General features: G+C 65.4%; 121 protein-coding genes and 2 tRNA genes (1 of these 123 cut by a window edge). 51 read left to right on the forward strand and 72 right to left on the reverse strand.

Annotated features, from left to right (window positions below):
• The 4 genes in view from llg_RS21480 to llg_RS21495 are tightly spaced (at most 24 nt apart) and all read right to left on the reverse strand, a layout consistent with a single transcriptional unit that may run on beyond the window.
• Positions 1–408, reverse strand: partial view of a WecB/TagA/CpsF family glycosyltransferase gene (locus tag llg_RS21480; protein WP_338287117.1) — the 5' portion only. It extends 1,017 nt beyond the left edge of the window; the window shows 408 of its 1,425 coding nt (coding positions 1–408); the start codon lies at positions 406–408; its stop codon lies off the left edge, out of view.
• Complete coding sequence (locus llg_RS21485; RefSeq protein WP_338287118.1) at positions 405–1,610, reverse strand: glycosyltransferase family 4 protein; 1,206 nt, start codon at positions 1,608–1,610, stop codon at positions 405–407. The genes llg_RS21480 and llg_RS21485 overlap by 4 nt, the downstream gene beginning before the upstream one ends.
• Positions 1,611–1,634: 24 nt before the next feature.
• Positions 1,635–2,729, reverse strand: coding sequence for a hypothetical protein (locus tag llg_RS21490; protein ID WP_338287119.1), 1,095 nt, complete (start codon positions 2,727–2,729; stop codon positions 1,635–1,637).
• Between the two features lie 8 nt (positions 2,730–2,737).
• A complete protein-coding gene (locus llg_RS21495; protein ID WP_338287120.1) occupies positions 2,738–3,049 on the reverse strand; it encodes an STAS domain-containing protein in 312 nt (103 codons plus the stop codon).
• Positions 3,050–3,168: 119 nt separating this feature from the next.
• Here llg_RS21495 and llg_RS21500 point away from each other — a divergent pair, with 119 nt between their 5' ends.
• The 8 genes from llg_RS21500 to llg_RS21535 are packed head-to-tail and all read left to right on the forward strand — an operon-like array spanning position 3,169 to position 11,684.
• Positions 3,169–3,900 (forward strand): sugar transferase, encoded by a 732-nt coding sequence (locus llg_RS21500; RefSeq protein WP_338287121.1) that lies wholly within the window; start codon positions 3,169–3,171, stop codon positions 3,898–3,900.
• A 5-nt stretch (positions 3,901–3,905) separates the two neighbouring features.
• On the forward strand, positions 3,906–5,060 hold the full coding sequence (locus tag llg_RS21505; RefSeq protein WP_338287122.1) for a hypothetical protein: 1,155 nt from the start codon (positions 3,906–3,908) through the stop codon (positions 5,058–5,060).
• 2 nt (positions 5,061–5,062) lie between these two features.
• Positions 5,063–6,778, forward strand: a complete 1,716-nt coding sequence (locus llg_RS21510) for a SpoIIE family protein phosphatase (RefSeq protein WP_338287124.1) — start codon at positions 5,063–5,065, stop codon at positions 6,776–6,778.
• The gene (locus llg_RS21515) at positions 6,775–7,140 is read left to right on the forward strand and encodes a response regulator (protein ID WP_338287125.1); all 366 of its coding nucleotides are present in this window, start codon (positions 6,775–6,777) and stop codon (positions 7,138–7,140) included. The genes llg_RS21510 and llg_RS21515 overlap by 4 nt, the downstream gene beginning before the upstream one ends.
• Positions 7,137–8,279: an alkaline phosphatase family protein gene (locus llg_RS21520; RefSeq protein WP_338287126.1), complete on the forward strand. Its 1,143-nt coding sequence runs from the start codon at positions 7,137–7,139 to the stop codon at positions 8,277–8,279. Before llg_RS21515 ends, llg_RS21520 begins: the two co-directional genes overlap by 4 nt.
• Complete coding sequence (locus llg_RS21525; RefSeq protein WP_338287127.1) at positions 8,276–9,526, forward strand: glycosyltransferase family 4 protein; 1,251 nt, start codon at positions 8,276–8,278, stop codon at positions 9,524–9,526. The genes llg_RS21520 and llg_RS21525 overlap by 4 nt, the downstream gene beginning before the upstream one ends.
• A 14-nt stretch (positions 9,527–9,540) precedes the next feature.
• Complete coding sequence (locus llg_RS21530; RefSeq protein ID WP_338287129.1) at positions 9,541–10,449, forward strand: glycosyltransferase; 909 nt, start codon at positions 9,541–9,543, stop codon at positions 10,447–10,449.
• On the forward strand, positions 10,446–11,684 hold the full coding sequence (locus llg_RS21535; RefSeq protein ID WP_338287130.1) for a glycosyltransferase family 4 protein: 1,239 nt from the start codon (positions 10,446–10,448) through the stop codon (positions 11,682–11,684). Before llg_RS21530 ends, llg_RS21535 begins: the two co-directional genes overlap by 4 nt.
• A gap of 3 nt (positions 11,685–11,687) precedes the next feature.
• Here the strand turns inward: llg_RS21535 and llg_RS21540 are convergent, their stop codons facing one another.
• Complete coding sequence (locus tag llg_RS21540) at positions 11,688–14,123, reverse strand: PAS domain S-box protein (RefSeq protein ID WP_338287131.1); 2,436 nt, start codon at positions 14,121–14,123, stop codon at positions 11,688–11,690.
• Positions 14,124–14,268: 145 nt separating this feature from the next.
• Here llg_RS21540 and llg_RS21545 point away from each other — a divergent pair, with 145 nt between their 5' ends.
• Entirely contained in the window at positions 14,269–14,616 is a 348-nt protein-coding gene (locus tag llg_RS21545; protein ID WP_338287132.1) for an Hpt domain-containing protein, read from the forward strand.
• Positions 14,617–15,117: 501 nt separating this feature from the next.
• Here llg_RS21545 and llg_RS21550 read toward each other — a convergent pair.
• The 3 genes from llg_RS21550 to llg_RS21560 form a co-directional block, all read right to left on the reverse strand.
• Positions 15,118–16,083: a hypothetical protein gene (locus llg_RS21550; RefSeq protein ID WP_338287133.1), complete on the reverse strand. Its 966-nt coding sequence runs from the start codon at positions 16,081–16,083 to the stop codon at positions 15,118–15,120.
• An 88-nt stretch (positions 16,084–16,171) separates the two neighbouring features.
• Positions 16,172–16,609: a DUF4339 domain-containing protein gene (locus llg_RS21555; RefSeq protein ID WP_338287134.1), complete on the reverse strand. Its 438-nt coding sequence runs from the start codon at positions 16,607–16,609 to the stop codon at positions 16,172–16,174.
• Positions 16,610–16,669: 60 nt separating this feature from the next.
• Positions 16,670–17,242, reverse strand: a complete 573-nt coding sequence (locus llg_RS21560; protein ID WP_338287135.1) for a hypothetical protein — start codon at positions 17,240–17,242, stop codon at positions 16,670–16,672.
• Positions 17,243–17,316: 74 nt separating this feature from the next.
• On the opposite strand from llg_RS21560, the gene llg_RS21565 reads away from it, so the two are divergent.
• Entirely contained in the window at positions 17,317–17,565 is a 249-nt protein-coding gene (locus llg_RS21565; protein ID WP_338287136.1) for a helix-turn-helix transcriptional regulator, read from the forward strand.
• Between the two features lie 29 nt (positions 17,566–17,594).
• Here llg_RS21565 and llg_RS21570 read toward each other — a convergent pair whose 3' ends face one another.
• The 15 genes from llg_RS21570 to ccsA form a co-directional block, all read right to left on the reverse strand.
• The gene (locus llg_RS21570) at positions 17,595–18,341 is read right to left on the reverse strand and encodes a hypothetical protein (RefSeq protein WP_338287137.1); all 747 of its coding nucleotides are present in this window, start codon (positions 18,339–18,341) and stop codon (positions 17,595–17,597) included.
• Positions 18,342–18,501: 160 nt separating this feature from the next.
• The gene (locus tag llg_RS21575; RefSeq protein ID WP_338287138.1) at positions 18,502–18,963 is read right to left on the reverse strand and encodes a JAB domain-containing protein; all 462 of its coding nucleotides are present in this window, start codon (positions 18,961–18,963) and stop codon (positions 18,502–18,504) included.
• Positions 18,960–19,727: a DUF932 domain-containing protein gene (locus llg_RS21580; RefSeq protein WP_338287139.1), complete on the reverse strand. Its 768-nt coding sequence runs from the start codon at positions 19,725–19,727 to the stop codon at positions 18,960–18,962. Before llg_RS21580 ends, llg_RS21575 begins: the two co-directional genes overlap by 4 nt.
• Positions 19,728–19,828: 101 nt before the next feature.
• On the reverse strand, positions 19,829–19,972 hold the full coding sequence (locus llg_RS21585; protein ID WP_338287140.1) for a hypothetical protein: 144 nt from the start codon (positions 19,970–19,972) through the stop codon (positions 19,829–19,831).
• A gap of 9 nt (positions 19,973–19,981) precedes the next feature.
• Entirely contained in the window at positions 19,982–20,158 is a 177-nt protein-coding gene (locus llg_RS21590; RefSeq protein ID WP_338287141.1) for a hypothetical protein, read from the reverse strand.
• 134 nt (positions 20,159–20,292) lie between these two features.
• Positions 20,293–20,667, reverse strand: coding sequence for a hypothetical protein (locus tag llg_RS21595; protein WP_338287142.1), 375 nt, complete (start codon positions 20,665–20,667; stop codon positions 20,293–20,295).
• Positions 20,668–20,963: 296 nt separating this feature from the next.
• Positions 20,964–22,208: a hypothetical protein gene (locus llg_RS21600; protein ID WP_338287143.1), complete on the reverse strand. Its 1,245-nt coding sequence runs from the start codon at positions 22,206–22,208 to the stop codon at positions 20,964–20,966.
• A gap of 103 nt (positions 22,209–22,311) precedes the next feature.
• Entirely contained in the window at positions 22,312–23,046 is a 735-nt protein-coding gene (locus tag llg_RS21605; RefSeq protein ID WP_338287144.1) for a hypothetical protein, read from the reverse strand.
• A gap of 325 nt (positions 23,047–23,371) precedes the next feature.
• A complete protein-coding gene (locus llg_RS21610; protein ID WP_338287145.1) occupies positions 23,372–24,460 on the reverse strand; it encodes a DUF5131 family protein in 1,089 nt (362 codons plus the stop codon).
• A 590-nt stretch (positions 24,461–25,050) separates the two neighbouring features.
• Entirely contained in the window at positions 25,051–25,623 is a 573-nt protein-coding gene (locus llg_RS21615) for a helix-turn-helix domain-containing protein (RefSeq protein WP_338287146.1), read from the reverse strand.
• A gap of 46 nt (positions 25,624–25,669) precedes the next feature.
• Positions 25,670–25,744: transfer RNA gene (locus llg_RS21620), tRNA-Thr, on the reverse strand.
• Positions 25,745–25,978: 234 nt separating this feature from the next.
• Positions 25,979–27,490, reverse strand: a complete 1,512-nt coding sequence (gene cobA, locus llg_RS21625; RefSeq protein ID WP_338287147.1) for a uroporphyrinogen-III C-methyltransferase — start codon at positions 27,488–27,490, stop codon at positions 25,979–25,981.
• On the reverse strand, positions 27,487–28,449 hold the full coding sequence (hemC, locus tag llg_RS21630) for a hydroxymethylbilane synthase (protein ID WP_338287148.1): 963 nt from the start codon (positions 28,447–28,449) through the stop codon (positions 27,487–27,489). Before hemC ends, cobA begins: the two co-directional genes overlap by 4 nt.
• 171 nt (positions 28,450–28,620) lie before the next feature.
• Positions 28,621–29,631: a glutamyl-tRNA reductase gene (gene hemA, locus llg_RS21635; RefSeq protein ID WP_338287149.1), complete on the reverse strand. Its 1,011-nt coding sequence runs from the start codon at positions 29,629–29,631 to the stop codon at positions 28,621–28,623.
• The gene (gene ccsA / locus llg_RS21640; RefSeq protein WP_338287150.1) at positions 29,631–30,395 is read right to left on the reverse strand and encodes a cytochrome c biogenesis protein CcsA; all 765 of its coding nucleotides are present in this window, start codon (positions 30,393–30,395) and stop codon (positions 29,631–29,633) included. The genes hemA and ccsA overlap by 1 nt, the downstream gene beginning before the upstream one ends.
• A 265-nt stretch (positions 30,396–30,660) precedes the next feature.
• On the opposite strand from ccsA, the gene rpsU reads away from it, so the two are divergent.
• Positions 30,661–30,891, forward strand: a complete 231-nt coding sequence (gene rpsU / locus llg_RS21645) for a 30S ribosomal protein S21 (RefSeq protein WP_338287151.1) — start codon at positions 30,661–30,663, stop codon at positions 30,889–30,891.
• A 527-nt stretch (positions 30,892–31,418) separates the two neighbouring features.
• Here the strand turns inward: rpsU and llg_RS21650 are convergent.
• A complete protein-coding gene (locus tag llg_RS21650) occupies positions 31,419–33,986 on the reverse strand; it encodes an FtsX-like permease family protein (RefSeq protein WP_338287152.1) in 2,568 nt (855 codons plus the stop codon).
• Positions 33,976–34,737 (reverse strand): ABC transporter ATP-binding protein, encoded by a 762-nt coding sequence (locus tag llg_RS21655; protein ID WP_338287153.1) that lies wholly within the window; start codon positions 34,735–34,737, stop codon positions 33,976–33,978. Before llg_RS21655 ends, llg_RS21650 begins: the two co-directional genes overlap by 11 nt.
• On the opposite strand from llg_RS21655, the gene llg_RS21660 reads away from it, so the two are divergent.
• Positions 34,728–35,390 (forward strand): arylesterase, encoded by a 663-nt coding sequence (locus tag llg_RS21660; RefSeq protein ID WP_338287154.1) that lies wholly within the window; start codon positions 34,728–34,730, stop codon positions 35,388–35,390. The genes llg_RS21655 and llg_RS21660 overlap by 10 nt on opposite strands.
• Positions 35,391–35,988: 598 nt before the next feature.
• Here llg_RS21660 and llg_RS21665 read toward each other — a convergent pair.
• The 13 genes from llg_RS21665 to llg_RS21725 all read right to left on the reverse strand — a co-directional run bounded on the left by llg_RS21665 (position 35,989) and on the right by llg_RS21725 (position 48,375).
• A complete protein-coding gene (locus tag llg_RS21665; RefSeq protein WP_338287155.1) occupies positions 35,989–39,129 on the reverse strand; it encodes an error-prone DNA polymerase in 3,141 nt (1,046 codons plus the stop codon).
• 2 nt (positions 39,130–39,131) lie between these two features.
• Positions 39,132–40,622, reverse strand: a complete 1,491-nt coding sequence (locus tag llg_RS21670; protein WP_338287156.1) for a hypothetical protein — start codon at positions 40,620–40,622, stop codon at positions 39,132–39,134.
• 4 nt (positions 40,623–40,626) lie between these two features.
• Positions 40,627–41,259, reverse strand: a complete 633-nt coding sequence (locus tag llg_RS21675) for a hypothetical protein (RefSeq protein WP_338287157.1) — start codon at positions 41,257–41,259, stop codon at positions 40,627–40,629.
• Between the two features lie 389 nt (positions 41,260–41,648).
• Positions 41,649–42,065, reverse strand: a complete 417-nt coding sequence (locus tag llg_RS21680; RefSeq protein ID WP_338287158.1) for a hypothetical protein — start codon at positions 42,063–42,065, stop codon at positions 41,649–41,651.
• Between the two features lie 230 nt (positions 42,066–42,295).
• The gene (locus llg_RS21685) at positions 42,296–42,691 is read right to left on the reverse strand and encodes a thioesterase family protein (protein WP_338287159.1); all 396 of its coding nucleotides are present in this window, start codon (positions 42,689–42,691) and stop codon (positions 42,296–42,298) included.
• 8 nt (positions 42,692–42,699) lie between these two features.
• Complete coding sequence (gene fabF / locus llg_RS21690; protein WP_338287160.1) at positions 42,700–43,947, reverse strand: beta-ketoacyl-ACP synthase II; 1,248 nt, start codon at positions 43,945–43,947, stop codon at positions 42,700–42,702.
• A 162-nt stretch (positions 43,948–44,109) separates the two neighbouring features.
• Positions 44,110–44,349 carry a hypothetical protein gene (locus tag llg_RS21695; protein WP_338287161.1) on the reverse strand — a complete coding sequence of 80 codons (240 nt, stop codon included), beginning with the start codon at positions 44,347–44,349 and terminating at the stop codon, positions 44,110–44,112.
• Positions 44,349–45,128, reverse strand: a complete 780-nt coding sequence (locus llg_RS21700; protein ID WP_338287162.1) for a hypothetical protein — start codon at positions 45,126–45,128, stop codon at positions 44,349–44,351. The genes llg_RS21695 and llg_RS21700 overlap by 1 nt, the downstream gene beginning before the upstream one ends.
• The gene (locus tag llg_RS21705) at positions 45,125–45,571 is read right to left on the reverse strand and encodes a biopolymer transporter ExbD (protein ID WP_338287163.1); all 447 of its coding nucleotides are present in this window, start codon (positions 45,569–45,571) and stop codon (positions 45,125–45,127) included. The genes llg_RS21700 and llg_RS21705 overlap by 4 nt, the downstream gene beginning before the upstream one ends.
• The gene (locus tag llg_RS21710) at positions 45,568–46,281 is read right to left on the reverse strand and encodes a MotA/TolQ/ExbB proton channel family protein (RefSeq protein ID WP_338287164.1); all 714 of its coding nucleotides are present in this window, start codon (positions 46,279–46,281) and stop codon (positions 45,568–45,570) included. Before llg_RS21710 ends, llg_RS21705 begins: the two co-directional genes overlap by 4 nt.
• A gap of 218 nt (positions 46,282–46,499) precedes the next feature.
• The gene (locus llg_RS21715; RefSeq protein WP_338287165.1) at positions 46,500–47,156 is read right to left on the reverse strand and encodes a hypothetical protein; all 657 of its coding nucleotides are present in this window, start codon (positions 47,154–47,156) and stop codon (positions 46,500–46,502) included.
• 277 nt (positions 47,157–47,433) lie between these two features.
• A complete protein-coding gene (locus llg_RS21720; RefSeq protein WP_338287166.1) occupies positions 47,434–47,790 on the reverse strand; it encodes a hypothetical protein in 357 nt (118 codons plus the stop codon).
• 24 nt (positions 47,791–47,814) lie between these two features.
• Positions 47,815–48,375 (reverse strand): alpha-ketoglutarate-dependent dioxygenase AlkB, encoded by a 561-nt coding sequence (locus llg_RS21725; protein ID WP_338287167.1) that lies wholly within the window; start codon positions 48,373–48,375, stop codon positions 47,815–47,817.
• A gap of 171 nt (positions 48,376–48,546) precedes the next feature.
• On the opposite strand from llg_RS21725, the gene der reads away from it, so the two are divergent.
• From der to llg_RS21740, 3 genes are all read left to right on the forward strand, one after another.
• Positions 48,547–49,932: a ribosome biogenesis GTPase Der gene (gene der / locus llg_RS21730; protein WP_338287168.1), complete on the forward strand. Its 1,386-nt coding sequence runs from the start codon at positions 48,547–48,549 to the stop codon at positions 49,930–49,932.
• 36 nt (positions 49,933–49,968) lie between these two features.
• Entirely contained in the window at positions 49,969–50,718 is a 750-nt protein-coding gene (locus tag llg_RS21735; protein WP_338287169.1) for a GxxExxY protein, read from the forward strand.
• A 98-nt stretch (positions 50,719–50,816) separates the two neighbouring features.
• Positions 50,817–51,788 carry an ABC transporter ATP-binding protein gene (locus tag llg_RS21740; RefSeq protein ID WP_338287170.1) on the forward strand — a complete coding sequence of 324 codons (972 nt, stop codon included), beginning with the start codon at positions 50,817–50,819 and terminating at the stop codon, positions 51,786–51,788.
• Between the two features lie 217 nt (positions 51,789–52,005).
• Here llg_RS21740 and llg_RS21745 read toward each other — a convergent pair whose 3' ends face one another.
• The 20 genes from llg_RS21745 to llg_RS21840 form a co-directional block, all read right to left on the reverse strand.
• Positions 52,006–52,317, reverse strand: coding sequence for a hypothetical protein (locus tag llg_RS21745; protein ID WP_338287171.1), 312 nt, complete (start codon positions 52,315–52,317; stop codon positions 52,006–52,008).
• Positions 52,318–52,371: 54 nt separating this feature from the next.
• Entirely contained in the window at positions 52,372–52,929 is a 558-nt protein-coding gene (locus llg_RS21750) for an SOS response-associated peptidase family protein (protein ID WP_338287172.1), read from the reverse strand.
• 159 nt (positions 52,930–53,088) lie between these two features.
• Complete coding sequence (locus llg_RS21755; RefSeq protein ID WP_338287173.1) at positions 53,089–53,823, reverse strand: hypothetical protein; 735 nt, start codon at positions 53,821–53,823, stop codon at positions 53,089–53,091.
• A gap of 240 nt (positions 53,824–54,063) precedes the next feature.
• On the reverse strand, positions 54,064–54,411 hold the full coding sequence (locus llg_RS21760; RefSeq protein WP_338287174.1) for a hypothetical protein: 348 nt from the start codon (positions 54,409–54,411) through the stop codon (positions 54,064–54,066).
• 2 nt (positions 54,412–54,413) lie between these two features.
• Positions 54,414–54,692, reverse strand: a complete 279-nt coding sequence (locus tag llg_RS21765) for a hypothetical protein (RefSeq protein WP_338287176.1) — start codon at positions 54,690–54,692, stop codon at positions 54,414–54,416.
• 29 nt (positions 54,693–54,721) lie between these two features.
• Positions 54,722–55,273, reverse strand: coding sequence for a hypothetical protein (locus llg_RS21770; RefSeq protein WP_338287177.1), 552 nt, complete (start codon positions 55,271–55,273; stop codon positions 54,722–54,724).
• A 100-nt stretch (positions 55,274–55,373) separates the two neighbouring features.
• On the reverse strand, positions 55,374–55,637 hold the full coding sequence (locus llg_RS21775; RefSeq protein ID WP_338287178.1) for a hypothetical protein: 264 nt from the start codon (positions 55,635–55,637) through the stop codon (positions 55,374–55,376).
• Positions 55,638–55,688: 51 nt separating this feature from the next.
• Positions 55,689–56,234: a host-nuclease inhibitor Gam family protein gene (locus llg_RS21780; RefSeq protein WP_338287179.1), complete on the reverse strand. Its 546-nt coding sequence runs from the start codon at positions 56,232–56,234 to the stop codon at positions 55,689–55,691.
• Between the two features lie 29 nt (positions 56,235–56,263).
• Positions 56,264–56,758, reverse strand: a complete 495-nt coding sequence (locus llg_RS21785; protein ID WP_338287180.1) for a hypothetical protein — start codon at positions 56,756–56,758, stop codon at positions 56,264–56,266.
• On the reverse strand, positions 56,755–56,961 hold the full coding sequence (locus llg_RS21790) for a hypothetical protein (RefSeq protein ID WP_338287181.1): 207 nt from the start codon (positions 56,959–56,961) through the stop codon (positions 56,755–56,757). Before llg_RS21790 ends, llg_RS21785 begins: the two co-directional genes overlap by 4 nt.
• Positions 56,958–57,176, reverse strand: coding sequence for a hypothetical protein (locus tag llg_RS21795; RefSeq protein WP_338287182.1), 219 nt, complete (start codon positions 57,174–57,176; stop codon positions 56,958–56,960). The genes llg_RS21790 and llg_RS21795 overlap by 4 nt, the downstream gene beginning before the upstream one ends.
• On the reverse strand, positions 57,173–58,225 hold the full coding sequence (locus llg_RS21800; RefSeq protein ID WP_338287183.1) for an ATP-binding protein: 1,053 nt from the start codon (positions 58,223–58,225) through the stop codon (positions 57,173–57,175). The genes llg_RS21795 and llg_RS21800 overlap by 4 nt, the downstream gene beginning before the upstream one ends.
• Positions 58,226–58,251: 26 nt before the next feature.
• Positions 58,252–60,360: a hypothetical protein gene (locus llg_RS21805; RefSeq protein WP_338287184.1), complete on the reverse strand. Its 2,109-nt coding sequence runs from the start codon at positions 60,358–60,360 to the stop codon at positions 58,252–58,254.
• Positions 60,361–60,435: 75 nt separating this feature from the next.
• The gene (locus tag llg_RS21810) at positions 60,436–60,606 is read right to left on the reverse strand and encodes a hypothetical protein (protein WP_338287185.1); all 171 of its coding nucleotides are present in this window, start codon (positions 60,604–60,606) and stop codon (positions 60,436–60,438) included.
• 5 nt (positions 60,607–60,611) lie between these two features.
• A complete protein-coding gene (locus llg_RS21815) occupies positions 60,612–61,382 on the reverse strand; it encodes a hypothetical protein (protein ID WP_338287186.1) in 771 nt (256 codons plus the stop codon).
• A 9-nt stretch (positions 61,383–61,391) separates the two neighbouring features.
• On the reverse strand, positions 61,392–61,637 hold the full coding sequence (locus llg_RS21820) for a hypothetical protein (RefSeq protein WP_338287187.1): 246 nt from the start codon (positions 61,635–61,637) through the stop codon (positions 61,392–61,394).
• Between the two features lie 2 nt (positions 61,638–61,639).
• Entirely contained in the window at positions 61,640–61,906 is a 267-nt protein-coding gene (locus tag llg_RS21825) for a hypothetical protein (RefSeq protein WP_338287189.1), read from the reverse strand.
• 1 nt (position 61,907) lies between these two features.
• Entirely contained in the window at positions 61,908–62,120 is a 213-nt protein-coding gene (locus llg_RS21830; protein WP_338287190.1) for a hypothetical protein, read from the reverse strand.
• A gap of 359 nt (positions 62,121–62,479) precedes the next feature.
• Complete coding sequence (locus llg_RS21835) at positions 62,480–62,683, reverse strand: hypothetical protein (protein WP_338287191.1); 204 nt, start codon at positions 62,681–62,683, stop codon at positions 62,480–62,482.
• Complete coding sequence (locus tag llg_RS21840; RefSeq protein WP_338287192.1) at positions 62,680–62,919, reverse strand: hypothetical protein; 240 nt, start codon at positions 62,917–62,919, stop codon at positions 62,680–62,682. The genes llg_RS21835 and llg_RS21840 overlap by 4 nt, the downstream gene beginning before the upstream one ends.
• A 54-nt stretch (positions 62,920–62,973) precedes the next feature.
• Between llg_RS21840 and llg_RS21845 the strand changes: the two genes are divergently transcribed.
• The 17 genes from llg_RS21845 to llg_RS21925 all read left to right on the forward strand — a co-directional run bounded on the left by llg_RS21845 (position 62,974) and on the right by llg_RS21925 (position 75,529).
• Entirely contained in the window at positions 62,974–63,825 is an 852-nt protein-coding gene (locus tag llg_RS21845; RefSeq protein WP_338287193.1) for a LexA family transcriptional regulator, read from the forward strand.
• Between the two features lie 3 nt (positions 63,826–63,828).
• Positions 63,829–64,440: a hypothetical protein gene (locus llg_RS21850; RefSeq protein WP_338287194.1), complete on the forward strand. Its 612-nt coding sequence runs from the start codon at positions 63,829–63,831 to the stop codon at positions 64,438–64,440.
• A gap of 27 nt (positions 64,441–64,467) precedes the next feature.
• The gene (locus llg_RS21855; protein WP_338287195.1) at positions 64,468–64,755 is read left to right on the forward strand and encodes a hypothetical protein; all 288 of its coding nucleotides are present in this window, start codon (positions 64,468–64,470) and stop codon (positions 64,753–64,755) included.
• 131 nt (positions 64,756–64,886) lie between these two features.
• Complete coding sequence (locus llg_RS21860) at positions 64,887–65,423, forward strand: hypothetical protein (RefSeq protein ID WP_338287196.1); 537 nt, start codon at positions 64,887–64,889, stop codon at positions 65,421–65,423.
• 126 nt (positions 65,424–65,549) lie between these two features.
• The gene (locus llg_RS21865; RefSeq protein WP_338287197.1) at positions 65,550–65,702 is read left to right on the forward strand and encodes a hypothetical protein; all 153 of its coding nucleotides are present in this window, start codon (positions 65,550–65,552) and stop codon (positions 65,700–65,702) included.
• Entirely contained in the window at positions 65,695–66,318 is a 624-nt protein-coding gene (locus llg_RS21870; RefSeq protein ID WP_338287198.1) for a M15 family metallopeptidase, read from the forward strand. The genes llg_RS21865 and llg_RS21870 overlap by 8 nt, the downstream gene beginning before the upstream one ends.
• A complete protein-coding gene (locus llg_RS21875) occupies positions 66,315–66,641 on the forward strand; it encodes a hypothetical protein (RefSeq protein ID WP_338287199.1) in 327 nt (108 codons plus the stop codon). Before llg_RS21870 ends, llg_RS21875 begins: the two co-directional genes overlap by 4 nt.
• 8 nt (positions 66,642–66,649) lie before the next feature.
• On the forward strand, positions 66,650–67,111 hold the full coding sequence (locus llg_RS21880; RefSeq protein WP_338287200.1) for a hypothetical protein: 462 nt from the start codon (positions 66,650–66,652) through the stop codon (positions 67,109–67,111).
• Complete coding sequence (locus tag llg_RS21885; RefSeq protein ID WP_338287201.1) at positions 67,108–67,374, forward strand: hypothetical protein; 267 nt, start codon at positions 67,108–67,110, stop codon at positions 67,372–67,374. The genes llg_RS21880 and llg_RS21885 overlap by 4 nt, the downstream gene beginning before the upstream one ends.
• 8 nt (positions 67,375–67,382) lie before the next feature.
• A complete protein-coding gene (locus llg_RS21890; RefSeq protein ID WP_338287202.1) occupies positions 67,383–67,916 on the forward strand; it encodes a hypothetical protein in 534 nt (177 codons plus the stop codon).
• Positions 67,913–69,916 (forward strand): hypothetical protein, encoded by a 2,004-nt coding sequence (locus llg_RS21895; protein WP_338287203.1) that lies wholly within the window; start codon positions 67,913–67,915, stop codon positions 69,914–69,916. Before llg_RS21890 ends, llg_RS21895 begins: the two co-directional genes overlap by 4 nt.
• A gap of 145 nt (positions 69,917–70,061) precedes the next feature.
• Positions 70,062–72,146, forward strand: a complete 2,085-nt coding sequence (locus llg_RS21900; protein WP_338287204.1) for a DUF935 family protein — start codon at positions 70,062–70,064, stop codon at positions 72,144–72,146.
• The gene (locus llg_RS21905) at positions 72,143–73,150 is read left to right on the forward strand and encodes a phage protease (protein WP_338287205.1); all 1,008 of its coding nucleotides are present in this window, start codon (positions 72,143–72,145) and stop codon (positions 73,148–73,150) included. The genes llg_RS21900 and llg_RS21905 overlap by 4 nt, the downstream gene beginning before the upstream one ends.
• A gap of 45 nt (positions 73,151–73,195) precedes the next feature.
• Positions 73,196–73,768 (forward strand): hypothetical protein, encoded by a 573-nt coding sequence (locus llg_RS21910; protein ID WP_338287206.1) that lies wholly within the window; start codon positions 73,196–73,198, stop codon positions 73,766–73,768.
• A 42-nt stretch (positions 73,769–73,810) separates the two neighbouring features.
• Positions 73,811–74,740: a hypothetical protein gene (locus llg_RS21915; protein WP_338287207.1), complete on the forward strand. Its 930-nt coding sequence runs from the start codon at positions 73,811–73,813 to the stop codon at positions 74,738–74,740.
• A gap of 94 nt (positions 74,741–74,834) precedes the next feature.
• A complete protein-coding gene (locus llg_RS21920; protein ID WP_338287208.1) occupies positions 74,835–75,284 on the forward strand; it encodes a phage protein Gp36 family protein in 450 nt (149 codons plus the stop codon).
• A 56-nt stretch (positions 75,285–75,340) separates the two neighbouring features.
• Positions 75,341–75,529: a hypothetical protein gene (locus tag llg_RS21925; RefSeq protein WP_338287209.1), complete on the forward strand. Its 189-nt coding sequence runs from the start codon at positions 75,341–75,343 to the stop codon at positions 75,527–75,529.
• A gap of 7 nt (positions 75,530–75,536) precedes the next feature.
• On the opposite strand, the gene llg_RS21930 is transcribed toward llg_RS21925, so the two are convergent.
• A complete protein-coding gene (locus llg_RS21930) occupies positions 75,537–76,190 on the reverse strand; it encodes a hypothetical protein (protein ID WP_338287210.1) in 654 nt (217 codons plus the stop codon).
• A 45-nt stretch (positions 76,191–76,235) separates the two neighbouring features.
• Between llg_RS21930 and llg_RS21935 the strand changes: the two genes are divergently transcribed.
• The 14 genes from llg_RS21935 to llg_RS22000 all read left to right on the forward strand — a co-directional run bounded on the left by llg_RS21935 (position 76,236) and on the right by llg_RS22000 (position 89,556).
• Complete coding sequence (locus llg_RS21935; protein WP_338287211.1) at positions 76,236–77,195, forward strand: hypothetical protein; 960 nt, start codon at positions 76,236–76,238, stop codon at positions 77,193–77,195.
• Entirely contained in the window at positions 77,192–77,764 is a 573-nt protein-coding gene (locus llg_RS21940; RefSeq protein WP_338287212.1) for a hypothetical protein, read from the forward strand. The genes llg_RS21935 and llg_RS21940 overlap by 4 nt, the downstream gene beginning before the upstream one ends.
• Position 77,765: 1 nt before the next feature.
• Positions 77,766–78,254: a hypothetical protein gene (locus llg_RS21945; protein WP_338287213.1), complete on the forward strand. Its 489-nt coding sequence runs from the start codon at positions 77,766–77,768 to the stop codon at positions 78,252–78,254.
• Positions 78,255–78,284: 30 nt separating this feature from the next.
• Positions 78,285–78,467 (forward strand): hypothetical protein, encoded by a 183-nt coding sequence (locus llg_RS21950; RefSeq protein ID WP_338287214.1) that lies wholly within the window; start codon positions 78,285–78,287, stop codon positions 78,465–78,467.
• Positions 78,468–78,497: 30 nt separating this feature from the next.
• A complete protein-coding gene (locus tag llg_RS21955; RefSeq protein ID WP_338287215.1) occupies positions 78,498–79,058 on the forward strand; it encodes a hypothetical protein in 561 nt (186 codons plus the stop codon).
• An 18-nt stretch (positions 79,059–79,076) separates the two neighbouring features.
• A complete protein-coding gene (locus llg_RS21960) occupies positions 79,077–79,520 on the forward strand; it encodes a hypothetical protein (RefSeq protein ID WP_338287216.1) in 444 nt (147 codons plus the stop codon).
• Between the two features lie 38 nt (positions 79,521–79,558).
• The gene (locus llg_RS21965) at positions 79,559–81,919 is read left to right on the forward strand and encodes a hypothetical protein (RefSeq protein ID WP_338287217.1); all 2,361 of its coding nucleotides are present in this window, start codon (positions 79,559–79,561) and stop codon (positions 81,917–81,919) included.
• A gap of 3 nt (positions 81,920–81,922) precedes the next feature.
• The gene (locus llg_RS21970; protein ID WP_338287218.1) at positions 81,923–82,438 is read left to right on the forward strand and encodes a hypothetical protein; all 516 of its coding nucleotides are present in this window, start codon (positions 81,923–81,925) and stop codon (positions 82,436–82,438) included.
• Positions 82,439–82,491: 53 nt separating this feature from the next.
• Positions 82,492–83,184 (forward strand): hypothetical protein, encoded by a 693-nt coding sequence (locus llg_RS21975; protein ID WP_338287219.1) that lies wholly within the window; start codon positions 82,492–82,494, stop codon positions 83,182–83,184.
• A 44-nt stretch (positions 83,185–83,228) separates the two neighbouring features.
• Positions 83,229–85,295: a hypothetical protein gene (locus llg_RS21980; RefSeq protein ID WP_338287221.1), complete on the forward strand. Its 2,067-nt coding sequence runs from the start codon at positions 83,229–83,231 to the stop codon at positions 85,293–85,295.
• Positions 85,292–86,977 (forward strand): hypothetical protein, encoded by a 1,686-nt coding sequence (locus llg_RS21985; RefSeq protein WP_338287222.1) that lies wholly within the window; start codon positions 85,292–85,294, stop codon positions 86,975–86,977. The genes llg_RS21980 and llg_RS21985 overlap by 4 nt, the downstream gene beginning before the upstream one ends.
• Positions 86,978–86,984: 7 nt before the next feature.
• Entirely contained in the window at positions 86,985–88,319 is a 1,335-nt protein-coding gene (locus llg_RS21990) for a hypothetical protein (protein WP_338287223.1), read from the forward strand.
• Positions 88,320–88,546: 227 nt separating this feature from the next.
• Positions 88,547–89,335: a cysteine peptidase family C39 domain-containing protein gene (locus llg_RS21995; RefSeq protein ID WP_338287224.1), complete on the forward strand. Its 789-nt coding sequence runs from the start codon at positions 88,547–88,549 to the stop codon at positions 89,333–89,335.
• Entirely contained in the window at positions 89,332–89,556 is a 225-nt protein-coding gene (locus llg_RS22000) for a hypothetical protein (protein WP_338287225.1), read from the forward strand. Before llg_RS21995 ends, llg_RS22000 begins: the two co-directional genes overlap by 4 nt.
• Positions 89,557–89,643: 87 nt before the next feature.
• On the opposite strand, the gene rplQ is transcribed toward llg_RS22000, so the two are convergent.
• The 3 genes from rplQ to llg_RS22015 all read right to left on the reverse strand — a co-directional run bounded on the left by rplQ (position 89,644) and on the right by llg_RS22015 (position 91,799).
• Positions 89,644–90,054, reverse strand: a complete 411-nt coding sequence (gene rplQ, locus llg_RS22005) for a 50S ribosomal protein L17 (RefSeq protein WP_338287226.1) — start codon at positions 90,052–90,054, stop codon at positions 89,644–89,646.
• A 37-nt stretch (positions 90,055–90,091) separates the two neighbouring features.
• Positions 90,092–91,171, reverse strand: coding sequence for a DNA-directed RNA polymerase subunit alpha (locus llg_RS22010; protein ID WP_338287227.1), 1,080 nt, complete (start codon positions 91,169–91,171; stop codon positions 90,092–90,094).
• A 172-nt stretch (positions 91,172–91,343) separates the two neighbouring features.
• Positions 91,344–91,799 (reverse strand): hypothetical protein, encoded by a 456-nt coding sequence (locus llg_RS22015; protein ID WP_338287228.1) that lies wholly within the window; start codon positions 91,797–91,799, stop codon positions 91,344–91,346.
• 260 nt (positions 91,800–92,059) lie between these two features.
• On the opposite strand from llg_RS22015, the gene llg_RS22020 reads away from it, so the two are divergent.
• Positions 92,060–92,320: a hypothetical protein gene (locus llg_RS22020; RefSeq protein ID WP_338287229.1), complete on the forward strand. Its 261-nt coding sequence runs from the start codon at positions 92,060–92,062 to the stop codon at positions 92,318–92,320.
• Between the two features lie 51 nt (positions 92,321–92,371).
• A complete protein-coding gene (locus llg_RS22025; RefSeq protein ID WP_338287230.1) occupies positions 92,372–93,790 on the forward strand; it encodes a deoxyribodipyrimidine photo-lyase in 1,419 nt (472 codons plus the stop codon).
• Between the two features lie 153 nt (positions 93,791–93,943).
• Here the strand turns inward: llg_RS22025 and llg_RS22030 are convergent, their stop codons facing one another.
• From llg_RS22030 to llg_RS22050, 5 genes are all read right to left on the reverse strand, one after another.
• On the reverse strand, positions 93,944–94,939 hold the full coding sequence (locus tag llg_RS22030; protein ID WP_338287232.1) for a PDZ domain-containing protein: 996 nt from the start codon (positions 94,937–94,939) through the stop codon (positions 93,944–93,946).
• Entirely contained in the window at positions 94,929–95,903 is a 975-nt protein-coding gene (locus llg_RS22035) for a trypsin-like peptidase domain-containing protein (protein ID WP_338287233.1), read from the reverse strand. Before llg_RS22035 ends, llg_RS22030 begins: the two co-directional genes overlap by 11 nt.
• A 66-nt stretch (positions 95,904–95,969) precedes the next feature.
• Entirely contained in the window at positions 95,970–96,575 is a 606-nt protein-coding gene (locus tag llg_RS22040; protein WP_338287234.1) for a hypothetical protein, read from the reverse strand.
• A gap of 121 nt (positions 96,576–96,696) precedes the next feature.
• Positions 96,697–97,905, reverse strand: coding sequence for a hypothetical protein (locus llg_RS22045; RefSeq protein WP_338287235.1), 1,209 nt, complete (start codon positions 97,903–97,905; stop codon positions 96,697–96,699).
• The gene (locus tag llg_RS22050; protein ID WP_338287236.1) at positions 97,902–98,546 is read right to left on the reverse strand and encodes a TPM domain-containing protein; all 645 of its coding nucleotides are present in this window, start codon (positions 98,544–98,546) and stop codon (positions 97,902–97,904) included. Before llg_RS22050 ends, llg_RS22045 begins: the two co-directional genes overlap by 4 nt.
• 159 nt (positions 98,547–98,705) lie before the next feature.
• Between llg_RS22050 and llg_RS22055 the strand changes: the two genes are divergently transcribed.
• Positions 98,706–99,872: an adenosine deaminase gene (locus llg_RS22055; RefSeq protein WP_338287237.1), complete on the forward strand. Its 1,167-nt coding sequence runs from the start codon at positions 98,706–98,708 to the stop codon at positions 99,870–99,872.
• Between the two features lie 351 nt (positions 99,873–100,223).
• Here the strand turns inward: llg_RS22055 and llg_RS22060 are convergent, their stop codons facing one another.
• From llg_RS22060 to llg_RS22075, 4 genes are all read right to left on the reverse strand, one after another.
• The gene (locus tag llg_RS22060; RefSeq protein ID WP_338287238.1) at positions 100,224–101,285 is read right to left on the reverse strand and encodes an LOG family protein; all 1,062 of its coding nucleotides are present in this window, start codon (positions 101,283–101,285) and stop codon (positions 100,224–100,226) included.
• A gap of 238 nt (positions 101,286–101,523) precedes the next feature.
• Entirely contained in the window at positions 101,524–103,221 is a 1,698-nt protein-coding gene (locus llg_RS22065) for an iron ABC transporter permease (RefSeq protein WP_338287239.1), read from the reverse strand.
• Complete coding sequence (locus tag llg_RS22070) at positions 103,218–104,705, reverse strand: extracellular solute-binding protein (RefSeq protein WP_338287240.1); 1,488 nt, start codon at positions 104,703–104,705, stop codon at positions 103,218–103,220. Before llg_RS22070 ends, llg_RS22065 begins: the two co-directional genes overlap by 4 nt.
• A gap of 10 nt (positions 104,706–104,715) precedes the next feature.
• Positions 104,716–105,780, reverse strand: a complete 1,065-nt coding sequence (locus llg_RS22075; RefSeq protein ID WP_338287241.1) for an ABC transporter ATP-binding protein — start codon at positions 105,778–105,780, stop codon at positions 104,716–104,718.
• A gap of 148 nt (positions 105,781–105,928) precedes the next feature.
• On the opposite strand from llg_RS22075, the gene llg_RS22080 reads away from it, so the two are divergent.
• Positions 105,929–106,013: transfer RNA gene (locus llg_RS22080), tRNA-Leu, on the forward strand.
• A gap of 104 nt (positions 106,014–106,117) precedes the next feature.
• On the opposite strand, the gene llg_RS22085 is transcribed toward llg_RS22080, so the two are convergent.
• Positions 106,118–107,173, reverse strand: coding sequence for a LacI family DNA-binding transcriptional regulator (locus llg_RS22085; protein WP_338287242.1), 1,056 nt, complete (start codon positions 107,171–107,173; stop codon positions 106,118–106,120).
• A gap of 277 nt (positions 107,174–107,450) precedes the next feature.
• Here llg_RS22085 and llg_RS22090 point away from each other — a divergent pair, with 277 nt between their 5' ends.
• Positions 107,451–110,276, forward strand: a complete 2,826-nt coding sequence (locus llg_RS22090) for an autotransporter-associated beta strand repeat-containing protein (protein WP_338287243.1) — start codon at positions 107,451–107,453, stop codon at positions 110,274–110,276.
• Positions 110,277–110,312: the final 36 nt, after the last annotated feature.

Raw genomic sequence — 110,312 nt, forward strand, 5'->3', positions numbered from 1 at the left:
GCCGACCACCTTCAACCCGGGATAGATCGATTCCGCGATCTTGGCAGCCTCCTGCAGGGTCTTGAGATCGGATCCGAAGAAATAGACGGACCTCGCGTCACTGGCACAGATTTCCAGCAGCCGCGGCACCATGTCCGATCCGGCCACCCGCTCGCGCAGGGGAGAGCCGAGCCATTTCGAGAGCCATACCAGAGGCATGCCATCACACACGACCCGGTCGGCGTAGAACACGATCTTCCGCAGGTCGGGATCCTCGCTGGCTTGGGTGGTGAAATCGACATTCGCGGTGACCAGGTAGGACGGCGGGCTGGCCTGCATCATCTCCCGGCATTCGCCGAGGGACTCCTCCAAGGTGAGATCGTGGAATGGAAGCCCCAGGAGAACGACAATCGGCGGTTCTGGTTTCATGGCAGTGCGGGTGATGCGAGGGAATCGATCCGGCGGCCGATCGACCGGCCGAGGGCTTCCCAGGTGTAGGTGGATAGGATGGTGTCGCGTCCGGCCCGCCCGTGACGCTGGCGCAGCTCCGGATCCCGCAGGTAGCGCACGATCGCCGCGGCGAAAGCCTCCGGGGTATCCCCCAGCAGGAGCTCGCGCTCGTGGACGAGGTTCAGCCCCTGCGCGCCGAGCGTGGTGGAGACGACGGGGTTCGCCATCGCGAGCCCTTCCGCGATCTTCAGGCGGGTGCCACCGCCGATCCGGAGCGGCACCATCTGGAGCCAGGCCTTCTGGTAAAACGGGCGCACGTCCGGCACCTCCCCCACGAACTCCACCCCGGGCAGGGAGCCGTATTCCACGACACGCGGGATCGGGCTCTTCCCGACAAGAATGACGCGGAAGTCCGGCACCTCCCTCAGCACCAGGCCGTGGATGTGCTCGAAGTACCAAGCCAGGCCATCGGTGTTCGGCGTGTAGTCGAGAGCTCCGCAGAACAGGGCGGAGGGCGGCCCGGTGGGCGCGGGAGGCCATTCGTCCGCGTTGAAGTAGGCCACGTTCGCCCCGTTCGCGAGCACCTCGATCCGCCCGGCCGGCCCGCCCTTTTCCACGAGGAAGGTCTTGTCATCCGGACCGCACACGACGGTCAGCGCCAGCTCATCCCAAACCTCCCGTTCGAGCCGGGTGATCTTCGAGAGGTTCTCCTTCCGCTTCAGTCGCTCCAGGAACGATAGATCCAGGGTATTGAGCTCCTCGGTCTGGAACAGCCAATCCACGCGGCTGCGGTCCATGATCCGCGCGGGGTGGTCCGGAAAGACCTCGCGCACGTAGGGCCACATCACCAGGTCGCAGAACCAGATGAAATCGTATTCCTTCCCGCAGGTAAACCCGCGCAGGGCCTCCAGCACCCGCTCGGACCACCAGTGGCTGACCGTGACGGGCACGGGATCCCAGAGCCGCTTCGTCCAGAACGGAGCCCACGGCGGATGCTCGAAGGGCACGAACTCGACCCGCGTGCAGAAGTTCCCGAACCGAGGCAGATGCGAGGCATCCTCTTCCTCGGAGGACAGGCAGAAGAGATCCATCCCATATTGCCGCCCGATCTGCTCGGCCAGATGATATACCCGCTGATATGTCCCGCGGCGCAGCGGCCAAGGCACGTAGGGCAGAATCATGAGACATGTCTTTTTCACAGGAATTCAACTGTAGTATTGCCACCACCGGGCGTAAGCCCCCTGCCACCCTTCCCCGCCGGCGGGCACGGGCAGGAAGCTCCCCGCGTCCATCTCGGAGGAGCCACCGAGTTCCAACAAACACGGCAAGGCACGCATCAGGGCGCCGCGGGGGTAGTCCCGCCATGGCCTGAGGAACGCCCCCCGCTTCAGCCGGTCCCGCGCCGCCAGCGCGGCATTCCGCCACCACGGGGAGGCAGGCACCACGACGGGCAGGGCGCGATACGATTCCAGATCGGGAATGGCGCATCCGAGGCGGCGCGCCTCGACTGTTAGAAAAACCTCCAGCCACGCCGTGGCGAGGCGGCGGGACTCGGCCTCAAGGTGCGCTCGATCCGGGGCCTGGGTGAACGGCCGGAATTTGAACTCCACCGCCTCGGCATGCCAAGCGGGCAGCTCGGGCACGGCGACAGGCTGCGAGGCCGCCGCCACACGCTCACCACGCTCCCGGCACCAAGGGACGTAGGCCCCATCCAGGCACAGCAGCGCGTCACCCAGCGCGAGTTTCAGTTTCGCGTGGTTGCGGATCACGAACGCGGGATCCGTCGTCATCCTGCCGCGGGCGAAGTAGAGACCGCTGCCGCGGTTCCAGAGCAGGCGCGCGGCGTCATCCGCACCGATCCTGCGGAAATCCACGCCCGCCGCGAGACGGCTCAAGAACCCGCAATCCCCCGCCACAGGCACATTTCCGGCCACAAGGTCCGCGAACATCATGGTATCCATCCCGCGCTCCACATCGGATGGAGGGAGAGTCTTGATCTCCACATCCACCCCCAGCGCCGCGGTCTCCTCACGCTCCCTGGCGCGCGCCCAAGCGATCACCGCGGGATCATCCGGGTGATCGGTGAACAAGAAGTAATCGAAATCGTTGAACAACCCGGGACCACCACCCGCAGTCTCCAGCACCCCGCCCTCACCGCGGCCGTAGCCGCCACCGAGCGCCAGTCCGGTCGCCTTCCCCGCGATCTCCGCCCACACCGCTTCCATCCTGCGGAAGTGCTCCTCGATCCGCTTCACCAGACCCGGATGATCCCCTTCGAAGTAGCAGCGGAACGTGGCCATGGAGTGGCTCAGGTCAATGGCTCGATCTCGAAAAACCGGTGGACTCTAACAAGCTCCAGGACGGTCAACACCGCCGGGGTGATGCCGCGCAGGATCACCGGACGTTTCTCCTCGGGCAGGAGATTGTTCACGTGCAGCAGCGCGCCGACTCCCGAGCTGTCGATGAACTCCACGGCGGAACAATCGATCACCACGCGTTGGTCATCCTCGACCAGCGCGCCCGCGGCGAATGTCCGGAACCCCGGAGCAAGCGCCCGGTCGAGCGCGGATTCCTTGATCCGAAGCACCAGATTGCCATCTCGTTCCAATTCAAAGCTCATCCCGATTTTCCTCCCAGCCGTTTGATTTGTTAAGATCCTTTTTACGAAGACATTAATGATACAGACTTCCCAAGGACAATCAAATAGACTAGAAATCTAAACACCGGCCTGTTCATCCCATGCAGCATCCGACCCTTCATGAAAACCCTGCTGCTTACTGGAGCCGCGCCATGAACGACGGCACGGTGGAGCAGTGGCAGCGCACGGCCCGCCGCAAAATGAAGATGTGGCGGGTCACCACCGGAGCGACCCGCGCGGCGAAGCGGGCGATCGACATCGCGGGTGCCGCGGGTGCCCTTGTCGGCTTCTCGCCAATCTTCGCGGTGACGGCGCTTCTCATCAAACTCGAGGACCGCGGACCGGTGTTCTTCCAGCAGAAGCGCGTTGGCGAAGGCGGCCGCCTGTTCGGCATGTGGAAATTCCGCTCGATGGTGCCGAACGCCGACAAGCTGAAGGACCAGTTGCTGACGGAGAACCAGCACGGCCAGGCCGGGGTCACCTTCAAGATGAAGGACGACCCGCGGATCACCCGGATCGGGAAATGGATCCGGAAACTTTCCGTGGATGAATTCCCCCAGTTCTACAACGTGCTGAAGGGAGACATGTCACTGGTGGGCCCGCGCCCGCCCGTGCCTCGGGAGGTCGCCGCGTACCGCGCCATCCACCTCCGGCGGCTGCGCGTGAAGCCCGGCATCACCTGCCTGTGGCAGATCGGGGGGCGCGCGGAGATCGATTTCGAAGGCCAGGTGCGCCTCGACCTCCAGTACATCCGCTCCGCGTCGGCGTGGATGGACCTGAAGATCCTGCTCAAAACCGTGCCTGCGGTTCTGTTTGGAAGCGGAGCCTATTGACCGAAATGACACCGCCCTCCACCACCTCCGGACCGCTGGACCTTTTCCTGCCCGATTGGGCCGCGCTGGACACGGTCCGCCGCCATCCCCTGCCCTTCGCCCTGTGGGAGATCGGAGACCAGAGCCTGCTCTGCCATTGGTTCGACCACGCCGTCAACGCGGGCCACGCCTCCGTGCGGATCCACGTCATCGATCGTCCGGCGGACATCCGCAGGGCGGTGAAGGAGGCCACGCTGTGGCCGCTCCCGCTCGAGGTCGTCACGCTCGGATCCGGCGCCACTCCCCCGGCACAGGCGGTGGTGGTGGACACCCTCCCCGGCTCGCGGGCGGAGCGCCGGACCCCGGCGGACGGCTGGGAGCTGCTGGACCTGGCCGCGGCGCTGGAAAAGGAATGGCTCGACCAGCTGCGGGCCGATCCAGCGGGCGACCTGCTCTGCATCGGCCGCTCGTGCCGGATCCATCCGGACGCGATACTATATCCACCGTATTTCATCGGGGATGACGTGTTCATCGGCCCCGGCTGCGAAATCGGCCCGCATGCCGCGATCGGCTCCGGATCGATGCTCTCCGGCGCGAACGTGGTGGTGAGGTCCCAGATCGCCGCCCACTCGTTCCTGGGCCCGATGACGGCGCTCGATGACTGCCATCTGGATGGCAACCTGCTGCTCAACCGCCGGAACCGCGCTCGGCTGGACCTGGTGGAGCAGCACCTCGGTGCCAGCCTGCGCCCCGCGGACCGCCGGAACCAACCGGGCTGGAGCGAGCGGCGGCTGGCCCGCAAGCTGGCACGCCGGTTCGATGGCGAAGTGCGCCCGACCGGCACCTTCCACCTCCACAACGGCCGCACCCTGCCCGGACGCGGCCCGGCCGATTTTTCCACCCGGATCCAATGGCTGGATGAGGTCTCCTCCGGGAACATGCGCCTGTTCGGCGTGCTGCCACGCACGCGGGAACAGCTCGACCGCCTCCCGCTGGAGTGGCGCAGCGCGCTGGAGCACGCGCCGGTGGGGGTCTTTTCCTACGCGGATTGCCACGGTTGCCATTCGCCGGACCATCCGGATGAAGCCCTGCACGCCGTTTACCAAGCGACCCTCGATGACGAGGTGCTGGCGCCGATTCTGCGGAACTTTCTGGAAACCCTGCAACCGGTCGGGTTCTAACCATGAGCATCCTCCCGGTTCCTTCCACCGTCACCCGGTTCAGCATTCCGCCCGATCCCCGCTTGGTCGGCCGACTGCGGGAACTCTTCGTTGCCGGCATTTCGGTGCCACCTCTGACCGAAAGGGACATCCGGGGCTGGGCACTGGCCTTCAACGAGGCGGTGTGCAACGCGATCGACCACGGCTGCGAGGGCCGGGCCGGGGCCACCATCACGGTGGAGTGGAGCATCCAGGAAAACGCCATCCGCCTCGCGGTGGAGGATCCCGGGGAGGGTCCGCCGGAGAGCGTCCTGCTCGCGCCACGCCTGCCGGACGATCCCTTCGCGGAGTCCGGCCGCGGGCTCTTCATCCTGAGCGAGCACGCCGATGAAATCAGGGGCCTGCGGGGTGCCGGACTGTTCCGTCTGGAGCTCGTCAAGCATCACCCGGGGCTCAGCCGCACCCTGGATTCCGATCCCGAGATGGAGCAGGCGCTCGAGGAGCTGAGCACCTGCTACGAGAGCCTCTCGATGTTCTACCGCCTGACCCAGAACTTCCACGGCAACGCGGAGCTGGCCTCCTTCATCGATGGGGCCATCGGGGATTTCCTGCGGCTCCATGACTTTCAAAGCACGGTTTTCGCGGGCTCCGAGCATCTGCCCTCCACGGTGGGTGAAGCCATCCGGGACAGCACCTGGTTCGTGCCCTTCGCCGATGCGAACATGGCCATCACCGGCCTATCCACCCTGAGGGGCGAGATCGTATGGAATGAGCCGTCCGACCTCGCGGCGAAGGGGATCGCTCCCGGGGGAACGCTGGAGGGCATGGCAGGCTGTGCCATTCCCATCACGTCCGGCGAGGTGGTGTTCGGTAGCCTCATCGCGCTGCGCAAAGCCGGCCGGCAGGACCTCAAGGCCGGCTCCCTCGGCATCCTGCGGACGCTGGCGGACCTCTGCGGCATCGCCTGCGCGAACACCCACCTCGGCATCCTCCGTGACCAGGCCCAGAAGAAGCTCGGCGAGCTGGCGGTGGCCGTCGAGATCCAGAAGGCGCTGCTTCCCATCCTGCCCCCGCCCGCGTCCCCACACTGGGCGGTGGAGATCCACCAGGAAAGCTCGCTGCAGGTGGCGGGTGACTATGCGATGGCGACCACCACGAAGGATGGCTCGCTGGTCCTGTTCATCATCGACGTGATGGGCAAGGGCGTTTCCGCCGCCCTTCTGGCGAGCATCTTCCGCAGCGCGTTCGAATTGTCCATCGGCGAGCCATCTCCCGCGCGCCTGCTGGAGCATCTGAACCGCCACCTCTGCACCCAGTTCGGCAGCCTGACCACGTTCATCACCTGCGGGACGGCGCGCTATGATCCCCGCACCCGGATCTTCGACTACGCCGGGGCCGGTCATTGCCCCACCCTGCACTACGCCGCGGACGGGCGGCGGCACTTGATCGAACCTTCCGGTCCTCCACTGGGCATCCTGCCCGACATCACCTACCAGGATCATCGTATCCACCTGGAGGGAGGCGCCCGTTTCATTTTTCTCACGGACGGCTGCTACGAGTGGGACCGGGCCTCCGGGGTGGACGATGGCTGGGCACGCTTCCTCGCCCTGGCCGACTCGTTCCAATCCCGTGCCGCCGACGGCCTCTGGGACGCCCTCACACTCCGCCTGCGCGAGGCCAGCGGCCCTGCGTTGGAAGACGACTGCACCCTGATCACCCTCGACATCCCGCCCCGATGATACACGCGCTCGTCGCTGAAGATGACACCCTGATGTCACGGCTCTACCAGATGCACTTCCGCCGGAACGGCATCGAGGGCGCGTTCTACACCACCGGGAAGGGCGCTCTGGAAGCGGCGGCCCAGGCCCCGCCCCAGATCGCCATCCTCGACTTCGGCCTGCCCGATCTGCCGGGCCCCGAAGTCATGCGCCAGCTCCATGCCCTGCCGGGCTGCGCGGAGATCCCGGTGATCTTCGTCACCGCCCGCGCCACCCAGGATCTGGTGACCAGCCTGTGCGCGGCCGGTGCGGCAGCGGTACTCGGCAAGCCGTTCTCCCCCCTGGACCTCATCGAGAAAATCCAACATTTCGCAGTCCGGTGAAAAACAGGGTGGACGTGTTCATCTTCGCGGACGCGCTGGGTTGGGAAATCGCCCGGCGGCGGGATTTCGCGCGCGAATTGCTACCGGTGCGGAACCGCTGCGAGACGCTGCTGGGCTACTCCTCCACCTGCGATCCCACGATTCTCACCGGAGCCATGCCGGTGGATCACGGACACTTCTCGTTCTTCGTGAAGGCCGCCGGCCGCTCCCCATTCGCCCGGCTCGGCCTCCTCGGCTGGCTTCCCGAAATCCTCGCCGGACACCACCGGATCCGGAACAAGGTCTCCGGAGCCTTGGCGAGGCGGCTCGGCTACACCGGCTACTTCCAGCTCTACAGCGTGCCATTCTCGAAGCTCCCCTATCTCGACTACACGGAGAAAAAGGACATCTACGAACCCGGTGGCATCCTCGGCGGCCAGCGCACGATTTTCGAACACTGGAAGGAATCCGGAAAACCGTGGATGCGGTCCGATTGGCGGCAGGACGACGAGACAAACGTGGCCCACGCGCTGCGGGAACTCGAGAAGGGCGAGGTGGAACTCATCTACCTTTTCACCGCCCGCCTGGATGCCGTGATGCATCGCCACGGCACCTCCCACCCCGCGGTGGACGAGGCCTTCGATACCTTCGCGGCGAACCTGCGGCGCCTCGCCGACACCGCGGCGAAGCACTACCGGGAAGTGCGCCTCCACCTCTTCTCCGACCACGGCATGGCGGACACGGTGGTCTGCTCGGACCTGATGCTCCGCTGGAACCGGCTCGGTCTGAAGTTCGGCCGCGATTACACCGCCGTGTGGGATTCCACCATGGCGCGCTTCTGGTTCGCGGACGATCGCGCCCGGCAAGAGGCCACGGCATGGCTGGCCGCCCAGAAGGATGGCGAGATCCTCAGCGACGAGCGGCTGGAAGGCTACGGCTGCCTCTTTCCGGACCGGCGCTACGGCGAGCTGTTCTACCTGCTGCCCTCCGGCTCGCTCTTCGTGCCCTCGTTCCTCAACCAGCGGAAAGTGACCGCCATGCATGGCTACGCGCCGGAGCACCCGGACAGCGCCGCGGCCTGGCTGTCCAACGTGGAAACCACCCCGGTCCACGCGCTCACGGACATCTTCCCGGTCATGCGGACCGCCTCCGCCTCATGAAAGCGAACCGCATTCTCCACGTGCCACGCCGCTTCGCCCTCCAGGAATGGGGCGGCACCGAGAGCGTGGTCTATCATCTCTGTGACGAACAGAGGCGCTCCGGGCAACAGCCGGAGATCCACACCTCCCGGGCCCTGTGCCAGACACCCGCGGAAACGTGGAACGCCATCCCGATCCGCCGCTACCGCTATTGCTACCCCTTTCTCGGTCTCAGCCGGGAGGATGTCCTGTCCCTGGACAAGAAGGGAGGCAATCTGCTCTCGCTCGACCTGTTCCGCCACCTCGTAGCCGCGCGGGACGTGCGCATCTATCACGCCCATGTGCTCAAGCGGATGGGCGGCTCGGTGTTCACCGCCGCCCGCCTGCGCCGGAAACCCTTCGTCGCCACCCTGCACGGCAATGTCTTCGACGTGCCGCCGGATGAAGCAGCCTCGGTGGTCCGCGCCCAGCAGGGACACTTCGAATGGGGCAAGCCCTTCGGAGCCCTGTTCCGTTCGCGGGCCCTGCTGGAGGAAGCGGACGCCGTGCTGTGCGTGGGCCACTCGGAATTCGAAAAAGCGCGGCAGCACCTCCATCACGACCGCGTCCACTATCTACCGAACGGCGTCAATCCGGAGTCCTTCACCGGCGGCAGCCGCGCGGAGGGGCGCGCCGAACTCGGCTGGCCGGACGATGCCTTCGCCTTCGGCTGCCTGAGCCGGATCGATCCACAGAAGAACCAGCTCCTTCTCGTCGAGGCCTTCGCCGCCCTCGTCCGCCGCCACCCTGGAAAACCATGGCGCTTGTTGCTCGGCGGGCCCCACACCGATGCGGACTACCACCGCGCCATCACCACCGCCATCGCCACCCACGGCCTGGAGGCTCTCGCCACGGTGCTGCCACCGGTGGTGGCGGAATCCCCGCGGCACCGGAATCTCCTCGCCGCCCTGGACACCTTCGTCCTGCCATCCCGCCACGAACCCTTCGGCATCGTGGTGCTGGAAGCCTGGGCCTCGGGGCTGCCCGTCATCGTTTCCGATGTAGGCGGGCTCCAGCACCTGGTGGGTCACGAGCGGGAAGGGCTGCGCTTCCCTTCCGGAGACGCGCCCGCGCTGACCGCGGCGATGGAGCACATCGCCGCGCAACCCGGTCTGGCCCGCGCCCTGGCGGAAGCCGGAGGAGCCGCCACCCGCGAACGGTTCACCTGGGCCGCCGTGGCCGCCAAACTCGAGGAGATCTATCAGGCCGCGGAGGCCCGCCATTCCTAACCGCCCGATCCACCATGCCAGAACTGCCCGAATCCGTCTCCGTCGTCATGCGCTGCAAGGACGAGGCCTGGGCCGTGGGAGACACCCTGCGGATGCTCAAAGACCAGGACTATCCCGGCACCATCCAACTGGTCGTCATCGACTCCGGCTCGACCGATGGCTCCGTGGAGATCATCCGCGCCGCCGGGCCGGACAAGCTCATCGAGATCCAGCCCCACGAGTATATCCCCGGCGTGGTCATGAACCGCGGCGCGCGGGAATGCGACCACGAATGGATCGTGTACCTGAACGCGGATGCCACCCCGGCCAACCGCCAATGGCTCAGGGAGCTGCTGCTTCCATGCCTGCAGGCTCCGGCATTCGGCGCAGGCTTCTCGCGCCAGATACCGCGCCCGGATTGCCAGGCGGTCTTCGCCCACGACTACGACCGCTGCTTCGGCCCGGAACGGGAATCGAAGCACTGGGGGCACTTCTTCAGCATGGTCAGCAGCATCACCCGCCGCTCCGTGCTCGAGAAGGAACCCTTCCGCGAGGATCTCCAGTACGCCGAGGATGACGAGTGGACCCGGCGGCTGCTGGCCAAGGGCTATCAGGTCATCTTCGCCGAGGAATCCGTGGCGATCCATTCGCACAACTACACGCTCAAGCAGTGCTTCAAGCGTTCCTTCGGGGATGCGAAGGCCATGGCCGCCACCAGCACCACCCACCCCTCCGATGTGAACCTCCACTACTTCGTGGCACTCGGCTGGGCACGGGATTTCCTCAAGGACGTGAAGTGGTGCCTGAAGAACGGCCACCTCACCGGGATCCCGCGTGCCGCCGCCGTCCGACTGTCCCAACGCCTCGGCCGCCGGAAAGGGCATCACGTCGGCTGGAAACATTACCACCGGGACCAAAATCCACCCGCTCCCCGCGAAGCGTGAAAATCCTTGTCCTTTCCAACCTGTATCCGCCCCACGAGATCGGAGGCTATGAGATCCGCTGCCGGGACATCACGGACAACCTGCGGTCCCGCGGGCATGACGTCCGGGTCCTGACCTCCGACCACCGAGTGGAAGGCCGCGCCCCGGCCCAGGAAGCGCATGTCCACCGGCGCCTCCACATCCATGGCATGTACGGGCATCCCTGGCTGAAAATCCACCGCCTGCACGCGCTGGAGAAACACAACCACGCGGTCCTGCGGGAGGAGATCGCGGACTTCCAGCCGGACCTGATCCACGTCTGGAACATGGGCGGCGTCTCCAAATCCCTGCTACTGCGGCTGGAGGGACAGAAGATCCCGGTGGTATACGATGTGTCAGACCACTGGATCGCCCGCAGCCTGAAGGCGGACGTCTGGCTTTCCTGGTGGAACGCCCCCGGCTCCAGTCTCCGCGGGGCCGTTCGCAGCCTGCTGGAAGCCACCGGCATGCGGAGCAGGCTCGATCCCGCCACTCCCACCCGCTCCTGGGATACCCTGGCATTTCCCCATATCTATTTCTGCAGCGCCTTCATGCGGGATCACACCGCCGCAAAGGGCTGGCCGGTGAAACACGCCCGGGTGATCCACTGCGGGATCGATACCGCCTCCTTCGCCGTGAAGCGTTCCCACTCCCGGTTTGAAAAGCTGCTGTGGGTCGGCCGGATCAATGACGACAAGGACCCCTTCACCGCCGTACGGGCACTCGCCGAAGCACGGAAGCGCGGCCTGGATTCGCTGACGCTGGACCTCTACGGCGGCGGTGATCCCGCTGACCTCGCACGCCTCGAAGCCGAGATCGCCCGGCTGGATCTCGGTGCCGTGGTCGCCCGGAGATCGGTCCCGGCCGCCGAGATGAGGGAGCTCTATGCCCAGTACGATGCCCTGCTCTTCACCTCGAACTGGGGCGAGCCCTTCGCCCTAACGCCGCTGGAGGCCGGGGCCTCCGGCCTGCCGGTCATCAGCTCCCTGGATGGAGGCCAGGCGGAACTCGTGCGCGACGGCGTGAACGCCATTGCAGCCGGGGCCGGAGATCCTCTCAGCTACGCGGACGGCATTTCACTGCTGGCAGCGGACGCCACCAAACGCGCCGCCATCGCCTCCGCCGCGCGCGAGGAAATCCTCCGGAAATTCGATCTGGCGGAAATCACCACCCAGATCGAGTCCCTGTTGGTCCAAACCGCCTCCTCCCCGCGCTGAATCTCACCGGGCCACCTCCAGCAATCCGATCCGCTCCAAGACGCCCTCGAGGGACTCGGGTTTGACGGGTTTCGAAAGGTAGTGGTCCATCCCCGCGGACAAGCATGCCTTCCGGTCATCCTCCGAGGCATTCCCCGTAACCGCCACCAGTGGCAGCAACACCGCCGCCTCTCCCACCATGCCCGCGCGGATCCGCTTCGCCACCTCCACGCCATCCAGCCCCGGCATGCGCATGTCCAGCAGCACGGCATCCGGCACCTCGGGCGCGGCCTTCAAGTAATCGATCGCCTTCAGCCCGTCGGCTACGATGTCCGCCTGAATACCCAGCTTCCCGAGCATCAGGGACATCAGGCGCGCGTTGATCGGTTGGTCCTCCGCCACGAGAATGCGGCAGCCATGCCGGGCCACGAGCGGACACGGCCTCCGCGGCACCACCGCCACAGCCCCTTCCTTCGCCTCCACATAGGGCACCCAGAACGTGAAGATGGCTCCCCGGCCGGTGGCGATCCCGTCGATCCCTCCCCCCATCGCCGTGACCAGCCGCTTGCAGATCGACAACCCCAACCCGGTGCCGCCATGAGTCCGGGTGGAGGAAAGATCTGTCTGATAGAAGGGCTCGAACAAATGCGCGCGCTGCTCCTCGGAGAAACCCGGTCCGGTGTCCCGCACCGAGATCTCCAGCCTGCCTTCCGCCGCCTCCAGATTCACCGAGACCTGCCCCCGCAGGGTAAACTTCACCGCGTTGCCCACCAGGTTCATCAAGACCTGCCGGAACCGCGCCGAATCCCCCATGATCCTCTCCGGCACTCCTCCGCCAATCGTCGTTTGCAGCACCATCCCCTTCGCCCTGGCCTCCGGCTCCAGAAGGATGACGGTCTCCCGCACCATCCTCCCCACGTCGAACGCCCGGCTCTCCAGCTCCAGTATCCCGCTCTCGATCCGGGAGAAATCCAGGATATCGCTGATCAGGGACAACAGAATGTCCCCGCTCCGTTCGATGATCGCGACATACTCGCGCTGCCGCTCATCCAGCCGCTCATCCTTGAGCAGCCGCGCGAACCCGAGGATGCCGTTGAGTGGAGTGCGGATCTCGTGGCTCATGGTCGCGAGAAAGAGCGTCTTCGCCTCGTTGGCGCGCTCCGCCTCCTCCTTTGACCGCCGGATCTCGGCCTCCGCCTCACGCCGCATCGTCACGTCCCGGATGATCTGCTGGACCAGCATCTCTCCTTCCAGCATCACCCGGCTCGTCGCCACCTCCGCGGGAAAGGCGGAGCCATCCTTCCGGACGATCGTGACCTCATGAAAATCCGACGGTTCCTCCGCCAGCATCGCCTTCGCCAACCCCGGCTCGCTCCCGCATCCCACCAGACCGGACATGTTCACGCCGATCAACTCCTCCCGCGTGTAGCCGGTCATCCGGCATGCGGACCGGTTCGCCTCCAGGATGCGTCCGCCGCCATCGTGCAGAATGATCCCATCGATGGACTCCTCGAACACCAGCCGGAACCTCAGCTCCCGGTTCAAGACCTCCTTCTCCACCCTCCGCCGCGCCGAAAGATCCCGCGCCATCACCTGAACGTGCGCCGCCCCCTCGATGTCGAAACGACTGGCGACGATCTCCGCCGGAAACCGGCTGCCATCCACCCGCCTCAGCTCGAACTCCATCCGGCAATACCCCGTCCGCCTCAGCTCCCGCAGCGCCGCCTTGGCCACCACAGCCGACTCGGGAGGAATCAGACCGGGAACCTTCATCCGCAACAACCACCCCTTCCGAAAACCGAACATCCTTTCCGCGGATTGATTCGCCTCGATGATCTGCCCCGAGAAATCATGGATGAGGATGGCATCCGCGGAGGACCGGAAGAACGCCCCCAGCCGCGCCTCCTCACGCAGCACATCCCTCCGGGAGCGTCGGCTGGCCTCCTCCCGGCCGATGAGATGGGCCAGCATATCCAGAATCCGCAGACATCCCTCATCCGGCGCCACATCTCCGTGGAACAAGACCGCGAGCGCGCCGATCACCTCTCCATTCCTCACGACCGGGTGCCCCACATAGGATTGAAACCCGGCGGACTTCACCAGCGGATCGAGGATGGAATAGTCCGTCCCCGCTAGATGGCGGACGACCTTCGTCCCTCCCATCCACTCCGAGATGATCGTTTCGAAGCATATCCGGCCGGGTGCCTTGTCCTCCACCGGCACCGTTTCCGCCACACGCCATCGGCAATCCCGCCATAACTTCCCCGAAGAGATTCGCGAATAGACGGCCGCGTCCGCCCCCAACAACTCCCCTGCCGCCGCCACCAGGTGCTGGAGATTCCGAAGCAAATCCTCCCCCAGCGAGCCGATCGCCTCGATCACGCCCGAAAGGAGGGCGGAATCACCGTCATGGCGGGTGGAACCCGCCACCGGAACAGATGAGCATCCACGTTTTTTCATCCGGGCATCACAAGTGGGATCTCCGTCGTCACTGGACCGGAATCTGCCAGATTCCACAGCTCCCCGCAACGCCGCGCTCATGCAATCATCCTCCACGGATGACTTGTCCTCCCCACCCGATGCATTACGCTACCCATGATATACCATGGCCGATCCCATCGATCAACACCACCTCGCCATCCTCGGCGGACTCGATGATCCGGAACTCCGCGAACTGATCGGCGAATTCGTCTCCGACCTACGGACCCAATCCGACGAGCTCACAGCCTTGGCAAGCGTCCCCGGCCGCAGCGAGCCATCCCCTGAAGCAAGGGAGATTGCCCACAAGATCCGCGGCTTGGCCGGCTCGCTGGGCTTCACCCCGCTGGCCGAGGTGGCCGCAGCCTACGATAGCAACCAGCCCTCGCTTCCGCTCGAAACATGGCTTCAAACCTTGGGCGAGGCGATTCACAAGGCCACCACCGCGTGGCACGACCTCATCGCCTCCCCATGATGTAAGCTTCCCTTGAGCTGGCGATAGCTCTCCGGCGATCGTCCACAAAAGCTGTGGAACACGATGCGGAGGTGCTCGGCATTCCGAAAGCCAGCCCGGTGGACAATGTGTTTGATCGGCAAGTCGGTTTCTTTGAGTAACCTGGCGGCTCGGTTGATGCGGCAATGCTGAATTCCCTCAAGGACAGTCCGACCTGTAACCACCTTGAATCTGCGATCCAGCGTGCGGCGAGGCCCCCCACATGCCGGGCTACCGCCGGAACATCTACGATTCCGTGGCTAAAGTTCCAGATGAACTCCACGGCCGATTTCACCGTCTCGTCCTCGATTTCCGCCACTCCTTCTTTCGGCCCTTTGGGTTGATCCGAAAGGACGTGTGACAATAGCCCGATCGGCCGTCGCCGCTCTTCATGCTGCCTTTCCACCTAAAAAATGCCACCCCGCCGGAGTTTCCTCCGGCGGGGTGGTAAGATTCCTTTGGGACGGGCGAATTTCGCCCGAGTTACGGCTGCTGCAGCACGTAGTCGATCAACTGGAGCGTCGGCTTCGGCAGCTCCAGCACGTTGATCTCCTTGCACGTCGCTGAGGTAGAGCCGCGGCGCTCTTCCACGCCGAGCTTGGTAATGACCAGCGCCGAGCCGTCCTTCTGGGGCCTGGTCTCATACTCCACCCGCGCGGTCGTGCTGCCCTTGCGGCGGAACTGCACGAAGTTGAAGATCCCGATCCCCATGTCCCGCACGGAGTGGTTGGGCGGTGCTTCGCAGCAGTATTGAAGGGCCACCACCTGGTCGAGCGGGTCGGTCACGATGTAGAGGCGGTTGAAGGTCACCCCGGTCATCCCGACCGGGAAGTCGAACGAACCATCGTAGGAGTGGTAGTAGAAGCTCTTCTTCGGGAAGCCGGGCATGCCAACCGGCACCCGGGCCTTGGCGGGCTTTAGCCCCTTCAACTGCGGCACCGCGTCGACGAAGGTCGGCAACGCCGTGAGGTAGGGTTGGGAGAGGATGGTGCTGCCGCTGCCGAAATCGGATTGAGCGTGCGGAGGCAGCTTCCACGTTCCCACGCCCGCCATCACCGGACGCAGGACGGTGGCGAGGTCCTCGGAGGCGGTCTTGTATTCCTTGTTGTCGGCCCAACCGGGATCGAGGCTGATGCGGGCGTAATCCGCCGGGCGTTGCAGGAAGTTCTTCCGCACCTCGGCCAGGCGGGTGGACTCGCCTTCGATCAAGGGCGCGAAGGTGGGCGCGGCGGTTGCCGAGGAGCCCAAGCCCTTCAAGGCGGTGCCATACTGGTCGCAGAGGGTGTCGATGGAGGCCTGGTCCTTCTTGGTGCGGAGCAGGCGGTCGAATTGTCCGCGTGAATCGAGGAACCGGGTGACCAGTTCGGTTTCGGATTTCGGTGGCTGCGGCTCGGCCCAGGCGACCGGCAGCAGACTGAGGATGACGAGGAAAGAGGAGAAACGGATCATTGTGATGATGGAAATTGGGAACCGATGGAAAATGCTCACATTCACTGGAGTCGGAGGAAGCGTGGGCCCTACCACTTCGCTTTGGTCATCAGCCGGCCTCCGCCAGGACGCCCACAACCACGATGCCGAGGACCAAAACACCCGCGGAGCAGCAGAGGAGTGCCTTCCCATGCCAACGGGCTTTCGCACTCTTGGAGCAGAACAGGACGATCATCGAGAGCACGAGGTGAACCAGAGCGACGTAGCCCATCTTCCCTGGCAGCAACGATAGGAAAAAGGCCGCCCAGCCACCGCAGATCCATGTCCACGGTTCGTCCTTGCTGACCGGATCGACCGTGGGTGGCGGGGTATGGGACGTCAGGGGCGGTGGCATGCCGAAGAGCTGCCAGAGCGGTGTCCAGTCCGGCCAACCCTCCTGCCAGGCGAGGTCGCTGGCGGTGAGCATGCCGCTTTCGAACATGGAGCGGAGCTGGTCTTCGGTGAAGGGACCGAGCTGCTTGCCGTCCTTGCCGATGAAGATGTTCATGGGATGAAGAATCAGGGGCGAATGGTTTCAATGACGGTGAGGTTCATGGCGGATTCGGCATCAGGGGATGCGGAACACACCGGAGCCCTTGCAGACCGGGCAAGGGCCGGGCACCGAGCTGGTGCCCTTGCAATCCGGACACAGCACGATGTGGCCGGAGTTGGTCTCGATGGTCCCGCGCCCAATACAGAGAGGACAGCTCTTGGGGGCCCGGCCGGTTCCTTTGCAGGGGACACAGGGCTTGCCGTCGGCGCTGTGGATGAGCTTCTGAACCTCCTGCGCGGCGAACTGCTTGGCGGACAACATTGGCGGCGCGGGAGCCTCCGGCGTGGGCACGTACCACGGCATGAGCTTGGGAAACGAGTAGCTCGCCACGCCCAGGAGCGAGAGCATCAGGGCGACGATGGCGAGCACATGGATCCGCTTGACCCGGCTGGCAGCCGGGCGCGGAGCCTGAGCAGGCAAGGTCGGCGGCAGCGCGACGACCGCGGGCACTAGCGGCACCGCCACTCCCTCATCCACCATCGGCACAAGGAATCCCTGCTGGCAGGCCGGGCACGGCGCGACCTGCCCGGCTTGTTCCGGCTCCGCGGAGATCCGGGTGTGGCAGTGAGGACAGTGGAATTTGGGCATGGGAGGAAATGCCTCAGCATACTTCACAGCCGTGAAGTAAATGTCAAGCAAGCCACCCGCCTACGGTCTGGCGCGTGAATTCACAAGATTGGCCCGAAAGCTTCATCCGCGCTGTTTGCGGTGTGATCCGCAAACGTCGCGAGGAGATGGGCCTTTCTGTTTACTACGTGTCACAGAACAGCGGAGTCTCGCAGCAGGCCATCGGATACATCGAAAAGGGGATGCGTCGCCCCAGCTTCGAGTCGCTTGTCAGAATCAGCAAAGGAATGAACCTGAAGCTCTCAGAGATCATCGCTGAAGCTGAATCCGGCTGGAAGCGTTGACCACTTCTGCGTCCCGACTCAGGGAGCTATCATTCGATGTCCTCTCTCCTCCGAATAAATACCGGAACAATCAGCTCACTTGAGGCGGTCACGCCTCGATGCGCAATCTCCACCATCGTCCCCACCGGCGGCAGGTGATGGTCGTCCGGGATCTTCACCGTGCAGCTCACCGGCCTTCCGTGCTCGGACAGTCCTTTCACGACGATCCGACGTGCACCGGCGAACCCGATCACCCGACCGGTCATCGAAGGACGGAACGACAGCTTCCGGGATGAAGGAGCCCGCTCCCCTTCCCCGCTCCAGCAGGGCTCGCCGAGGGGCTTGAACACGATGCCCTTGCGGCGCTCGCCACGCAGCACCTCGAACAGCGTCTCCTTCTCCCAGCGGAGCCGGGCGGTCGCCACCTGACAAATCGACCAACGGTCCCGGCCGTGAAGCAGATCGCTCAGCCGGTCGAGACGCTGTCGCAGTGGCAGCGCCGTGAGGTCGCCTCCGGCGAGTTCCAACAGGTCGAAGGCGTGGAAGGTGTCGTCCACCAATTCGCCATCGAGGAGGCAGTCCAAGCCCAGCGCGAGGGCGGACAACTTCAGTCGGCCCGGGATCGCCACGACCTTGCCGAGGCGATCCCACGCGGTGATCCGGCCACCCGCGCCATGTAACCGCAGCCGAGCGCCGTCGAGTTCTTCCTGGGCGCACCAATCGGAAGACTGGATCAGCTCCATCGCGCCGGCTTCGTCGATGGGCGTGAAGGGTTCGCAAGGCAGGAGCCGCTGCATTCCGGGATCATGGACGGACTTCCGGGGATGATCGGGAGACGGAACATCAAGAAGCAAAGAGAGGGAGGAATTCACGAAGAAGAGGTCGAAGGGTAAAAAGCAAACAGGGCGGCCCGGCGATGGCCGGGCCGCCCTGTCGGGTTGTTGTTGCAGTCGTGGGTTATAGCGCACCTGAACCACGAAAGGAGTGGTGGGCATCGCGGCCGATGATGACGTGGTCGTGGAAGGCCAGGTGGAGCAGCTCCGCGGCTTCGCGCAGGCGGCGTGTCTCCCGTTCATCGGCCCCGCTGGGCGAGGGATCGCCGGAGGGATGATTGTGGACCACGACGAAGCCGTAGCCCGCCGCCACGATCACCGGGCGGAACACCTCGCGGGGATGGAACAGCGATTCATTGAGTAATCCAATGGTCACCAGATTCCAGCCCACCAGGTGCATGCGGGTATCGAGGACGAACACCACCACATGCTCCTTGGCCGGGTCGAACCAAGGCGCGGAGGCGATCTCGTCGTGCCACGCGGCGACAACCGCTTCCGGATGATCGAGCTTCCGCACGGGTCCGGGAGTGTCCTCCCGCACCCGCGCGACGCGGAACTGGCCGATGGAGTCGCGAGCCGGGTTCATGACGCCAGGCCCAGCACGCCTTCACAGAGCCCGTGGAGAGCCTGGCCGCGCCGAACCGCGATGTGGGGATTCCCGCCCTTGAAGACCTCGGTGTAGGCATTCCAGAGCGACCACAGCGTGCGCGGCTGGAATTCCTCGTGCCGGGGCTGGCGCCACTCGTGGAGCACATCCGGGACTTGCGTGGGCGTGATCACCCGGTTGTCGATCGAGCGCACGATCAGGTCGTGGACCTCGCGGTCCTCCAGTGCGTGTTCGCGGTAGGCGGCGATGCGGTCGTCGAGCTTGCGGAGTTTGCCACCGAGCTCGCCGATGGCGCGGCTCATGAGGTACGACAGGTCCCGGGCAGCGTGGCGGGTGTGCTTGCGCGATAAACGCACCTCGCCGGAAAAACACAGGTTGTCGCACACGGTGATGGTTGTCCCCACCACGAGGCCGGCGGGATACTGCTTGTCGTGGGAGTTCCGCACGCCCACCACCCAGCCGACGCCGTTCTCCGGCCGGGACGGCAGCGAGATGGCGAACACGCCGAAGTAGCGGGCACCCTCGTGTGAGAGCGCGTGGCTTTCGCCTTCGACGCGGAAGCCGCAGCCCACCAGTCCGGACTGAATCTCCTGCACCAGCGAGCGGTGGGAGAGCGGATACCAGGTGTCGGTGGGAGGCGGGGTTTCGACGGTGAAGACGTCGTCACGGGTGGCGGTGACACCGCCGCGGTGGAGCAGAAGGCCCGGCACGGGGGCCGGGGCGGGAGGAAGGAGGAGTTCCATGAAGGTGGATGTAAGTGAAGGTTCAAAAAGGTTTGGCCCCGCCATCCGGCCAGTAACCTCGGATGGCGGGGCCTGGGCTACGATCCCATTACCCTGGAAGGTCAGCGGCGGCGGCAGAGGTTGAAGACCAGCAGCGCCACGATGACGGCGGCGACCGCCAGCCACAGGAAGGACTTGGGCAGTAGCAGGATGAGCCCCACCATGGCGATGATGCCGAACGCGTAGATGAAGTGGATGGGTTCCATGCAGGAGGATCAGTAGCGGGAAGAGCGCGCTAGACCGGCGAGAGCGAGAACGACTACGGCGCCGAGGACCGAGTAGCCGATCGTTTTCAATCCGTCGCCGACCTCGCCGAGGTTGAGGTTCACCCCGGGCAGGCCCCGGGCCGGTTCCTCACGGCAGGCCAGCACCAGCAGGCCGAGCGCAATCACCAGCCAGCGAATGGGCCGCCGGCATGCACCACTCCGCTTGCCGCACTCCGCTGGCGCGGGTGTCGGCAGCGGTTGGTGCGGCGGGCGCGTCCGGACGCAGGAGAGCCGCGCCAGCATCGAGGAGACCACCGGGCTCAACGGCCACCCCCTTCCCCAAAATGAAACACATCCCCCGGTAGTGGGTCATACCCGCCTGCACGGCGGACGGGAGCCAGCAACTCATGGAGGAGCCGGGCCATCAAGTCCTCTCTCTCCGGAGTGCCGGGAGCAAAGCTGAGGCCACCGAAAGGATGTTGGCCGTGTCCACAGGCACATGGGTCATCCGGCTGCGGATGGGTTGAAGTGAGCAAGGCCTCCTCCACCGCGGCGCCGAGGAGTTCGAGGAGGTGGCGGATCTCGCCCCGCAGGTCCTCCGGGCTGTCGACGTCAGTTTCAATCGTCGCGATGAGCCACGGCGGGGACTCGTCGTCACCGGGCGGGAAGTGGGAGGCAGTCAGTGTGATGAACATGGTTATTCAGGGTCTGATCAGGGCGATAAAAGCCGCCCTTCCAAATCCTGATGACACCGGGAGCAGTGGAATTGCGGGCCCTCCCGGCCCTCCTGGAGTCCGGTTTACCGCAGCCCGATAGCGCAACTGCATCCGCGTTCTCTGTCGTTCACCCCTTCGGGGCCAGCGCTTGTGCGGTGAGCCGGGGAGCTCACGCTGCGCGTAACCTCCCCGTCCCCACGCACGACCGCGACGCGACTGCTACGCGCTCGGGGGCTGCGGCGGGAACCATCGCTTCGCGCTTGCTTCGCTGCGCGCTACGCTCGGTTCCGAGTGGACTCCTTGGGGGCCCCTTTCGCCACCTGGGACGTAGGGTGATCGAAATACTTGTCGCCGCGGGGCCCCGTCCAAAGGAACGCCCCATCATTCGGCAAGGGCTGCCAGTTGGCCGAGTCCCTGCAATTGCCATCGTGGTACGCCTGCCGGATGCGCGGGTCGATATGCCCCATGGACATCTGGAGCTTCCGGAACTTTGCGTCCTCCCGGGGCAGTTGGATGACGGGAGGATCCATGACACCTCCCTCCGGCAGGAAATCTTCAAGTTGCAGACGGGTCTCCCGGGCAACCAACTCCCGGATCCGTTTCATGTTGTCACGGGTGGTGCGGCCGCCCTTGGAACCATCCTCCACCCTCAGCATCTCCTCGATTTGGGAGAGCGGCAGGCCGGTCACCGAATGCACCTTCGCCAGCACGCGGGACAGTTTCTCCGTGGGCTCCTCCGGATACATCGGAATGAACACGCCCCGTGACTCCAGCAGCACCTTCCGGAACGCCCGATACAGGGTCTCGAAGGAGAATCCCTGCGCCCATGGCTCCCAAGGGCGTCCCGCCTTCTCCTTGCCCCGCTGGGCAGCGTCCAGATACCCCGCCAGGACGCTCTCGCGCCAGATCACCTCGATCCTCAGAACCGGGTCCGGTCCCACGCTCCGCGCCCCGCTCTTCTGGGCCACCTTGTCGTAGGCCTTGATCCTCAGATCCGTTCCATTCAGCGCAACCAGGTACCCCGGAGTGACCGACGGAGAGCCTTGGATATTGTCGTGGGAAATCCGCTCAAACGCCCTGAGCAGCCGGAATCCGGGGTCAGCGACGTGCATCGGGAACTCGACCATCTGCCAATGGCTGTCGTTGTCCTCTCCTAGCCCCGGCAGCACCCGATGCTCGGCCCCATCCTCGACCAGAGAGGAAACCACCCGGTGGTAGCGGTGGAGAGCGAGCAGGAGGGTCTGGTGATCGGCAATCACCCCGCAGTTGTGTCCGTAGATCCAATGCGGAGTGAACAGGTGGATCTCATTGCAATGAAAGTCGCCCCTCACCTGCTTCACGTTGAGGCGGGCCCCGATGCCGGGACCCACCTTCACGTTCAGCCACTCCGATCCTGCCTCCTCGTTCCTGGTCACTTGGAACCTGCCCACCTCCGCCAACGTGTCGGTGAACTCAGGATGGCGGGACACCACCTCCGGGCGGACACGCAGGCGGGGGGTATGAATAACGGCTTGGTCCATGATCGGGGTCAGGGGTGACTTCGGATACGGCTTGAAGCGGGTGCGTGCGGAAAAAACCACTCATCCTCGGGTAACTACTACTACAACCCGGAAAACTGGGTCTTCAGTCCACTTCTCCCGACCCTAGATGCTCTTCGATGGCAGCCAACGTTTCAGCATCCATCCAGCTCTCGTCGCTGGGACTATGAGGGGTGAGGATCACCTGCAGCTCTCCCACTGGAGCCAACCCGGATTTCTCCATTTTGCGGGTGGATTTGGCTCCCTCCCGTATCGCGACATCCACCGGGTGCCTTGCAAGCTGGGATCGTAACTGCTCAACGGTCGGAAAGGGCAACCTGCCAGGCTGCAACTGGTATTTCAGCAGCGAATAGGTGCTGATCAACCGGGTGCCTCTTTTTCCGCCTCCCGTCGTGCCGATTCCAGCCAAGGAAATCGATAGCGAAGAGATCGGCTCGCCCACGTCGGCGAGAAGCTGATTCATCTTGGTCTTGGTAAAGTCTGAAACCGGACAGGGTTCGCCACGCCCGGGAATGCGCACGAAGAGGGGCATCGCGTTGTCCCTGGGAGTGGCACCGGATTCGTATCGGGACATATCCGCAGGCACGGGCGAAAACACCGACTCCGCCGCACATAGGGCCTCAAGCTCCGTCTTAAACCCACCGCGCGCCACACCGTGCTTGAGCAAAAACCGGAGAAGAAAGCGGAGATCAATCCGCCGATGTCCTCCCGCCATCCACGTTTTCCCTTCCGCCTTTGCCGGGTTGACCAACGTCTCCAACGAGGTCCGAGGAAGCCCGGTGAGCGGGCAGGCCCGCCCCTTCGGGGGAAGGCCGATCATATGAGGCAGTCTTGGGTGAGTGAACATGTGCGTTGCGACTGGTTCGACTTGGAAATATGGGCGCGGTGCAGTTCGTGATTCCGCTTGGGGTCTGTGCGGCAGGCCCCTGATCACTTGATCGGGACAGGAACACTCAAGACTCCCGGCGGCTGGCTGGCCACCTCCGATCGCCCTGTAAAGTTCTACCCGGAGGATCCGCTGGTGGCCTTCAAACACGGCTGCGGTATCAGGGAAAGAGACAAGAAGCCCGAGCGGAGGAACCCGACACCCGGGTTCCCACCACACGGACTCCCTGATCGCGCCACGAGCGTCCGCCCGTCCGGTTTCAGATTTCGATCTGGATTTCCTCCATGTCGTGAAAGCCCGGAGGCATCTCGCGAATCCGGAGGTCCTCCGGCCATTCGGACCAATCCCCTCCATGGGGATCCTTCAGGCTCAGGGAACTGCCACCGTCCACAGGCCTACGACCGAGTTGTTTGAGGAAGAAGGCCTTGCCCTCGCGGCGGCACTGGTCACGGAGCGCCCTGGCCCACTCCAGATGGAACTCCTTGGCATAAGGCCCGGATTCCCCCCCGACGATGACCCAATCGATCCCCCTCAAATCCAACTCCACCGGCCCCCACAAGGGCTCGACACTGAGGCCCCTGATCTTGGCGGGAATCTCGCGGAGGTACTTCACGTGGACGGCCATCTTGGCATCCAGGACCGAAGTCATCGGCACCAGGTTTTCGGGCCACTCCATTCCTCGCAGCCGCAGCCAGGCGGCGAAGGCGGCCATGCGCTTCGGTCGCTTCGTCAGCCACAGCCACACATGTCTGCGTCCCTCGCGGCTCACCACGGCATCGATGATCTCGGCCTTGAGGTAGTCGAACGAAACCCCCTTGGAGAGGGCATCTCCCATATCCGAGACGAAGACCAGCCGAGGCATCCCATCCAGCCACGGCTTGGAAGGTCGAGCGCCTCCCTTCAAGGAAGGCTGCTTGGCGGTCTTCGCCATCCGGCCGGGGAACAGGGTCAGCTCCTCGAACCAAGGCGCGAAGCCCGGGTTGCCACGCCGGCCATCGGGCTTGGAGCTCCACCGCAAGTGCAGGTTTGCGGCGTAGCAACGGACCGCGGACGCGATGGCCCGCCAGATGATGTCCCGTAGCCCGTTGAGGGTGGCACCAAGGGACTTCAAACGCTTGACGATCTTCACCGCGATCTGACGTCGATCCGTGTAGAGGCGGGACAAGGGCCGCCCACCAAACTCCCCGTCGACCAACTCCTTCAACTGCTGGCGAGGCAGATCAAAGACCAGGAGCTCTTTGAGCACCGCCGCGGCGACCTTCTGGGGCGTTGGAAAAAGCGGGCAGCCTTCGCAGCCCATGACGGGATTCGACGAATCATCGCACCACTGAATACTGGTTTTGGACATGCGGCTTCTGCTACCAACGCCCACCGCCAAGTCCATAATTATTTCACAATCAATATATTACACAAACAACACCCAAACCTCATCGGGCATCCAGGGACTTCCTCGGGTAGTTGGTCTGGCAGAAAAAAATTTTCGCGCGCGGGGCTCAAGCTGGGCCGTTTGGAAGAGTCGCAGCAGATTTCGGCGGAATCGTGAGGCCTTCTTGAAGCCTGGGTGCTCCGTGTGTGGCGCAGGAGTCGCACGCCCCCGCCCGCCTAGGAAATCGAGACGATTTCGTTCAAGCCCCCCATGTAACAAAAGCCACGAAGGTTTTGTGATACACGATTTCGACGTAACCCATTGATAAACAACCAAAATTGTGTATCAAAAATCTAGACTGCCCCCCCTCTTGCTAAAGCTTCATTTTGATACACTTCGAAAAACGCCCACTCATTATCAACAGGATGCGAAGAAGACATCTCGACTCTTTCTTGGTGTCGCACGGTGGCGAAGCCGCCAAATCACCGACAATCGGCTGCCCGGACTCCAGAGCGCAGCTTCCCAAGGGCGGCGAAAACAACCGGAGGCAAGCGGCCGCCTAGAGACCTCACCTAGAGCACTGATGCAGCGGCTCTAGCCCCTTCGATGATGCCCTCGGCGTAGTGCGCCCTTTCTTCGAACGTTGCCAAGCCACTCAAGTCGGTTTGGAAAGCGGAGCAATGAGCTTGGATCTCTTCAACTTCGCCCATGGTCAGGCCATCGAGGTTCACCGCAGGAATGCGAGGAAATTCAGGTCCTAGCACCAGGCTTAGGGCTAGGATAACCAGTTCCACAGACCGCTCTTCATCAGGACGAGTAGCGAGCGCCACAGCCATTTGCATGGGAGGTGCCTGATTTGACGCGAGGACGTCCTCCAAGCGAAAGCGAACCACCTTATCCTTGCGGAAGGCCACCGGGATCGTTCCGTTCGCTGCCCAGTAGTGGATGGTGCGGGGATCGACGTTGAAGTAGGCCGCGATTTCGGTCGCGGTTTTCAAATTGAATGCCGGTGGGTGGGCCATGCGGACAATGCTGTTGGACTTCGGGATGCTCTCACAAACCGCGCCATCGAGAAAAGACGAAGCGTTAGGAAAGCCCGGTTTTAAATTGAAGGTGCCTTCACTCCCGCTGAATTCGGGCGACATTCGGGCACACTCAGAAAACCCAAAAACCACAAATCATTAACCCTTATGGAGCCGCTGGTCGGATTTGAACCGACGACCTGCTCATTACGAATGAGCTGCTCTACCCCTGAGCTACAGCGGCGTCTCGCCTTGGGCGGGCGGTATGATGCAGGTTGGTGACGGCCCGGCAAGCGGGAAGTCGTGAAGGTGGGAGGATTTTCAAGGTTCGTGCGCCCCGGGTCTGGCAAGCTCCGGGAGCAGCAGTGCGAACCCCGCCCTCCTGAATGCGGCAGAAGCGTTAGCGACCTCCTTCAGTCGGCGAAGCCGCCAATTGGCATGGCCCGGAGGGCAAGGAGGAACTACGAACGAAGAGGGATCACGCCACCCCGTAATACTTCCGGATGCCCGCGACGAGGCCGGGGATGTCGTGGGGCTTCGCCTCGAAGGCGGGCTCCACGCCGTGTTTCCGCAGGGCCTCGCTGGTGACGGGGCCGATGCTGGCGGCGGCACAGCCTTCCGGCCACGGCACGCCGAGGGCGAAGAAATGCTCCACGGTGGAGGCGGAGGTGAAGGTGACCATGTCCGCGCCCTCTTCCTTCACCCGGGACAAATTGCCGGTGGGATCGGTGGTTTCGGCGACGGTGCGGTAGGCCACGCATTCATCGACGATGGCCCCCAGCGCGGTGAGACCGTCGTAGAGGACATCGCGGGTGTCCTCGGCGCGGACCCACATCATGGTGAGGTTCTCGACGGATTCATGCTCGAAGGTTTCCAGCAGGCCCTCGGCGACGAAGCGCTCAGGCAGGAGATCGATGCCGAAGCGGTATTCGCGGATCTTCTTCGCGGTGGCCTCGCCGATGGCGGCGATGCGCGGGTTGCCGAGGCTGCGGGCATCCTCGTAAACGGCGAAGAAGGCATCGAAGAAACGCTGCACCCCATTCGGGCTGGTGAAGACGAGCCAATCGTATTCGTGCGCGTGGGTGACGTGCTCGGCGAAGGCGAGCTTGTCGGTGGGAGCCTCGATACGGATCGTCGGCAGCTCGATGGCGGCCGCGCCCAGCTCGGTGAGCGCGCGGGACAACTCGCCGGCCTGCTCGCGGGTGCGGGTGACCACGACGCGCTTGCCAAAGAGCGGGCGCTTCTCGAACCAGTTGATCTTCTCCCGCTCCTTCACCACGCCGCCGATCACGGCCACGGCGGGCGAGCCGAAGTTCTCCTTTTCCGCGGTGTCCGCGATGTCCGCCAGGGTGCCGGTGATGGTCTTCTGGGAGCCGGTGGTGGCCCAGCGGGTGAGCGCGATCGGCGTGGCGGCATCCGCCCCGTTCGCGACCAGCGCGGCGGTGATCTCACGGAGGCGGGCGACCCCCATCAGGAACACCTTCGTGCCCGGGGTCTTGGCGAGGTGGGCGTAGTCGAGCGAGCTTTCGCCCTTGGTCGGGTCCTCGTGGCCGGTGAAAATAGTGAGCTGCGAGCAATGGTCGCGGTGGGTCACCGGGATGCCCGCGTAGGCCGGGCCGCCGATGGCGGAGCTGATACCCGGGACGATCTCGAAGGCCACGCCGGCGGCGGCCAGCTCGGCGGCTTCCTCGCCGCCGCGGCCGAAGATCATCGGATCGCCGCCCTTGAGACGGACGACGTTCTTCCCGGCCTTGGTCTTCTCCACGATGAGGGCGTTGATGCCATCCTGGGACAGGGCGTGGTCGGCGGCGCGCTTGCCCACGTAGATCTTCTCCGCGCCGGGCTTCGTCCAGCGCAGCAGTTCCGGGCTACTGAGGGCGTCGTACACGAGCACGTCGGCACGCTCGATGAGCTCCTTCGCGCGGAGGGTGACGAGGCCGAGGTCGCCGGGACCGGCGCCGACGAGATAACAGATACCGGGAGTGCTCATGAAAGGGATTCGAAAAGGAGAAAGGCCGCGTGGAGCGGATCGGAGGTGCAGGCGGAAAGGTCGCCGGTTTTCGGGTCGCCGCCCTGCTCGGGGAAAACGCGGGCCTTGAGGTGGAGCTGGCCGTGCTCGATGGCGGTGTAGACGCCCACGGGGGTGTGGCAGCCGGCGTCGAGCAGGCGCAGGAACTCGCGCTCCGCCACCACCCGCAGCCAAGTATCGCGGTGGCCGATCATCTCGGCGATGTCGCGGGCGCGGGCATCGTCGGCGCGGATCTCGAAGCCGATGGCCCCCTGCCCCGCGGCGGGATAGAAAACGTCCTCCGGCAGGCGCTCGGCGTGGAGCGTGGCGATCACGGCGTCCTCGCCGGTGAGCGGCTCGACCTTGCCCGCGGCGTGCAGCGGCAGGTAGCCGAGGCGGACCAAGCCGGCCTCCGCGAGCATGATGGCATCGTAGGCCCCCTCCTCCGCCAGCTTCCGCAGGCGGGTGGGCACGTTGCCGCGCAGATCGATGATCTTCAGGTCCGGGCGCAGCCACTGGAGCTGGCGGGCGCGGCGCACGCTGCTGGTGCCGACCACGGCCCCGGCGGGCAGGTTTTCCAAGGCGGTGCCCTCGCGGGTGAGCAGCACGTCCCGGATCGGCGCGCGCTCGAGCACGGCGGCGATGGCGAAGCGGTCCTCCAGCACGGTCGGCACGTCCTTCAGGCTGTGCACGGCGAGGTCGATCTCGCGGGCATCGAGGGCGATTTCCAGCTCCTTGGTGAAGACGCCCTTGTCGAGCACGCCCTCCACCTTCGCCACCTCGCTGAGGGCCACGTCGGTGCGGCGGTCGCCGGTGGTGCGGATCACGTTGCGGACGACCTGGAGGCCGGGAAACGCGGCGGCCAGCGCGGCCTCGGTGGACACGGCCTGGGCCAGCGCGAGATCGCTGCCGCGGGTGCCGATGGTGAAGGTTTCGCTCATGGATCGGAGAGGGCTCTGGATTCCGCTGGTTTGGACAGAATTGACAGAATTTTCAGAATTAACGGGGAAGAAGAGGGATGAGCCCCGGCATGGACGCACCAACAGCGGATCGGTGTTCTTCCGTCAATTTTGCAAATTCTGTCAATTCTGTCATCATGGGCCCGAGACGGTTCAGGTACCGGGAAGGTTCATCTTCGCGAGCTCGCTTTCAATGATGCGCTCGCATTCCTCGATCTGGCGCTGGCGGCGGACGCGGGCCTCCTCGGCCAGTTGCTCCAGCGTGTCGATGTCGTAGAGATACACTTCCTCGATCTCGCCGACGGCCGGATCAATGTCCCGCGGCACGGCGATGTCGATGAAGAACAGCGGCCGGAACTTCCGCGCGCGGCGGACTTTCTCCACCTCCTCGCGGTGGACGATGGCGTGCGGCGCGCCGGTGGAGGAAATGACCACGTCCACCCGCTCCAGCACCTTCTGCCACTCGTCGAAGCGCACGGCGCTGCCGCCGGTCTCATTGGCGAGCTCCACGGCGCGGTCGTAGGACCGGTTCGTCACGAAGATGCCGCGGGCACCGCGCGAGACGAGCGCCTGGGCGGTGAGGCGGCTCATTTCCCCGGCACCGAGGATCATCACCTCGCTGTCCTTGAGGTGGCCGAAAATCTTTTCCGCAAGGTCGACGGCGACATTGCCGATCGAGGTCGCCCCCTCCTGGATGGATGTCTCGGTGCGGACCTTCTTGCCCACGCCGAAGGACTTCTGGAACAGGCGGTTCAGCACCCCGCCGGTGGTCCCGGCCTCCAGCGCCGCCTTGTAGGCCTGCTTCACCTGGCCGAAAATCTCGGTCTCCCCGAGCACCATCGAGTCCAGCCCGCTGACCACGCGGCACAGGTGCTCGGCGGCATCGGACTTTTCCTTGCGGTAGAAGTGGTCGCGCACCGTGTCATCCAGGCCGTGGCGCTCGACGAGGTCATGCTCGATCCGGCGCAGCGTTTCGCCGCCATCGGCCGCGGCGAAGTAGAACTCGGTGCGGTTGCAGGTGGACACCACCACGCCCTCGGAGACGCCGTCGATCGAGGCGATCTCGCGGGCGGCCTCGCCGAGCTTGGTGTTGCCCACGGCGAAGCGCTCGCGCACCTCCACGGGCGCGGTGCGGTGATTGAGGCCGAGACAAACCAGTTCCATCAGACGAAAGCGAAAACCGTGAGAGAGATCAGGAACATGCCCACCGCCGCCAGCGAGAACCGCCGGCCCGTCATTCCGCGCACCATCTTCACCCCCAGCAGCAGGCAGTAGCCGATCCAGGTGATCACCGCGGCGATGAAATGGCCGTAGCCGCCGGTGTGGGGCATGATGAATCCGGCCACGATCCCGACGGTGAGCAGCGCGGTGCCCAGCCACAGCAGGCGGACCATCGACTCCAGCAGCTCGCGGACCGGCGGCAGGTTCCGGAACAGGCCGCTCTTCAAGTGGTGCTCCTTCAACTGGTGGTCCAGCACCAGGAACATCACCCCGGCCACCCCGGCCAGGGCCAGCGCCCCGTAGGACAGCACGGACATCGCGGCGTGGGTTTCGCCCCACGGATTTCCCCCCGCCACCCGCTGCGGCATGCTGGCCAACACGCCGGGCCAGAGCGCGACCGATTGGAACACCACCACCACCGGCGCGGTGAAAACGCCGAGCAGGGACAGCCGGTACGGCGGCCCGACCACGAAATAGAACAGCGTGAGCGACCACGCCAGGAACGCCAGGATCTCCCCGAGGTCCCGCAGCGGGCACGCCCCGCGGGCCTCGCCGCGCAGCGCCAGGAAGCCGAGCTGGCAGCCGAAGGACGCCACCATCCACACCACCGTCCAGCGGCTGCGGATGCCATGGTGCACGGACATCATCCCGAGCACCGCGCCCACGGCGGCGAGCAGGGTCGAGACGATCAAGAGATAGCGGTCCATGGCAGCCCCTCCATGCCGCCCGGGCGCTTTGCACGCAAGCGGTTTTGAAACCCGGATCATCCGGGTCCGGCATGGATTTCCCCCACAGGACGGGCCTTGGACGCCCGTTCTTCCACCGGATCGTGATTCCACGGAGGGAAGCCGCCGATTTTCCGGAGTTATTCACAGCGTTTGGCTGGTTCCTCCTTGACATTGGGGGGGCATTCCGCCAGTTTCCGCGCCCCAACCCACCGGAACCAAACCAAACCAACGACTTACTGATCGCATGCGTGGAGTGAACGTCAAAAAAGGCGAACCCGTTGATCGCGCCCTGAAGCGCCTCAAGACCAAGCTTGATACCGAGGGTATCCTCGAGGAAATGCGCCGCCGCCGCGCATTCGAGACCCCGACCCAGCGCAAGGCCCGCAAGCTGCGCTCCGCCTCGAAGCGCAACAAGATCCGCTGGCGCTTCTCGAACGCTCCGGCCGCCTCCGCTGAAGCCCCCGCCGAAGCCTGAAACTTTCCCGGTTCCGATACCGGTTGGAACAAACGGACGCCTCACAAGGGCGTCCGTTTTTTTGTCTTCACGTAGCCGCGCTCGGGAGAGCGTGGGCGGGGTGGATTCTCCATTGCCCTCGCACGCCCAATCCCGGGTTCGCGACCATCGTGTCTGAGCCCGGAGGGCGACGCTCCACTAGCCGGTGGCGCAAGCCACCGGACCAAATCCGGGAGTGATTCAAGTCCCGGCAGGGACGACGCTGCCTGTGCTATTTCGGCGGACTTACCATTCCAGCGGTTTGGAAGAATCCGGAACTCTTCAAACATCGGACGCGAGTTCCCATTTGGAATGCCATTTGGCCTCCGCTTGCGTCGCCCCTACGGGGCTTGGAACTCATGTCGTCCCGTACCGGTGGCTTGCGCCACCGGCTAGCGGAGCGTCGCCCTCCGGGCTCAGAGAGGCCGGATGCCAACCCGGAACGGGAACTGCATGGGAATGGGTGAATCCACCCAGCCCACGCTCTCACGAGCGCGGCTACGAAGAACTCATCCCCCGCTCCGCAGCAGGTCCAGCGGTGGCTGTTTCGCCACGCCGCGGCCGAGCAAGAGTCCGCCGAGCACCGCGAGTCCTGAGGTCGCCACGAAGGCCGCCGTCAACAACCCGCCATCCGGCCATGGCGAGGCCTTGAAGACGGTCTTCGCCAGCACCGCGTTCGCGCCCACGGCCAGCACCAGCCCGGTGAGCGCGGAGAGCACGCCAAGCGTGAGATACTCGGTGAAGAGGATCAGCCGCACCTGACGCGCGGAGGCCCCGAGCGTCCGCAGCAGCGCGCTTTCCCGCAGCCGCAGATCGCGGCCGTTGAGCAAGGTGCCCGCCAGGATCGGCAGCGCCGCGAGCACGGTGAACCCGGCGAGCACGCCCACCACCATCGAGATCTTCGCGAGGATGCCGCGCACCGTTTCCAGCACCACGGTGAGGTCGATGGCCGAGACGTTCGGATACTGCTTGACCATCGCCCGCTGGAGTTCACCCGAGGACGAGGCGGCGGGAACGCGGGTGGTGACGACGTGGAATCCCGGCGCGTCCTCCAGCACGCCCGGGGTGAAGACCATGAAGAAGTTCAGGTTGAAGCGGCTCCAATCGACCTTCCGCAGGCTGGTCACGTGCGCCTTCACCGGCACCCCCTGGACATCGAGCGTCATCTCATCGCCCACCGCCACGTGCAGATCCTTCGCGATTTCTTCTTCCAAGGACAGCGGCACCGGTTGGTCCGGCCCCTCGGTCTTCGTCTTCCACTCGCCGGCCACGATCGTTTCGGTGGCATTGAGCGTGTCCCGGTAGGTCGAGCGGAACTCGCGGCGGATCGCCCATTTCGGCACGGACTTCTTCGCCTCCAGCTCGCGCACCGGCACGCCGCGGATCGATTGGATGCGCATGGTGACCATCGGCGCGCTTTCCAGCACCGGCAGCTTCTGCGCGGCGAGCAGGGCCTTCACGCCGGGTTCCTGGTCCGGCTGGACATCGACCAGATAGAGGTTCGGGCTTTCATCGAACTGCCGGAGTTCCAGCCGCTGGTGGATGAGGTTCCCGACCAGCAGCACGGTGACGAGCAGGAACGAGCCGAGCCCGAGCGAGAGCAGGAACAGCAGCGTTTGGTTGCGCGGGCGGTGGAGATTGGAAATGCCCTGCCGCAGCAGGTAAGGCCACGATGGCCGCACCACGCGACGCGTGAAAAACACCAGCAACCGCGCCACCGCGAGCAGCACGCCGAAGGCCACCCCGAGCCCGGCGACCATGCCGAGCGCGCGCTTCCAGTGGTCGTCATTCAACCGTGCCAGCAGGACCAGCAGCCCCACCAGCAGCAGATACACCGGCCACACCCGCCAGTTTCCGCGACGCTCCAGCACCGCTCCATCGCGCAAGGTGGCGGCGGGCGAGATCCCGTGGATGCGCAGCAGCGGCAGCAGCGCGAAGCCGCAGCACACCGCCAGACCGGCGGCCGCCGTGCGGGCCACCACCCACCATTCGGGCGTGGCATTGACCGCGATCGGCAGTCGATCATGGAACGCCACGATCACCCCGGAATGCAGCGCGATGCCGAGGGCCGCGCCGGTCAACGCGCCGAGGAACCCGAGCGCGAGCGCCTGCGCGAAATAGATCCCGAACGCGAGATGCCCCGGGCAGCCGAGGCAGCGCAGGATCGCCACCGCCGGTCCGCGTCGGGTGACGTGGGCATGGACCGCCGCCGCCACGCCGATGGCTCCGAGCACCAGCGACGCCAGCGCGAGGATGCCGAGGAAGCGTTGGAAATTCTCCAGCGCGTCGCCCAGTGTTTCACGCCGGTCCTCGGACGATTCGATCCGCATCGCGGTGTCTGGAAACCGTTCGCGCAGCGACTCCTTCAGCTTTTTCGTGTCCACGCCGGGCGGTAGCTCCAGGTGCAGCGCGCGGGTGCTCATGCTGGTGGTGCCGAGCAAGCCGCTGCGCTCCAGATCCGCGGGCCGCACGTAGGCCTCCGGCGCGAAGGCCCCGAAGCGTCCGCTGCGCGGCGCGGCCTTCTTCACCGTGCCGAGGATCGGCAGCTCCAGCGAACCGAGCTTCACCTTGTCCCCCACCCGCGCCTGGAACTGGTCGAGCAAGGCGGGCTCGAGCAGGATGCCGGGCTCCGCTTGCAAGCGCCGCCACGCGTCCGCGGGCTCGGTCTCCACCGTGCCGTAGAATGGATAGCCGCCGCCGAACGCGCGCACCTGCACCAGCCGCGCGGTATCGGCGGAGGCGAAGTAGAGCATCGAGGAGAAACTGGTCTCATTCCCCGCGCGCTTCGACCGGGCGGTGAGATCCGCCACCACGTCCGCCGGGATCGGCTGGCGCGAGGAGACCATGAGATCGGAGCCGAGCAGCGACTTCGCCTGGGTGTCGATACCGGTCTGCACGCTCGCCTTCAGCGAGTGGATCGCCACCAGCGCGGCGATACCCGCGACGATGGCCAGCGAGAAAATCGCGAGCCGCGCGCGCTGGCTGCGGCTGTCCCGCCACGCCATGCGCCACGTCCACGGATGCAGCAGCGCGCCTAACAGCGTGCGCGGCAGCGGCCGGATGGAATCAGCGGGCATGTTCCTCCTCCGCGATGATCGCTCCGCCGCCCATCTTCACCACCCGCCGCGCCTTCGCCGCCAGCGCGGGATCGTGCGTCACCAGCACCAGCGCCGTGCCCGCCTCGCGGTTGAGGCGGAACAGCATCTCGACGATCGGGCCGCTGGTTTCGGCATCGAGGTTGCCGGTCGGTTCATCCGCGAAGAGGATCTTCGGGCGGTGGATGAAGGCCCGCGCCAATGCCACGCGCTGCTGCTCGCCACCGGAAAGCTGGAGCGGATAATGGTCCAGCCGCTCGCCGAGGCCGACCTGCCGGAGCAGCTCCACCGCGTCCTTTTGCCGACCCGTTTCGCCGCGAAGCTCGAGCGGCACCAGCACGTTCTCCAGCGCGGTGAGCGTGGGGATGAGTTGGAAGTTCTGGAACACGAAGCCGACGAGCCGGTTCCGCAAGGCCGCGCGGGCATCCTGGTCGAGCGTTTCAAGCGCCTGCCCGTCGATGCTCACGCTGCCCGCGGTGGCGTCGTCCAGCCCGGCACAGAGGCCGAGCAAGGTGGTCTTGCCGCTGCCGGACGGCCCGATGATCGCGCAGGTGTCGCCGGGCGCGAGCGTGAGGTCCACATCGCGCAGCACCGTGAGTTCGTGGCCGCCGTTCCGATAGGTTTTCCGCAGCGAGCGTACCTCCAGGATGGGCCGGTTGACGCTCCCGGGTTCCGCGCCTACGCTGGCCAATGCGGTGGTGGAATCGGCTGAATCGGAAATGGATGGCGTCATGGGGTGCTCTCGCGCTCGGGCTGTTGGGAACGAACGCCCCACTATTGGCCGAGGATGCGGCGAATGCAAATGGCACGGCGGGCACGGCGAAACCGCCGGGCCGCGTGGTCGTCCTCGGCGACAGCATCACCGCCGGTTACGGGCTCGATGATCCGGAAGCCGCCTATCCGGCCCGGCTCCAGAAGAAGGTGGAGGCCGCGAAACTCCCCTACACCATCGTCAACGCGGGCGTCAGCGGCGACACCACCTCGGGCGGCCTGCGCCGGATCAAGTGGGCGCTAGGCCCCGGCGCGGACGTGCTGGTCATCGCGCTCGGCGGCAACGACGGCCTGCGCGGCATCCAGCCGAAGCAAACGGAGGACAACCTCACCGCCATCATCGACCAGGCCCGCGAAAAGGCCCCCGGCGTCACCATCCTGCTCGCCGGCATGCAGATGCCCGGCAACATGGGCGCGGACTACACCACCGCCTTCCAAGCGCTGTTTCCGAAGGTGGCGAAGGCCAAAAACGTGACGCTCGTCCCCTTCCTGCTCGAAGGCGTGGGCGGCGATCCGAAGCTCAACCAGCCCGACCAGATCCACCCCACCGCCGAGGGCCAGAAGATCGTCGCCGAGAACGTGTGGAAGGTGCTCGAGCCGGTGTTGAAGAAGTAGCCGGAAGCTCCGCTTTCGGATTGTCTCCGCCAGCTCCAGTTGGCGGTGGCGGGGAGGCCGAACGAGCCACTTCCCCCGAAGAGGGAAAGCTGGAGCTTCCCCCTACATCCTGAAAGCAGAGCTTTCAGCTACACATCTTGTAGCCGCGCTCGTGAGAGCGTGGGGTGGGAGGATTCACCCTCATTCTCGCACGCCCGGCCCTCCCCCAATTCGCCCCCCTCCAAGCCCGGAGGGCGACGCTCCACTAGCCGGTGGCGCAAGCCACCGGACCACGCCCGGATTACGTCCAAGTCCCGGCAGGGACGACGCTGCCTGCGCTCTTTCGGTGGATCCGCCATTCCAGTAGTTTGGAAGGATTCGGAACTCTTCGAACGTCGGACGCGGACATCGATTTGGATCGTCATCCGGCCTCCGTTTGCGTCGCCCCTGTCCGGGGCTTGGGATTCGTGGCCGTCACATACCGGGGGCTTGCGCACCCCGGCTAGGATGCGTCGCCCTCCGGGCTTTGGGAGGTTGGGCGCGAACCCGGGACTGGGGTTGCATGGAAACGGGAAGATCCACCCAACCCACGCTCTCACGAGCGCAGCTACGCCAAGACCTAATGAAAATCATGCGAGGTCGTCCCGTGCGCGGGATCGAATCCCGGCAGGGAACGGACCGCGGTGACATACACCGTCGGCAAGCTTTCGCCCCGCCGCTGCACGCGGCCCTCCGCGAGCAGAAACGACTCGGTGACGATCACCAACCGGAACAGGTCATAGGTCGACTTCGGCACGAACAGGTTCGCGATGCCGGTCTCGTCCTCCAGGCTGATGAAGCAATGCCCCTTCGCCGTGCCGGGCCGCTGTCGACAGATCACCATCCCACCCACCACCACCGGCATGCCGTCCGGCTGGCAATCGAGATCCCGCGCCCGCTGCAAGCGCAGCTCCGTCGATTGCCGCCACAACCTCATCGGATGCGGACCGGTGGACGCTCCCTGCGTTTCCATGTCCGCGCCCAGCCGCTCCGCCATCGCCATCGGCGACAACACCGGCGATGAGCTTTCCTGCCGCAATAGATCGCCGTGGAGCGGCAGCTCGGATTGCCACAGGGCATGGCGACGGTGCACCACCTCCGGCAGATCGTTCAAGGCACCGGCCTTCGCCAGCGCGCGGCGTTCCTTGTCCTTCGGCCGCGTCCGTCCGAGGAAATCCTCCAGCGAATCAAACGCGCGCCCTTCCCGCGCCCGCACGATCCGCGGCAGGAGATCCCCGGACAAGCCCTTCACGCGGTGCAGCCCCAGGCGGATCACCGTTTCCTCCACCACCTCCGTCGCCACTCCGCTGTTCACCACCGATACCGGAAGGAAGCGGATGCCACGGTGCTTCGCATCCTGCATCAGCGTGTGGACCGAATAGAAGCCCATCGGCTGGTGGTTGATAAGCCCGGTGTAGAAGGCCGCGGGGTGATACAACTTCAGCCAGCACGATGCATAGGCGAGGTAGGCGAACGACAACGCGTGGCTCTCCGGGAAGCCGTAGAGGGCGAACTTGCTGATCGCCTCCGCCATTTTCTCCTGCACCTCCTCGCCGTGGCCTCGCTCCGTCATCCCCTTCCGCAGTTCCACCTCGATCCGCTGCATGCGCTCATCGTCCCGGGTGAACGCGATCGCACGGCGGAGTTTGTCCGCCTGCCGGCTGTCGAACCCCGCCATCTTCCGCGCCATCAGCAGCACCTGCTCCTGGAACAAGGCGATCCCATACGTCCGCTCCAGGATCTCCCTGCAATCGTCATGGATGCAATCGACCTTCTCCAGCCCCTGCCGCCGCGCGATCAAGGGATGCACCAGATCGCCCACGATCGGCCCCGGCCGGATGATCGCCACCTGCATGGCGACATCGTAGTAGGAGTTCGGCCGGAACAACGGCAGCGTGGCCATCTGCGCGCGGGACTCCACCTGGAAGGTGCCGATGGTGTCCGCGCGCTGCATCATCTGGAACACCGCCGGGTCCTCCAGCTCCATGCCATCCAGCACGCGCGGCGTGCCGCGTTGCCCGCAGATCTCGATCATGTCCTCCATCGCCGCCAGCATGCCGAGGCCGAGCAGGTCGATCTTCACGATGCCGAGGTCCTCGCCATCGTCCTTGTCCCACTGCACCACCGTGCGGCCCGGCATCGCCGCGCGCTGGATCGGCACCACGGCATCCAGACGCCCCGCGCACACGATGATGCCGCCGGAGTGCTGGCCGAGGTGGCGCGGCTTCCCGAGCACGGCGTTGTAGAGTTTTTCCAGCGCGCCGGAACGCGGATGCGACGGCGGCAGGAACAGCGAGGTCCGCTGCTCGAAGTCCTCCCGCTTCTCCGCCTCCGTCGCCGGCTTGTGCTTCCAGCTCGATGAACCCTCGTTCGAAAACCGGTCGGCGAGGGATTCCGGAAACCCGAGCACCTTCGACATCTCGCGGAACGCCGAGCGCGGCCGGTAGGTGATGACGTTCGCGGTCATCGCGGCCCCGCGTTCGCCGTACTTCCCGAAGACGTATTGGATCACCGACTCGCGTTTCACCCCGGACGGGAAATCGATGTCCACATCCGGCCACGCCACCTGGTCCTCCACCAGGAAGCGGTCGAACAACAGGCCGTTCTTGATGGGATCGACCGACGTGATGCCGAGCGTGAAACACACCACCGAGTTCGCCGCCGAGCCGCGGCCCTGGCACAGGATGCCCTGCGATCGCGCGAAGCGGACGATGTCATGCACCGTGAGGAAGTAGCCGGAGAACCCGAGCCGGTGGATCAGGTCGATCTCCCGCGCCACCTGATTCCAGCCCTCGATGGTGTAGCGCGGATGGATCCGCCCGAACTCCGCCTCCGCCAGCTCGCGCAGTTTCCGCGTCTGATCCGCCATCGTCATCGGCTGGCCGTGCTCGTCGGGAAAGTCCGGGAAGCGGTAGCCGAGATCCTCCAGCGTGAACTCCAGCCGGTCCCGCAAATGCCGCGTGTTCTCCAGCGCCTCGGGCAGATCGGCGAACAGGGCGTCCATCTCCGCGGGTGACTTCAAATGACGCTCGCCATTCACCGCCAGCAACCGCCCCGCGCCATCCAGCGGCATGTGATGGCGCAGGCAGGTGAAGGCGTCCGAGAGCAAACGGTCCGCCTTGTCCGCATGCAGCGGGGCATTGCCCGCCAGCAGGCGCAGCCGCAGGTGCCCGGCCAGATCGACGAGCTGACGGTTCAGGCGCGCCTCATCCCGCAGCCCGTGGCGATGGATTTCCACGTACACGTTCTCCCGCCCGAAGGCCGCCACCAGCTTCTCCGCCGCCAGCAGGGCCGCGCCCTTGTCATTCCGCAGCAGATGCCGGCACACCGGCCCCTCGCGATCGCCGGTCAAGGCGATCACTCCGGAGGGCGCGGGCTGCACCAGGGAATCCCCATGCAGATGGAAACCGGTGAAGCCGCGGCTGAGCGCTTGGTAGCCCTCCCGGTTCACGCACAGCACCGGCAGATGCGAACCATCCGCCAGTTCCCAGGTGGCTCCGACATTCATGCGGATCACGCCGCAGCCATCGCCTTTTAAAAACGCCGCTCGCTTGTGCGCGCGCGCCGAACCGTAAAATCCGCCGTGGTCCGTGATCGCGAGGGCCTCGTAACCGAGCTCCAGCGCGCGGATGACGAGCTCATCCGGCGCATTCGCCCCGCGCAGGAACGAAAACGCCGAACGCGCGTGGAACTCGCCCGCGAAGACCGGTTTCGTTCTCATCGTCACGCATACACGCCCTCGAGCTGCCAACGGTCCGGCGGCACGTAGGCGAGGCGCAGCAGGTGCTGGTCCGCCATCTGGATGTCCCACTCGAAACGCTTCCACTTCGCCTCCGCGTCCCACCATTGGCCGGACATCGGAAATGGCCCCTGGCAATCGACGATCTGTCCCGGATGCGGCCCGGTCAGCAGCGCCAGCGGCCGCGGCACCTCGCCATCGAGATCCGAGGCCACCGCGATCGGACGCGAGGGCCGGTAACGCCGCATCGGCAGCGGTGAGGCCGGTCGACGCTCGTCATCGCCGCAGGACACACCGGAGCCGATCGCGGTCGGCGGCGGCAGCAGCCGGAAATCATCCGGGCGATGCGTGGCGGGCGGCACCGGGATGCCCGTGCGATGCTCCCCCACCAGCGCCTCCACGCGCGCCAGCGTTTCCGCCCAGCGGCCGGGATTCGGGAGCTGGCGGGTGAACCACTCGCGCTGGGCCGCCCCGGGCAAGGCCGTCTCGCCATCGAGGTCCAGCCCCGTCACCGGCGCGGCCAGTTTCAGCGACTCCAGCAGCGTCTGCAACGGCCGCAGCATCTCCACCGGCTCCACCAGCGGCTCCGGCAGGCTGATGGAACGGCACACCGCCTCGCCCGATTCCAGCCGCAGCGTGAGGTGCAGCCGGTTCACCGCCAGATGCCGGCTGGCCAGCCGCGCCGAAAGCGCGTGCAGCAGCCGCTTCAGCACGAACAACATCGGCTCCACCGCGTGCAGCGGCTCCTCGCAATCCACGCTCTGCGCCAGCGATTCCGGCACGCGGTGCAGCCGCAGCAGCCGGCAATGCCGCGCGTGGAGCACCTCGTGCCAATGCCCGGCCTCCGCGCCCAGCCGCTCGGTCACACCCTGCCGCGGCAGCTTCATGAAATCCCCCAGCGTCCGCAGCCCCCACAGCTCCAGCAGCGGGAAAAACGCCGCCTCGCCCACCAGCCGCGCCAGCAGGCCCAGCGGCAGCGCCGCGATCGACACGGACGAGACCGTGCCACCGTCGAAATCCGCGTCCAGCACGCCGAGGTGCGCCAGGTCCGGCGTCTCCGCCCGCACGTGGTGCACCACCGCGCCCTTGATCCAGACATCGTCCAAGTACTGCACCTGCCGTAACGGCGCGTGGGTCAGGTCCAGCAGGATCGTGTCCGGAGCGGTGAGTTCCAAGTCCGGCGTCAACGCCTCCGCCCGCACCAGCAGCTCGCCGAGCAGCTCCCGCTCCACCCGCCGGTTCCGCGGCATCACCAGCAGGTCCGGGCAGCGCACCCGGCCGCGGTCGAGCGTCCAGCCCGCCTCCACCCCGGCATCGCGGGCCGTTTCATTCACGGACAGCAGCGGCAGCCTGCCGCGCGCCTTCTCGTCCTCATGGTCCCCGCCCAGCACCACGCACGGGCGGGTTTGCAACGAAGGATGACCGCGCAGGGCGGCGATGACGGGCAGATCGGCGAGATGAAGGGCGGCGAACATGGCATCAGGTGGCGTGGCGCAGACGCTCCGGCCGCGCCTGCAATCGGTTGAGAAGAACCGGCCGGGGTTCGGAAAAATCGGCGAGCGTGAGGTCCGCCGTCAGCGCGAGCCGCAAGCTGGCGCACGGCACCACCTGCGCGGGCGAGAGCACGATCAGGCGCGAGCCGCTCTGCTCCGCCCCCTGCTTGAGCCGCCACCACGCCGACGCGGGCAGCGCGCGGAGCTGCCGCAGGTCCAGCCCGGCGGCATCCAGCAGCACCGTGGAAAGGGTGCCATCCCGCACCATCAGCTCGCCCGCCTTCAGCATCTCCAGCGCGGAGCCGCAGCGCACCCACAGCACCTTCGAGCACGCGGCGGCGCTGAACGACTCCGGATCGAACCCATCGCCCCCATCCACCAGTGCCAGCTCCGGGAACTCCGCCGCGCGGTCCGGCTCCCCCAGCAGCGCCGCGATCAACAGCCCGAACCCCGACAGCCCCCGTGCCGGCACCACCTCCGAGATCGTCCCCGGCCGGAAAGCCTCCAGATCGGTGAACCGCGCGAACCTTTCCCCCTCCTCCTGAAGCCGCCACGCCTCCGCATGCGCGCCCGGAAACTTCCGGCGCAGCTCGTTTCGCAGTTGGTCGAGGGCGGACACGGCTGGCACTGTAGCCCGCCGGAACAATTGTTCAAGAGAACACTGTTTTTCCATTGCGGCAGTTGGGGTCGCCATGGCGGTGCATCCGCGGAGGTAGGGTCGCACCGCCGGGGCGACCGGGGCGAAGGGCCATGTCCGCTCCCACAGGCGCGTCCCATCCCTTCCTCCACCGGGACGGCGCTCATCCCGCGAACGACGTCCACCGCCCGGTCATCTCGGCGAGATGACCCTACCTTCGCAGCGATCCGCGGAGGTAGGGTCGCACCGCCGGGGCGACCGAGTCGAAGGACCACGTCCGCTCCCACGGGCGCGTCCCATCCCTTTATCTGCGGGGACGGTGCTCATCCCGCGAACGACGTCCACCGCCCGGTCATCTCGGCGAGATGACCCTACCTTCGGCCCGTCCTCAAATCCCATACATAGGGCCAATCTTCCGTCTTCTCCACCAATCCCGCCCGAACCGGATTCTGAAGAATGTAATTTCGCTTCTCTACTCCGCTGTCCTCCGTCCGCAAACGATGATCGAAAAACCCGCGCTGCCATTGAATGCCATGCCGTGAAGCATGCCACCGCTTCCATTCCGCCATCGTCTTCCTCAGGTAAAAATCCCCGGGAAAAGTCACGATGAAATGCACGTGATCCGGCATGGCGAGAAAAAGCGAGCACCGCCATTGACCGCCCTCGTTCCGACGCTCGATGCTTTCCCGTAGATGCGACCAAAGGCCGGGAAATGCGAGCTGGTTGTGACCGCGCGGCTCGCAACACACCGTCACAAACCATGCCTCCTGCGACGGATCGATCCACATCGGAGGGTCATGTGGAAGGTAGTCGCGATCTGGACGGGCCATGTTGGAAACTGGCAAGACCGTCATCACCTCGCAACGGCAAAGGTAGGTCATCTCGCCGAGATGACCGGGCGGACGACGCCGTCCGCGAACCAGACTCCGTCCCCACAGACAAAGGGACGGGACGCGCCGCTGGCAGCGGACGCAACCGTTGGACCCGGTCGCCCCGGCGGTGCGACCCTACCTCCCCTTCAGCCCCCCCCCAGCACCGCCCGCGTCGCCGCGTCGATCTCCAGCGGCTTGCCGACCGCGTTCACGCGCACGGTGACGATCGATCCGGCGGCGCAGCATTCGTCGCCCTTCCAGATCTCGAACACCCAGGTCAGCGAGGTGCCGCCGATTTTCGAAATGCCGAGCCGCACCTCGATCCGGTCCCCGAAGAACATCGGGCGGCGGTAGTCGCAGTCCACATGGACCCGCGGCCAGCCGCCGTTCTCGCGGTCGAAAACATGGATGTCGTTCGCGCGCAAAAAAGCGTGTTCCGCCGCCTCGACGTAGCGGAACACGCTGGGAAAATGCATCAGGCCGCTCGCATCGGTGTCCCCGAAGGCGATCTCCGTGGCGTGGCGATAGAGCGGCGCGTCCATGCGGCGGATCAGACGTAGCGCTTCACCACCACGGTGGCGTTGTGGCCGCCGAAGCCGAAGCTGTTGCTCATCGCCACATCCACCTTCGCCTCGCGGGCGGTGTTCGGGACGACGTCCAGATCGCACTCCGGGTCCTGCTCCTGCACGTTGATCGTCGGCGGGATGACATTGTCGCGGATCGCCATCACGCTGGCGATCAGCTCGATGCCGCCGGCCGCGCCGAGCATGTGGCCGGTCATCGACTTGGTGGAGCTCACCGCCAGGCCGTTGGTGGCGTAGTCGCCGAAGGCGCGCTTGATCGCCTTGGTTTCCGCGATGTCGCCGAGACCGGTGGAGGTCGCGTGGGCGTTGAGATAGTCCACATCCTCCGGGTTCAGCTTGCCGTGGCGCAGCGCCATCTGGATGGCGTAGGCCGGGCCGGAACCGTCCGGGGAGGGCGCGCTGAGGTGGTAGGCATCCGCGCTCACGCCGTAGCCGGCGAGTTCGGCGTAGATCTTCGCACCGCGCTTCAGGGCGTGCTCGAGTTCCTCGATCACCACCACGCCGGCGCCTTCACCCATCACGAAGCCGTCGCGCCCCTTGTCGAACGGGCGGGACGCGCCTTCCGGGTCGTCGTTGCGGGTGCTGAGCGCCTTCATGTTGGCGAATCCGGCGAGGCCCATCGGCAGGATCGTCGATTCCGCGCCACCGCAGACGAAGGCATCGGCGTCGCCGAATTTGATCATGCGCCAGGCTTCCCCGATGTTGTGGTTCGAGGTCGCGCAGGCGGTCACGATCACCATGTTCGGGCCGAGCAGGCCGTGCTCCATGGAAATGATGCCGCTGGCGATGTTGGAAATCATCATCGGGATGGTGAAGGGCGAGACGCGCTTCGGTCCCTTGGTCAGGCAGACCTCGTGCTCCCGCTCCAGCGTGGCCAGGCCACCGATGCCGGAGCCCACCATCACGCCCACGCGGCGCGGGTCGATCGCATTGGTGTCCAGGCCGGAGTCCTCGATCGCCAGCTTCGCGGCGGCCACGCCGAACTGCACGTAGCGGTCGGAACGGCGCGCGTCCTTCGGAGCCTTGAAGTAACTGTCGGCGTTGAAGTTCTTCACCTCACCCGCGATCTTGCACTCAAACGGCTCCGGATCCAGCAGCGTGATCCGACCAATCCCGCTGCGGCCGTTCTTCAGGCCATCCCAGGTGGAGGCCAGATCGTTGCCGAGGGGAGAAATACAACCAATGCCGGTGATGACGACGCGTCGTTCGCTCATAATGAATAGGGGCGCGCTGGGCGCGGGCGCACGATGGAGCCGGAAATCCGCCTAGGCAAGCCCGGAGGGCCCGAAGGCCCCTCGTTCATCGTTCTCCACACGAAACACATAGGTCCTATAGGACTTATAAGTCTTATAGGTCCTATTCTTTCAGGATCGGCGTCAGCCGAGCCTCCGGTCCCGCCCCCGCTCGTTGAGCGCGCCGCAGGCCGGACAGGTCGGGGTGCGTTCGGAGCTGTGGTCCTCGAACGGGTGCAGGCACAACCGGCAGATGATCCGGTGGCGGATCGCCCGCAGCTCCACGCCGCGCCGGGACACCCGGGATACCAGCGTGAACAGGCCCACCAGCCCCAGGGAAACCAGCAGCACGCACAGCACGAACTCGGACAAGGTCACTTCCATCACGGCACGCGGCTGAAATGGATCTCCACGGCGATCCAACCCGCCTTGGCGGCACCGGGACCGAAATGCACCTGGCACAGCCAGGTCCCCAGGGCGCGGGAGAAATCATCCTGCTCCCCGTCCGGCTTCGCCCCATCCAGCGCCACGCACCGCAGCGCGTGGCCCTTTTCCCCCACCTCGACGAGGAACTGCCACGTCGTGGCCGCCATTTCCGGAGACACTTCCCCTTGGAAACGAGGCAGCTCCGCCGGTTTCGCATCCGCCGGCAGTTTCGAAAGCATCGTCAGCCCCGGCACCAGCGGCGCGGGCGCGGCCTCCTTCGGCAGCGGTTCCAGCGGCGGCTGCGGCGGAAACACCCGCTCGCCCCGCGCCGCCACCTGCATCCCCCCGGCCGCCCCGTCCCGCGGAAACTCCCGCAGCGGGCTCCGGTAGCCCGCAGCCGTCACCGGCGGGCGGAACATCTCCCGGTCCAGCGCCTGCACGATGGGCGATTCCTCCGGACGGAACCGGGCCGGAAACGGCCCTTCCTCGTCCGCCCGGACCTCCCACTCCCGGCCTTCCACCGTCCGCGGCACCAGCACCACCGAGGCCTTCCGCTCGATGATCCGCGGCGGCGGCACCACCCGCACTTTCACCGTGCCCAGCAAAATCACCACCAGCAGCGCCACGATCGCCACCGAAACCCAGGTCGCCACATGGAACGTGTCCCCCACCCGCCAGGCGAAAATCAACCCGCTGGCGCGGTCCTTCCGTTCCCGCTTGGTGCCGATCTCGTTCACGGATCCGCCTCCTTCACCGGGGCGGTCTCCCCCGCCCCGACCTGCGCCGGTTTCCCGACCAGCATCACCCGGTAACCTTTCCGCAAGATCAGCTCGGAAACCTCCCGCTCCAGCGCCACCGAAGTGCCCGCATCGGACCGCAGCAGCACCGCGCCCGGCGCCGAGCCGCGCTTTTCATCGAGTTTCCGGCCCAGCCCGTCCAGCGAGGTCACCTCGCGGCCTAGGTAGATCCGCGCCGGCGATCCCGGCCCCAGCGTCACCACCTGCGCGCCGGTGAAGCGCTCCATCTGGAACTTCGAGGGCGGCAGCGTCACCTCTTTCCCCGCCTGCAGGACCAGCGACGGCCCCAGCACGAAGAACATCAGCAACAGCGCGAACAAATTGAACAGCGGGACGACGTGGAGGAAACCCGGCCGTTCCGGCAAGGTCAGCTCCAGCTTCACGAGGCGTCCTCCCCCTTCGCTTTCCGCGCCGTGCGTTTCCGCGCCTCCACCTCCTCACGGAACGAAACGATCGCCGTCTCCTCCCGCGCGTCCGAAATCAGGTTCACCATCTCGATCCCCGCCCGCTCGATGCGGTGCACCAGGCGCTTCGCCCGGCCCAGGAAGTAGAGGTAGAAAAGATACATCGGCACCGCCACCGTGAGCCCCATCACCGAGGTGATCAGCGCCTGGAACACCCCGCCCGCCAGCTCCGCCGGACCGGCATAGCCGCCCTGCTCGCTCACCCGCTGGAAGGTGTCCACCATCCCCAGCAGCGTCCCCAGCATCCCCACCAAGGGAGCCAGCAAGGCCACGCCCAGGATCAAACGGATGTTTTTCTCGATCCGCGGCACCTCCAGTTGCCCCGCCTCCTGGGCCACATCCCGCAGGTCCGAGCGCACCAGATGGTGCCGCAGCAGCAGCGAATGCGCGATCCGCGCCACCGGCCCCGGAGCCCGCGCCGCCTCATGCTGGGCCTCCGCGAAGGCCTTCCGGCGCACATGGTTGGAAAGCCCGACGAGCAGGTCCCCCACGTTGATCCGCGCCCGGTGGAAGAAGAACAACCGCTCCACCACGCACACCGCGCCCACGAACGCGAGCACCAGCAGCACCCACACCAAGGGCCCGCCCTGCTCGATCAGTCCGGAAGGTTCAAGAAATCCGCCGCTCATCGGGCCCCACCCTAGAGCACCCTCCGGCGGGTGACCAGCGCCGATTGCCCGCGATTCTTTCAGAAAATCGGATTTTGCGAACATCTTCGGGAAAGGAGTTGAGCCTTCAGGCGAGGAGGGTCTTCCGGGGGGCGGAGTCGGACGGAGCCGGTTTCCGGAATGGACCTGCCCCCTCTCCCATTCGTGTGCATTCGCGTTCATTCGCGGTTCCTCTCGACTCACGCGGCGCGTTGCAGGGAGCGGTGGTGGCGGGCGTGGTCGATCTCCCCGTGCCAGTGCACCAGCAGGCGGGCCAGCGAGCGGCGGCGGTAGTCCTTCTCCTCCGGGATGTCCGCGAGGTAGTAGCTTTCCAGGAGGTCGAGATCCTCGCTGTCGATCGGACCGAGTTCACGCAGGGCCTTGAGTTCCTTCGGTGACCAGGTGGTGTGCGGCCTTCTGCCCACCATGCCGCCGATGCGCTGCCTCAGGGCGTCCGGGATGGGCGTCTTGCGACGGTTCCGGCTCTCTGCCTCGATCTGGAAGAGATCGTCCGTCGAGGATGATGATGATCGATCCCCCCGTGGGGGTAAGGGGGTAATATCTTCTGAAGAGGAAGACGAAGAAGAAGACTGAAGAGTGGAACCACCCTTGGCACCACCCTTCGCGGCCTTGGCAGGTTTTACGACGCTCTTAGTAGCAACGTTTTCCCGGCGCTTGGCGGCGGATTTGCGGCCTCCTTCGGCGGATTTCTCGCGCCACTCGCGTTGTTTCCCGCGCTCTTCCTCGAGACGGGGATGGATCAATCGCGCGGGGTTTTCCGGATCGGGAATGAAGCAAGCGCGCACCGTTTCGATGACCTCGGTGGCGGCACCCTTGCCGCGTCGGACCCCCGCCATTTCTGAAACGGCAGGGCGCGGTAAGGGCAGATCGGGAAAGCGGATCACGCATCGGTCCGGTCGATGAAGTGCCCGCAGGATGAGGGATTTCCGCAGGCGGGTGGAGTGGACAGGTGGCCAAAAGTCGCCCCCCAAGAACGAATCCGCATCTCGCGAAATATCCCTGGGAAACCGTACTGCTCACCCGATCCCCAAAACCCACACCGTGAGCACAGCGAGCTTCAGAATGGAGAACAGCCTTGGCATGAACGATCCGTCCAAAACCTCGGTTCCCTTCTCACCGATAGCGCGCCACCACCTCTTCGCGCTCACGGCGGAGCCTCTTGAGCCGGATATTCCGCCCTTTCGAGCCAGCCTGCTTCTCCAGCGCCGCGATCTGTTCATCGAGCCGAGCCAGCTTCAGCACCCCGAGTTCCCGCCGCCGCGGCAACCACTCCGCGGCATCCCTCTCCACCTTCGCCGCCAGTTCCTTCCAGCCGTCGTCATCGGCCTTCCGGGGAATCCGCCAGCGTCTGCTCAATTCCCACAACCCACCCTGGCACAGCGGGCAACGCAACTCCGTCACCAGCCCGTGCGCCGCCTCCGCCCGCCGGGCCCAGCGGCAGGCCACACAGATGTAAGTACGGGACGACATGATCCGAAACCATTCCAGCCCCTTCTATCGTCCCTCCAGCTCCTCTGGAGACAGAATCCGGCGGAAAGTCAGGCTGATGCGCGCTCCCGCGGCCGGGTCCTTCTTCACCGCGTGCATCCAGTGCGCCTGCGTGAGCTGGGTCATGTGGAACAGCGAACCGTGCGGCATCGGATAAGCCACGAACCGCGTCGGCTCGGCGATGTTCCGGAACGTCAACTCACGCTCCGCCCCCAGCGAAACGATCGCCACACCGGTGCCCGCCGCCAGATTGTAGGTGGCGTCCGAGTGGAACCCCATGCTGGAGCCACCGGTTTCGTAGTAGTTGATCAGGCAGTTCGTCGGCAGGAATCCCAGCTCCCGCTCGATGTCCGCGCACAATGCCTCCAACCGCGGCGGCATCGGCACCACCTCGTAGTCCACCCCCGAATCATCGTAGGTCTGGCCGAAACACGCGGTCTTCCGCGCCTTCATCCGCTCGTCCCACGCCACCTCGCGGCACAGGTCGTCGAACAGCAGCGTCGCCGCCGCGGGCTCCAGAAACCCCGGCAGGATCGAGGCTTCGGGTTCGGTTTCGATGGAGGCCATGGGATGGAGGGGTTCGTGCTGAATCCACGCCGGAACACCCCGCCGCGGCTCGCCCGTTTCTAGCAGCCACCTCTTTCATTCGTAAAGCCTTGGAACCCACTTACCTGCTCTTTCAGGCCTGAATTTCCTTTACACTTTCCCCAAAACCCCAAATCCGCCCATACTCCGCGCATGCCCACCGTCGCCATCGTCGGACGCCCGAACGTCGGGAAATCCGCGCTCTTCAACCGCCTCGCCGGGCGGAAAATCGCCATCGTCCACGACCAGCCGGGCGTCACGCGGGATCGCATTTCCGCCCCCTGCAAGGCGACTCCCACCCCCTGCACCATCATCGATACCGGCGGCATCGGCGCCTCCCTCGATGACGGCTTCGCCGACCAGGTCGCCATCGAGGCGGACATCGCCATGCAGACCGCGGACCTGATCCTCTTCATCGTCGATGCCCACGAAGGCCTCTCCCCGATCGACCAGGCGCTCGCCCAGAAGCTCCGCAAGGCCAAGCCGCCCGTGCGCCTCGTCCTGAACAAGGTCGACCACGAGAAGCACGAGAACGTCTTCGGTGACTTCGCCCGCCTCGGCCTCGGTGCCGGCATCCACGTCTCCGCCGAACACGGCCGCAACGTCGGCGCGCTGGTCGACGTCATCGAGGAAGTCATCGCCCCGCTCGCCAAGGAGGTCGAGGCCGAGGCCGAGGTCGCCCAGGCCGTCGGCATCAAGCTCGCCATCGTCGGCAAGCCCAACGCCGGCAAGTCCTCCCTCATCAACGCCATCCTCAAGGACGAGCGCACCATCGTCAGCGAAATCGCCGGCACCACCCGCGATGCCGTCGACCTCCCCTACCAGTTCGCCGGCGAAAACTTCACCCTCATCGACACCGCCGGCCTCCGCCCGCGCGGCAAGCGCGATTCCTCCGTCGAGGTCTTCTCCGCCATGCGCACCGAAAAGGCGATCCGCCGCAGCGACCTCTGCGTGCTCGTCATCGACCTCGCCGCCGGCATCTCCGCCATGGACCGGAAGATCGCCCAGCTCATCATGGAGGAGAAAAAGCCCTGCCTGATCGTGCTGAACAAGTTCGACCTCTACCACCCGGACGCTCCCCGCACCGCCCGCCTGGAGGAAGCCACCGAGCACGTCCGCCGCGAGCTGTTCTTCCTCGCCTACGCCCCCTTCGTGGCTACCTCCGCGAAGAAAGGCCAGGCCGTCGACCATGTCCTGAAGGAAGCGCTCAAGATCCGCGACAAGGCCCAGAACCTCCCCGGCACCGGCGTGCTCAACCGCATCCTGCACCAAGCCTTCGAACTGAACCCGCCCGGCAGCGACCGCAAGTCCGGCAAGCGCCTCAAGCTCTACTACGCCACCACCGCGCTGAACGAGAAATACAGCGTCATCCCGGTGCCCACCCTCGTCCTCTTCGTGAACGACAAGAAGCTCATGGCCACCAGCTACGAGCAGTACCTCACCAACCGCTACCGCGAGAAGCACCCCGCCCCCGGCATCCCCGTGGTCTTCTCCGTGCGCTCCCGCGACCGCCGGGACCTGAAGAAGGAAGACAGATGATTCTCCCCTGACATCCGAGAAACCAAACACACCCTGATGAAGAAACAGCCCATGAAGCCGACGCCTCCCACCAGGCCGACGCCTCCTGTGACCCAAGCCCTGCCCGGCAAACCCACTCCCCCTACCAGGCCCGCCCCGCCTCTCACCCAGAGGCTCACCCCGACGCCGACCGGCCCGCTGAAGCCCGGTCCGCCGTTGACCCAAAGGCTCACCCCGAAGCCAACCGGCCCCTTGAAGCCCGGTCGCCCACCCGCGACCCAGGCCCTCTCCGGCAAGCCGACTCCCACCGCACGACCGGCCTCCCCCGTGAACCAGGCCCTCCCCGGCATGGAGTCGCACCCGCTGCGGAAGAACCCGACTCCGACCCAGCCGCTCCCGGCGAAACAGAAGGCCACCGCGAAGCAGACTCCGAAAGCCGCGGAGACCCTGTATGAGGACGAAAGCCTCGCCCTGATGAGCTGCGCCGTCGAGGTCGCCCAGAATCTCGGCCCCGGCCTCCCGGACAAGATCTACGGCAACGCCCTGGCCCGTGAACTCGAGCTGCGCGGCATCCCGTTCATCCAGCAGATCCGCTACTCGGTCGACTACAAGGGCAAGATCGTGGGCGAATTCATCCCCGACCTGATCGCCTACGGAAAGATCATCATCGAAACCAAGATGATCGACCACATCACCGAGGTCGAAATCGAGCACGTGATGAACTACCTCCGCATCTCCGGGCACCGCCTCGCCCTCATCCTCAACTTCAAGAATTCGAGGTTCGAAACCCGTTGGGTCGCGCTCTGAGACAGGAATCCGGCTCCCCCCGATTCCCAAAAGACGACCGCCCCATCACCCTCTTCTCTTGATTCCGGGAGCTGGATTCGGGACGCTGGCCGCAGGCCATGCTTCTCGACGTAAAAAACCTATCCACCCGCTTCCACACCCGCAACGGCATCGTCCATGCCGTGGAAGACGTTTCCTTCTCCGTCGCGGCCGGCAAAACCCTCGGCATTGTCGGTGAGTCCGGCTCGGGGAAATCCGTCACCTGCTACTCGCTGCTCGGCCTGATCCCGCAGCCTCCCGGCCGCATCCACTCCGGCACCGCCCTGTTCGATGGCATCGACCTGCTCAAGGCCTCCGAGAAGCAGCTCCAGAAGATCCGCGGCAAGCGCATCTCGATGATCTTCCAGGACCCCATGACCTCGCTGAACCCCTACATGAAGGTCAGCGACCAGCTCATGGAACCGCTCGCCCTCCACGAAGGACTCAAGGGCAAGGCCGCGCTCGACCGCGCCATCCAATCGCTCGCCGAAGTCGGCATCCACGATCCCGAAAAGCGCGTCCACAGCTACCCGCACGAATTCTCCGGCGGCATGCGCCAGCGCGTGATGATCGCCATGGCCCTCATCACCCGCCCGGAACTGCTGATCTGCGATGAACCCACCACCGCGCTCGATGTGACCGTGCAGAAGCAGGTCCTCGACCTCATCCGCGAGCGCCAGCGCGACCTCGGCACCGCCGTCATCTTCATCACCCACGACCTCGCCGTGGTTTCGGAAATGTGCGACCACATCAACGTGATGTACGCCGGCCGCGTCGTCGAAAGCGCCAGCAAGGAAGATCTCTTCCGCCACCCGCGCCACGCCTACACCCGCAGCCTGCTCAAATCGATCCCGGCCTCCCACCCGAAGGGCGACCCGCTCTACACCATCGCCGGCCTGCCGCCCGATCTCACCCGCCCGCCGCTCGGCTGCGCCTTCCAACCGCGCAACCGCATCGGCAAGCCCGAGCTCTGCCTCACCGACCGCCACCCCGCCCTCTCCGAAATCACCCCCGGCCACTTCGTCCAGAACTGCCCCGGGTGTTTGGCTTGAAGAAGTAGCACAAGTTTCCAACTTGTGAATGGGAGCGGTTCACTGTCTGATCCCTGCCATGGGAGTTGAGAAATCCGAAAAAGGCCGAAAAGGCCGAAAAACCCCGAAAAATGGGGCTTTCCAGGGCCATCACCCCGAAAAACCCCTTTTGAGAAAAAACCGGCCCGAAAACCCCGGTTTGCCACCGAAATGAGAAAAACGAACGCGGGTTCGCTTCTCAGTGGCCAGGCGCTTGCAACGGCCTTGCAGAGGGGTGGCCGGGCGGGTGCAAAACCCGAATCAGGATGGGTTCCGCATCCTCGGAATCGTCGAAGTAGGACACGGCGTGGGTGTGGGTCAACCAGGCCACGGCCTCCAATGCGGCCCTATTCCCCTGGATATTGATCTCCGATCGGTTCGCGAGGGCGGCGGCGGCCAGCATCTGGTCGACCTTGCCGTCCTGCCTGGCTTCCAGGTGCGCCAGCAGTCGTTCGTAATCCTCGGCAGGCAGCGAAATCTCCATAGGTTCGGCATCGTGGAGGTGGATCATCCGGGCCGTCAAACCGGGATTTCAGCCAATGCCGGGGGCCGCTCCTCCTGAAAATCAGAGTCCGGGAAGTGTTGGTCCATCCGGGGAATTCCGGTCCGCTTCCTGTCGAAGCCTCCAAGCCAAGTGGGAGTGGTTGCGTTCCTGGATGTCCTGGAGGCTTTGCCTATTTGCCGCTTCCTGTTCCTTGGCAAGGTGCAGTTTCGTGCGGTTGGGTAGGTTCCCCCCGTTGATCCAAGGCTCCATCTCCCTCCAGTCGGCGAACGCGCACGGCTGGCGGTCGTTCATGCCGTCCAGCAAGGATGATGCCGGTTCGGTCAGCATCGCGGCGAACAGACGCTTTTCCGGACCGATTTCCCACAGGCCTGGAACGTAGAACCCACTCGTCACCACCGGGCGCTTGGCGTAGATCCGCCACTTCTGCCCGGTGGTCTTGTCGGTTTCGTAGTAATCGCTCACCAGGAAGAGGCAGCGAGAAGCCTGAGCCCACATGCCCGTCCCGACCTTCTCGGCCCGCGCATTGTAGATGGTGGGGTTGAAATCCCGGCTCCATCCCCATCGCATGGGCACCGCGACAGGCACCCGCATGCGGCCGATGGCGATCACCAAGGCCATCTCAGACGGCCTCACCAAATCGGCTTCCGGAGCAGCCTGGTGCGACAAATAGGACTCGCGGGCAGTGTTCGGAATGGTGGCCTGGTGGGAGTTTCGGCGGCTCCTGAACAGATTGCACATGGCCCCAAATTGGACCATGGCCAGCCCTCCGGCAAATACTCAGAACGGAACGTCGCGGGGGGCGAGGTCGCCCGGATCGGCGGGCTGGACGGGCTTGCGGCGCTGGCTCTTGTTCCGGTTTTCGGGGCTTCCCTTGCCCTCGCGGGCGGTGATCCGGTTGCGGATGGTGTGGTGGAGCTGCTCCAGTTGGGGCGCGGTCAGGAGTTCCTTCAGGCGTTCGAACCGGCATTTCTGGATGCCGAATTTCTGAGCCGCCACGAACACCACGTAGCCCTCCTGGATCGGGCCGCCGTTGGCCTTGATGCTGTGCCAGGAGGCGGCGTAGGCGGGCGACTGCGGTTCCACCGGCTCGGCGGCCAGCTCGGCGTGCAGGCGGAGATCGGTGGCGATGATGGCCAGCCACTTCTCGCGCTCCTCGTGGGTGTCCTGGACGTCGCCGTGGTCGCGGACCTTGCCGGTCTTGAGACCGTAGGGCAGGGCTTCCTCCTCCCGGCCCGCGAGGACGAGGAAGTGAACCATGAGATCGCGGAAATGCAGGCCGTCGCAGGCGCTGATGCCGGGGCGCTTCACGGCCGCCATCACCTCAGCGTGACGCCACTGTTCGAACGTCACACCATCCTCGATGTTGCCGACATGCTTCTGGAGGTCGAATGCCTGGCGGGCCGTGATCGCGATCTTTTGGCGCGTCTGCGGCTTGAGGTTGCCCTGGCGCTTCGGGGCTTTCTTTGCGGCCTTCTTCGCCGGGGCGCGGCCGGTGGTTTTATCGGTTTTCATGGCTGGGAGGGATGCGCACGGGGCGCGGTGGATGGGGTTTAAAAACTAGGGAAGGATTCGCGCATGGGCGCAGAAATCACCGAAGGAGTCCGGAGGGCGGAAGCCCTGCCGGGCGGGGAGAAAAATGCATTAAAAACTAAGGGCTAATGGAGGCCGTATGACACTTGCAGCACACATCTACGCCATCCTTACCATCGTGATCGCCCTTGCCTCTCTCATCGTCATGATCCGCAAATGACATCAGGAGGAAGCCCACAGCCCGCACGCCGGGCACTGTCCGCCTTTTGGGGTGTCCGTGCCGCAGGCCGAGCAGGGCTTGGCGTTTTTGATGGGAGCCGGAAGGCCAATCAGCCGGAGCCGTGGCTCATAGGGCTGGTTGGTTTCCAGCTTCAGTTCGGTGTCACTGCGATACTCCGACTTATAAGGCATGTAGTAGGAGCCTGAATCATCACACTCCCATTGGACCCGTTCCATGGAGCCGAGCAGCTCGATTGCCTTGGTGGCCTTGGGCAAGCTTTCGAAGGCAAAGGACAGGTGGCCGAAAGTGACAATGTGGACGGACTTCGATGCGTTGGTTTTTCGGGCCATGGTCAGATCAGGTTGCCGGTGGTGTCCTCGCCCTTGGTGCGGGTTTCGGGGGTGGCGTTGCGGAGGTTGAAGTGGCGGGCCTGGGCTTCGATCTTCGCGAGGTAGATCCGGCCGGTGCCGCGATCGATGACGACTCGGCGGTAGAGGAGTTTGTGCAGGCCGTCGTAATCGATCGTGCCTTCGGTTTTCTTGCGGTCCTTCACGACTGCGACCTTCACGGTCCAGGGATCTGCCTCGTCCTCAAAGAGGGGCTGTTGTTTGGGCTTTCGCTTCGCACTCATGACTGGCGGTGTTTGGTGGAGGCTGGGGGTTATGGGCGGCCGCCGCGTTTGACGGCGGCGGTGAGGCTCTTGATGTCGGCCACGGTGGCGGTTTCGTGGGGCTCGGCGGGAGCGGGTTCCGGCTTCGGTGCCGGGCGGTAGCGGGAGGCGGCCTGCTCGATCTCCGGCGGGTCGATCCACATGCGGTCCTTGATCCAGCGGGCGAGACCGCGGATGTAGGCGCCGCCGTCCTTCTTCCACTGCTCGCACTGGCACCAGGCGGCGAGGGCCGCGAGGATGGTTGCCTGGGTGGGTCGTTCCTTCACGGGGACCGCGAGCCAGGCCACCTCCACCTCGTGCTTGGAATTACGCTGGCGGGCCATCTTCGGGGCGGCCTTCCAGAGCGCGGCGAGCAGGGCCTTGTCTTCGTCGGTGAGCTTGCCCTTCGACTTGCGCTTGAGCAGCTCGATCGCTTGCTCGCAATCGTCGACGACGATCAAGCAAAGGGCGGCTTGGTCCCACTCGCTGGCGCGGGTGTGGATCTTCTCGTTGTGAGCGTGGAGATCGCGCTGGGCTTCGAGAATGGCGATGGCGTGTTTCATCGGGGAAAGTGGGGAGTGATCAGAAAGGAACCGGTGGCGGGCGGCCCGCTGCTTGCAGTCAGCGGCACGGGTGCAACCGTGGCCCGCCACCGGAGAGGGGTTAGGAGGCGTGGACTTGTTCGATGAGCTCTTCGGCTTCACGAAGGGACTCGATGGGCCACTCTGGGTCTTCGATCTCAAAGTGGCGCATGTAGTTCACCAGGTGCTCCAGGGCGGACAGAAGCCGGGGATGCTCCTCGGCCTTCCTTTCGAGTTCGGAAAGGCTGACGCCTGCCCGGGCAAGGTGGCTGGAACCAAGGGCGAGGTTGATGTCGTGCATCACGTCGTCCTGACTCTCCACTGATAGGTCGGATTGAGCGGGCATAGGTGGGTTTGGTTAGAGGCGAAGAACGGACAGGAATGTCCTCGCTCCCAGTTAGACTTCGTCGTCGGTGGCGGTCTTGATGCGGTTCGCGTCGTCGCTCTTGGATTCGATGAAGAACGATTCCTTGGTGTCGACCCGCAGGCCGAGTTCGGCGAGCTGGGCCTCGGTGAGCTTCGCGCCCTTGAGCTTCTCCTTGTCGATCTCCTCGACGACGCGGACGTATTCCGTGAGGCCGCGATCCTTGAGGCGGGCGAGCACCGTTTCCCAGGTGTGGTTCTTGTTGAGCAGGCACAGGGCGGGCGTGCCCTCGCGGATGCCGAAGCGTGCCAGGGCGGACGCGGCCGACTTGAGCTTGCCGAAGAGCGAGGCCTTCTTCGCCTTGCAGTAGGTGGCGCAGAGGTTGGTGAGCGCCTTGATCAGCGTGCCCTTTTCCTCAATCTGCGCATCGTGCTTGGTGCGGACCTTCTGAAGGTCGATGTCGCGGGCGGCTTCAAGGCCCCGCTTCTCGGCTTCCAGCACCGCGACCTTGTCGACGGTGGCGTGAAGGTCTTCGGTGGTTTCGATCGCGGGCAGTTTGGATGGTTTCGATTTGGCCATGGTGGTGGGTGGTTTGCGTTGGAGGTGGGTTATTCGACCGGCGGGCATTCGCCGGGGTATGGGGGAAGGTCGGTCCAGTGGGTGACGGGCGACTGGAACGGGAGGCCGCAGAGGGACAGCCAGCCGTCGCGCTCATCGAAGTAGCCCGAGTTGATGTCGCCGCCGGAGAAGACCAGGACGTGCCCTTCGGGCTTGCTGGTGGCAGCGTCGTTCCAGATGTCCGGGCCGCCGCCGTCCATCGCGAGATCCATGAGGAACCACGCTTGGATCTGGCGGGCGTAATCGCGGAGGCGCTCGACGATCGGGACGCCGGCCGATTGCTGGGCCTTCATGTTGCCTGCGACCACGTCGAGATACTCGGCGATCTCATCGGCCATCTTCGCGCCATCGGACGAGGAACTGGCCAGGACGGCACCGAGGGAATCGCCCTCGGCGAGTTGGTGGAGGTCGGCGGCCTGGGCGAGCATCTCGGCGACCTGTTGTTCGTCGATGATGTCCGGGATGACGGGGCGTGGAGCGATCATGGCTTCGTTTGCTGGGCTTCGAGCTGGCTGCGGAGATCGCCCAGGGCGGCGAGGCTCCGGCCGATGTGGGCTTCGGTGCGGCGGATGGATGCGATGGTCTTGTCCTTCTCACGGCCCAGCAGATGGGCGTGCGTTTCGAGGGTTTCCGACCAGGCGTCGAACAAGGCCGATGCGGCGGCGGTGGTGGGTAGATCGGTTTTCATCGGTCGAGGGATTCGCGGATTTCGCGGAGGGCGGCGCGGGTGTCCTCCCGTTCGTGATCGGGGCGGGGCTTCGCGTTGAGGTGCTGCTGGTGTCTCCAGCCGCGATACCATTCCTGGCGGTCGTGGCCGGAGACGCGGGCGTCATCGAAGTGACAGGGCTTGCCCTCGGTGAAGGCGTCCCGCCCGCGATCGAACCAAAGGACTTTGCGGCTCATTTGGCGGCGGTGGAGAGGGTGGCCAGGTTGTCGAAGGCCTCGACGAAGTGCGCCCAGGTGTAGGTCTCATTGCGGCGCTTGGCGCGGCGGGCACCGCTGCGGAGGTGGACGTTGAACTTGCGGAGGCCGTGCGCGTCCACGAGGTCTTTGACGATCTCGGCGGCGTCCGGCTCAGCCGCTCCAGGTGTGGCCAGGCCGAAGTGTTTCAGCATCGCCTCGTAGTCCTTGCGGGTGGACTTCCCGGGCAGGCGGAACTCGTAGCCCCGGTCCAGGAGCTGGCTGAGGATCTCCTTCTGCGTGCCGGTCTTGAACTCGCTGATCATCCGCTCGGTGCCGATCAGGGCCATGCCGCAGCCGGAGCGGTCGTAGATCTCGCGGAGGAACTCGCAGCAGTTCGCGGCCATGTCCGGGCGCATCGTGGCGAACAGCTCGTGCAGCTCATCGACGATCAGGAGCCGCTGGCCAGCGGACAGCACGCCGACGATCTTCTCGCGGACGGTGAACTGGTTCTGGTTCTTCACCGTGACGCCGAGCGAGCGGGCCACGTGGTGGACGAACTGCGGGAAGGTGCAGCGGGCCAGGCAGCGGACGTAGACCGTCTTGCCATGGTTGTTCAGGCGGCGGTATTCCTCGGCCACGGTGGTCTTGCCGATCCCCTTCTCTCCCCACAGCAGGCCGACAAGGTTCAGCTCGCGGAGTTCGTCGAAGATCTCGAACATGCGCTTGGCCAGCGCCGTCATCGTGAAATCCGGATTGGCGACGGTGCCCTTGAAGGCCACCCGGCTGTTTTCGAGGCGATCGCACACGTTGCCGATGTTGCCTTCGTAAACGCCACGGAAGACGCGGGTCAGCGTGGTGGAGTGTTCGCCGCTGTGCTTGGCGAGCTGGCGGAGCGTCCAGCTCTCCTCCTTGGCGAGGTAGTACCAGAAGCGCAGGGTCTCCTGCTGCTCCTCATCGAGCGCCTTGATGACGAGTTCGAATTGATCGGGAGCGATGCCGTAGTTGGTTCCGGCGTGGGGGCTTCTAACGGTGGAGTCTTGTTCTTTCATGGGGTGGCGGTGTGAGAGGTGGGGAATCAGTCGTCGAGGGAGGCGAAGGGGTCGTGGATCACGGGCGCGGGTGGGGCCGGTTGCGGGCCGGGCTCGGCGTCCCAATCGCGCTCGCTGCCACGGCCCTGCAGGCGGTTTGCAGCAGCGGTGCGGTGGCCTTTCTTCCCGGCCTCGGTGCGGGCGGCGGCGATCTCTTCCGGGGTCACCGGCTTGCCGCTCACGACGCGGGCATTGTGGGCGCGGAGGTCTTGCGCCTCCTGCACCACCTCGGTGTGGATGATGCGGCTCGGCTCCAGGATGTCGGCGACGCGCTCGTGTTTCTCGATCGCGGCCTCGCGGAGGTCGTTGCTGCGGATCTCCGGGCGGGACTCGAAAGGCGCGGCGGAACCGAAGGCATCGGGATCGATGGGCAGCACCTTCTTGAAGAGCGGCACCTCGCCGAGCGGGCGGCCCTTGGCATCCATCACGAAGGCCGTGGCGCTGTTGTAGGGATTGGCGAACATGCTCACCTTCTCGCCGTGCGCGATCTCGCCACGGCTGCGGAGGAAGCGGGATTTGTAGATGAGCGGCTCGGCGGAAATGTCCTTGTCCTCGAATTCCAGGAAGCCGCGTTTGCAGGTCACCTCGCGGGCCAGATCGCCGCCGATGATCTCGCAGTAGACGGAGGCGGGAAGCGGCAGGAACGACTTGCGGGCCGGTTCGTGGATCTCGATCGGGCTGAGGTTGCGGCGGCGGCTCCAGTCCTGCGGAGCCGCATTCGCGCTGTGGCGGATGATGGCCTGCGAGGCTTCCGGCAGTCCGAGGAAGGCCTGCTCGTTGAGGAACAGCCCGCTGCCAGGAAGCGCGGTGTATTCGGTGATGACGTGGCCGAGCGCTTCCCAGTCCTGAAGCTCGTGATCGGTGCGGGCGTTCAGCCCGTGCTGGTAGTAGTCGGTGACGAGCGGCCAGAACTGGGTGTGGAAGTCGAGGGCGGGCAGCTTGAGCTGGTCGAGGCGCTCCGGGAATTTCTTCAACACATCGCGGACGATGCGGGAGATGTAGGCGAGCTGCCGATCGGTCGTGACGGGGCGGTGGTCGCTGTCCAGGCCGGTCTGGAGCAACAGGTGCCCGAGGTCGTTGTGGATGAGGCTGTGCACCACTTCCAGCGCGGCCTTGGCGCGGAAGTTGCCGCCCTCGCTGCCGCTCCAGAATCCGCACAGCGCGGCCTGCTTGCCTTCGATCGGCTGGCGCTCCACGCGGATCATGCCGCCGGTGGCATCGTAGAGGATGCGCTCGATGTCCTCGCTGATCGCGGCGGTGCCGTGCTCCGCCATATACATCGTGCCGCGTGGCGAGTAGCCGAAGTTCCAGAGATCCCCCGCCAGGTAGAAGCGCATCTCGCGCATCTTGAGGTTTTCGAATCCGGAGCCGTCTTCCTTCCGCATGCGCGGCTTCGCGCCGTAGTTGTAGCGGCAGGCGCTGAACAGATCGAGCGAGCCGAGTTCCAGCACGCGGGTCAGCTCGCGCTTGCGGCCGACGGTGACGAAGTTGTCGTGCCACACGTCGTCCAGTTGCCGGACGGCTCCCGGCCACAGGCCGACGCGGGTGGTGAGCACGGTGGGCAGGAAGGGATTCGTCTTGCTGCTGGTGCCAATGCGGATCGAGCGGCGGCGCGCCTGGTTCGTCTCCTCCTGGACAATCGCGTAGAGGCGTCGGTCGCTCCACCCTTCCGGCAGTTCCGGCCATCCCACCCAATCCTCGTAGCCGGGGATCGTCTTCGCCCGGGTCTTCCAATCCTGACGCAGCTTGCGGAAGGCGGCGCGGCCGTTGCGCTGGTGTTTCTCGAAACGGCGGGCCAGTTCGGCCCGGAACACCGGCAGGCTGGTGCGGGCCATTTCCGCCGGGGTCACCATGCGGCGGCTGTCCACCAGCACCTTCCAGTCCCCGCCGCTGTTACGAAGATCATCGTATTTCCGGCGGGCGGTGCTGTAGGAGATGCCGAGGCGCTGGGCCATCTCCTGAAGCCACTTCGTGACGCCGCGCTTCGGGGCCTCCGCGAGTTCACGCAGCCAGGCGCGGACGAGCGGCCGGTGATCGAGGGGCACGTCCTCCCAATCCTGGGAAGCGTAGTCGGGGTGAACGATGGTGAGGTGCATGGGTGAAGAGTTTGCTGGTTTTCAGTTGGCAGTTTTCAGCAAGACGGAGAGTGCCGAGTCAGCAGTGATTAGTGATCAGCGGAGGAATGGGGCGAAGATCACCACGATGCAGAACACGATCTGCACGACGCAGGCGGCATAGGTGGCGATCGCCAGCCAGACGTGACGGGGGCCGAACTCGACCACGTGGCAGAAACGGAACTGCAACAGGGCGGCGGCGAGCAGGAGATGGGGTGTCAGGTCCATGGCGGTCACTTGATCCGGGTTTTGACCTGGTCGTGTTGGGACTTCAGGAACTCGGCGGCTCCCTTGAGATCGGCCTGCGGGAGGTCGTCGAGCTGGCCGAGGGACACGGCCTTGTGCCATCGCTCGATCAGGCCGTTGAAGGCGTGGCGGGCTTCCTCGATCCGCTGCTGCTTCTCCTGAGCCTTGGTAAGCGGCGCGGGGGTTGCGGTCTCCTCTTCCTCCTCGGGCTCGTCCTCGTCGTCCCCGGCGATGTAGGTGATCGCGGTGGAGGGCTTCGGGATCTGGCGCTTCTTGCCGACGCCCCACTCCACGGCGAGCTGCTGGAGCGTCTCGCCATCGGCCTTTTTCGAAACGGCGGTGCTCAGGGTCTTGAGCTGGCCTTCCTCCCACTCGGTCATCGGCTGCTCGAAGGGCAGTCCCTGCAATTCGGGCAGATGCTTTTTAGAGGCCTTGGCCATGTCCATCAGCCGTTGACCCCAGCGGATGGAGAAGTCGAAAACCGGCTCGTCCGCGCCCTTGAATCCGTCGAAAAGCGCTTCCCACTTGCCATGCTTGGTCTGCTTTTTCAGGTCGAGCAGGGCGTGCCCGGCCATGATCAGGTGGGCGCAGGATTGGCGGTGGTGGTGCTGCGCGGCCTGCCAATGGTGGTTGATGGCGGCGGCTCCGGTGGCGGCCAAAAACGAACTCGTGTTCGTTTTTGCCAGCGTTCCGGCCGGGGGCAGCACCTCCATGTCGATGACTTTGGGGGCGTTCTTGGGAGTCTTCTTGGATGGCATGGGTGGAAATCAGGAAAGGGATTCAGCGGATTCGGAGAGGCTGGCGGCGCGGCGTTCGCGCCAGGCGTCCTTCCATTCGGCGAGCTTGCGCTCCTGGCTGGTGCGGTTCCGCAGCCACCGGTCGCAGGCGCGGTCGAAGTCGTAGAACTCGTAGAGGGTCGGGCTTTCGTCCCGGGCCATGCGGTCTTCGGTGATGCGGTCGATGCCGATGGCGAGGGGCACCCCTCCGGCGGACGATGCGGGGCGGCGGCTCATGGTCAGGCGCGTTCGATGGGGCAGCGGGCGATCCGGCGGGCGGGGCGGTTGAGGCGGGCCGGGCCGTCGTTCGACTCGATGAAGAGGAAGAGTCGGTGCAGCGCGTTGCAGCCCTTGGCGATGATCACGACCGCGACGGCCAGGATCAGGAGGGCGAGGATGCCGAGGCCGGATTCCACGCAGAGGAGGACCGCACCGGCGGTGAGCGCAGCGGTGCCGATGAGGGCCACGGCGATCGCGGGGATGGCAAAGCACGCGAGGGTTTTCATGTCAGTGGGTGCGGGTGATGAAGGACCGGCGGATGGCTTCCAGGGCGAGGGCTTCGGCCCGCTGGATCTCGCGGATGGTCATGCCGAGTTCGCGGGCGAGCTGGCGTTGGGAGATCCGCCCGGGCGGCGGCACTTCGCCGGACGCCTGGCGCTGGTGCAGGGAGAGCACGCGCTGATCGAAGGCGAGTTGTTCGGGGGTGCGATCGTCGGACATGGGTGAGGGTGATCAGTGGGCTTGAGGGGGAACGGACGGACGGCCACAGTCCGGGCATGGACGAGGAACTAGTGAGACTGCGGGAACGAGTTGCCGCGCTTGAAGCCCGGCTAGAAGAGCAGGCAAAGCAGCACCGATGGCTCGTAGATCTGTTCCACCAGCGTGACCGCTTGGTGCATGAGACATGGTGCCAAACCACGGAGATCCTGCGGCTGGCCTGGGAGTGCTTCGGGACCCGAGCAGCCAGCTCACTGCCTGCGACGCCGTCAGCAGCTCCGGCGCAAGACCCAGGTCCTCCACGCAATCCCCCAGCAGGACCCGGATCAGGAGAAGGCGGTTGAAGGTGTCGTCGGTCATGATCAGCGGGTGGCTTGCTGTTGGTGGCGGGTGAGGACGGCGATGGCTTCGGTGAGGCCGCGGGCGTAGTTCCGGTGGGTCGCTCCGGATTCGATCCACTTCCGAGCCGTGGCCTCGCGGGCCATTTCCCGTTCATCGTCGCGCAGCTCGGTCAGCTCGCGGATCGCCGCCGCGAAGGCATCGGTGTTAGAGGCGGGGGTGGTCATGGCTGTTGCTTCAGCACTTCCTCCAGTTGGAGTTGACGTTCTTCCGCGTCTTTAAGCGTGGCTTCCAAATTCGAAGCCGCCACTCGCTCGGCCGAGCCACTTGGAAACAAGAGGCACAATCCGTGAGCCACCATGATGCGGCGACTAATCGGAAGGCCCTCCGAATGGGAGAGGGAGAGACTCGCCACCTCTCGGCGGCATTCGTCGTCAAAATTCTTGTCGATCGAATCGCTCATCGGATGCCGAGTTCGCTGAGGATCAAGTTCAGGGTCTTAGGATTTTCCCCGTGATTGATCGCTCGGTTTACGGTGTTGCGGGCACGGCCGATGGCCTTGGCGAGGTCGCTTTGGGTCCAGCCCTTTCGAGCCAGCTCCACATCGACGGCGCGCCTGCGGGTCTCCGTAGCTTTTGGTTTTTGGTTGCGGGCTCCTGTCATTTCTGAACAACTTGTTCAGCGGCACAGTGAACTTTCTGTTCATTGGCGCAAGACAAAAATGAACTCTTCTGAAACCTTTGTTCAGCGATTTGCCGTCCTGATGGCCAAACGTGGGATCAAAAGTCGGGCCGAATTGGCCACGTTGCTTAATATTTCAAGGACTCAGCTTCACTACATCGAGAAGGGAGAGAAAGATCCTCAGCCTCGAATTTTGGAAAGATTGAACGAATTGGAGAGAGAGTCAGGAATTCAAGGTGAGCAATTTGTTCAGATCGCTCAAGTGGGAGAAGCTCCCCCGCCAAGGTTTCCACCGAAAAGAACGACTCGCTACATTCCCGTGATCGGGATGGCCCACGCTGGAGAAGCGCAGAGCTACGAAGAGCTCCATTGTGATCCAGAGGACCACGTGCCCACCGAATGCCGCGACGAGAAAGCATTCGCGGTCCGGCTGGAAGGCGACTCGATGGAGCCGGAATACAAAGAGCGCGATCTCCTGATCTTGATGCCGGAGCGCCGCATTTACACGAACTGCCTGGCTGTGTTGAAGCTGGCCAACGACGGGGTGGTGTTTCGCCGAATTGAAATTCGCGGCGACACGATCCGATTGATCCCGCTGAACAGGCGCTATGAGCCTGACGTGATCGAAAAGAAGGATGTCACGTGGGCCTATCCGGTTTACGGCATGTGGAGACAAATCACCAACTGACCCATGAAGGATTCTCTCCCTTTTCAATTGGGCGTATTGACGGTGACCGCGCTGCTGCTGGTGAGCTGCGACAAAAGCGATGACGTCAAGCCGCTGACCTCCAGCGCTCAGCCGGACTCGGTTTTAAAGAACCCTGAGATTCGCCGGGAAATACGCAATCTTGACGGCGCGGCGTTGCTAGTTGAGGTGAACGAATTGCTTGGGAAGCGGGTCAAGGCTGTCCAGCAACGTATGGAAATCCGACAGGAAAAAAGCAGGGCTCTAAGATTGGGCCCGATGCCAGAAGAGCAGGACAGGAAAACCAAGGAGCTGGAGCTCGACTCGGACATCGCCTGGAAGCTGCTAGACCAGAAGCGCGCCAACCTGGATCGGGATGCTGAGAAGTCCGACAATCTACAGCTCCATCTCATGCTGGAACAAGACGATCACCTTGGCAAAGCCGACAAGTTTGACGCTGAGTCTCATGAACAGGCCTTGGATTTCAAACGTGACCCGGCAGGGGCAACGAAGGTTTCCTTGGCTCTGGGGGATAAGGCCCGTTTCGAGCTGAACGAGGCTGTCCGATTGCAACGCGAGTGCGCGGAGATCAGGGCAAAGCAAGCCGCCCAAAAGTAAAAAATCCGGCTGTGCTATAGTCGGGGCATGAGGCCCGACGGGAATCACGAGCTGGACGCCCTGCCCCTGTTTTCCTGGGCAGAGGAGAAGCACGTGGTATCCCCGCGCACGGGGGCGAAGTTGCCGCGCTGGGGCAGCGTGGCGAAGGCGTGCGAGCTGCTCGACGATTGCGACCGGGAAACGATCTACATCCTGATCAAGTCCGGCGCGATCCGCGGCTACAAGCGGCGGCCGGACCGGGAGAACTCGCATTGGCGGGTCGATCTCCTGTCCGTCTGGCACCACAAGCAGAGCCAGTTCAGGCAGATCGGTTAGAGCCTCCGGAGGCGGTTTTCGGGGGTGCCTCCGGACCGAGTAGCGGCAAGTGGAGGTAGGTGGAGGCGGGTGGCGAATCAACCGCCGCGGGGTCCGGCAAGGTGGGCTCCTCGCAAGAAACCACCCACCCCATGAACGACCGACTCCAATCCCACGTCCGGCACATCCTGACCGCGTTGTTCGCCGGTCTCGTCCTGTTCCTGAAACACAAGTTCATCTCCCAAGGCGCGCTGATCGACATGGTCGGCACGAGCCTCAACAACGCGATCGATCCGGCCACGCTGGTGATCGCCGGTTACATCGGCTCCGTCCTGGTGAAGGCCGTGGGCAAGTGGCCGTGGCTTTCCTTCTTCATCGGCAAAGGCGCGGGCTCCGGGGGGAGCGCCGCGCTGATGCTGGTGACCTGCACGGCGTTCGCGCTCCTGGCGGTGTCGCTGACGTCGTGCAGCACCACTTCCATCACGCGGACCGACGCGAAGGGCTACAAGGTCGTGACCGAGACGAAGGCCCTGGACACGGGTTTCGCCTCGCTGGCCGGGCAGCTCATCCAGGGGCTGACGGGTGCCAAGGCCCCGAAGCCACCGAAGGCGGCGAAGGTGCAGCCGATGCCGATCCGCGTGCTTCCGAAGGCGGAAGCGGAAGCCGCCGTGGTGAACGCCACGAAGTGACCCCTTTGCGGCGAGCGGTGCCGATGCGCACCGCGTGAGGGCAGAGATCCGCGAGCCGGATCGAGGACGCCCCGCCGCACAACTTTCCAACCACGGGACAGGAATGTCCCTGCCCCCAGCCAGCGCATGCAGACCGCCGCGATCGATTTCCACCACCCGTTTTTCGGCACGCTGATCGGCGTGCTGATGATGGCCGGAATCGTCGGCCTGCTGTTCCGCATGCTGCTGCGCGCCCTCGATCGAACCCACGGCATCAACCCTTCCAAAGACGATGAGTGATCTCCCACAACTCACCCGCCAGATCCAGGCGCGCCTCGGCGTGACGGTGGATGGCACCTACGGCCCGGCCACGGCCGCCGCCATCCTGGCCGCGCTGCCCGCTCCGGCGGTCGCCACGCCCGCACCGATCCCGCCCTCCGGCGACATCGACAGCCGCACGGCCGGAGTCTTCGCGAAGCTCGATCCGAAGATCGTGCCGAACTTCCGCGACTTCTATCGCCAGGCCAATGCCCGGCTTGCCGATCGCGGGCTCTCCTACGTCGCGGTGCAGGGCACCCGCACGATGGCCGAGCAACAGGCGCTCTACAACCAGGGTCGCACCACGCCGGGTCAGATCGTCACCAAGGCCAAGCCGGGTTCCTCCTGGCACAACTTCGCCGTCGCCGTCGACTTCGGGGTGTTCCGTGGCGGCAGCTATCTGGACGAGCACGAGCCGGGCCTCGCCGACAAGATCCATCGCGAGATCGCGACAGCCTTGGCGGATGAATGCGGCCTCGCCTGGGGCGGTGACTGGACGTCGATCAAGGATTTCCCGCACTACCAGCCCGCGTCGTTGCCCGCCTCGCCCAACGACCACTACCGCGAACTCTTCCAAGAGAAAGGGTCCGTGCTGTGATCGATCCATTCGCCGAACTCGTGCATGCCAGAGGCTGCGGTTGCGCGGATTGCCAGGGAGCGCGCCCGGGACCGCCGATCAAGTTCGCGGCCCCGGTTGTTGCCGCCGGTGCTCCGGTGATCTGCAACGGCGAGCTGATGTTCCGGCAGGCCTGCGACGCCACGAGCCGCCGCGAGTTCGTGATGGGAGTCACGTCCAGCTCGCTGCGTGAGCTGGACGCCTACCTGGAACGCAAGGCGGTGCTCACCGGCACGCCTGGCGACCTGTGGGCGGACGTGATCCACGAGATCCGCAGGCGGTGGTTGAAGGGAGGTGCGCAGTGATGTTGGCGATGATCCTCGCCGAAGCGGCGGCCGCTCCGGATTCCCAGCTCTCCGGCGAGTGGGTGCTCAAGATGATCGGCGCGCTGTTCGCAGGGCTCGCCCTGATCGTTCCCGCCCTGGTCGGCGTGCACCGTCACGCCACGACGAAGGAGCGTGAGCGCCATCGCAACGTCACGGTGCAGGCCCCGTTCCCCACGGTCTCGGTGCAGGCGAACAACCCGCCGCATCCATCCTGGGACCAGCACCAGGCGCTGGCCGCCCGCGTCGATCTGATCGAGACGGCCGTGGAGAAGCTCCGCACGGAGCAGGCCGCCCAATTCAAGGAGATCATCACCTCCGGCCACGAGCGGGAGAAGAACATCACCGCCGCCTTCAACGACAAGATCGATGACGTCGCCCGCGATTGGCACGGCCGCCTCGATCTCATCTTCCTGCACTTCGGCATCAAGACCCCATCGCGCAAGCAATGAACCCGCAACGCACATCCCAGATCCGCAAAAGCATCCTCACCGCGCTCAAGCGGGCGGATGGGTATGCCCTGGTGGACGAGTCGCTGCGTTCCCACGTGAACGGCCTGACCCGCCCGCCCATCGAAGACGACGAGTGGACCGAGCACATCCAGTGGCTGGAGGAGACCAAGCGCATCGTGAAGGTGCCCTGCGAGATCGATGAAACGATCGTGCAATGGGCGATCACGGAGCGGGGCGAAGGACTGTTGGCCAAATTCAACTGACCGGGTGAATGCTGGACCCAGATCAAGATCCGCGCCCGGACGCGAAACTGCAGAACCTCTCCGACGAGGAGCACGAGGTGCTGTGGCGCTTCCGCCATCCGGAGAAAGGCGGCAAGAAGCTGAAGCTCGATGCCATCCTGGTGGAAATTCCATTGCGCTACGGCTTCACCGTGGCGTTGTCCACCTTGTCGGACTTCTATCGCTGGCTGGCATTCAGGCGGCGCATTGCCGAGGCGAAGCGCCGGGCGAACCAAGCGAAGGCCGAGCTGGCGAACGATCCGAGCATCACGCCGGAGGAGCTGGACCGTGTGGCGCAGATCGTCTTCACGTCCGAGGCCACCGAGAACCTGGACATCAAGGGCTACGTCGCCCTGGCGAAGCTGCGGCTGGCCAAGGAGAAGCACTCCCTGGAGCGGCAGAAGCTGGAGCTGGCGACGAAGACCAAGTTGGAAGCCGGACTCGATGCCTTGCTGGGCGAGATCCAGGGCAACGACGCGGCAATGAAGATCTGGAAGCAGCTCAAGGAGGTGCTGGCGCAATGAGCCTGATCAATCGCCTCGACGAACGGCTGGCGAAGGACGGCACCAAGGAGGTGCCTAAGATCGGCAGCTTCCGGGAGTTCCTCGAAAAGCACGCCAGGGCGCGGACGCCCGATGGCCGTTACGTGCCGTATTCCCTGGAAGGGCGCGAGGCGCTGATTCCGGTCATCGAATACATCGACCTGGTGCTCGGCTCCCACACGGGCGTGCCGCTGGAGGATTCCGTGCTGGCTCTGTGCGGCGGCGCGCAGTTCGGCAAGACGATCCTGGAACTGAACCTGATGGCCTACATGACGGCGATCCGGTTCCAGAACGTGGGCCTCTACCTGCCGGACGAGAACCTGGTGGAAGGCGTGGTCGATTCGAAGCTGCGGCCGGACGTCATCCAACAGATCGATTTCCTCGGCCCGCTGATGACGGTGGGCAAGGCCAAGGACAACCGTGGCCGGGCGCTCAACCGTAAGGGCGCATTCTCCGTGAATGATGGCAAACGCAACGCCGTGGGGATGATCATGGGGATGAACAAGATCCCCACGACCTTCTCGATGGAGCTGGCCGCCGAGGATGAGAAGGACGACATCCCGCCGAAGAACTCGAAGTATCTCGTGGGCCGCATGGCGGCGGGCAAGCTGCGCTTCCGCATCTCGATCGGCACCCAGCGCATGCACGGTGCCGGGCAGAACAAGGAGTGGGAGGACGGCAGCCAGGGCATTTCCGTTTTCGATGTGGGCGGCGGCAAACAGATCCGCCTGGAAACCTCGTGGCCGCAATGCTGCCGCCTGGCGGTGGATGGCGTGCCGAAGCCGAGCGATCCGAAGCTGACCCACACCGGCCAGTTCGAGAACGAGAAGAAGGAACGCTGGCCCTACAAGCCCGGCCAGGTGTTCTACCTCGCCGATCCGGAGACGGGAGCGGTGGTGGACCGCCGCAAGCCGATCGAGAAGCACCTGGTGCCGGATCGCATCGAGATGCGGAATGTGTCCTTCACGATTCCGCAGCTCGCGATCGACGCGATCGATCTCAACCAGATCGTGAGCCGCTGGCAGGCGGCGGTCATCGATCCGGACAGCATGATCGTGTTCTGCTGCGAGGTGCTGGCCTTGCCGAAGAACGCCACGCAGGCGCTGTCCCCGGAGATCCTGATCCGCAGCCGCGGGGCGGGAGAACCGTTCAACTTCGCGCTGGCGCTGCGCCCTGGTACCACCGGTTACGGCGGACTGGACACGGGCAACCGCTGCTGGTTCGTGGCCCGCGAGGTCGCCAGCGAGGTGGAGAAGCGCATCGTCCACGCCGAGGAGATCCCGATTGCCGACGTCGTGCGGCGGGCCGAAACGCTCTTCCACAAGATCGGTCTGACGGCGTTGTTCGTCGACGCCCGCCCGGCGGTGAACGAAGCGCGCCAGCTCTGCTACAAGCTCAACGGCCTGGAAGGCATCAAGTGGCCGAAGGTTTCCGATCCGGAGAACTCGCGGATCGAGTTCCCCGGCGGCCTGGTGTGGGACGGCAAGAACAGCGAATGGAAGGGGCTCAAGTGCGCGGTGGTCGAGTTCACGCGGCCCCAGGGCGGCGGCATCGTCCAGGAGATCGGGCAGGAGCAGGCCGACGGCATCACGCGCTACTATCCGGTCATCAAGTGCAACCGCTTCGACACGATCGACCGCGTGGTGAATGAATTCCTGACGCCGGAGGAGAACGTCTATCGCCAGCACAAGGGCGAGGTGTTCCAGGAACCGGTGATGCGCCTGCCGGTGCAGCCGCCGGGAAGCCCGGCCATCCTGCAGACGCTGGACCGCCATCTGATCACCGGATCGGCCCGCGAGGAGAAGAACGGTGAGAAGGGCGACTATGTCGACAAGTGCGAGAACCACCTGACCCTGGCAGACGCCTATTCCGGCCTCGCGGAGCAGGTGGTGAAGGCGGCCGTGGGCAAGCGCGCCCCGATCAAACCACGCCCGGGCGGCAAGCGGACCCGGAACAAGGAAAGGAGCCTCAAAGGGGTATGAGCGAGAAACGCGCCAGAATCGATTTTAAGGGGGGGTTAGATTTGGGAGCCAAGATCATCCGGCTTTCCGTTCCTAACCGTTTTGCAACGGGTTTGCGCCGTTTTGCAACGGGGTCCGCGACCCTTCCGGGGAAGGAGGTCCGCCGATGAGCCGGGAAACCACCCTTCCGACCCGTTCCGGCGGGTTCTTCGGCCGGATGCGCGGCATCGTGAACCGGGCGGTGATGTCTGTCAGCTACCGATTCCACGTGGCGGCGGCGAACTCGTGGCGGGACACCTACAATCCGCTGCGGAGCCTCACCATCCAGCGGGCCGTGTGCCTGCTGGAGGAAGGCGAGCGCGGGGCGTTCGCGGACCTGATGTGGACCTACCGCTACATCGAGATGCAGGACGCCACCCTGGGCGCTCTGATCGAGCGCCGGACGTCCGCCATCCAGGAGCTGGATTGGAACATCGTGATGCGGGTCGACGTTCCGGCGGGGAAGACCGGCGTGGCCAAGCGCCAGAAGGCCGCGCTGGAGGCGACCTACAAGCGGATCAAGAATCTCAGCGCCGCCTTCGAGCATCTCGCGATGGCGAGCTTCCGTGGCTTCTCCCGGCTGGAGAAGGTGACCAACGGCGATGGCGAGATCATCGCGCTCGCTCCCGTGGACCAATGGTTCTGGGTGCGCCAGGGGCTTTACGGTGCCTGGAAATACAACCGCAGCGCGACGTTCGGCACCAATGCCGGCGAAGAGGTTCCGGAGCCGCGATTCATTTCCCGCGAGGTGGCCCGGCCGATCAACCGCGTGGCGCTCATCGCCTACGTCCGGAAGGGCCTGTCTCAAAAAGACTGGGACGGCTTTATCGAACAGTTCGGCATCCCGGCCGTCTTCATCGTGATGCCGGAGAACGTTCCGTCCGACAAGGAGGACGAGTATCTCGAAGCGGCCGACCAGATCACCAGCGACGGCCGTGGCGTGTTGCCCGGCGGGTCGAAGGTCGAAACCGTCGACAACGGAGCGCGTGGCAACAATCCGTTTAAAGAACATCTCGCCTACCAGGATGAACAGGTGGTGCTGCGTGGCACCGGCGGGATGCTCACGATGCTGGCGCAGAGCGGCAGCGGCACCCTCGCGGGCAATGCGCATGCCGATACCTTCGCCGCGATCGCCCGGGCCGAGGCCGCGGAGATCTCCGAGATCCTGCGAGCCGCCATCGACGCCGAGGTGATCGAAGCGGAAACACCGGGCGAGGAAGCCTGGGCGCGCTTCGAGCTGGCGGCCAACGAAGAACAGGACAGCAGCCAGGTGGTGAAGGATGCGTGCCTTCTCAACAGAAGCGGCTTCACCGTCGACCCGGCCTACATCGAAGAGAAGACCGGATACAAGATGGTGCTCGCCCCGTCCGTGCAGACTCCCGAGGGGAAACTGCTCAACCGACTGATGGGCCTGGCGGGCCGGACCAGCCGCAACGACTTCAAGCGCCATCCCGAGGACATGCTCCGGATCGTGGGGAACATCTTCAATCGCCAGCCCTCCGAGGAAGGATGGAAGAAGTTCGGCCGTGAGACCGGCACCCTGGGCATCCCGCGGGAGATCATGCCGCAGATCCAGAGCGGCAACCGGGCGGCGATGGTAAACTTCCTTCGCGCCCGTGGCATCGACTACACCAAGGAGTCGGTGAAGCCCGCGGACCTCAAGCCGACGCAGGCCGAGTATTCGCCCGCGAAGGTGGCGGCCGCGAAGGCCCACCAGGGCGCGCAACGCGCCATCCTGATTTCGTCCGACAACCACGTCGTCGACGGGCATCACCAGTACAAGTCCGCCCTGGAAGACGGACCGAACGTGCCGATGGATGTGTTCCGGATCGACGCGCCGATCATGGCGGTCATCGGCCTGCTGCTCCAGATGGAGAGCACCGGCCAGGCGCTGATGAACCGGCACTACTCCGCCGAGAACGGCGACACCTTCCAAGACTTCATCCGGGCGGTGCGCGGCGACAAGGAGGCCGATGCCATGGGCCGGACAGCCTCGATGCAAAAGCTTTGCAACGCCCTTTCCGCGGACTTGCAGCCGCTCGGCGAAGCCCTGGCAGGTGCCCTCGCGGCCGGTGACGAGGCGGCGATGCGGGCGGCGCTGAAGAAGATCTCGGCGGACATGCCCGACTTCCTGCAATCCCCCGAACTGGAGGCCGCTCTGGGCGAGGAGCTGGCAGCCGCCCTGATCCAACCCAAATCCGATTCCGAATGAGCCACCCCATCCACAACCGCAAAGGCGAAGTCCCGGCCGACGGCTGGTTTGAGATCGAAGCCCCCGGCACCTATCCGGCGGGAGTCGATGAAGACGAGAACCCGCGTGAGCAGGTGCTCGATGACATCGCCTTCAAGTCGATCGTCAACCGCTTCCAATCCGACAAGGCGGCCGCCGGTGCCACATGGGCCGGTCTGCTCGTGGACCATGACCATCTGTCCCACGACATGGACAAGAGCACGGCGGCGATGGCCTGGGCGCAGGATGTGCAGGTCCGCAACGGCATCCTGTGCGCGAAGCTCGACCTGACCGACATCGGCGAGCCCGCCGTGAGGAACCGTCGATTCAAGTTCTTCTCCACCGAATACGACGCCGGGGATCTCGAAGACCTCGGCGGCGGCAAGGTGAGGCCGCTGCGTTTGGCGGGACTCGCCTTCACGAACCGCCCCAACAACCGGGGCCGGATCAAACCGATTTCGAACCGTGCCGAGGCTGGTGCCAAGGGCGGGCAGAAAACCGAAACCACAACACAACCGACGATGAAGAACATCGCCACCGCACTGGGGCTGCCCGCCGATGCCGACGAGGCCGCCATCCTTTCCGCGATCGCCAAGCTGAAAAGCGACCAGGCGACCGCCGAAACCGAGAACAAGGAGAACGCCGCTGAGACGATCATGAATCGTTTCGGTGATCGCGTCCCCGAAGCCGCACGCGCTGGCTGGAAAGCGCATCTCATCCTGAACCGCAAGGCCACCGAGGAGCTGATGGAAACCACCTTCCCGAAGCAGGAAGTGAAGGAAGTCGAAAAGAAGCCGGTCGCTCCGATCCACAACCGCGAGAAGGCGAAAGCCCCGGACGCGGTGAGCGATGGCGGCACGGAGCAACAGCAGGCCGCCGGGAAGAAGAAGGCGGCCGCGATCCGCAACCGTGCCGCCGAGATCCAGCGCACCGAACGCATCCCGTGGAACGCGGCCTTCAACCGCGCCGCTGGCGAACTGTCCTGATCCAACCCCACCCACACCCAACCTCAACCCGATAGTTCCGATCCCATGAACTCGAACAAAGCGATCTTCTCGACGCAGAGCAACACCCAGGCCGGGCATATCCCCGGCGAATTCGCCGCGGACCTGACCGGCAAGGAAGGCCTGCTTGCCAAACTGACCAGCGACGGCTTCGCCCTTCCGTCCGCCGCTTCCGACCTCACCCTCTGGATCATCCTGGAAGGCGGGGCAACCTCCGGCACGGTGTTGCCGCTCACGCCGCTGGAGAACGTCCGCGTGCGCGCCAACGGCACCGGAAGCAAAGGCGACATCCTGGTGCTGGCCACCGGCGGCGACCTGGGCAAGGCCACCAAGCTGGCCGCGCAGACGGGACGCCTGTTCGTCCTCGGTATCGCCGAGGAGGACTGGGAGGACGAGCAGCTCGTGCTGTTCCGACCGCATCCTCACTACCTGGACACTGGCTCCGCTCCCACCGCGTTCAGCGGCGCGACTCCGGCGGCCACCGGATCCAGCAACGCGGCGACGCCCTATGGCTTCACCACCTCCGCGCAGGCCGATGCGCTGGTGACCACGGTGCGCGAGATCCGCGCCGCGCTCGTCGCGAAGGGCATCATGGCCTGATCGCTCCAACCCGAACCCTGAACCCACACCTCATCCAAAAACATGAGCAAACTCGCTGAAGTCAGTTCCGATCCGATCCTCAAGGAATACTCCCAGGGGGCCGCCCAATCCGCCACCTCCGCGGTGGCCGATTTCCTCGCTCCGACCGTGCCGGTGGCCACGCTCACCGGCCGTTACAAGGAGTATACCCAGAAGAACCGCTTCCGGATTCCCAATACCGCGCGCGCCCTGGGCGGAAGCGCCACCCAGATCGGCTTCTCCGCCAAGGACAAGACGTTCAACTGCGAACCGCATGCCCTCGATTTCCCGGTGGACAACCTGGAGAAGATCGAGACTGCGGATCTGATGAACGTCATGCAGGAAGGTGCCGACCTGGTGGCGGCGGCCGCCGCCCTGGCGCATGAAAAGAAGGTGATCGACGCGGCCCTGGCCGCGATGGGCAATGGCACCGCGCTGGCGATCACCGCCGGTGACGACATCATCGACCAGATCGACAAGAAGATCACGGCCGTGATCAAGGCCGCGAAATACGGCGGTCTGATGGGCGTGGGCGTCATCTTCGGTGCCGGTGCCTACCGCGTTGCGAAGAACCATCCGTCCGTGAAGTCCCGCTTCGTGGCGGGCGGCAAGGGCCAGTTCGCCGTGCCGACGATCGAACAGTTCAGCCAGCTCCTGATGGCCACCCCGGATGTCCGCCTGAGCCTGATGTGCTACGACGACGCGCCCGAAGGCCTGGCCGAGGACATCCAGTTCACGCTGGACGGCGACATCCTGGTGTTCGCCCGCATGGCCAACCCGACGCGCTTCGACCCGTCCTTCATGAAGACGTTCCGCCTGCGCGGACAGTTCATGGTGCCAGGCACCTATCAGAAGGAAGACGGCCGTGGCGAGGTCGCCAAATACGACTGGTCGGAAGACGTCCAGGTCACGAACGAGGAGGCGGCCGAGCGCCTCACGGTTGCGTTGAACTGATCCCTCCACCCCTGTTCCGGATCTTCTTTCGATCCGCAGGCTCCGTGAAAGCGGAGCCTGTCATCGAGACAAGAACCCTCAATTTCCAATCATCATGTGGATCACCCTGACAACCGACGCGCTGGTCGGCGCGCTGAGCGACACCGAGCGCACCACCTATCGCACGCATGTGGCGGTGACAGGCGGCGTCGATCCGCTGCCGAGCATCCTAGCCGCGGTCACGAAACGGGTGCGCAACGCGATCCGCTCCTGGCATGAGAACCGCCTCGATCCGGACCCGACCACGATCGCGGACGAGTGCGAGGACGCGGCGATCTGCCTGATCCGCTACCGGCTGCTGTCGATGATCGACGAGGCCGTGAGCGAGCCGCGCACCAACGAATGGAAGGACGCGGTGGCGTTCCTGAAAGACGTCCGTGCGGGCCGGGCCTCGATCGAACGCCCGGACGAAAACCCGGAAGCGCCCGCGCCGCCGCCGAGCCCGAGCCCGCGAATCATCGCCCGGCGCAAGCGGTTCAGCCGCGACATGCAGAACGGGATCTGACGGGCGAAGCCCTAAGCACTAAATCCTAAATCCAAATTCCTAAACGAAGAGAAGCCATGCCGAAGAACGTCACCATTTGGGCGCAGCTCGATACCGACAAGGCCGTGCAGATCACCCTCACGGTGGTGGAGCGCGGCACGGGCAACCTCGATCCGGACCGCGAGCGCCAGCCGACCATCACCGAGATGGAGGAAATCACGGGCGTGCTCAACCGGCGCGACTGGACCTTCAACAAGCCGATCTAACATGCTTTCACTTCCACCACTGACGGTCTTCTTCCTCTTCGTCTGCCTCAGCCATGAACGGCGGGTTGACGCGGTGGAAGTGCCGCTCCCGGATGCGCGTTTCGTAAATGTGGCTCTGCTCGAAGCCGGTCGCGGTGACGAATTGAACACGCAAGCGAACCGTCTCGCCGGTGGTTCCCAACCCCCAAGGGTAGCGGATCACGAAAAACTGATAATCACTGTTCGGGGTATCCATGGGATCGACCGTGAAGAGCAGATCCCGGTTCTGCATGCCGCGAAACTGAGCGTCGCCGTCGATCCGGATTTCGAGCTGAGACACCTCGATGTCTTTGCGGAGGTTACAGATGATCAAATGATGGCCGAGATGGGGCAGAGCGTCCAAGGTGGGATGGCCCGGCGTCTTTTCCGGGCATCCGACAACGTTGCCGACGGGGACTCCCCTGAGGTCGGGGCTCTGCACGAGCCCGGTCGCACGGAAGCGCGGCGATTTTGCCAGCCCCTCGTTCTGGCGGTCCAGCCGCTGCAAATCCAGTTGCCGCGACTGAGCCTTGAAGGCCCGGTAGGCCCAGATCGCGGCCACAACCGTGGCGATCGCCTCCACGGAGGCCCAAATCCAATCCACTACTTTACAGGCGAATTCACCGCAGGTCATGCGCGCCATCGTAGCGGCGTGTCCGGACTTAACCATTGGAAATAATCCACGATCTTGCCCTCGACTTCTACAGATCCTGTCTTCGATGCGTTCCGTGCGGCGAACGCCCGCAAGGCGCTGCCGACGCACCTGGACACGGCTGGCCTGCGCCAGCTTTCCGCGGCGGTGCGGGCGCGTGCGGTGTTCACGGCGCGGGGCACGAGCACGATCTACGTGAACGAGCTGAAGCGCGTGGTGGACCTGCTGGCGAGCGGCGACATCGGCATGGCGGATGCGCGGGCGACGTTGATCGAATGCCTGCGCGCCCTGGGCTACACGCCCGAGGGTGGATTCCCCGGCGAGGGAGTCGGCCAGGTGCCGCCCGCGATCCGTGGCTCGCTCCAAGATCTGTCCTCGTTCCGTCGGATGAACCTGACTCTCACGACGCAGGTCGACCTGATGACCAACGCGGGCCTTCAGCGGCGCGGCATGGAGCCGGTGAGGCTCGCGGAGTTTCCCGCGTTCGAGCTGGTGCGGATCTCGCCACGGGCCGCGCCCCGCGATTGGAAGGCGCGCTTCACGATCGTGGGCGGCGTGCTGGTGGACGGCGGCCGCATGATCCTTTTCAAAGGCGATCCGCGCTGGGGCGAACTCGGCTCCTCGGAGAACTTCAATGACGCCCTGGACGTGGACACGCCACCGCTGGCGTTTGGCTCCGGTGTGGGCTGGGAAGAGCGCAGCCACGCGGAGTGCGTGCGCTTCGACATCCGCGGCCCGGAGGGCGAGACGGTCGACGAATGGCTGGCCAGCCCGAAGCGGCCGCGTGTGATCGCGGGCGCGATGCCGCTCCCGGCGCCACGGCTGACGATGCAGGATGTGTCTCCGGATCTGCGCCGGAAGTTCGAGGTGGAGACGATGTCGAAGCCGGTGACGGAAAAGCCGGGGCGCTACGACTACAGCGACCTGCTGGAAGAAAGCCTCGCGGAATCGCAAGCCGCCTATCGCAAAGGCAGAAACGGGAGGGACGGGCAATGAACGTGCAGATCCGTTTCAAGGCCTCGCTCGGCACGGTGGAAGCCCTGCGCGACGGGCTGACCACGATGGAGAACGTCAACGCCCGCCTCGCGGTGGAGGCGATGCAGTTCACGCAGCGTTACCTGCGCGGGCTGAACCGCCACGCCACGGCCGAGGGGCTGGGCGCTGCACCGACGCTGCACCACGAGCGCACGGCCGGTCGACTGGAAGCGGCTTCCGACGAGCAGTTCGCGATCCTGCGCATCCCGCGGTCCTCCGGCCTGGGCCGTGCGTTCCATGACGTCGTCATCCTGCCCGGCAGCGGCCGCCAGTTCCTCACGATCCCGGCGGATGCCCGCACCTACGGTCGACGGGCCGGTGAGTTCGCCCCGGGCGATCTGACCTTCACGATCGTGGGCGGCCGCTATCCGGCGCTGATGTTCACCGATGGCTGGACGGTGGCCTTCTGGCTGGCCCGGAAGGTCGAGCAAAAGCAAGACCGCTCGCTGCTGCCCTCCGACCAGATCTACCGGGCGCTGAGCCGCCGCGTGATCCTCAACTACATCTCCGAACTCCGAGAAGCCGCCTGACATGGGAAAAGCCCGCACACACGCCGCCCTGATCCAAGCACGCCTCGCCACGGCTCCGCTGGTGGACGAGGAGCACCGCGAGCTGCCGACGCCGGTGGACATCACCGGCGTGGACTTCGTCTACGCCCGCCAGGCGCTGCCGGTGGACAAGGTGGCGGAGATCATCGGCCGGACCAAGGGCGTGGTGATCTCGATGACCTACACCGGCTGGAGCCCGCTGGACGCGGCGCAGAAACGCCCCCGCATCACGAAGCACTACGAGCTGACGGTGTGGAGCCGCCCGCTGGTGCTGGAGAGTGGCGAGGAGGCCAAGGCCGACGGCGCGCTCTACGCCGACGACGTGATGGATAGCGTGATCATCCGGCTGTGGAAGTGGCGGCCGGAGGAGGACCACGTGAACGGCGAGGTGGAGATGAAGGGCGGCGACCAGGTGCCCGACAAACGGTTCCTCCTCTACTCCGGCGAGATCTCGATCCCCGCATTCCTCTGACAACCGATTTCCAACAACCCCGAAACCACCATGGCCAAAGAACCAAAGAACGAAACCGAAGTGCTGCTGATCTTCGAAGTGCAGCCCGGGCACAAGCTGAAGCGCGGCAAGGCGCTGTGCTTCCCCGGCACCCAACTGAAGCTCACCCAGGCGGAAGCCGACGCGGTGAACGCGAACCAACCCGGCGCGCTCGCCTACGTGGGCCTCGCCTGATCCGAACCTCCAACCCCGATACCCCATCCCATGACTCCCACCTTCATGCTCGAAGCCGATCTGATCGGCGCGCTCGTGTTCTTCGTGGAGGACGGCACCGAAGTCGACAGCCTGGTTGTCGGCGAGACCGTCATCCCCGACTTCACCCCGATCTCCAACTGGCCCTCGCTGGGTAACATCCAGGAGAGCGGATTCTCCAACGAGGGAACCGACGATCCCTTTTACAGGGTCATGCCGAGCGGCAAGCAGATCAAGGTGCCGCGCAAGTGGACCAACGCCGACATGTTCGCGTTCACGGCCGACGAGATGCACGAGCTGTCCTGGCGGCTGCAGATGGGCCTGCCGAGCAGGATCGTCCTGGGCACCGCGCAATCGCCGGGCACGCTGGACGATCGCCAGATCACCGGCTGGCTCTACGTGCAGGGCCGCAAGGGCGGCAAGGGTGCCGACCGATTCCGCTTCATCTGGCGCGTGCAGCTCCGCCTGCAGGCCGACATCAAGATCGGCCAGAAGTCGGTGAAGGGCGCGCTGATCGCCCACAAGATCGACGAGCTCGATGCGGAAAGCGTCGTGTTCCCGGACCTCGGCTAAGCCCACGCGACCACGGCCATGGCGTTGACCGGAACCCCACCGACCGCACCCGGCACGATCGTGCCCGTCCACACTCCCGGCGCGCCGACCGCGCCCGGGAGCGTGGTGGGTGCAGTCGGTGGGGGATCTCCGGATGCGCCCGACCAGGTGGTGCCGGACTACACCCCCGGCATCGGCGGGCCGCCATCTCCTGTGGGTGTGCCGACCTACAGCGGGACGATGGGTGGAACGCTGACGGCCGTGAGCGCCGGTTGGTTCAACGCGCCGACCTCGATCTCCTACGAGTGGCGAACGCCCGATGTGCTCGGTTCCCACCAGAGCGTGAGCGGCGCGACCATCGACAGCTCCGCGCATGACGGCATCTGGTATCTGCGCGAAACCGCGACCAATGCCCACGGCTCCTTCATCGCGATCTCCAACGCCATCACGCTGCCAGGCGGCGGCGGTGGCGAAGGCTCCTGACTTCATCCCTCCTTCCAACTTCCAACGCATCCGATCCCATGCCCTCCGCTCCTGGTTCCGTCTTTCCTCCGTTCACGCCCGGCACGCCCGATGCCCCGGGCAACATCACCGGCGATCACACGCCAGCTTCTCCGACCGCTCCTGGATCGGTGGTGGTGGACCACAGCGCCGGATCTCCGGACGCGCCGGGAAACGTGGCGGGTGACCACGCGCCGGGATCTCCGACCGCGCCTGGCAGCGTGGTGGGGAATCATCCGATCAGGCCGCCGGAACAAGTCACGGACGCGAGCGTGGCTGCGACGGCGACGATCGGTGGCAGCGTGACGGCGGATACCGGGACGTGGCGGAATCTGCCGACGTTCACCTACCAGTGGTTTGTGAATGACGTGCTTCTGCTGGGGGCAACAGCCAACCCCCTGACGGTGCCCAGTATGTCCGGCGAACTGAAATGCCGCGTGACTGCCTCCAACGGGATCGGCGACTCGGTGGTGGCGTGGACCGGCGTGTGCGCGGTTTACGATGCCGACCTGGTCACCTTCGCCTCGGCGGCGACGGCGGACCCGATCACGGTCCGCTCCAAGAAGGTGCAGCTCGATGAGTGGTTCCGCTGCGCCAAGGCGGTGGGCTTCTGGAACAACCTCGCCTTCTACGCCGCACGCAGTGGATTCGGTGCGGGCTACCCGGCGGGTCCAGCCGGTTACTCCGGATCGACCTACGCGGGCAACCGCAACAGCACGCGCTGGACCATCACGGGCGGCAGCTTCGGCGCGGACGGCACGACGCTGGCGCTGGGAGTGGGCGCGAACCAGACGCAGTATCTCGGGGCGAGCTACGCGCCCTTCTCCGGCGGGAACAATCCGGCCTTCGGCTCCATCGTGCGGGTGGACGATCCCTTTCCCGCGAGCGAAGCGCCCGGGAGCTACATTTACGGCAACGCGGCGCTGACGACGGTGATCGCCACGGGCGGCCAATCGTTGTCCGTGATCAACCTCTCCGCTCCGGTGGCGGGCTATGGCGGAGCGAGCCGGAACTACGCGCCCTGGTCCCTGCAAGGGGCCGGTGCCAATGCCTTCGGCTACTGTGCGAACACGAATGCGGGGGATGGCGGCAGCAGCCGCTGGACCGGGTGCAGCCCGGTGAGCAGCCCCACGCTGCTGCTGTCTTACCGGTCCGTGGGCGAGAACGTGGTGCACGCGGTGCGCAACTCCATCGCCGACACCAACCTTGCCACGCTCTACACGCAGGAGTCCTTCGCGGCCTACGCGAACAACATCCGCTTCACGGCTCCGGCCGTGACCAACGGCCACACGGGCGTTCTCTACGCGGCGGTGCTGCTCTACGGGACCAAGGCGCAGATCGCGGCGCTGCCGCTGGCGCAGATCTGGCCGGTGATGGCGACCACCTACCTGCGCGATCTGGTGGACTACGTGTGCCACGGTGGATTCGGCCAAAGCAACGAGACGGCGGAGTTGACGGCCGCGGACTTTGGCGCGCCGGGCGGGGTGGCCGATCTCAAGAATGTCTCGGTTTCCAACATCAACGCCAACTTCGGAGGGGAGGCGATCTCCCACTATCTGATCGCGTCTGCGACGAACACCGGAAATCTCCAGGCGGACCGGCAGACGGACAGTGACGCGGCCTACAACAGCCCGACCAACGGCTTCCGGATGGTGACGGCCTCCAATGCCTTCGCGGCGATCCTGCCGACCAACGCGCTGGCGCTGGGGCGCACCACCAAGGTGCTGTCCTGGAACCAAGGTGAGAGCGATACGGAATATCGGTTCGAGGCGCTGCGTTACCAGGCGAACCTCACCCAGGTGATCGCCCGGCTGCGTGCGATCCATGGCAGCGACGTGAGGATCATCTATCACCTGGTGGACTACGATCCGCCGTTCCGCACCGCCTCGGGAAACAACCTGACGATCTCCGGTCTGACCGGCGGAGCCAGTGGGGCCAATGGCACCTATGCCATCCAGGCCGCCGCGGGCGAGACGGATTACAACGTGGCCTATGTGTTCACCAAAGGCACCTACACGCTCCAGATCGCCAGCGGCAATTGGGAGCTTCGCAACAGCGGCACGCTGATCATGACTGGCAGCGCCACCAACGCCGCGCACCCGGAACTGGTGGCGAGCTGGACCTTCGCGACGGGCGGCGGCACCCCGGCCTTCGCGGAAACCCGCACCGGCAACATCGAGCAGGTGCGCCAGGCGATCCGGAACGTGGCGGCGGCCGATGCGCTCGGCTGGGTCATCGACACGCGGCCCTTCCCGCGCGACACCGATCCCGGCGGCGATCCCACGGCGGTGCATTATTACAACACCCCGGCGGCCGTGGTGCTCCACGCCGCGGCCATGAAAACGGTGTTCCAGAGCAGCGGGTTCCTCTTGCCGAAGTAAGCCATGCCCGAACACGTCACCAACTGCCGTATCACCTGGGACCCGGATGGCCGGGCGCTGGTGCTGCTGGATTTCGGCGAGCACTTGATCGACGACATGCAGTTCGGCGGTGAGCAGGGGTTCTCACCCTTCGGCCCGCTGGGAGCCAAGAACGCGGTGCCCTACGCGAACGGGGAGATCGTGGAACCGCACACGTGGACGCGGCGGCGCACGCATGCGTCCCGGCTGGCCGCTCAGCTCTACTGCCATGTGCACCCGCAGACGCTGCCGTATCTGAGCGACCGCAAGGTGCTGCGCTACGAATACCAGGACGGCGCGGTGGTGGATTACCAGGACGCCGTTTTGCTGGCCGCTCCCACCCGCCAATGCTTCCCGGCGGCGAACGAGACGACGACGATCTACAAGGCCGTGTCCGGGGAGATGATTCCGATGAGCGGAGTTCCCTTCACACCGGGCATGACCTGGCGCTGGCTCGACATGGCCTGGGAGGACATCCCGGGCACGTGGGAGGACATGTGAGGGCGCGGGGCGAAGCACGAAATTCAAAGCACTAAATTCCAAACGAAGAGACCATGGGACAAGACCTCTCCACCAAGAAACCGGCGAGCGACGAGCAGACCTTCAAGTGGCTGCTGCACAACTCCGGCGACAGCCTTGCAACGGGATACCGCGTGAGCCTGGGCGATGGCTCCGACCTGCCGCTGTGGCTGAAGACGGGGCAGATCGGCTTCTACAACGCGGGCGGGGTCCTCACCAAGTTCGACTCGGCGGCGACGCAGACGCGGGTGGTGACCTTCCAGGATGCGGACGGGATGGTGTTCCCGGACACCTACAAAATACAGACGGCCGATGTGACGGTGAGCAACACGGGCCTGTCCACGGCGATCGATGATCTGGAGTTCACGCCGCTGGCCAACGGCCGCTACGAGTTCGAGGTGTGGGCGATGGTCCAGAGCGCGGCGACGACGACGGGCGTGGTGATCAGCATGACCGGCCCGACGGTGACGCAGTTTGTTTGGGAGGTGCGTGGCCCTTCCACCAGCGCCAGTGCTCCGCAGATCGCGACGGGAAATGGCTTCACGGTGACCTTCAATGGCACCGCGATTCCGGCCGCGAACACGCCTCAGCCCTTGATCATCCGGGGCTCGTTCCTCGTGACCGGATCGCCGGGCGCGCCCGTCAAGGTGGTGCTGAACACCGAGGTCAACGGCTCCGCGGTGAAGATGCTGACGGGTTCTTACGCCCGCTTTCGAAGAATCGGCTGAGGCCAAGAGTGCCGAGTCAGCAGTGATCAGAGAAGAGAGAAGCGATGTCCAACGATCCGACGATTGACCTGAGATTCCAAACCACCGGCGTGAAGCAGGTGGTGAAGGACATCGAGCAGGTGGTGGTGACGCAGAAGGACGCGGAGGAATCCGCGGCCACGGTGGTGGACCAGGCAGAGGAGCGGAAGCGCCAGGCGCTGGAACGCACGAAGCGGCTGAAGGCGGCCGCCGAGGAGATCAACAAGCGCGAGCAGCAGGGCGCGGCCGACACCGCCGCGGCGATCGTCGAGGCCGAGGAGAAGAAGCAGCAGGCGGTGGCGGAAACCTCCGACGCGGAACAGCGCGAGGCGGAGATCCGGAGGAAGATCTACGAGGAGGACACGCGCATCTCGAATGCGGCGGCGGCCGCCTACGTGGCGCAGCAGCAGAAGATCAAGGACGAGGCCCGGGCGCGGCGTGAAGCGCGCCTCGCCCAACAGGAGGCCGTCACGAAGCCGGAGAACAACCCGATGGCCTCCGGCGTGACGCCGATGACGGCCGCCGAGATCGAGAAGGAAGACGCGGCGCGCAAGGCCGCGAACGCGGAGATCCTGCTGGGGCTGAAGCGCAAGGAGGCCGCGATCGAGACCGAGCGGCTGGCGGCCGCCGAGCGCAAGGCGACGACGGAGAAGGAGCGGGAGGCCGATGTGCAGGAGGCGATGAACCGCCAGGCGCTACGGGCACGTGGCCAGATGGGCAAGCTCCCCACGATGCCGGTGGCGGGCGGCGCGGCCGGTGGTGGCAGCGAGGCCGATCCGAGCGATGCGACGGGCCTGAAGGGCCTGCTGCGTGGCACCTCGATGGGCGACGTGGCCGCGAACGTCGCTCCCTACGCCGCGATCGCGCTGGCGGCAAGGAAGGCGGTGGGCGAGGTGGCGGAGCTGGCCAAGAAGCAGGCGGAAATCGATCCGGCCTGGGCGAAGGAATACGCGACCGAGCTGAAGCTGCTGGCGTCGCTGCAAGATCCGATCGGCGAGCTGATGGAGACGCTCGCGGGTGGGCCGAAGAAGGCGCAGGAGGAGATGGTGAAGGCCATCGCCTATGCGAAGGATGCGCGCACGGCCTACCTGGAACTGAAGAAGACCGAGGAGGACCGGAAGAAGGCGATCGAGGAGCGGACGATCAAGACGCAACTGGAACAGGAGCTGACGGCCAACGAGAATCTTTCGAAGAGCATCGAGCGCCAGATCCAACTGCTCAAGCAGCGGCGGGACGCGGACGTTGCAATCGCGGACAACGCCGCCGACACGAAGATCGCCCAGATCCGGGCGGGCGCGGGGACCGACGCGGAGAAGGCCACGCAGGTGGCGGCGCTGGAAGCCGAGAAGCGGCAACGGGCCTATCAGAACGCGCTGGCCGACGGGGCGACTGAGACCGCTATCGCGCAAGCCAAGGTCAACGAACTGAACGGCACTCTTCAAGTTTGGCAGGGAGCATTGGATGCTGCCAGCATCCGGCTGGTGGATGCCCAGTTGAAGCTGGAGAAATTCAACGAAACGCATCCTTCGAGGCTGGGCAAGGACCCGACTCAAAAGGAGCGGGATGATTTCGCGATTGCCGAGAGCGATCGCGCCGGGATGAGGGCCGACATCGGCAAGGCTCGGGGCGACGTCAACTCGACCACCGATCAAAGGAACGGAATTCAAAACCAGCTCAACGAGGCGCAGGCCAACCTGGAGCAGCTACTGAAGGAGCAGGCCATCTCGAATGAGAAGCTGCTGTCCGATTTTTCGAACGGCCAGCAACAAGCTGCAATTGCCCTAGGGACCTCGCTGAACGACCAGGCGCGGGCGTTCCAGGACAAGATCAAGCAGATCGATGCGGACAACGCCGCACGAGGCATCGAGAGCGACAATCTCCTTAAAGGAGCGATCCAGACGATGTCCGAAATACTCAAGGACGGCATCGTCGATCCCACCGAGATCCAAAAATTCCGCAACGCCTTCACCGAAGTAATGAACTCACGTGCGGCCCTAGATCGGGAGATCTACTCCCAATTGGCTAAAATGCAGGGGGCTTATAACCAGCTTCTAATCGAATACCGAAACCTCAAAGCCCAGCGTAACCAATGACCAAGTGGACCTTCCAAGGATCGAACGGCCTGGCGTGGGATGAACGCAAGCGAACCGGCGCGGAGCGCGGCGTGCCCGCGGATGTGGACCTCTCCTGGGAGTGCCTGGAGGCCGGGCGGATCTCGTGGACGCAGCAGCGTGGCACGCGGCCTCCGGACGTGGGGCAGCGGATCGTGATCTATCGGGACGACGAAGCGGTCTTCACGGGCTACGCGAAGATCCGGCCGTGGAGCTGGGTGAAGGGCGAGGGCGCGACCTTCAAGGTGGAGCTGGTGGACGCGATGTGGATCCTGGGCGAGCTGCCACTGATCAGCGCGTATGTGGGCAACAACGGCTCGCAAACGGTGCAGCCCAGCATCGACCTCCCGCAGCAATCGATCCGCTCCAGCGTGGTCCAACTACTGGGCTCGCAGGCGGTGGTGCAGCAGGGAATCCTGGACATCCCGGCCGACTTCATTGTGGGCAACCGCAGCTTCTCCGGAGGCTCCTGGCTGGCGGCGATGGTGGAGGTGCTCAAGCCTCTATCCGACCATGCGGTGTATCTGGACTACTTTTACAATCCGCCGACCTTCAACGTGGTGAGGAGGAGCGGGCTGATGGAGGAGGTGACGCTCATCCCGGGACGGCACGAGATCCACGAGATCGCGGACTTCACGCCGCGCCCGGATCTGAAACCGGCGGGGGTGATCGTCTCCGTGGCGGAGCGCGGGGCGAACGGAAAAGTGAACTTCATCAAGCGGCAGGTGGGCGGCGCGGGAGGCGGGCAGGTGGTGGCCGTGTCCTCGCCGCAATTGCTGCCTTTCATCCCGCCGGATGACCTGCCGAGCGTGGCGATCCAGACGAGCCCGATCGTGGGGGGATGGGCGGAAGCGAAGGTGCTGGACACGGCGATCGCGCAGGCGATCGCGAACTACGGCGACATCACGCCGACGGCCATTTCGGGATTCGATTTCCTCTACTCCAGCTCCGGAGGAACGGGCAGCACGAACACGACGCAGATCGCGCCTGCGGTGATCAAGCAGGTGAGCAGCGGGGCGGCGGTGGCGGCCAGCTCGTGGCACCGGGTGACGAACGGAGCATCGTTGCCGGATTTCCTGCTGACCGATTATTCGATCAAGAACGGGGCCATCCAGGTGATGGGCGTGTTCCGCCTGCAGATCTACGGAGAGCCCTTTGCCAGCGTGCCGAACACGCTGCTGGCGCTGAACAACGCGGGGCGGGTGACGTGGCTGAAGGGCTACCCATCCGGAGGCACGGCGATCCTCACGAACTACTACATCCACGTGGACTACACGATCGACAGCGCGATCAATGGCCCGGCTCCGAACCTCGGCTACACCTCGCTGACGACGGTCTATCAGAAGGCGGCATATCAATACCGGACGGAGCCGCCGGGGCTCGCGGAGAACCTTTTCAACGCGCAAAACTTCGTGCCCTGGGAGGGGCAGATCAGTTTCACGCCGAAGATGCCGTGGCGGCGGTGGATCGGCTGCAAGATCAACGTGATCCACCCGGATGATCCGGACATGGCGACGGCCGGTGCGATCGTGCAATCGCAGTCTGTGAACCTGCGCACGGGCGTGGTGACGATCCGCTGCGGGACGCCGATGCGGGTGGCGATGAGCGACGTGACGGGCCGCTACCGCGCCTCCAGATCGACGGACAACATTCAAGCGACGTGACGAGACGATGAGGGACTACAAGCAATTCGAAGTGCGGGCGACCGAGGGCGGCGATCTGTGGGCGGGCGATGGCTACGTGCAGAGCCAGCGAGGCGGGGCGCGGGTGCGGGTGGCGGATGACGCGACGGAGATCTCGGGCATCGAGCAGCGGACGTTCCTGGGCGGCAGCGGCCGCAACGTGAGGCTGACCTCGCCGGATGCGACGGGCGCGCCGCACGGGATGTTTCGGGCAGTGTCGCCGATGTTGTTCGTGGGTCAGCTCAACGGGGCGTGGGAGCTGCGGTATGATGAGGAGGACGGGAGCGTGGAGCTGCACGATGGTGTGGACGTGGTGGCGACGGCCGCCGCCGGGACGGTGCCGCTGGGCGGGCGGATCATGTGTGGCTCGCTGGCGACGGCGGGTGGCGATGGGGGCGGCGTCTACGAGGTCGAGTTGGGATCGGACACGGGGACGGTGGAACTCGTTTTCAATGCGTTCAGCGTGCCGGATCGATTCGTGGTGACGTGGGATGGGGTGGATGTGATCGACACAGGCCTGCGGGGGGATGATGGGGACTACACGCCCGTGGGCGGTGGTGCGCCGGAAACCGTGGTGTGCGACGGGGTGGGTGCCGGAACGCTGAGCTTCAACAAGGCGGCCGCCACGCCGACCAAGGCGACCGTGACGGTGCTGTCTCCCTATGAGGGCACGGGTTGGGAGTTCGCGCTCGGGTGCCCAGGAGGCGGCAGCCCGCCCTTTCCGCCGAGCACGCTCCTGGACGACGGGGAGTTCACGCTGGTGGCGACGCCCTACGGGGAAACGACCTACTTCGGCGGCGAGCCGTTCGGTCTCGTGGCGCGGGTGGAGAAGGCGTATGTGGCCGCGACGCTGTTCCAGAAGGCGACGGTGAACCCGATGGCCGGGACGGTGCCGGGGCAGACGTTCACAGCCGCCTCCCGGAGCGAATACCTGGGTGACACGGACGCGGCCTGGACGATCACGGTGGCGAGCGATGGCGTGGCCAGCATCAGCGACGGCACGATCACGGTGGCAGCGCGGGCCAGCGGCCTGCCAGACGAGGCCGGAGGGGTCTACACGGCGACGGAGGACGGCGCGGCGGCCTACAACGACGGGGAGCCCTTTGACATCGTGGTGAGCCTGCTGGCGACACCGCCCAGGACGGGGCACGTCTACACGCTGATCACGGAGGGCTCGCCGGGAGAGGTCACGGCCGCCAAGGGGCCATTCCTGGCCCGCACGATGCCCGCGCCGAGCGCCCCGCACTATCCGCTGGAGCTGGCCGAGATCCTGGACGGGGGCACCGTGCTGCCGATCCGCGAGGGGGTCATTCCGTGGGGGTGAGGACCGGCGGCCGCAACGGGTCGGCAGGGGCGTTGCAACGGGGTTGCCGGTGGCGGGAAACGGGGGCGAAACGGCCCGTTTTTCTCAACATCGCGGCAACTTTTCTCAAATGGGATGGCGAGTTACACTGTCACGGAAGAACCGCGATCCACCCGCCAGCTCCTTCGCTGCTCTGATTCGTTTCGGCCTCTTCCCGCTCACAAGTTGAAAACTTGTGCTACTTCCGAATGTCCCCCACCACCGCCGCGCTCAGCACCCTGGCCGTCGTCCTCGCGGTGGCGCTCCTCGTCGCCCGCCGCATGGAACTGCTGGCCCCGCGCGCCCGGCGGAAATGGCGGCTCGGCGTCGCCATCACCCTCTCCATCCTCTGCCTCCCCGGCCTCTGGTTCAGCGTCTACTACCTGCACCTCCTGCCGGAAGCCCCGCTCCTCTACGACCTCCGCTCCCAGCCGCTCTCCGAATGGTGGCTCGCCCTCTTCCTCCCCGCCGCCGTGGCGTGGAGCGCCTTCATTCCTCGGCCCGTGGCGGTCATCGGCTACGCCCTCGCCGTCACCGCGATGCTGCCGCCCTTCCTCAAGCCGCTCCTGAAGCCGCTTGAGCTATCCCGGCTCACCGACCAGTGGAACGGCGACGCCTGCCTGCAATCGACCGAGTCCACCTGCGGCCCCGCCAGCGCCGCCACCGTGCTGCGCTTCCTGGGCGACACCCGTGCCACGGAGAAAGATCTCGCCCGCCGCTCCTGGTCCACCGCCAGCGGCACCGAGGCCTGGCACCTCGCCCGCACCCTGCGCCGCCGCGGCCGCACCGTCGATTTCGAGTTCCACGGCCTGCCCCCCGCCGACCACCTGCCCGGCATCATGGGCATGAGCATCGTCGGCAACGGCCATTTCGTCGCCCTCCTGAAATGCGAGGGCGACCAATGGACCATCGCCGATCCCCTCGTCGGCATCGAGACCCTCAGCCGCCACGACCTGGAGAAACGCGAGATCTCCCCCTTCTTCATGCGCATCCGGTGAGCCTCTCCCAAGGAGTTGAGGCTTTAGCCGAGGAGGGTCTTCAGAGGGGGGCGGAGGCTAGAGAGAAGTTTGCTGGTGTTCAGTTTTCAGTTTTCAGGAAGAGAAGACCAGTTTCTCCCCATCCATCCATCGGCCTCCAGCTCTTCCCTTTTGCGCTTCTTGCGCCTTTTGCGGCTAAAATCTCCAGAGCCTCCGCCCCCCTGAAGACCCTCCTCGGCTAAAGCCTCAACTCCTGGTCACACAAAAAGCCGTCCGCGTTTCCACGGACGGCTTCTTGAAATCGGATCGGGCGGTGAAGCCCGGGAACCTTACTCGGCCTTGGCGGCTTCGGCCGGCTCGGCGGCGACAGCCTCAGCGGCGACCGGAGCGTCCACCCACTCGATGAAGCCCATCGGAGCGGCATCGGACGTGCGGACACCGAGCTTCGTGATGCGGGTGTAGCCACCCTGGCGGTCCTTGGAAGCCGGAGCGACTTCATCGAACAGCTTCTTCACGGCGTCCTTCTGGCGCAGGAACGCCAGGGCGACGCGGCGGGCGTGGAGGTCTCCACGCTTGCCAAGGGTGATCATTTTCTCAGCCACCGGGCGCAGGGCCTTGGCCTTGCCGAGGGTGGTCTTGATGCGGCCGTGCTCGATCAGGCTGCACGCGAGGTTCGCGAGGAGCGAGCGGCGGTGTGCGGCGGTGCGCTTGAGCTTGGTGGTGTTGCGGCGATGTCTCATCGGGTGCTCCCTTTCTAATTAAAATACGGTTTGAAAATCAGTCGTCGAGGTTCTGGGCGATCAGGTCGGCAAGACCCACCGGGGCCTCTTCCTCCACGCCGAGGCGCGGGGCGCGCGCCGAAGCGCTCGGGCCGGTGAGGAGCGACGGATCGAAGGACATGCCGAGGCCGAGGCCGAGTTCGACAAGCTTGTCCTTGATCTCGTTGAGCGACTTCTTGCCGAAGTTGCGGTACTTGAGCATTTCCGCCTCCGTCTTCATCGCGAGCTGGCCCACGGACGTGATGTTGGCGTTGTTGAGGCAGTTGGCGGCGCGGACCGAAAGCTCGATCTCGTTGACCGACATGTTGAGCAGCTTCTTCAGCGCGGCGTTCTCCTCGCTGGACTCCATCGGAGCCTCTTCGAAGTCCACGGCGTTCTCGTCGTAGTTGACGAACACGTCGAGGTGGTGGCGGAGGATCGCGGAAGCCTGCAGGAGGGCGTCCTGCGGGGTGATGCGGCCGTCCGTCCAGATGTCGAGCACCAGCTTGTCGTAGTCGGTCATCTGGCCGACGCGGGTGGTGTCGACCGCGTACTTCACGCGGGTCACCGGGGAGAAGATCGAGTCGATGGCGATCACGCCGATCGGCTGGTCCTTGCGCTTGTTCTCGTCACCGGTGGAGAAACCACGGCCGACGCGGACTTCGAACTCGCAGTCGAACTTCACCTTCTTGTCGAGGGTGCAGATCACCTGGTCCTTGTTGACGACTTCGAACACGTGGTCGCCCTGGATGTCACCGGCGGTGACGACGCCTTCCTTCTCGATCTTGATCGAGAGGATGCGGGAGTCCTTGTCGTGGTGAAGGAACTTCACCTTCTTGAGATTGAGAATGATGTCCGTGACATCTTCCACCACGCCCGGGAGGCTGGAGAACTCGTGCTGCACGCCCGCGATGCGGACGGAGGTGATGGCGGCGCCTTCGAGGGAGGACAGGAGGACGCGGCGGAGCGAGTTGCCGAGGGTGTGGCCGTAGCCGCGCTCGAAAGGTTCGGCGCTGAACTGGGCGTAAACGTCGGTGGCGGTGTCCTCGTTGCGGACGAGGCGGTTCGGGATCTCGAATCGAGACAGTTTAACGGACATGGTATCAATGGATTGCCGGGTTGCCCTCCTTGCGAGCGATGACCTTTCCATGCGGAAAAGACAGGAGGACCAACGGCGGGTTCAAGGCTCGCGGGGGCGGGACTAAATCGGATCAAATCGCGCTTGCAAAGCTTTTTTTCCCGGTTTTGGGAGCTCCGCCGGGCCAAAACCCTCAAACCGCCGCCGCCTCCCCTCTTCTCCTCCGGTCGAAACGCGCGATTCGGACCACCCAAACCAGCGCCGCAGCCACCGGCACCGGCCACAGCGGCACCGTAACGAAGAAGGGAGAGCCCCCCACCCGCCATCCCGGCGGATCGAAACGCACGATCGTCCCCTCCCGCCCCGGAAGCCCCGGCAGGAAGCGGAGCCCGGGGGCCCACACCACGGCCCTCCCGCGATTTCCCCACCACCAGCGCACCCATCCAGCCCGGAAACACCCGTGCTCAATCATCACCGAAACACCTTCCTCGGCGACCGTTGAGGCACCCGAAGGCGAAGGCCGCGAAAAATCCACCAGCACGCTCGCAAGCCCGGACGACAGCCAGAGCCCCATCAGCACCAACCAACGGGTCAAGCCCTTCCAGAACCAACGTTGGCGGTACACGGGAGACTCCGGGAAGCGATCCATGGCATGAGAGAAACCCCGCCTCGGGGCATTTCCGTCTATCCCCGGATCTCCCTTCACAAGCCCACCGCACGGGTGGATTTACGCAGCCCGCCGGTTGGATCGAATAACATTCCGCCGCCCTCCGTCCACCGCCTGTGAACCCGCGATCCGGCCCTACCTCCAGCGAGTGGAAAATTTCCGATAGAATCGAACAAATTCGGGATGGAATTTCTGCCAAAACCGAGCAACAGTTAGGAGTGAAGACTCACGTACTAAGCACGATGAGATCGAAGCGAAATCTCACCCGTTTCACGTACGAGCACACCGCCTTCCAAGGATGGCGTCTGTGCCTCAGCCGTGGCGGGACCACGTTCACACGCTACTTCTCCGACAAGCACTACGGAGGCGGACGGAAGTCGCTCGACGCGGCTGAAGCTGCCCTCGAAGAGCTCAAAACCCTGTTGGAGGGCTCGAAGAAAGTGAACGGCAAACTCATGCCGTCCACGATCCGCAAAGCCGAAAAGCTGCTCATGGAGCACTGAGGTGCTCGATGAACAGTTGCGCGTAGGAGCGGTTTCGCTTTGTTGGAGGCCATGGCTTCCGACACTCCCCCGGTCGTACATTGGTTCAGGCGCGATTTCCGCATCGCGGACAACCGCGCGCTGCATGCCGCCACGACCGCCGGACTGCCGGTAGTCCCGGTCTACATTCTCAGCGGTTGGAAAAAACGGCACCATTGGACGGGGCCGAAAAGGCAGCACTTTTTGTGCCGCTCGCTCGGGTCCCTGTCCAAGAACCTCGGGACGATCGGCGGCACGCTGGTCGTCCGCCAGGGGGACGCGGTCGCCGAGCTCCGCCAGATCCTCCGGGAAACCAAGGCCAGCGCCTTGTATTTCAACGAGGACCCGGACCCGTTTGGCAAAAAAACGGAGGCGGAGGTCCGGAAGCTGTGCGGCGAACTGGGCGTGGAATGCCACTCCTTCCACGATGCCACGCTGCACGCGCCGGACGAGGTGCTCACCCAAGGCGGACAGCCCTACCGCGTCTTCACCCCCTACAGCCGGAACTGGCTGAACCTGGAGAAGCCCGCGCCGCTGCCGGTTGCGAAAAAGATCACCACCCCGGGCGGCTTGGAATCCCTGCCCCTGCCCACCGTCGCGGTGTGGGACATGGACGAGCCGGAGGGCGATTTCGTGGAAGCCGGGGAAAGGGCTGCCAGGGAACGCTTGAAGCGGGCACTTGAAGCGAAGGTTGGCCACTACCAGGCGCTGCGGGATTTCCCGGCGGAGGAGGCCACCTCGCGCATCTCCCAGGACCTGCGCTTCGGCCTGATCTCGATCCGCACCGTGTATGCGAAATGCGCCGAGGCCATGGCTGGCACCCGCGGCAAGGTCCGGGAAGGCTTCGAGACCTTCATCAAGGAACTGGCGTGGCGGGAATTCTACTTCGCCATCCTCCACCACTACCCGGAGGTGCTGGACCATGAGTTCAATCCCGAGTGGCGCGGACTGTGGTGGGCCGAGCCGGACGGGAAGTTCGAGGCGTGGCAGCAGGGCCGCACCGGTTTCCCGATCGTGGACGCCGGCATGCGCCAGCTCCTGCACGCCGGTTTCATGCACAACCGCGTGCGGATGATCACCGCCATGTTCCTCACCAAGGACCTGCACCTCGATTGGAAACTCGGCGAGTCGTGGTTCCTCCAGCACCTCATCGACGGCGAGATCGCCTCCAACAACGGCGGCTGGCAATGGTCCGCCGGCACCGGTGCCGATGCCGCCCCCTACTTCCGCATCCAGAACCCGTGGTCGCAGACGAAACGCTACGACCCGGAGGGCAAATACATCCGGAAATGGGTGCCGGAACTGGCGAACGTCCCGACCGCCCGGCTGATGGAGCCGCCCAAGGACGGCCGCCCGATCGCCGCGGGCTACCCGCTTCCCATCGTCGACCACCACGCCGAGCGCGACCGCACCCTGGCGATCTTCAAGAAGCACAAGGAGCAGAGGACATAGTAGCGCAAGTTTCCAACTTGCGAGCGGGAGCGGCCCGCCTGGCCGCCAATGCACGCCCTATCCCAATCAAGCCCCGAACAGTGGTCCACCGGGAGCTTGTCGCGCGTTCACACGCCCAACAAGCCATCCCCATGCGCAAGTTAAAAACTTACGCTACTTCCCCGCGTCCTTCACCAGCTTCTCCGCGAGGGTCTTCAGCTCGGACACCGGGATGGCGAAACTCTGCGCGCGGTCGGCGCGGGCGATGTTCATGCCCACGCAGCGGCCATCGAGATCGAGCAAGGGACCGCCCACCGAATCCTTCCGGCCGAGGATGTCGTGCTGGATCACCTTCGGGAAACCGGTGCGGCGCTGCGAATACTCGCCGCTCATCTCGTCGTTGCGGGTCTTCTCCTCGTACATCTCCCCACGCGCGGCGAGGCGAACCTCGATGGTCTCCTCCTTGCCATTCCGGCGGAAAGTCACCTTCACGGTGGAGCCCGCCTTCTTCTCCTTCAGCGCGGCCATCAGGTCCTCGGACTTGGTGATCTTCTTGCCATCGATCGCCACCAGCACATCCCCCTTCTGGAGGCCGGCCTCGTGCGCGCCACTGTGTTCGTTCACATCCGCCACCTCGGCCTTCGACTTCTCCTTGATCACCACGCCCAGGGCGGCCCCGCCGCTGGCCTGGATCTCGCGGGGCTTCGCGCTGATGATGCCGGGCAGCGCGCGGCGGCGCGTCAGGCTGGTGGCTCCGTTCGCCACCACCCACGTGCCCTGCGGCACATCGGCCTCGGTGGCGTAGACCACGGGCTTCAGGCCCTGGGCATCGATCTTCACCAGCGCCACATCCCAGATCGCGTCCACCGCCACGACGCGGGCGTCGTATTTGGTGGCATCCACGATCACGGTCAGGCTGGCCACGTTCTGGATCTCGCTGGCCTTGCTCAGGATGTAGCCATCGGCGGACACCACGGTGCCGTAGGCGATGTCCTTGCGGCCGTCCCGCATCACCGCGCTGCTGGTCTGGAGCACCTGGCGCGCGGGTTCGAAGGCGGCCACCACGGCATCCCCGTTCTTGCGGAAATCGGATTCGAGGTTCTGGGCGGCGTGGGAAGCGGTCGCGAGCGCACCGAAACAGATCGCGCGGAAAAGGAGCTTAGCGTTCACCGAGTCTGAGGACGAGGGTTTCGGGTTTGCCATTGCGGAGCATCTCGAGCGCCAACTTGTCGCCGGCGGCCATGTCCTTGAGCATTCCCTGTAAATCATCACGGGTCGCCAGCGGCTTGCCGTTGAGTTTCAGCAGCACGTCGCCTTCGACGATGCCGGCCTTCTCGGCAGGGCTCTCACGCCCCACCTTCGACACCCGCAGGCCACCTTCCGGGCGGGCTTCCGTGGCGAGCCCGAGGAAGCCCTTGCCCTTTTCCGGAGCTTTCGCGAACGGGCCTTCGCCCACGAAATTGCCGCCGATCATCTCGTCCCAGTGCTTCAGGAACTCCTTCACCGGCACGTGCATGTTCTGCGCCAGCACCTCGCCGACGCGGGAGTGGATGCCGATCAAGCGCCCTTGCAGGTCGAAAAGCGGTCCTCCGGAGTCGCCGCCGATCAGCGTGCAGTCCGATTGGATGGTGGAATCCGCGGTGCGGACGAGGCGGCCGAGGCGGACCACCGAGCCGCGGTCCTTGTCGAAGCCGCCGGAATGACCGAGCGCGAACACCCAGTCGCCCAGGCGCGTGTTTTCATCACGGTCGATCTCCACATGGGGGTAGTTCCCCTTTTCGGTGATCTTCACCATCGCGCAGTCGGTGGTGGCCACCAGTCCGAGCGACTCGGCCTTCAGCTTCTTCCCATCCTCCATCACCACCGTCATCTCCTTGTTGGTGCCGGAGGCCACGTGGGCGGCGGTGAGGATCAGGCCATCCGCGGACACGATCACGCCGCTGCCGCTGCCCTCCCCCATCTCGATGCAGACGGTGGCCTCGCGGGCCTTCGGCAGGGCGGCGGTGAGCGCCTTCTGGATGGCATCGAGGTCCTTCCGGCTGTCCGGAGCCTTCTTGTCCTGGAAATAGGGCCGCTCCGGCGCGGCGGTCGCCACCAGCGGGATACAGGCAATCAGCGGAAGGAGACGGGTCATGGAGGATCGGGGAATCATACTACCGTGAACGGGCGGATCTCGCAACCGTCCGGATACCAGCGCGATTCAATCCTGTTTTCGTCGAAAAATCGCCACCCATTCCCGACCCTCGCGGCCAGGATAGGACCGGGTGGGCACCCAGGCATCCACCCGCTCGAACCACGGGGCCAGCAGCCCCTCGATCTCGCCGATGGTGGAATCGAACGGCGGGCCGCAGCTTTCCTCCCCGCGCTCGTTCGGCGTCAGGAAAAACACCCCGCACAGCCAGCCGCCGGGCCGCACCAAAGCCCCGGCCGCCTCCGCATAGCGCGGGCGGTCGACCGGATCGATCGCGCAGAAACACGTGTGCTCCCACCACCCGGTGAAGCCCTTCGCCGGCCACCACGAGCGATCGAAGAGATCCGCCTGGAGGTAACGCTCCTGCCCTACCGAGGGAAACCCGCGCGCGCCCTCCACCGCCGCGGCGGCCAGGTCGAGCCCCAGCACCGGCACCCCGGTGGACGCGATCACCCGCACATCATGCCCGAATCCGCAGCCTGGCGCGAGCACCTCGCCCCCGCCCCATGGCGGCGCGGCGTTCCACCGCTCCATGAGTTCCAGCAGCGGCGGCGCGGCCGAGCCCTTCTCCCACGGAGTGTCGTGATGGCGGTAGCGGAATTCCCAGTCGGTCATGATTTAAAGACGCAAGACTTGAAGACGTAAGAAGCAAGACAAGAAGCAAAGAGAAAATCCTCCGAAGCGCCTTGTCTGAGACTCTCCTCTTACTTCTTGCGTCTTCAAGTCTTCCTTCTTCTCAAGCCCTCCTGAGGTAATCCGGCACCTGCTCCCGCTGGACCGCGGGCGGCAGCGAGCCGCTGGCGAAGGAAATGACCGCCCCCACCCCGGCGGCATGGTCGCCCCCGAGCCGCGGCTCGACATCGAACTCCGGGAACCGGTAGCGCGCGCGGAACTGGAGCCACAGCTTCACGCCCCACCCGGCGAGCGCCGAGCCGAGCAGCACCGCCACCGGCAGCCACCAGCGGTCGGGCAGCTTGCGGTAGAGCGCCGCCAGCTTGCTCTCCTTCTCCGGGGCCTTCGCCGGGGCATTTTCCGCCACGGGGAAGGAATCCGGGATGGTGCCACCGGCCAGGATCCGCTCCATCCAATAGAGCCGGATCGACATCTGGACGCAGAAGGCATCGAGCTGCTCCACCGCGTCCGCCTTGTCCAGGGCCCGGAGCACCGAGCTCTGCAAGGCCCGCCGCTGCTCCGCCCCGGACACCGCGTCCGTGAGCGAGGGGCTCAGGTAGATCACCGAGCGCTGCGGCGCACCGAGGAAATAGAACACGAAGGCCGCCGGGCGACCGCTGGCATACAGGCGCTCCGCCAGCTCCTCCGCACGCACGTCGCCGGGGATTTCCTGGGACGCGCCGAAGACATAGACGAAGAGGTCGATGGTCGAATCCGTGGCGTGGTAGTTCAGGAACGCCAGCCGGTCGTGCGTCTGCTGCGGCGTGAGCAGCTTCTGGGGATCGACAAGGAAGGCCTTTGGGCGTTCGTTGAAATAGGCCGCCAGGTATTTCTCCGGGATCGCGGTGGAGGGCGTCGAATCCTCCGCCAGCTCCTCCGCGGTGGGCCCGGCGACCTTCAGCGGCTGGGGCTTCGTGGCGGGCTCCTCCGGCGGCATCTCGTCGGTGAGGAGAAAGGCCCCCGGCACCGTCTTGCCGCCCTTCAGCAGCGCGAGGTCGGCGTCCGACCACTTCGGGAGCTGCGCATCGGGCACGCCCTCCGGCCCCAATGTCGGCATCGGCGGGAAATGCGGCGTGTCCGGGTCCGGCTGCGTGTCCACGGCCGCCGCGGGAGCCGGCTTGGGCTTCGGCTTTTCGGGCTCCGGCTTCTTCTCCGTGCGGGTGGATTTGGCCTTGGTCGAGGACGACGGCTTCTCGGTCTTGGCGGAGGCCACCGGCAGCGGCGCGAACAGGAGCAGACTGGAAAGGACGAGCAGGGACGCGCGGACGTTCATGGCCGGGCCTCCTCGTTTTCCCGCGTGTCTTGCGGCAGCGGCTGGCGGCCGTGGCGGATCTTCTGCACCAGGTTCTCCACCTGCGGCGGGCGGGCCACACGGCGCTCGAACTTCGCTGGATTCCGGCGCGCCTGGCGGCTGCGCTTTTTCAACAGCGTCTCGAGCTGGCCGATCGCCTTCACCAGGCCATCCGCGAACCGGCCTTCCAGCCAGTAAGAATGCGCGCGGGACAAGCAATGGAACGTGTCCTCCTCGTCGAGATAGGCATCGAGCAGGTAGCCGAAGGTGATCCCCGCCGCGCGCGCCTCGGCGTCGATCGCGATCAGCACGCCCGCCTCGTTCGGGCGGTCCACCGCCACGTCCTCGAACGCGCCGCGGTTGAGCAGCCAGAAGCCGAACTGGCGGAGGTTCGCCACCCCGCTGAAGGAGCCGGTGTGCACGGCGATGAAGAGCTGCGGAAACCGGCGGTTGAACGCCAGCATCGCGTTCTCCACCTGCCGCTGCTCCTCGCGCCGCATCAACCCGGCCGCATCCGTTAGGGAGCGCAGCCGCACCTCCTCCGATCCGAAGATCGCGTCCGCGTCACCCAACGAGAAGCCGCAGTGCGGGCACCCGGCCGCCGCGCGGTGGATTCGTTGCACGCAGCGCGGACATTTCATGTGGGATGGGGTGGGGTGGGGAAAAACCGCTGGTAGGCTACGCCGCGCGCTTCATTCGGTCAAAGTCAAACAGGCCGCGCGGCGAAGCGATTTTCGCCTTTGGCGGTTGGATCATGCTGCACCGATCTGCTAGAGTGCCTCATGATCGAACATCGTTATCCCGAGCTGTTTCCCAGGGCCCCGATGCCCGCCGGAGTGAAGCTGGTGGAAGCCCTTGATTTCACCCGCCTTCCGAAGGTCCTGCTGCATGAACACCTCGATGGCGGCCTGCGCCCGGAGACGATCCTCGATCTGGCGAAGAGCCACGGCTACACCGCCCTGCCCACCCGGGACGCCGGTGAACTGGCCGAGTGGTTTCACCGCGGCGCGCAGCGCGGGAACCTGCCCGAGTATCTCGAAGGCTTCGCCCACACCATCGGCGTCATGCAGGACCGCGATGCCCTGGAGCGCGTGGCGTTCGAGTTCATCGAAGACATGGCGCGGGATGGCGTGGTCTACGCCGAGGTCCGCTTCGCCCCGGTCTTCCACACCGGCCACGGCCTGACCCAGGACGAGGTGGTGGAGGCCGTGCTCGATGGCCTGGAGCGCGGCGAACGCCAGTACGGAGTGAAGTGGGGGCTGATCCTCTGCGCGATGCGCGACCGCACCGATTCGCTGGAGGCCGCCGAGCTGGCGATCCGCTGGCGGGACAAGGGCGTGGTCGGCTTCGACCTCGCGGGCGGCGAGGCCGGCCATCCGCCGAAGAAGCACATGGCCGCCTTCGAGGCGATCCGACGCGCCAACTTCCACATCACCATCCACGCCGGCGAAGCCTTCGGACTGGAATCCATCTGGCAGGCGCTCCAGTGGTGCGGCGCCCACCGGCTGGGCCACGGCACCCGGCTGCGGAACGACATCGAGATCCTGCCGGACGGCGAATTGAAACTCGGGCCGCTCGCCCAGTTCGTGCTCGACCGCCGCATCCCGATCGAGATGTGCCTGCTCAGCAACGTCCACACCGGTGCCACCCCGAGCCTGGAGGAGCATCCGTTTCCCATCTTCCACCGCGCCGGGTTCCGCGCCTGCCTGAACACCGACGACCGCCTGATGAGCGACACCTCGATGACCAAGGAACTCGAGACCGCCACCACCGTCTTCGACCTCGATCTGGTGGACCTCGAGAAGATCACCATGAACGCGATGAAGAGCGCATTCGCCCCGCACCACCAGCGGGTGGAAATCATCCACAAGCGCCTCCTCCCCTCCTACGCCACCCTCTTCGCCGAACTCACCGAGCGGGCGTTCGCGGAGAGCTTGAGGAGGAATTGAAACCACGAAAGCCCGCCCAAGCGCGAGCCATGGAGCAAATCGACCGCCTCGCATACCTCTTCAAGCCCGGCAGGGCGACGCATTCCAGCCGGTGGCGCAAGCCACCGGAAAGGGCCGCCAAGAAGAGCCAAGTCCCGCAGGGACGACGCTGCCTGCGCTCTTGTGCCAGAACGATCTTCATGGAGACCATGAGGCACCACGCTCATCCGAACCGCGGAGAGTTTCGGTGCGTTGACGTCCAGAGCCTTCGTTGCGTCGTCCCTAATGGAACTTGGCTCCGCACACACTCTCCACCGGTGGCTTGCGCCACCGGCTGGGATACGTCGCCCCTGAACGGGGCTGGGCCGAACCTCACGCCGACTTCGGCAGTTTCCGCACGAAGGCCGGGGTGATATCGTCGAGCGTGCGCGCCACGGTGAAGTCACCGGGCTGGCACATGTCGCCGAGCAGGTCGATCAGCGGATCCCAGAACCCGATCCCCGCGGCATTCGGGCGGTTGAAGAGCACCACCGGCTTGTTCGTCATCAGCGGGTTCTTCTGGTGCTTGAAGATCATCAGCGCGAACAGCTCCTGCACGGTGCCGGCACCGCCCGGGAAGATCACGAAGCCGTCCGAATTCTGGATCATCACCTCCATGCGGGTGTAGATGTCCGGGCGCAGCCAGAAGCTGGAAAGCCCCTCCGGCAATCCCTCCAGCTCGATGATGTGCGGCACGTTCGAACCGGCGGTCCAGCCACCGGCCTCCACCGAGCCCTTCACCACCGCGCCCATGATGCCGGATTTCCCGGCACCGGAGATGCAGCCGAGCCGCGCCTCCGCCAGACGGCGGCCGAGTTCCTCGCCATCGGCCAGATAGGCCGGATCGGTGAGGCTGGCGGAGCAGAACACGCACACGTTCCCGGCGTGGTTCGCGGGCAGCGGCGTTTCGAACGACAGCACGTTGCTCTCGCCAATCTTCACCCGCCCGGCGTCCGGGATGCCGTGGTGACGCACCACGTCGAGCGTGCGGATCACCTCGTCGCTGGTCTCCACGCCGAGCAGATAATCCCGGTAGTCCTGCTGGATCGTCCCCATCTTGTGGAGGTGGTCGAGCACCGAGAAGAACGGGGCCCAGGAGAAGTCGGAGTTCAGCACCACCGTCGGTTTCCCGGCCAGGTGGCGGTCGAGGGTCTGGTAGCCCACGAAGATCGAGATCGCCTTGAACATGTCCTCCAGCGTGGCGCCGGGGGTGAACACGAAGGCATCGGACTCGATGATCTTGCGCTCGATGTTGGAAAGCGTGATGCGCTGGTCGCCATTGCCATTGTAGATGTCCCAGCCGTGGCTGAAGAGCAGGTGGAGGAGGCGGGCGCGGGTGGAGCGGGAGGGATCGTTCTCACCGAGAACGGTGCCGGACAAGCGGACTTTGGGCATGGGTGAACGCGGGTAGATGAATGGATTCAACCGCGTCTAACATTCCTCCCGGTCGCGCTCGAAATCAAGTGGAGATCACCGGGATTTTTGGAGCCCTACGTGGTTTTCCGGCCTCTTCAGGTAGCGCGAAGCTGGGCTTCGCGTGCAGGGAGCGGACCGATGCGCACGGGGGCCGCCTTCTTCCGCAAAGCGCCGCCAGAGGCACGCCGGGCAAAGCCCAGCGCTACTTGTCAGGCCCTTACAACTTGAAAACCCCGCCGCGCTTCCCGCCCAGCACCGTCGCGCCGATGATGGCCACGGACAGGAACGCCATCGACCACACGCCGAGCGCGGCCGCCAGTTCGGTGCCGTTTCCGAGCGTGCTGAGCAGGCTGTAGATCGCCTTGGTGATCGGGTAATGCTGCGCCTGCTGGGCGAGGATCAGGCTGTCGCTCACCTCCAGCATGGCGAAGGCGAAGGCGAGGATCGACCCGGCGGCGAGGTTCGCGCCGATCAGCGGGATCGCCACGCGGCGGAGCATCCGCAGCGGCGTGGCCCCGAGCGAGGCCGCGGCCTCCTCCAGCGCCGGATTGCTCTGCTGGAGTCCGGCCACCGCCGAGCGCAGGATGTACGGCATCCGCCGTATCGCATACGCCGCCACCAGCAGGAAGAACGGCGTGCCGCCCGGCCCCACCAGGAAATGGAACGGCTTCCCCTCCTGCGACAGCGCCAGGTAGCCGAAGGCCATCACCAGCCCGGGCACCGCCAGCGGCAGCATGAGCATCGCATCGAGCGCGTTCCGGAACCTGAGGTTCGAACGCACCACCACCCACGCCGCGGCGAGCCCGATGACCGCCGCCACGCCTGTGGCCGCGGAAGCATAAACCAGGCTATTCTCGATCGAGGGCACCACCAGCCCGTTGCCCAGCGCCTCGATGTAATGGCGGAGCGTGAGGTGCTGCGGCAGGACCGAGCCATACCACCTTTCCGAAAGCGACAGCAGCACCACGCCGCAGTGCGGCAGCGAGGCCGCGAGGAACACGCCGAGGAACAGCAGCGGGCAGGCCACCGCCTTCCAGCCGCGGGCACGGCTCGCGGTCGAGCGCCCCTTCGGCCGCGGCGCACTGCCCTGCGCCGAGCGCCCGAGGATCATCTTCGAACCCGCAAAGATCACCGCCGCCACCACCAGCAGGATCGTGGTCAGCGCGTAGGGCACCGGGTTTTTGTCGAGGCCCTTGATACCATCGTAGATCTGCACCGGGGCCACCCGCCCGAAGTCGAACACCAGTGGCACGCCCAGCTCCGTGAAGGCCCAGATGAACACCACCGACGCCCCCGCGAACACGCCGGGCATGGCCAGCGGCAGCGTGACCCGCCGGAACCTCCGCCACGGCGAGGCCCCCAGGTTCTCCGCCGCCTGCTCCATCGCCGGGTCGAGATTCGAAAGCGCCGCGGCGATGTTCAGATAGAGGATCGGATACAGGTGCAGCGCGTTCATCAGCACGATGCCGGCGAAGCGGCCGTGCGCCAGCCAGTCGTGCGGCATCGCCGCGTCCATCAGCCCGCAGCGGATCAGCAGCGCATTGAGCGCGCCTTCCACGCCGAGCATCTGCTTGATCCCCACCGCGCCGACAAACGGCGGCAGGATCATCGGCACCAGCACCAGCGCACCGAGCACCCGCTTGCCGAAAAAGTCATGCCGGTGCGCGGCGAGCGCCATCGGGAATGCCACCAACAAAGTGACGGCAGTGCTGGCCAGCCCGAGCACCAGCGCGTTCCACAGCCCCTCGCGGTAAACGTCGTTCCGGAACACCGCGGCGAGGAAGTCCCAAGTGAACGCGCCATCCGATGGCCGTATGAACGCCTGCTTCACCACGGTGCCCGCGGGATAGAGGAAGAACACCGCGAACAGCAGCGCGGTGAGGGCGAGGATCATCAGAGCGGGTCCGCGTTTCATGGCTGGCGGGCGGCTGGAGTGGCGGACGATCGGGACAAAGCCTCGGCCCGACGGAAGTTCGCGCGGAAGCGTTCGCCGAGGGCGGAAGCGAGATCGGCGGATGCCAGCGGATCGCCGCCATCGAGCACCGGATGCCCTTTTCCAAAGGTGGCGTAGGGAAACGCGGACACATCCGAGAACGCGGCCATCGCCTCCGGGGGGAACCCGGCGGCGGCCATCGCCTTCCACGCCCGCTGGAGCTCGGGATGGGAATCGATGCACGCGATCCGGACGAACTGGCGCAGCGTGTTGAAGGCCTTGCCGGTCAGCTCGCGATCGTAGGTGAAGACTCCGGGATCGGTGTAGGGATTCCGCCGGATCGTGGCGGTGGCGAGGATCTCCGGCGAGTAAACATCCCCGCGGATCGGCAGGCGGTGCAGCGCGCGCTCTTGCGGACCACCGGGCGAACCCGGCGCGCCGAACCACAGCCGTTGCCCTTCCGCGGACAGGCAGAAGGTCACGAACGCCTGCGCGATCTCCGGATGCGGCGCGCCTTTCAAGACCGCCACCGGGTCCGGGCTGTAGGTGGCCCCGCCCTCCGGAGCCCGCCATTCGACCCGCGAGCTGCCATCCGCCCGCAGCAGTTCCTCGTGGTAGGAGCGACCGTAGAAATCGATGCACATCCCCGCGGCGGCATCCCCCTGCCCCACGTCGTGCGGGATCTTCGAAGCGCTATCGGTGAAGTAGCGTGCATTCGCGGACATCCGCAGGATGAGCTGGAGCCCCTTGTCCCACCCGGCGGCGATCGCGTGTTCCCGCGGCACGGACGCATCCTTCAATTCACGCTGGATCTGCTCCTGCACCAGCAGCTCAAACGCGCGCGCCACCGAGCCGCTCTTGGTGGGATCGGCCAGCGCCACCGCCCCGGCGAATCGCGGGTCGCCGAGATCGTCCCAGCGCGCGGGCACCGGTGCTTTCAGCCGCGCCAGCACGTCCGGGTTCGCCGCGATCCCGAACTGCGACAGGCAGCAGCCGACCCAGGTGTGGTCCGCTGGGAAATACGTTTCGCCGGTCCAGGATGACGGCACCACCCGGCCCTCGCCGAACCACTCCGGATGTTCCTTGAATACATCCAGCGGCACCAGCCGCCCCTCCTTCGCCTGACGCGAGAAATCCGGCTGCCCGCCGCCGAAGAACACATCCACCCCCACGCCTTCGCGGCCGGTCTCCTTCGCCGCCTTGAATCCCGCGTCCAGCACCATCGCGATCTCCGAGGTGCCGCCCGGAGTACGCCAGTCGACGTAGATCGTGCGGCCGGTCCGCTGCTTCCACCACGCCGCGAATGCCCGCCCGAACTCGACGCGGATCGTCTCGTTGTGGGGCGAAAGGATCGAAATGCGGTCGTCCGCCCGGTCCGGCGACACCGGCGCGTTTTCCCGCCGCATCACGATGGGCAGCGCGACGATCAGCACCAGCAGGCCGACGATGACGGCGAAGCGTTTCATCGGAGGAGAATCAGGATTTCAGCACCACCACGTCGTCCGGACGCGCCTGGAGACCGACAGGAGCCCCGCCCGGCTCGCGGACCTCATGGGGATTCAGCTCCACCACCTGCTGGCGGCCCGCCGCGGTCTCGATCCAGTACTGGACACGCTGCCCGAGATAGGTGCGCTCCACCACCGTGCCCGCGATGGGATGCCCGTCCGCCGCGTCCAATCGCCACGCCTCCGGTCGCACGGACAGCCGCACGCGTTCGCCCGCCGCCGGCTTCCACTCCGGATCCGCGGTGCGGCCGGTCAGATCGCCCGCCGCGGTCTTCACGCGCACGCGGTCCGCCACCACCTCCACCACCGTGCCATCGAAAAGATTCGTCTCGCCGATGAACGAGGCCACATGGGCGGTGCGCGGGTGGCGGTAGATCTCACCCGGTGTCCCGAGCTGCTCGATCCGCCCCTTGTCCATCACCGCCATCCGGTCCGCCATCGCCAGCGCCTCCTCCTGGTCGTGGGTCACATAGATCGCCGTCAGGCCGTTTTCCTTCACGATCCGGCGGATCTCGCGGCGCATCTCCACGCGGAGCTGGGCATCGAGGTTCGAAAGCGGTTCATCGAGGAGCAGGCACTTCGGCTTCACCACCAGCGCGCGTGCCAATGACACCCGCTGCTGCTGGCCGCCGGAAAGCTGGTCGATCGAGCGCTCGCCGTAGCCGGTGAGGCGCACCATTTCCAGCGCCTCCCCCACCCGCCGCTGGATCTCGGCCTTCGGCACCTGCCGCTCCTCCAGGCCGAAGGAGATGTTCCGCGCCACCGTCAGGTGCGGCCACAGCGCGTAGCTCTGGAACACCATCGCCGCCTCGCGCTTGTGGGCGGGCAGCGTCGTCACGTCCCGGTCGCCGAAAAAAATCGCGCCCGACGTCGGATTTTCCAGCCCCGCGATGCTCCGCAGCAGCGTCGTTTTTCCGCAGCCGGAGGCCCCCAGCAGGAAAAACAATTCACCCGGTTCCACGGTCACGCTCACCCCCGCGAGCGCGGTCACGGTTCCGAACTGTTTGACGACTGATTCAGCGCGAATGGATTCCATGGGTGACGATCGGATGCTCGGGCAGGGCAGGAGACTATCAAGCAGGAAGGCAGCCATGCGAGGCTCGGATTATTTTCAAAGATTCTCTTGCAAACCCCTGCCGGGCACCCTAAATCCGCGGCGCGGCAAGCAAGCCGCACGACACTCTGCTCGGGTGGCGGAATTGGTAGACGCGCTAGACTAAGGATCTAGTAGGGTAACCTGTGGGGGTTCGAGTCCCCCCTCGAGCACCACTCCATCTTGGAGAATGAAAAGGCGACCATCCAGGTCGCCTTTTTCGTTTCCAGCTCCAGCCTTGCTCGCCGTGGAGCGATTCTTCCGGCAACCACTGACTTTCTCAGCGCGCGTGGAGATCCGGCAAGCTGTCGCCGTCCACCCAACTGCCCTCCACCAAGTTCTGCCGGAAGATCCGCGGGATGCCGCGGGCTCCGTCGTTGATCAGCGAAATAAGCGTGAGAATGCCGACCCGCCCGATTTCCTCCGGATGCTGGTCGATGCCGGCACCGATGGGGATGTCGATCTGCGTGGTTCCGGCCAAAGCCACGTCATCCGGTATCTTCAGTCCGATGGAGCCCAGCAAGGCCGGCACCTCCGGCATGTTGGTGATGATCGCGTCCGGCTTCCGCTTGTCGAACCACGCCCGCAGCGCCTCGCCGCGGTGGGCCTCCGCGTGATCGTTCAGCACGAACACCGGCAGGCGGTCCTTCGCCTCCACGAACCGCTGGGCGGTGAGATAACCGCCTTCGAACAAATGGCCGCGCAGCTTGAAGTTCGATTCATCGGTCACGAACCCGATGCGCTTGTAGCCGCGCTCCCGCATCTTCTCGAAAGCCAGCATCGTGTTCGCCACCTGGTCGGCCGTGACCAGGTGGGTCCGCGGTGAAACCAGCGACCGGCCGAAGCGGATCACCGAATACTCGGACCACGGGAAGTCCTTCCAATCCGGATGGGTCCGGTGGGGCGGCAGCACGATGCCCTTGATGCCACGGGTGGAGAGGATCTGGTGGAGCCGCATCGCCGAGAGTCCCCCACCGAACTGGAACTCCTCCAGACGGAACCCGAACTTCTCCGCCGCCGCGAACGCCCCTTTCCAATAGAGGTCGAATTCCTTGAACGTTCTCAGCTCGGCCGGATCCCGCCAGCCATTGAGCCAGGCGATCACCGACGAGATCGGCTTCGGGCCGTTGCCCCGGCGGCTGTAGCTGGCGAGCGCGGCCAGCATCGGGTCCGGCTTGTAGCCCATGCGTTCCGCCACCTCGCGGATGCGTTCCCGCAGCGCCTCGGAGATCCGCCCGCGGCCACGCAGCGCGAGCGAGACCGTCACGTGGCTGACCCCCAGCTCCTTCGCGATGTCCCGCACCGTGACCCGCCTGCTGTTGTCTGAATCGCTCATGGCACCCTCGCATCATGGACGTTCCCGGAAAGCCATGGAACGGAGCCGCTGATTAACTTGTTAATCACTCCCACGGTAAAGGACGCCCGGTGGATGACAACGTCGATCTTCCGCTCCGGTAGCCGGGCGGATCCTCCCGCTGAGCAACTTGGAAATCTCCGCCCCCCTCGCGCGGATCGTTCCCGTTCCCCTATGCGTTTCCATGAGCGGCTCACCCCGTCGTGAAACGCTCCCGTCCACCAATCCATCCATCCGCGACCCCCACCCCATCTCTCCCATGAAACCCACCCGCGCCGTACTCGCCCTGCTCGGACTGACCAGCAGCGCCCTCCTCGTCCCCACCGCCTTCGCTCAGAGCGTCTGGGATGGCGGCGGTGCCGACAACAAATGGCAGACGCCCCAGAACTGGAGCACCGACGTGGCCCCCACGGCCTCCACCACCACCGACCTCCAGTTCGCCGGATCGTTGCAGACTTCCGCCAGCAACGACTACGCCACCGGCGCGGACTTCCGGAACATCACCTTCGCCGCGGGAGCGTCCTCGTTCACCCTGGATGGCAACCAGTTCGATCTCTTCGGCGCGGTCACCAACAGCAGCGGCACCACCCAGACGATCGGCACGCCCATCAACCTGCAGGGAGCCTCCAACAACATCGTCGGCTCCGCGGGCGCGAAGACCATCTTCAACGGCGCGATCAACTACGGCACCGGCCGCCTTTTCCCGACCACCACCGCGCACACCCTGGTCTTCAACGCCGCGGGCACCAACGGCGGGGCGAGCGTCACGGCCTTCGCCATCACCGGCCCGTCCACGATGCGCGTCAACATCGCGGGCAGCATCATCGAGCTCGGCAACGCGGCCGCCCTCGGCACCGGCTACATCCAGGTCAACGCGAACTCCACGCTCCAATCGAACACCGCCCTGACCGGAGCCAATGCCGTGGGCAACACCTTCATGATCGGAGCCGCCGCCATCCTCACCATCGGCGGCACCAGCAACCTCGAACTCAGCGGCAGCTCCACCACGCTGACCAGCCCGGCCTCGACCTCCGGCGGCGCCTTGATCAACGCGGGAGCGAACCGCACGCTGGCCGTCACCAACACCGGCACCACCACCGTTTCCGGAAAGGTCTCGCTCTCCGACGCCGTCGGCACCGGCCGCACGCTCACCGTGGATGTGGCCTCCACCGCCGGGGCCACCACCATCAGCGGCGCGATCGTCAACTACGTGAACCCGTCCACCGGCGCGGCGGGCGGCCTGACCAAGACCGGCACGGGCACGCTCACCCTCACCGGCGCGAACACCTACACCGGCGCCACCACCGTCAGCGCGGGCACCCTGAGCCTCTCCACCCCCTACATCGCGGACACCTCCACGCTGACGGTGGCCACCGGAGCCACGCTCAATCTCACCCACTCCGCCACGGACCGCGTCACCACCCTCTTCCTCGGTGGCGTCAAGCAGGCCATCGGCATCTACGGGGCCATCGGTTCCGGAGCGCAGTTTGAAACCGCCTTCATCACCGGCACCGGCCGGATCGAGGTGGCGAACCCGACCTGGGACGGCGGCGGCGCGAATGGCAACTGGAGCACGGCAGCGAACTGGAACGGCGACGTCGCCCCCGCCACCACCGGGGACACGCTCTCCTTCGCGGGCACCACCAACCTGGCCACCAACAACGACTACATCACCAGCCTCGGCGGCAGCGCCACCAAACACGCCATCACCTTCAACTCCGGCGCCGGTTCCTTCACGCTCGCCGGCGGGGACCTCGCCATCACCAGCAACTACATCGCCGACAACCAGAGCGCGAACCCACAGACGATCGGCAACAACCTCACGCTCGCCGGTGGCGACAACCGCATCACGCTCGCCACGGGTGCGGGCGCGTTGACCTTCAATGGCAGCCTCGCGCTCAGCGGTGCACGCCTCTACCTGGAAACCACCAACTCCGGCACCATCGTCCTGAACGGCGCGAGCACCGGCGGCGGCGTGACCTTCAATTCCTGGGGCATCACCGAGTTCCGCTCCGTGCTCTACGCCTCCAACACCTTTCCCGCCACGATCGTCGAGCTGGGCAACAAGAACGCGCTCGGCGCGCCGAACAGCTCCCTCGGCGGACTGCAATCCGGCGTCCAGGTGGCATCGGAACTGACCATCCGCTCGAACACCGACCTGTCCGGAGCCAACGCGGTCGACAAGGCCCTGCTGGTGCAAAGCGCCAAGGTCCTCACGCTCTCCGGGTCCAACAACCTCCAATTCACCGGCAACGTCTACAACGCCGGCGGCAACGGTACCATCCTAGTGAACAACACCGCCGCCACCACCCTCTCCGGCCCCACCTACCTCTCCAACGACACCACCGGACGCCTCCTCAACGTGAACGTCGCGGGCACCGCTGGCACCACCACGCTCAGCGGCGTGATCGCGGACAGTTGGGCCGCGGGCGCGGCGGCCGGCAGCCTGGTCAAGCTCGGCACCGGCACGCTGGTCGTTTCCGGAAACAACACCTACACCGGCACCACCACCGTCAGCGCGGGCACCCTCACCCTCACCCAGCCCTACCTCAACGACGCCTCCACGGTGAACATCGCCAGCGGCGCGACCTTGAACCTCACCCACGCGTCCACCGATACCGTGGCCACCCTGGTGATCAACGGCGTGACCCAGGGCAACGGCGTCTATGGCGCGATCGGTTCCGGAGCCGCCCACGAGGTCGCCCAAATCACCGGCACCGGCAAGCTCCAGGTCGGCGCGGGTTACAGCGCCTGGTCCACCGCCAATGCGGGAGGCCAAGCCGCGAACCTCGACTATGACAACGATGGGGTGACGAACGGCGTGGAGTACTTCCTGAACGCCGCGGCCGGTGTCACCGCTAATCCCGGCGTGGTGTCCGGCAAGGTCACCTGGACCAACGGCGGCAACATCCCCAGCGGCAGCTACGGCACGGCCTTCGTGGTCCAAACCTCCCCGGATCTCACGACCTGGACTGACATCCTCGCCAACGACTCGAACCTCAGCAACGCCGCGGGCTCCGTGCAATACACCCTGCCCACCGGCGCGGGCAAACTGTTCGTCCGCCTCAAGGTGACGCCGAACTGAGGTAGGGTCATCTCGCCGAGATGACCGGGCGGTGGA

Origin of the sequence: Luteolibacter sp. LG18 (genome assembly GCF_036322585.1) — a bacterium.
Classification (GTDB): domain Bacteria; phylum Verrucomicrobiota; class Verrucomicrobiia; order Verrucomicrobiales; family Akkermansiaceae; genus Luteolibacter.

Excerpts from the sequence above, each read along its gene's own strand:
- llg_RS21755 (WP_338287173.1), bottom strand. The coding sequence starts at position 53,823 with ATGAAAACCGATAAAACCACCGGCCGCGCCCCGGCGAAGAAGGCCGCA.
- llg_RS21760 (WP_338287174.1), bottom strand. The coding sequence starts at position 54,411 with ATGGCCCGAAAAACCAACGCATCGAAGTCCGTCCACATTGTCACTTTC.
- llg_RS21785 (WP_338287180.1), bottom strand. The coding sequence starts at position 56,758 with ATGATCGCTCCACGCCCCGTCATCCCGGACATCATCGACGAACAACAG.
- llg_RS21800 (WP_338287183.1), bottom strand. The coding sequence starts at position 58,225 with ATGAAAGAACAAGACTCCACCGTTAGAAGCCCCCACGCCGGAACCAAC.
- llg_RS21490 (WP_338287119.1), bottom strand. The coding sequence starts at position 2,729 with ATGGCCACGTTCCGCTGCTACTTCGAAGGGGATCATCCGGGTCTGGTG.
- llg_RS22020 (WP_338287229.1), top strand. The coding sequence starts at position 92,060 with ATGAGATCGAAGCGAAATCTCACCCGTTTCACGTACGAGCACACCGCC.
- llg_RS21505 (WP_338287122.1), top strand. The coding sequence starts at position 3,906 with ATGACACCGCCCTCCACCACCTCCGGACCGCTGGACCTTTTCCTGCCC.
- llg_RS21850 (WP_338287194.1), top strand. The coding sequence starts at position 63,829 with ATGAAGGATTCTCTCCCTTTTCAATTGGGCGTATTGACGGTGACCGCG.
- llg_RS21805 (WP_338287184.1), bottom strand. The coding sequence starts at position 60,360 with ATGCACCTCACCATCGTTCACCCCGACTACGCTTCCCAGGATTGGGAG.
- llg_RS21945 (WP_338287213.1), top strand. The coding sequence starts at position 77,766 with ATGGGAAAAGCCCGCACACACGCCGCCCTGATCCAAGCACGCCTCGCC.
- llg_RS21530 (WP_338287129.1), top strand. The coding sequence starts at position 9,541 with ATGCCAGAACTGCCCGAATCCGTCTCCGTCGTCATGCGCTGCAAGGAC.
- llg_RS21765 (WP_338287176.1), bottom strand. The coding sequence starts at position 54,692 with ATGAGTGCGAAGCGAAAGCCCAAACAACAGCCCCTCTTTGAGGACGAG.
- llg_RS21965 (WP_338287217.1), top strand. The coding sequence starts at position 79,559 with ATGCCCTCCGCTCCTGGTTCCGTCTTTCCTCCGTTCACGCCCGGCACG.
- llg_RS21780 (WP_338287179.1), bottom strand. The coding sequence starts at position 56,234 with ATGGCCAAATCGAAACCATCCAAACTGCCCGCGATCGAAACCACCGAA.
- llg_RS21940 (WP_338287212.1), top strand. The coding sequence starts at position 77,192 with ATGAACGTGCAGATCCGTTTCAAGGCCTCGCTCGGCACGGTGGAAGCC.
- llg_RS22065 (WP_338287239.1), bottom strand. The coding sequence starts at position 103,221 with ATGAAACGCGGACCCGCTCTGATGATCCTCGCCCTCACCGCGCTGCTG.
- llg_RS21665 (WP_338287155.1), bottom strand. The coding sequence starts at position 39,129 with ATGAGAACGAAACCGGTCTTCGCGGGCGAGTTCCACGCGCGTTCGGCG.
- llg_RS21740 (WP_338287170.1), top strand. The coding sequence starts at position 50,817 with ATGCTTCTCGACGTAAAAAACCTATCCACCCGCTTCCACACCCGCAAC.
- llg_RS21925 (WP_338287209.1), top strand. The coding sequence starts at position 75,341 with ATGCCGAAGAACGTCACCATTTGGGCGCAGCTCGATACCGACAAGGCC.
- ccsA (WP_338287150.1), bottom strand. The coding sequence starts at position 30,395 with ATGGACCGCTATCTCTTGATCGTCTCGACCCTGCTCGCCGCCGTGGGC.
- llg_RS21660 (WP_338287154.1), top strand. The coding sequence starts at position 34,728 with ATGGCGTCATGGGGTGCTCTCGCGCTCGGGCTGTTGGGAACGAACGCC.
- llg_RS21995 (WP_338287224.1), top strand. The coding sequence starts at position 88,547 with ATGTCCCCCACCACCGCCGCGCTCAGCACCCTGGCCGTCGTCCTCGCG.
- llg_RS21990 (WP_338287223.1), top strand. The coding sequence starts at position 86,985 with ATGAGGGACTACAAGCAATTCGAAGTGCGGGCGACCGAGGGCGGCGAT.
- llg_RS21920 (WP_338287208.1), top strand. The coding sequence starts at position 74,835 with ATGTGGATCACCCTGACAACCGACGCGCTGGTCGGCGCGCTGAGCGAC.
- llg_RS22075 (WP_338287241.1), bottom strand. The coding sequence starts at position 105,780 with ATGGAATCCATTCGCGCTGAATCAGTCGTCAAACAGTTCGGAACCGTG.
- hemC (WP_338287148.1), bottom strand. The coding sequence starts at position 28,449 with ATGAGCGAAACCTTCACCATCGGCACCCGCGGCAGCGATCTCGCGCTG.
- llg_RS22015 (WP_338287228.1), bottom strand. The coding sequence starts at position 91,799 with ATGGATCGCTTCCCGGAGTCTCCCGTGTACCGCCAACGTTGGTTCTGG.
- llg_RS21525 (WP_338287127.1), top strand. The coding sequence starts at position 8,276 with ATGAAAGCGAACCGCATTCTCCACGTGCCACGCCGCTTCGCCCTCCAG.
- llg_RS21890 (WP_338287202.1), top strand. The coding sequence starts at position 67,383 with ATGCTGGACCCAGATCAAGATCCGCGCCCGGACGCGAAACTGCAGAAC.
- llg_RS21560 (WP_338287135.1), bottom strand. The coding sequence starts at position 17,242 with ATGCCCAAATTCCACTGTCCTCACTGCCACACCCGGATCTCCGCGGAG.
- llg_RS21815 (WP_338287186.1), bottom strand. The coding sequence starts at position 61,382 with ATGCCATCCAAGAAGACTCCCAAGAACGCCCCCAAAGTCATCGACATG.
- llg_RS21975 (WP_338287219.1), top strand. The coding sequence starts at position 82,492 with ATGGGACAAGACCTCTCCACCAAGAAACCGGCGAGCGACGAGCAGACC.
- llg_RS22085 (WP_338287242.1), bottom strand. The coding sequence starts at position 107,173 with ATGAGCGATTCAGACAACAGCAGGCGGGTCACGGTGCGGGACATCGCG.
- llg_RS21880 (WP_338287200.1), top strand. The coding sequence starts at position 66,650 with ATGATCCTCGCCGAAGCGGCGGCCGCTCCGGATTCCCAGCTCTCCGGC.
- llg_RS21570 (WP_338287137.1), bottom strand. The coding sequence starts at position 18,341 with ATGCAGCGGCTCCTGCCTTGCGAACCCTTCACGCCCATCGACGAAGCC.
- llg_RS21810 (WP_338287185.1), bottom strand. The coding sequence starts at position 60,606 with ATGGACCTGACACCCCATCTCCTGCTCGCCGCCGCCCTGTTGCAGTTC.
- llg_RS21900 (WP_338287204.1), top strand. The coding sequence starts at position 70,062 with ATGAGCCGGGAAACCACCCTTCCGACCCGTTCCGGCGGGTTCTTCGGC.
- llg_RS21750 (WP_338287172.1), bottom strand. The coding sequence starts at position 52,929 with ATGGCCTTGGTGATCGCCATCGGCCGCATGCGGGTGCCTGTCGCGGTG.
- llg_RS21555 (WP_338287134.1), bottom strand. The coding sequence starts at position 16,609 with ATGAACATCTTCATCGGCAAGGACGGCAAGCAGCTCGGTCCCTTCACC.
- llg_RS21860 (WP_338287196.1), top strand. The coding sequence starts at position 64,887 with ATGAACGACCGACTCCAATCCCACGTCCGGCACATCCTGACCGCGTTG.
- llg_RS21545 (WP_338287132.1), top strand. The coding sequence starts at position 14,269 with ATGGCCGATCCCATCGATCAACACCACCTCGCCATCCTCGGCGGACTC.
- llg_RS22040 (WP_338287234.1), bottom strand. The coding sequence starts at position 96,575 with ATGACCGACTGGGAATTCCGCTACCGCCATCACGACACTCCGTGGGAG.
- llg_RS21720 (WP_338287166.1), bottom strand. The coding sequence starts at position 47,790 with ATGTCGTCCCGTACTTACATCTGTGTGGCCTGCCGCTGGGCCCGGCGG.
- llg_RS21985 (WP_338287222.1), top strand. The coding sequence starts at position 85,292 with ATGACCAAGTGGACCTTCCAAGGATCGAACGGCCTGGCGTGGGATGAA.
- rpsU (WP_338287151.1), top strand. The coding sequence starts at position 30,661 with ATGCGTGGAGTGAACGTCAAAAAAGGCGAACCCGTTGATCGCGCCCTG.
- llg_RS21950 (WP_338287214.1), top strand. The coding sequence starts at position 78,285 with ATGGCCAAAGAACCAAAGAACGAAACCGAAGTGCTGCTGATCTTCGAA.
- rplQ (WP_338287226.1), bottom strand. The coding sequence starts at position 90,054 with ATGAGACATCGCCGCAACACCACCAAGCTCAAGCGCACCGCCGCACAC.
- llg_RS21980 (WP_338287221.1), top strand. The coding sequence starts at position 83,229 with ATGTCCAACGATCCGACGATTGACCTGAGATTCCAAACCACCGGCGTG.
- llg_RS21580 (WP_338287139.1), bottom strand. The coding sequence starts at position 19,727 with ATGGAACTCCTCCTTCCTCCCGCCCCGGCCCCCGTGCCGGGCCTTCTG.
- llg_RS21670 (WP_338287156.1), bottom strand. The coding sequence starts at position 40,622 with ATGTTCGCCGCCCTTCATCTCGCCGATCTGCCCGTCATCGCCGCCCTG.
- llg_RS22025 (WP_338287230.1), top strand. The coding sequence starts at position 92,372 with ATGGCTTCCGACACTCCCCCGGTCGTACATTGGTTCAGGCGCGATTTC.
- llg_RS21610 (WP_338287145.1), bottom strand. The coding sequence starts at position 24,460 with ATGTCCAAAACCAGTATTCAGTGGTGCGATGATTCGTCGAATCCCGTC.
- llg_RS21615 (WP_338287146.1), bottom strand. The coding sequence starts at position 25,623 with ATGTCGCCCGAATTCAGCGGGAGTGAAGGCACCTTCAATTTAAAACCG.
- llg_RS21970 (WP_338287218.1), top strand. The coding sequence starts at position 81,923 with ATGCCCGAACACGTCACCAACTGCCGTATCACCTGGGACCCGGATGGC.
- llg_RS21650 (WP_338287152.1), bottom strand. The coding sequence starts at position 33,986 with ATGCCCGCTGATTCCATCCGGCCGCTGCCGCGCACGCTGTTAGGCGCG.
- llg_RS21575 (WP_338287138.1), bottom strand. The coding sequence starts at position 18,963 with ATGAACCCGGCTCGCGACTCCATCGGCCAGTTCCGCGTCGCGCGGGTG.
- llg_RS21515 (WP_338287125.1), top strand. The coding sequence starts at position 6,775 with ATGATACACGCGCTCGTCGCTGAAGATGACACCCTGATGTCACGGCTC.
- llg_RS21830 (WP_338287190.1), bottom strand. The coding sequence starts at position 62,120 with ATGTCCGACGATCGCACCCCCGAACAACTCGCCTTCGATCAGCGCGTG.
- cobA (WP_338287147.1), bottom strand. The coding sequence starts at position 27,490 with ATGAGCACTCCCGGTATCTGTTATCTCGTCGGCGCCGGTCCCGGCGAC.
- llg_RS21605 (WP_338287144.1), bottom strand. The coding sequence starts at position 23,046 with ATGATCGGCCTTCCCCCGAAGGGGCGGGCCTGCCCGCTCACCGGGCTT.
- llg_RS21655 (WP_338287153.1), bottom strand. The coding sequence starts at position 34,737 with ATGACGCCATCCATTTCCGATTCAGCCGATTCCACCACCGCATTGGCC.
- llg_RS22060 (WP_338287238.1), bottom strand. The coding sequence starts at position 101,285 with ATGCCCAAAGTCCGCTTGTCCGGCACCGTTCTCGGTGAGAACGATCCC.
- llg_RS21775 (WP_338287178.1), bottom strand. The coding sequence starts at position 55,637 with ATGCCCGCTCAATCCGACCTATCAGTGGAGAGTCAGGACGACGTGATG.
- llg_RS21910 (WP_338287206.1), top strand. The coding sequence starts at position 73,196 with ATGAACTCGAACAAAGCGATCTTCTCGACGCAGAGCAACACCCAGGCC.
- llg_RS22010 (WP_338287227.1), bottom strand. The coding sequence starts at position 91,171 with ATGTCCGTTAAACTGTCTCGATTCGAGATCCCGAACCGCCTCGTCCGC.
- der (WP_338287168.1), top strand. The coding sequence starts at position 48,547 with ATGCCCACCGTCGCCATCGTCGGACGCCCGAACGTCGGGAAATCCGCG.
- llg_RS21915 (WP_338287207.1), top strand. The coding sequence starts at position 73,811 with ATGAGCAAACTCGCTGAAGTCAGTTCCGATCCGATCCTCAAGGAATAC.
- llg_RS22045 (WP_338287235.1), bottom strand. The coding sequence starts at position 97,905 with ATGAACGTCCGCGCGTCCCTGCTCGTCCTTTCCAGTCTGCTCCTGTTC.
- llg_RS21685 (WP_338287159.1), bottom strand. The coding sequence starts at position 42,691 with ATGGACGCGCCGCTCTATCGCCACGCCACGGAGATCGCCTTCGGGGAC.
- llg_RS21595 (WP_338287142.1), bottom strand. The coding sequence starts at position 20,667 with ATGTTCATCACACTGACTGCCTCCCACTTCCCGCCCGGTGACGACGAG.
- llg_RS21865 (WP_338287197.1), top strand. The coding sequence starts at position 65,550 with ATGCAGACCGCCGCGATCGATTTCCACCACCCGTTTTTCGGCACGCTG.
- llg_RS21695 (WP_338287161.1), bottom strand. The coding sequence starts at position 44,349 with ATGGAAGTGACCTTGTCCGAGTTCGTGCTGTGCGTGCTGCTGGTTTCC.
- llg_RS21710 (WP_338287164.1), bottom strand. The coding sequence starts at position 46,281 with ATGAGCGGCGGATTTCTTGAACCTTCCGGACTGATCGAGCAGGGCGGG.
- llg_RS22070 (WP_338287240.1), bottom strand. The coding sequence starts at position 104,705 with ATGAAACGCTTCGCCGTCATCGTCGGCCTGCTGGTGCTGATCGTCGCG.
- llg_RS21930 (WP_338287210.1), bottom strand. The coding sequence starts at position 76,190 with ATGGCGCGCATGACCTGCGGTGAATTCGCCTGTAAAGTAGTGGATTGG.
- llg_RS21895 (WP_338287203.1), top strand. The coding sequence starts at position 67,913 with ATGAGCCTGATCAATCGCCTCGACGAACGGCTGGCGAAGGACGGCACC.
- llg_RS21795 (WP_338287182.1), bottom strand. The coding sequence starts at position 57,176 with ATGAGCCGCAAAGTCCTTTGGTTCGATCGCGGGCGGGACGCCTTCACC.
- llg_RS21735 (WP_338287169.1), top strand. The coding sequence starts at position 49,969 with ATGAAGAAACAGCCCATGAAGCCGACGCCTCCCACCAGGCCGACGCCT.
- llg_RS21955 (WP_338287215.1), top strand. The coding sequence starts at position 78,498 with ATGACTCCCACCTTCATGCTCGAAGCCGATCTGATCGGCGCGCTCGTG.
- llg_RS21540 (WP_338287131.1), bottom strand. The coding sequence starts at position 14,123 with ATGAAAAAACGTGGATGCTCATCTGTTCCGGTGGCGGGTTCCACCCGC.
- llg_RS21840 (WP_338287192.1), bottom strand. The coding sequence starts at position 62,919 with ATGAGCGATTCGATCGACAAGAATTTTGACGACGAATGCCGCCGAGAG.
- llg_RS21600 (WP_338287143.1), bottom strand. The coding sequence starts at position 22,208 with ATGGACCAAGCCGTTATTCATACCCCCCGCCTGCGTGTCCGCCCGGAG.
- llg_RS21485 (WP_338287118.1), bottom strand. The coding sequence starts at position 1,610 with ATGATTCTGCCCTACGTGCCTTGGCCGCTGCGCCGCGGGACATATCAG.
- llg_RS21885 (WP_338287201.1), top strand. The coding sequence starts at position 67,108 with ATGAACCCGCAACGCACATCCCAGATCCGCAAAAGCATCCTCACCGCG.
- llg_RS21745 (WP_338287171.1), bottom strand. The coding sequence starts at position 52,317 with ATGATCCACCTCCACGATGCCGAACCTATGGAGATTTCGCTGCCTGCC.
- llg_RS21510 (WP_338287124.1), top strand. The coding sequence starts at position 5,063 with ATGAGCATCCTCCCGGTTCCTTCCACCGTCACCCGGTTCAGCATTCCG.
- llg_RS21855 (WP_338287195.1), top strand. The coding sequence starts at position 64,468 with ATGAGGCCCGACGGGAATCACGAGCTGGACGCCCTGCCCCTGTTTTCC.
- llg_RS21790 (WP_338287181.1), bottom strand. The coding sequence starts at position 56,961 with ATGAAAACCGATCTACCCACCACCGCCGCCGCATCGGCCTTGTTCGAC.
- llg_RS21495 (WP_338287120.1), bottom strand. The coding sequence starts at position 3,049 with ATGAGCTTTGAATTGGAACGAGATGGCAATCTGGTGCTTCGGATCAAG.
- llg_RS21585 (WP_338287140.1), bottom strand. The coding sequence starts at position 19,972 with ATGGAACCCATCCACTTCATCTACGCGTTCGGCATCATCGCCATGGTG.
- llg_RS21550 (WP_338287133.1), bottom strand. The coding sequence starts at position 16,083 with ATGATCCGTTTCTCCTCTTTCCTCGTCATCCTCAGTCTGCTGCCGGTC.
- llg_RS21500 (WP_338287121.1), top strand. The coding sequence starts at position 3,169 with ATGCAGCATCCGACCCTTCATGAAAACCCTGCTGCTTACTGGAGCCGC.
- llg_RS21715 (WP_338287165.1), bottom strand. The coding sequence starts at position 47,156 with ATGGCGGGGGTCCGACGCGGCAAGGGTGCCGCCACCGAGGTCATCGAA.
- llg_RS21960 (WP_338287216.1), top strand. The coding sequence starts at position 79,077 with ATGGCGTTGACCGGAACCCCACCGACCGCACCCGGCACGATCGTGCCC.
- llg_RS21825 (WP_338287189.1), bottom strand. The coding sequence starts at position 61,906 with ATGAAAACCCTCGCGTGCTTTGCCATCCCCGCGATCGCCGTGGCCCTC.
- fabF (WP_338287160.1), bottom strand. The coding sequence starts at position 43,947 with ATGAGCGAACGACGCGTCGTCATCACCGGCATTGGTTGTATTTCTCCC.
- hemA (WP_338287149.1), bottom strand. The coding sequence starts at position 29,631 with ATGGAACTGGTTTGTCTCGGCCTCAATCACCGCACCGCGCCCGTGGAG.
- llg_RS22055 (WP_338287237.1), top strand. The coding sequence starts at position 98,706 with ATGATCGAACATCGTTATCCCGAGCTGTTTCCCAGGGCCCCGATGCCC.
- llg_RS21870 (WP_338287198.1), top strand. The coding sequence starts at position 65,695 with ATGAGTGATCTCCCACAACTCACCCGCCAGATCCAGGCGCGCCTCGGC.
- llg_RS21770 (WP_338287177.1), bottom strand. The coding sequence starts at position 55,273 with ATGAAACACGCCATCGCCATTCTCGAAGCCCAGCGCGATCTCCACGCT.
- llg_RS21820 (WP_338287187.1), bottom strand. The coding sequence starts at position 61,637 with ATGAGCCGCCGCCCCGCATCGTCCGCCGGAGGGGTGCCCCTCGCCATC.
- llg_RS21725 (WP_338287167.1), bottom strand. The coding sequence starts at position 48,375 with ATGGCCTCCATCGAAACCGAACCCGAAGCCTCGATCCTGCCGGGGTTT.
- llg_RS22090 (WP_338287243.1), top strand. The coding sequence starts at position 107,451 with ATGAAACCCACCCGCGCCGTACTCGCCCTGCTCGGACTGACCAGCAGC.
- llg_RS22035 (WP_338287233.1), bottom strand. The coding sequence starts at position 95,903 with ATGACCCGTCTCCTTCCGCTGATTGCCTGTATCCCGCTGGTGGCGACC.
- llg_RS21835 (WP_338287191.1), bottom strand. The coding sequence starts at position 62,683 with ATGACCACCCCCGCCTCTAACACCGATGCCTTCGCGGCGGCGATCCGC.
- llg_RS21905 (WP_338287205.1), top strand. The coding sequence starts at position 72,143 with ATGAGCCACCCCATCCACAACCGCAAAGGCGAAGTCCCGGCCGACGGC.
- llg_RS21680 (WP_338287158.1), bottom strand. The coding sequence starts at position 42,065 with ATGTGGATCGATCCGTCGCAGGAGGCATGGTTTGTGACGGTGTGTTGC.